This is a genomic window from Methylorubrum rhodinum, assembly GCF_014199935.1.
Lineage (GTDB): Bacteria > Pseudomonadota > Alphaproteobacteria > Rhizobiales > Beijerinckiaceae > Methylobacterium > Methylobacterium rhodinum.
This window is the reverse complement of record NZ_JACHOP010000016.1, coordinates 1-114,238: the sequence shown is the minus strand read 5'-3', so window position 1 is coordinate 114,238 and position 114,238 is coordinate 1. Positions and strand designations below refer to the sequence as shown.

The following is a 114,238-nucleotide window of genomic DNA, read 5'->3' as shown; positions in this document are numbered from 1 at the left end:
TGGCTCAGATCGGCGTACTTGTCGCCGGCGAACAGCGGCTTGCCGTTCTTCCAGATCGACTGGTGGACGTGCATCCCCGAGCCGTTGTCGCCGTAGACGGGCTTGGGCATGAAGGTCGCGGACTTGCCGTAGCTCTGCGCCACGTTGTGGATGCAGTACTTGTAGATCTGCATGTGGTCGGCGAGCAGCGTCAGCGTGTCGAACTTCATGCCGAGCTCGTGCTGGGCAGAGGCCACCTCGTGGTGGTGCTTCTCGACCTTCACGCCCATCGACTGCATGGCAGCCAGCATCTCGCCGCGCATGTCCTGGGCCGAATCCTGCGGCGGCACGGGGAAGTAGCCGCCCTTTGTCTGGATGCGGTGGCCGAGGTTGCCGCCCTCGTAATCGGTGAAGCCGTTGGTCGGCAGCTCGGTCGAATCGAGCTGGAAACCGGTATGGTAGGGGTCGGCGCCGAACTTCACGTCGTCGAACACGAAGAACTCGGCCTCGGGGCCCACGAAGATGTCGTCGCCGATGCCGGTCGAGCGCAGATACGCCTCGGCGAGCTTGGCGGTGCCGCGCGGATCGCGCGAATAGGGCTCGCCAGTCGAGGGCTCGAGCACGTCGCAGACGATCGACATGGTGGACGCCGAGAAGAACGGGTCCATGCAGGCGGTGACGGGATCGGGCATCAGCAGCATGTCGGACTCGTTGATCGCCTTCCAGCCGGCGATCGAGGAGCCGTCGAACATCGTGCCCTCGGAAAAGATCTCCTCGTCGACGAGGGAGACGTCGAAGGTCACGTGCTGCCACTTCCCGCGCGGGTCGGTGAAGCGGAAGTCGACGTATTTCACGTCGTTGTCCTTGATGGCCTTCAGCACATCAGCGGCCGTTTTCATCGTGTGCGTCTCCTCGGGTCGTCTCGTCAGGCGGGCGCGACCGGAGCGGCCGCGTCCGGGCCGGGGCTGATCCCGGCCGGTCGTCGGATCGATGGAGGGGAGGGGGCTCGTCTCGACCGCAGGCGCGCGGTCGCGCGCGCCACGCAGCTTAGAAGCGGGCCTTCCTCCTCGTGCCCCGGCCGGTCCGGCCGACGGGCGCGGACGTTACTGCCCGCGCCCCGCCGCCGCCACCCGTCGTGAGACAAAAATCTCCGCCCCGGCGGGCGTTTCGCGGAAAACGTCACCCCGGCCTGGCGCCAGAGAGCGACGCTTTCACGCGGGAACCGCCGCCTCATTTGCCGGCACATTGGCACGCCACATGCTAGAGGCCGATCCGAGGCGGACGGTTCTCACCGGCCGCGTCGGGGTCGGGCGAAAGCCTCCGAGCCAGCTAGGGTATCGGCGCCCGCGATGCGGCGACGGTCCTGGGCCAAGGCGGAGGCGAACAGGGCGCTGGACCTGGGGGCTGTCAGACGGATTTCGTCGATCAGGAACGAGAGACACGCAATGACGAAGTACAAGCTCGAGTATATCTGGCTCGACGGCTACACTCCGGTTCCGAACCTGCGCGGCAAGACGCAGATCAAGGAGTTCGACGGCTTCCCGAGCCTGGAGCAGCTGCCGCTGTGGGGCTTCGACGGCAGCTCGACGATGCAGGCCGAGGGCTCCTCGTCCGATTGCGTGCTCAAGCCGATCCGCCACTTCGTCGATCCGGCCCGCAGCAACGGCGTGCTTGTGCTGTGCGAAGTGATGATGCCCGACGGCAAGACCCCGCACCCGTCGAACAAGCGCGCGACCGTGCTGGACGATGCCGGCGCGTGGTTCGGCTTCGAGCAGGAGTATTTCCTCTACAAGAACGGCCGCCCGCTCGGCTTCCCCGAGGCCGGCTACCCCGCCCCGCAGGGCCCGTACTATTGCGGCGTCGGCGCCTCGAACGTCGGTCCGATCGCCCGCAAGATCGTCGAGGAGCATCTCGACCTGTGCCTCACGGCGGGCATCAATCACGAGGGCATCAACGCCGAGGTGGCCAAGGGCCAGTGGGAATTCCAGATCTTCGGCAAGGGCTCCAAGAAGGCCGCCGACGAGATGTGGATGGCCCGCTACCTGCTCCAGCGCCTGTGCGAGACCTACGAGATCGACATCGAGTACCATTGCAAGCCGCTCGGCGACACCGACTGGAACGGCTCGGGCATGCACTGCAACTTCTCGACGACGTTCATGCGCGAGACCGGCGGCAAGGACTACTTCGAGGCCATGATGGCCCAATTCGAGAAGAACCTCGACGACCACATCGCCGTCTACGGCCCGGACAACCACATGCGGCTCACCGGCAAGCACGAGACCGCCCCGTGGAACAAGTTCTCCTACGGCGTGGCCGACCGCGGCGCCTCGGTGCGCGTGCCCCACTCCTTCGTGAACAACGGTTACAAGGGCTACCTTGAGGACCGCCGCCCGAACTCCATGGGCGACCCCTACCAGATCGCTAGCCAAGTTCTGAAGACGATCTCCGAGGTTCCGCTCCCCGCCGAGGCCGCCGAGAAGGCCGTCGCGTAAGTCATTTTTGGGAGTCGGCCGACCGGCTCCTCTGTAACATCCGCTCCCGCCGCAAGGCGGGGGCGGTTTTTTGTTGGCCGACGTCTGGAGCGCCGGAACCACCCCCTCTCCCCGCACGCGGGGAGAGGGTCGCGACGACCTCGTCGTCGTCGCGATAAGCGGTAGCGGGGGTGAGGGGGCTTCGACGGAAGAGACTCCTTCGGACAAGCCCCCCCTCACCTTCGCCTGCCGGCTCGCTTCATGCCCCGACAAGGGGGCATGAAGCCCTCTCCCCGCGCGCGGGGAGAGGGGATGCACGGCTTACACCCCGAAGATCGACCACCCGGTCCGCTTCACCAGCATCTCCAGGGCAATGCGCCCGAGATGCGAGTTGCCGGCCGCATCCAGCCCCGGCGACCAGACGCAGATCGAGGCACGCCCCGGCGCCACAGCCAGAATCCCGCCGCCGACGCCGCTCTTGCCCGGCAGGCCGACCCGGTAGGCGAACTCGCCCGAGCCATCGTAGTGGCCGCAGGTCAGCATGATGGCGTTGATGCGCCGCGCCCGCTCGGCCGAGATCACCGAGTGGCCGGCGAGCGGATGCTGCCCGGAATAGGCGAGGTAAAGCCCGGCGGTGGCGAGCTGGCGGCAGGTCATCGCGATGGCGCAGTGGTGGAAGTAGACGCCGAGCGTGTAGTCCACCGGGTTCTCGAGGACGCCGAATGAGCGCATGTAGTTGGCGAGCGCCGCGTTGCGAAACCCCGTGCGCTTCTCCGAGGCCGCCACGGTCTCGTCGATGGCGATGCCGCTGTCCTGCGCCAGGAACTGCATGAAGCGCAGGATCTCGCCGAGCGCCTCCCGCGGCTGGTGGCCCGACAGGATCACGTCGGTGACCGCGATGGCGCCCGCGTTGATGAAGGGGTTGCGCGGAATGCCCTGCTCGCGCTCCAGCTGGACGATGGAGTTGAACGGGCTGCCCGAGGGCTCGCGCCCGACCTTGCGCCACAGCCGGTCACCGACCATGCCGAGCGCCAGCGTCAGGGTAAAAACCTTGGAAATGCTCTGGATCGAGAAGGGGATGTCGGCGTCGCCGCCGGCCGCGACCTGCCCCGCGCGGTCGATCACCACGAGGCCGAATTGTCCCGCATCGACGCGGGCGAGTTCGGGGATGTAGCTCGCCACCGCGCCGCGGTCCGGCCGCGCCCGCATCGCGTCGGCGATCTCTGTCACGATGGCTTCGAGATCGGGCACGGACACGCTCGCTGAGGCACGCGCCTCAGGGGGCGCGCGAACGCCCGTTCACGAAGCGCGCCAAGTCGTCGGAAGTGGGAGGAGCCGGCGGCTCAGATCGCGTCGGCGCCGGTCTCGCCGGTGCGGATGCGGATGGCTTCCTCGATGGTCGAGACGAAAATCTTGCCGTCGCCGATGCGGCCGGTCTGGGCCGACTTGCGGATCGCCTCGACCGCGCCCTCGACTAGCGCGTCGGACAGCACGATCTCCAGCTTCACCTTGGGCAGGAAGTCGACCACGTATTCCGCGCCGCGATACAGCTCGGTGTGGCCCTTCTGCCGGCCAAAGCCCTTCGCCTCGATGACGGTGATACCCTGGAGGCCGACTTCCTGGAGCGCCTCCTTCACCTCGTCGAGCTTGAACGGCTTGATGATCGCCTCGATCTTCTTCATCCCGGCTCGGTCCGATGCGCGCGTCGTCTGATGCTGATCCATGTCTACCATCGCGACCGCGCGACCGCCACGGCGATTTGCGTTGCCGGCAGGTGAAGTTGCGCATCGCGCAGGCATCGACGGCGGAATATGCAGGCAATCACGTCGGTTTCGATGAACTTTTAGGCACAGAGTGAGCGCCACGAATGCATGAGCCGGCCCACCCCCCGAAATCGGCCCTGCGGCTGCTCACCGTCGAGGCGATGCGCCGGGTCGATGCGGCGGCGATCGAGGCCGGCACGCCAGGCTTCGCGCTGATGCAGAGGGCCGGCGCGGCGGTTGCCGAGCGGGCACTGACGATCGGAGGAGAGCGGATTCTGGTCCTATGCGGGCCGGGCAACAACGGCGGCGACGGCTTCGTGGCCGCCCGCCTGCTGGCGGAGGCGGGCCGCGCCGTCGAGCTGCGGCTGCTCGGCGACCGCGACACACTCACCAGCGACGCAGGCCTCGCCGCCGCCGAATGGACCGGCCCGGTCGGCCCGGCGGAGGCGCCGCTGCCGGATTGTGACCTGATCGTCGACGCCTTGTTCGGCGCGGGCCTCTCGCGCGATCTCGACGGCGCGGCCCGCACGATGGTCGAGGCGGTGAACGCGAGCGGGCGCCCGGTCCTGGCGGTCGATGTCCCGAGCGGGCTCGACGGCGATACAGGCCAGATCCGCGGCGTCGCGGTGGAGGCGCGGGAGACCGTGACCTTCGTGGCGCTCAAGCCCGGCCACCTGCTCCAGCCCGGCCGGTCTCTGTGCGGCGCGATCACGCTCGCCGACATCGGCACCGGCCCCGCCGCGCTCGCCGACGGGCTGGAGGGCGCGCCGAGCCTGTTTCGCAACGCGCCGGGATTGTGGACTTTGCCCGCCTTGTCGGCCGCGAGCCACAAATATACCCGCGGCCACGCCCTCGTCCTGTCGGGCCCGGCCTACAAGACCGGCGCGGCCCGGCTCGCCGCCCGCGGGGCGCTGCGGGTCGGCGCCGGCCTCGTCACCGTCGCCTCGCCGGCCTCCGCGCTGCCGGAGAACGCGGCGCAGCTCACCGCCATCATGCTGCGCCCCTGCGAGACCGCCGACGACCTCGACGACATCCTCGTGGACGACCGCCTCAACGCCCTGCTGCTCGGCCCCGGCCTCGGCATCGGCCCGGCCACCTGCGCGTTCGTGGCGGTGGCGGCCTCCGCCGGCCGCGCCCTGGTGCTCGATGCCGACGCGCTGACGAGTTTTCGCAGCGAGGTGCGGACCTTGGCCCGCCACATCCGCGACGGCGAGACCCGGGCCGTACTGACCCCGCACGAGGGCGAGTTCGCGCGCCTGTTCTCCGGCACCGAGGCCGTCGCCGAAGGCCTTGCCAAACCCGAGCGCGCCGCGCGGGCGGCGCATCTCGCCGGGGCGGTGGTCGTGCTGAAGGGCGCCGACACCGTCATCGCCGCCCCCGACGGGCGCATCGCGATCAACGATCACGGCGCGCCCCATCTCGCCACCGCGGGCTCGGGCGACGTGCTGGGCGGGCTGATCTGCGGGCTGCTCGCCCAGGGCATGGCGCCGTTCGAGGCGGCCTGCGCGGGGGTCTGGCTCCACGGCGATGCCGGGCTCCGGCACGGGCCGGGCCTGATCGCCGAGGATCTTTCGGAGTGGATGCCGGCGGTTCTGCGGGGTCTGGCCTGAGCCTCAGCTCACCTCGAAACTCGTCCACAGCCCCGTGTCGAACCGCTCCAGCACCGTCGAGGACAGGAGCCAGCGGCCGGGATTGTCGGCGAGGAAGGCGATCTGGGCGTGGCGGCCTTCCGGGATCTGGACGGTGTCGAGCCAGTAGGGCTCCCAGCCGTCGTCGAGGAGGTGCAGCAGGCGGAAGACGTGGCCGTGCAGATGGAGAATCTGCGGGAAGCCGGTGTCGTTGCGGATCGTCAGCACCACCACCTGCCCGCGCTTGACCGTGAACAGCGGGCCGACGCCCGCCGCGCCGCTCGCGCCGTTGATCTGCCAGATCTTTTGCGGGTCGCCGGCATAGGGCGTCTCGGCGCCGGGCTTGGTGCGGTCGGGCTTCACCCCGCCGGTGACGAGGAGGTCGCGCCGGAACGCGCTCTGGAGCCGGATCTCGCTCGGCAGACGCTTGTTCTCGGGGATCGAGGCGATCGGCCCGCGCGCTGCCGGCCCCACCGCCTCGCCTGCGACATTCAGCGTCGCCAGCGGCAGGCCCTGGCCGACGAGCGCCGTGATCGTGCCGGCGGGGCCGGCCTCCTTCGGCAGGTCGAGGAGAAGGTCGTAGCGGGTGCCCGGCGCGAAGGGGAGGGTGGCCTTCAGGGGCTCGAACGTGTCGGCGGGCTGCCCGTCGACCGCCGCGACGTAGACCTTCAATCCGTCGAAGCGGATGCGGATCGCCCGCGCATTGCAGGCATTGGCGAGCCGAAGCCGGACGCGGCTGCCGGGGCGGCCTGCGAGCGCCAGCGGGATCACCGTGCCGTTCAGCGTCACGGCATTGCCGAGCCTGCCCGCGGCCGCCGCGAACGCGACCTGTCCGAACGGGAGCAGCGCGCCGGTCTCGTCCAGGCGCCAATCCTGCAGCAGCAGGCTCACGTCCTGATCGACCGGCGGCGGAGTGGTTTCCTCGACCACGAGCAGGCCACCGAGACCGCGGCCCGCGGGCTCGCTCGCGCCGCCGACGACGAGCGGGCGGATCAGGAAGGTGCCGGCATCGGGCGGGGTGAACTCGTAAGTGAAATCTTGGCCCGGCGCGATCGGCTCCTGCGTGACGCCGCCGACCCCGTCCATGGCGTTGCGGTTGCGCACGCCGTGCCAGTGCAGAGCGAGCGGCTTGTCGGTGGCGTTCTCGACGCGCAGCCGCACGGCCTCGCCGAGCTTGATCCGCAGGACCGGCGGCGCGGTCTCCGTGCCGAGGCGCCACACGGCGGTCTCGGGCGCGGGTTCGGGTTTGAGCCTTGCCTGCGCGGGGGCGGCCTTCAGCGTCTTCGCCTCCGCCGGCTTGGCCTCGGGCGCGGGCGTGTCCGCGGGCTTGGCCGCCGGGGCCGTCTTGCGGGCAGGCGTCTGCGCCGCGGCGGCGAAGGGTGAGAGCGTCAGCGCCGCGCTCCCCGCGATCAGCGCGCGCCGGGACAGGCCGTCCGCCTCCCCGGTCGCCACGGTCGGGGCCTCGGGGGCGGGCATTCGCATGGGGGCTCGTTCGGCTGGCACGGCAGGGGCCCGCGTTGTAGCCGGGCCGTTCGGAATGCGCCAACCACGCACTGGCTGGCTGGCCCCCAACGCATTCGCTTGCATCGCTCGCAGGAGGTACGGCCGTATCCCCGGGCGCGAAGAGCGCCCCGCGCAGTGGGCCTCGGAAAGGCCGAGGCGTCGAACGGAGCGAAAGCCAAGGCCGCGGATGCGGCCGCCGGCGCTTGAGGCTAAGAAGAAAGGCGCGGCCGCCGGCGCTTGAGGCCCAGCAAGAACAAATTTTTGCTGCGGCCTCCGGCGCGCGTGCTATAGACGCGCGCTTCGAAGGCCCGGACAGGGCCATGTCGCTCAAGCGCTCGCGGGCGTGGCGGAACTGGTAGACGCGCTGGATTTAGGTTCCAGTGTCGCAAGACGTGGGGGTTCGAGCCCCTCCGCCCGCACCAAGTCCGCATCGGCCCGGCCTCGGGACCGGGGCCGGTCCCCGCCGGGCGTTCGCGCCGTCGGAGTCCCCCAAGGATCTCCTTGATGGGTCTCCCGCAGCGCCGCGGCATCGAGGACGAGATTGCGGTTTTGGAAAAAAGCGGACGAACGACGATGCAGGTGACCGAGACGACCTCCGAGGGGCTGAAGCGCGAGTTTCAGGTGCTCCTCCCCGCGACCGAGCTTGAGGATCGCCTCAACACCGAGCTCTCGAACATCAAGGGTAAGGTCCAGATCAAGGGCTTCCGCCCCGGCAAGGTGCCGGTGGCGCATCTGCGCAAGGTCTACGGCAAGTCGGTGATGGCCGACGTGCTGCAGAACGCCGTCAACGAGGCCAACCAGCAGATCGTGGCCGACAAGGGCCTCAAGCTGGCGCTGGAGCCGCAGATCGAGTTTCCGAAGGACGAGGAGCAGAACATCATCGAGCGCGCGCTCGACGCCAAGGGCGACCTCGCCTTCAAGGTGAAGCTCGAGGTGCTGCCGAGCTTCGAGCTGGCCGACCTCTCCGACGTGTCGATCAAGAAGCTCGTGGTGACCCCCTCCGACGAGGAGATCGCGGAAGCGCTGGAGCGCATGGCCAAGGACGGCCGCGCGTTCGAGGACCGCGAGGAGGGTGCCGAGGCGCAAACCGGCGATCAGGTCGTGATCGACTTCGTCGGCCGGATCGACGGCGTGGAGTTCGAGGGCGGCAAGGGCGAGGACGTGCCGCTGGAGCTCGGCTCCAACACCTTCATCCCCGGCTTCGAGGACCAGCTCGTCGGCGCCAAGGTCGGCGACAGCCGCCTCGTCAAGACCGCCTTCCCCGAGGGCTATCAGGCCGAGCAACTCGCCGGCAAGGACGCCGAGTTCGACGTGACCGTGAAGGCCGTCAAGGCGCCGGGCGAGAGCAAGATCGACGACGAGCTCGCCAAGCGCTTCGGCATGGACGACCTAGAGAAGCTGAAGGAAGCCGTCTCCAAGGCGATCGGCTCGGACTACGAGGCCCAATCGCGCCGCAAGCTCAAGAAGGAGCTGCTCGACGCGCTCGACGGCAAGTACGCTTTCGAGCTGCCGCCGAGCCTCGTCCACCAGGAGTTCGCCGCCGTGTGGGCGCAGGTCGAGCAGGACCTGAAGAACCGCGGCAAGACCTTCGAGGAGGAGGGCACCTCCGAGGAGAAGGCGCAAGGAGAGTACCGCAAGATCGCCGAGCGCCGCGTGCGCCTCGGGCTGGTGCTTGCGCAAGTCGGCGAGACCGCCGATATCAGGATCTCGGATGACGAGGTCAACCAGGCCCTCTTCGCCCGGATCCGGCAGTTCCCGGGCCAGGAGAAGCAGGTCTACGACTTCTATCGCAACAACCCCCAGGCGCTCGCCGAGCTTCGCGCGCCGCTGTTCGAGGAGAAGGTCGTCGACCACGTCCTCGGTCAGGTCCAAGTGGTCGAGGAGCCGGTCTCCAAGGAGACGCTCTTCGCCGAGGACGACGAGGCCGACGCCGAGGGTGCGTCGAAGGCCGACGAGCCCAAGGATGCGAAGAAGGACGAGGCGGCGGCCGAGCAGGCCGCCGGCTGATCGACGCCCAGCGGCTCCGCGGCGGGCGGCGATCGGAACGCGATCCTTGAGCGGCGCCCGTCACGGGTGCCGCGCGGGCCCGTGAAGATCAGACGGCGTTAACGCGCGCCGTGTTCGCTGTAACCTCCGGCCATGGAGCGATTCGCTCCGGGCCGGACCCGGAGCCGAGGGCTGACATGAGAGATCCGGTCGACTACTTCCACAACTCGCTCGTGCCCATGGTGGTCGAGCAGTCGAGCCGCGGCGAGCGCGCGTTCGACATCTATTCCCGGCTGCTGCGCGAGCGGATCATCTTCCTCACCGGTCCGGTCGAGGACCAGGGCGCCTCGCTCATCGTCGCCCAGTTGCTGTTCCTCGAGGCCGAGAACCCGAAGAAGGAAATCTCCTTCTACATCAACTCGCCCGGCGGCGTGGTGACCTCGGGTCTGTCGATCTACGACACGATGCAGTTCATCCGCTGCCCCGTCACCACGCTCTGCGTGGGACAAGCCGCCTCGATGGGCTCGCTGCTGTTGGCCGCCGGCGAGGCCGGGCACCGCTTCGCCCTGCCGAACGCCCGGATCATGGTCCACCAGCCCTCCGGCGGCTTCCAGGGCCAGGCGACCGACATCCTGATCCATGCCCGCGAGATCGAGGCGCTGAAGAAGCGCCTCAACGAGATCTACGTGAAGCATACCGGCCGCGAGTACGAGACGATCCATCAGGCGCTCGAGCGCGACAACTTCATGACCGCCGAGGCGGCCAAGGAGTTCGGCCTGATCGACGACATCCTCCACAAGCGCCCGGAACCCGCCGCGGCCTGAGGCGGGCGACCCCGGATGTTTCTCGAGTGAGGCGTCCGGGGCACGCCGGCAAACCATGCGGCCATTCGGCGCTTGCCCGGCCCCCCGGGCCGGTTGATCCCGAGGCGGTCGCGTGGTTGCATCGGGATTCGAGCGCCTCAATCCCGACGCATCCGCGCGGTGTGACTGTTTCTTTAGGCGGATGCGCTTACATCCTATGACCGAAGCGCGCGCCCTCCTGGCTGGGGTCGCGCCCGCGAACCGGAGACCGACATGAGCAAGACCGGCGGCAACGACTCCAAGAGCACGCTGTACTGCTCGTTCTGCGGCAAGAGCCAGCACGAGGTCCGCAAGCTGATCGCGGGCCCGACGGTGTTCATCTGCGACGAGTGCGTCGAGCTGTGCATGGACATCATCCGCGAGGAATCGAAGTCCTCGCTGGTGAAGAGCCGCGACGGCGTGCCGACCCCGAAGGAGATCCGGCGCGTCCTCGACGACTACGTCATCGGCCAGGACTTCGCCAAGAAGGTCCTCTCGGTGGCGGTGCACAACCACTACAAGCGGCTCGCGCACGCGACGAAGCACAACGACGTCGAGCTGGCCAAGTCCAACATCATGCTGATCGGCCCGACCGGCTCGGGCAAGACGCTGCTGGCGCAGACGCTGGCCCGCATCCTCGACGTGCCCTTCACCATGGCGGACGCCACCACGCTGACGGAAGCCGGCTATGTCGGCGAGGACGTCGAGAACATCATCCTCAAGCTGCTCCAGGCCTCCGACTACAACGTCGAGCGGGCGCAGCGCGGCATCGTCTACATCGACGAGATCGACAAGATCTCCCGCAAGTCCGACAACCCCTCGATCACCCGCGACGTGTCGGGCGAGGGCGTGCAGCAGGCGCTGCTGAAGATCATGGAGGGCACCGTCGCCTCCGTGCCGCCGCAGGGCGGGCGCAAGCATCCGCAGCAGGAGTTCCTGCAGGTCGACACGACGAACATCCTGTTCATCTGCGGCGGCGCCTTCGCGGGCCTCGAGCGCATCATTTCCCAGCGCGGCAAGGGCACGTCGATCGGCTTCGGCGCCAGCGTCCAGGCCCCGGACGACCGCCGCACCGGTGAGGTTTTTCGGAGCGTCGAACCCGAGGATCTTCTCAAGTTCGGCCTCATCCCCGAGTTCGTCGGCCGTCTCCCCGTGCTGGCGACGCTCGAAGACCTCGACGAGGAGGCCCTCAAGAAGATCCTGCAGGAGCCGAAGAACGCGCTCGTCAAGCAGTACCAGCGCCTGTTCGAGATGGAGAACGTCGAGCTGACCTTCCAGGACGAGGCGCTCTCGATGGTCGCCCGCAAGGCGATCGAGCGCAAGACCGGCGCCCGCGGCCTCCGGTCGATCCTGGAGACCATCCTGCTCGACACGATGTACGACCTGCCCGGCCTCGACTCGGTCGAGCAGGTGGTCATCGGCCCGGAGGTGGTCGACGGGAAGTCGAGGCCCCTCTTCATCCACGGCGACCGCAACAAGGACGCACCGGCCAGCGTCAGCGCCTGATCGGCAGCCAGAAGGGCCGCCCGGCCATGCCGGCGGCCCTTTTTCGTTCCAGGGCGGAGCGCTTGAAAGCGCGCCGGCGAAGGACCAATTCAGGTCCATCGCAGCCGGCACGCTTCTCCCGTCTCCCCGCTTTCCAAGGTGCGGGCTGCGCTACCAGCCGCAGACGTATCATTCGCCTCCGACCCTTCGCGGCCCGGTCGGCACCTGGCAGGATGCTTGCTCGATCCGAGGAGCGCATGCCCGGCGTCAACAGATAAGGGAAATCCCATGACCCAGTCGAAATCGCGCCAGCCGGTCGTTCCCGGTTCGACGGGCTCCTACGCCGTCCTCCCGCTGCGCGACATCGTCGTGTTCCCGCACATGATCGTGCCGCTCTTCGTCGGCCGCGAGAAGTCGATCCGCGCGCTGGAGGAGGCCGTGCGCTCGGACCGCCACATCCTGCTCGCCACCCAGATCAACGCCAGCGACGACGATCCGGCGACCGACGCGATCTACAAGATCGGCACGCTCGCCTCCGTGCTCCAGCTCCTGAAGCTGCCCGACGGCACCGTGAAGGTTCTCGTCGAGGGTGCGGGACGTGCACAGATCGAGGCCTTCGTCCGCTCCGACGAGTTCTACGAGGCCCGTGCGCTCACGCTCGACGACGATCTCGGCGACCGCGTCGAGGCCGAGGCGCTCGCCCGCTCGGTGATCTCCGAGTTCGAGAACTACGTGAAGCTCAACAAGAAGATCTCCCCCGAGGTCGTCTCCGCCGTCACGCAGATCGACGAGCCCTCCAAGCTCGCCGACACGGTGGGCTCGCATCTCGCGGTCAAGATCGCCGACAAGCAGGCGATCCTCGAGATCCCGACGGTGGCCGCGCGCCTGGAGCGCGTGCTGTCGCTGATGGAGAGCGAGATCTCCGTGCTGCAGGTGGAAAAGCGCATCCGCACCCGCGTCAAGCGGCAGATGGAGAAGACCCAGCGCGAGTACTACCTCAACGAGCAGATGAAGGCGATCCAGAAGGAACTCGGCGACGAGGACGGTCGCGACGAGCTGGCCGAATTGGAAGACAAGATCGAGAAGACCAAGCTGACGAAGGAGGCCCGCGAGAAGGCCACCGCCGAGCTGAAGAAGCTCCGCCAGATGTCGCCGATGTCGGCCGAGGCGACGGTCGTGCGCAACTACCTCGACTGGATGCTCGGCATCCCGTGGGGCAAACGCTCGAAGATCAAGAAGGATCTGCTCGGGGCGCAGCAGCTGCTCGACTCGGATCACTTCGGCCTCGACAAAGTCAAGGACCGGATCGTCGAGTACCTCGCCGTGCAGCAGCGGACGAACCGGCTCACCGGCCCGATCCTCTGCCTCGTCGGCCCCCCCGGCGTCGGCAAGACCTCGCTCGGCAAGTCGATCGCCAAGGCCACGGGCCGTGAGTTCGTGCGGATGTCGCTCGGCGGCGTGCGCGACGAGGCCGAGATCCGCGGTCACCGCCGGACCTATATCGGCTCGATGCCCGGCAAGATCGTCCAGTCGATGCGCAAGGCCAAGACCTCGAACCCGCTCATCCTGCTCGACGAGATCGACAAGATGGGCATGGATTTCCGCGGCGATCCGTCCGCGGCGCTCCTCGAGGTGCTCGACCCGGAGCAGAACAGCACGTTCAACGACCATTACCTCGAGGTCGATTACGACCTGTCGAACGTAATGTTCGTCACCACCGCGAATACGCTCAACATCCCCGGCCCCCTCATGGACCGCATGGAAGTTATTCGCATCGCCGGCTACACCGAGGAGGAGAAGCGGGAGATCGCCCGCCGCCACCTGATCCCCGAGGCGATCAAGAAGCATGGCTTGAGCGCCGACGAGTGGTCGATCACCGACGACGGCCTGATGATGCTCATCCGCCGCTACACGCGGGAGGCGGGCGTCCGCAACCTGGAGCGCGAGATCTCCAACCTGATCCGCAAGGCGGTGAAGGAGATCCTGATCACCAAGGTGAAGCAGGTCGAGGGCAACCCCGACACGCTGCCGGTCTTCCTCGGCCCGCCGAAGTTCCGCTACGGCGAGATCGACGCGGACGATCAGGTCGGCGTGGTGACGGGTCTGGCCTGGACCGAGGTCGGCGGCGAGCTGCTGACGATCGAAGGCGTCATGATGCCCGGCAAGGGCAAGATGACGGTCACGGGCAACCTGCGCGACGTGATGAAGGAGTCGATCTCGGCCGCTGCCAGCTACGTCCGCTCGCGGGCGATCGATTTCGGCATCGAGCCGCCGCTGTTCGAGCGCCGCGACATCCACGTCCACGTACCGGAGGGGGCGACCCCGAAGGACGGGCCGTCGGCGGGTATCGCCATGGCCACCGCGATCATCTCGACGCTCACCGGAATCCCGGTGCGCCGCGAGGTGGCGATGACCGGCGAGGTGACCCTGCGGGGCCGCGTCCTGCCGATCGGCGGCCTCAAGGAGAAGCTGCTCGCCGCTCTGCGCGGCGGCATCAAGACGGTGCTGATCCCCGAGGAGAACGCCAAGGACATCGCCGAGGTGCCCGACAGCGTGAAGCAGGGCCTGGAGATCATCCCGGTCTCGCGGATGGATCAGGTCCTCACCCACGCCCTCGTGCGCCAGCCCGAGGCGATCGAGTGGGACGAACCCCTGCCGCCGGCCAAGACCCCGGCCCGCGACGACGACAGCGCCACGCTGGTCGCCCACTAAGGCGAGCGCGGCACGCGTGACAGAAGGCCTCCCGGAGCGCAGCTCCGGGGGGCCTTTTTCATGCCGGGATGCTTCGGAAAACCACCTGAGCCTTGCGCGCACGCCCGCGCTTTCGTAACGCTGCGGGCGTCACGGCCGGGCGGTTAGCTCAGTTGGTAGAGCGTCTCCTTTACACGGAGAGGGTCGGGGGTTCGAGTCCCTCACCGCCCACCAAAGATTTCAGTGACTTGGTTCGGCACCTGCTTACCCGCGGCCTCGACTCTTAAGCACGCGTGCAGCTGCTACGCCGACTGGTGAACCGGCGACGTGTGGCAGGTCGTGCCGATCCTGGCGGAGTCACGCCGTCATCGCGAGCCGGAGCCGAAGCGATCCAGGGGGCGACCTCTTCGGGGAGGGCGAGAGCGCGCCGATGAAATGGTCCCCGCGCGACTGTTCCGGACATTTCGAAGCACCGGTCTGAAACGAGAAAGGGCCGCCCGAAGGGGCGGCCCTGTCCGTATCCGGAATGATCCGGAAGAAATCAGCGCGAATAGAACTCGACGACGAGGTTCGGCTCCATCTGGACCGGGTAGGGCACCTCGGACAGGCCGGGGATGCGGGTCACGCGGGCGGTCATCTTGTGGTGATCGACCTCGATGTAGTCCGGCACGTCGCGCTCGGCGAGCTGCGAGGCCACGACGACGATCTCGAGCTGGCGGGAGGCTTCCTTCACCTCGATCAGGTCGCCGACCTTGACCTGGTAGCTCGGGATGTTGACCCGGCGGCCGTTGACCTTGACGTGGCCGTGGTTGACGAACTGGCGCGCGGCGAACGGGGTCGCGACGAACTTCGAGCGGTAGACCACCGCGTCGAGGCGGCGCTCCAGCAGGCCGATCAGGTTCTCGCCCGAGTCGCCGCGCAGGCGGATCGCCTCGGCGTAGTAGCGGCGGAACTGCTTCTCGGTGATGTTGCCGTAATAGCCCTTGAGCTTCTGCTTGGCGCGCAACTGCGTGCCGAAGTCGCTCATCTTGCCCTTGCGGCGCTGGCCGTGCTGGCCGGGGCCGTACTCGCGGCGGTTCACGGGGCTCTTCGGGCGGCCCCAGATGTTCTGGCCCATGCGGCGATCGAGCTTGTGCTTCGCCTGGACGCGTTTGGACATTCGCTGTTCCTCTGGAACAAGACTTTCGAGGAACGCGCCCTCCTTTCCCTCAGGCCGGAGCCGTAGCGAGGGCGACAGAGCGGACGTTGCCGCTCGCGGGTGCGCATGAAAACGACGCGGGGCCCCGCTAAGGAGCCCCGTTCGTCCGGGCCTGCTAGCCGAGAAGGGCGGCCCCGTCAATCGTCCGCCGCCCTTGCAGCGCGCTCCTCTCCGGTTTCGTCATCCTCCCGAACCCGCTCCGCCCGGAGACGCCTGCTGCACGACCAGGGTGACCGGAACGGGCTTTCCGGCGGTGAGATTCGGCTCGCTCGTGCTGTCCTTCGAGGCTTCCTGGCCGCTCTTCTCCGCCGGCTTCACGGTCGAGCGCACGACCATGAACTTGTTGAGCACGTCGAACCAGAACGGCGCGCCGAGGCTGACGGCGAGGGCGGTCACGAGCCAGCCGCCGATCGTGCTGGGCCCGTTGAAGGGTCGGTTCACCCCAACGGAGGCCTTTCGGAGGTCGTCCAGGTTCGCCTTCGGGTCCGCGGCGACCATGTCCGCCGTCTTGCAGAGGGCGACGGGCGTGCAGGTCCATCCGATCGCGAAGCCGGACTGCTCCAGCTGCTCTCGCACGGTATCGAGCCGCTGCTTCAGCGTCTCGCTGCTGGCGACCTGTCCGTCGGCGCCGGGCGCCTTGAGGAAGGTGGCGGCGTCCTCGACGATGGCCTCGCGGTAGGTCTTGTCGGTGGCGAGATGGTTCGCCACCCGGATCGCGTCGATGTTGAAGACGACCGCCGCGAACAGCCCGAGGCCGAACGTGATCCACTGCGTCCGTCGCTTGTAGATCCCGGAGACCCGGTCCATCGAGGCGTTGTACCAGGCTTCGAGGTTCTTCCGGGCGCCGGTGATGTCGCCCTGCGCTCCGTCGAGCGCCGTGAGCAGCATGGTGCGCAGTTGGTCGTTGCCTTCGATCTTCGCGGCGGTCTCGCGAAGCGAGGCGACCGAAAGGACGCCCTTCGCGTCGGTTGAAGCCGTGCCGGCCGGGACCATCGCGCTCAGGACGGCTACGGCGAAATTCGCCGACGGGATGTAGGTCGGCAGGTTCTGGCGCCGCTTGAGCTCCGACCAGAGTCCGACGACGCCGAACTCGCGACCGTTCGGCTGCGCGCCGGACGCCACTGCAGCCCCTTGGAAAAAGGCCGGATCGGGCGTGTAGCTGTTTCTATAGAGGCAACTGATCAGAGGATGCTTGTAGAAATCTTCCAGCACACTCGGATCGCCTCTCGCCCCGAGTATCTCGATGATGCCCTTCTCGAGATCCGTCGCGCGTGATTTCGAGGCGGCCTCGATCAGTTCCCGCATGGCCGAGCACAGAAGGCTGACGAGAAGGAACATGAAGGTCAGCCCGATGCCGACCTCCAGAACCGTGGAACCGAACATAGATTCCTCCCGGATTATTGATTTCGCACGCCGGGATTATGCGCGCGATTCGATCGCTCGGGAAGCGAAATCGCCAACTCCAGGTGGTGCAGGGGGAGGCGGCCAAGGCGCCCCGATTATGCCCGCGTTAACCATTACGGGTCGATTGACGGACGACCCCTCTCTCGGACGAGCGCCCAGCATGCCACGCCCGATTCCCCTCGCGATCCTGTCCACCGCGGTCGCGCTCTCGCTCATGGCGGTTCCGGCACGGGCCGACTTCCAGTCCTGCCTCGCCGGCATCCAGGCGCAGGCGGCGGGTGCGGGCGTCTCGGCCCAGACGTTCCGGGCGGCGACCAGCGGCATCGCTCACGACGACAAGGTGATCGAGCTGTCCCAGGCCCAGCCCGAGTTCAAGACGCCGATCTGGGACTACATGTCGGCGCTGGTCGACGAGGAGCGGGTCGAGGACGGGCGCGCGGCCATGCGCCAGCACGCGCAAGCGCTCGCCAACGCCGAGGCCCGCTACGGCGTCGATCGCCACACCATCGCCGCCGTGTGGGGCGTCGAATCGAACTTCGGCAAGAATCTCGGCAAGATGCCGCTGGTGCAGTCGCTGGCCACGCTCGCCTGCTCGGGCAACCGCCGCCGCGACTTCTTTCGCGGCGAGCTGATCGCTACCCTCAAGATCATCGAGCGAGGCGACATCGAGGCCTCGCGGCTGACCGGCTCGTGGGCCGGCGCCTTCGGCCAGACCCAGTTCATGCCGACCACCTATCAGCGGCTCGCCGTCGACGGCGACGGCGACGGGCGGCGCGACGTGGTCGATTCGGTGGCGGATGCGGTGGCCTCCACGGCCAACTTCCTGCGCGTCGCCAAGTGGTCGAACGACCAGCCCTGGGGCTACGAGGTCAAGCTGCCGCGCGGTTTCAACGTCGGCGCGGCCGGGCGCAAGAACAAGCACGCGGTCGGTCACTGGGCCTCGCTCGGCGTCACCCGCATCGACGGACGCCCGCTGAGCGGGGAGGGGCCCGCCGGCATCATCGCGCCCGCCGGCATCGACGGCCCGGCCTTCCTCGTGACCAAGAACTTCGACGCGATCTATTCCTACAACGCCGCCGAATCCTACGGCCTCGCCATCGCGGTCCTGTCCGACCGCCTGCGCGGCCGCCCCGGCGTCCAGGCCGATTGGCCGACCGACGACCCGCCGCTGTCGCGCGCCGAGCGCCGCGACCTGCAATCGCGCCTGATCGCCCGCGGCTACGACGTCGGCGAGCCGGACGGCAAGGTCGGGTCGAAGACCCGCGAGGCGATCAAGGACGTCGAGCGCCAGCTCGGCATGCCGGCCACCGGCCGGCCGGGGGGCAAGGTGCTGGCGGCGCTGCGGCGGGGGTGATATTTTCCGGTTTTGAGGAGGTTTGCCGGGGCGCCCGCGCGCTCCTGATGCCGACCCTGCTCGTGCTGCCGGCCTCGGCGGCCCATATGTCGACGATGGTGGCCCCGCCGCCATGGCGCATGACGCCACGGCGATCCGCGAGATCGGGCGACCGGGCGTCGCCACATTCCGCTCCCGCACCGCGGCAGCGGGTCCGGCCGCGCTGAACCACGGCGACCTGTGGCCGGGACGCACTCGACGCCGCGCCGGGAAACGGCATTCTACGGTTGTCTTTCCCTTCGCGGCGCCCGCGCATCGCTCGGGGCCCCGATTCGAGGCCTGCCATGTCGTCCCTCACGCGCCTGATCGCGGCCTCCGGTTTTACCCTCGCGGGCCTCATCGGAGGCGCCCAGGCTCAGTCGGCGCAGCCGGGCTCCTGCCTGTTCACCCATTTCAAGACGAAATCGCCGGCTTGCGTCGATCAGGTGCTCGGCCTCTCCGCCGGCCTTGCGCCGGGCGCTTTCAACGCCGGGATGCCGCCGATCGGGTTCCTGGCCGAGATATTCTTACGCTCTCCGACCGAGCGGGCGCGCATCCTCGCCGCGCCGGCCGATCGGGGTGCAATCATCTACATCCTGACGGCTTTGCTGCGCGCCGGCCTCACCGAGGAGGCCGAGCGCCTCGCGGCGCAGACGAACGGCGGTTCGATCCTCGGTTCGTTGAAGGCGATGCGGCTGTCGACGCTGCCGGGGATCACGGCCGCCGGTACGGTCTCGGCCAAGGATACCGAATTGCTGGCGGGCGCCTACGGCGCGTCGGGGAATCGCCGCTACCTCGACGTGCTCCTGACGACGTTCGAGGGCGCCGATGAGAAGGCGGCCGGCATCGGCCTGCGCCTGGGGCTGCTCACGTCGAAATGGGGCGCGTCCTTCGCGCCCGCCGGCCATCGATCGCAGATTCTCAAGAACTTCTGCGCCGAATACGACTGCAAGGCGAAGCCGCACGAAACCGTTCGTATCCTCGGCATCATGGCGGTCTACGGCGCCGTCAGCACGATCGCGCGGGAGGATGCCGGCACGAAGAAGGTGCTGGAGGCCGCCTTCGCCAAGCGGAAGCCCCTCAAGGCGATCCTCGCGGCCGAGCAGGCGTCCCTGAACAACTACGGCATGGCGCTGACGGTCTCGCGCCTCCTGACCGGGGGGGCGGGCGAGAACGTCGCCGCCCGCGAGGCTGCCCTCCGCTCGATCGAGACCTACGAAGCGTTCGGCCCGCTGCCGCAGGCCCTGCCGGGGGCCGATACGGCGGCAGCGCAGCCTTAGAGTATCGTCCTGGATATCGGATCCAGGACGATACTCTATGTTTCTGTGCCGCATCGTCTTTTTCCGAAAGCCGGAAACCACCTTTCGGAACGTTGCTCTAAGCCCTCCGCCCTGAAAATCGCACAGACGCCGCAGCGGGCCGGCCGCCCGTCAGAGGGCCGGAAAGCCCCGCTTGATCTCGGCGAGGAACCGTTCCGCTTCGGCGACGGCCCAGCGCACGTCGTCGGGCGTGAGCGGGATCACCGAGATAGTCGGCGATCAGCCGCAGCGTCTCGACCCGATTGAACGAGCGCCCGAGTGCGGTATCGACTCAGCCCACAATGGGTCTTGATGCCGGGGCCGAGATCGGGCCGAACGCTCGTCACGGCGGGCCGGAGGGCGTCGTCACAGCCGTCGCCCTTCGTATCGGATCGCATTGATGAGAGCCGGGTTGCGGAAGGCGATACTGCCGTCGAACTCACCTTCCCGGAGCGGCAGGACATCGATCAGGATTCCGGTTTCGAGCAGGGCGTCGAACGCAATCCCGGGCAATACGCCGATCAATGTGGGCCGCGCTTCTGTCGGTGGAAGCGCGCGGCTTCATATCGAAAAAGAAACCCGCCCCGAGCATCTCGGTGCGGGTCTCTTTCGATCAGGAGCGGCCCCCGGCTGGCGCGGGCGAAAGTCCCAAAAAATCACTCGGCGGCGGGGGCCGCTTTCTGCTTCTCGCCCTTGCCCGGCTTGGCGGCGCGGTCGCTGCGCTCGACGATGCGGGCGGACTTCCCGCGGCGGTCGCGCAGGTAGTAGAGCTTGGCGCGGCGGACCTTGCCGCGGCGGGCCACCTTGATCGAGTCGATCATCGGGGAATGCACGGGGAAGACGCGCTCCACCCCCTCGCCGTAGGAGATCTTGCGGACGGTGAAGTTCTCGTTGAGGCCGCCGCCGGCGCGGGCGATGCAGACGCCCTCGTAGGCCTGGACGCGGGTGCGCTCGCCTTCCTTCACGCGGACGTTGACGATCACGGTGTCGCCCGGCTCGAAATCGGGAATGGTCTTGTTGAGGCGGGCGATCTCTTCCCGCTCGAGCTGCTCGATGACGTTCATGGTAAGCTCCGGCCGTTGCGCCCGCCGGTCACGGCCGGGCGTCAGGATTTCGGCATCCTGTTGTGAGTTGGGCCGCCCTCTAGCCGATGTCGGCCGGCTTGTCGATGGGCTCGTCGGGCGCCGGCGCGGGCGTCTCGCGCAGCCAGCGCCGCATGTGCGGGAAGGGCAGGGCGCCCCGCACCCGCGCCGTCGGCGCGTCGAAGGTCAGGCCCATCCATTGCAGCAGCGGCAGGCCGGGGGCGATGCCGGAGCCGAACAACTCGGTGAACCACGCCGACGAGCCGCGATAGCCGCCCGCGTGGAACACCACCTCGGGGTCGAGCTGCAGATGGGTCAGCGCCGCCCAGGACCACGCGATGGCGGCGATCTCGTCGCCCATGTTCTGGCTGATGTCGAGGCTGCGCCGCGCCCGCACCGCCGGGGTCATAACGGCGATGTGCCCGGCCTCGTGCAGGAGGTCGCCCGGATAGGTCATGCGCGCCTCGTCGACGAGGAGCCGCCCGCACTCGATCCGGATGCCCGGCACGAAGCAGCGGCCGGGCAGGTCGGCGCGCTCCACCGGGATGCCGATCTCGGCGAGGAAGGCGGCGATGCGCGCGGTCTGCGGGTCGGCGAAGGCGGGATCCATGGCGACTCGCGGGGGGAGGGTAGCACCCCATCCTGCAACCTCGATCATCCCCGATCAACGCGGGCGCGCCGCTCCGCCCGCGGTTGAGAATCCGATCCGCCCGGTCCACATGGAAGGCGGCGGCGGAAACTCCCCAAAGAGCCCGACGCCGTTCCCGGCCGGCCTTGAACCGGCGACAGCGGACACGAGGAATTTTCGATGTTCATCCAGACCGAAGCCACGCCGAACCCCGCCACCCTGAAGTTCCTGCCCGGCCGTGTCGTGCTGCCCGAGGGCACCTTCGAGGCCCGCGATGCGGCCGGCGCCGAGCGCTCGCCGCTGGCCTCCGCCCTGTTCGCGGTGCCCGGCGTCTCCGGCGTCTATTTCGGGCACGACTTCATCTCGGTCACGAAGACCGAGGGCGTGAACGAGTGGCCGCAGGTGAAGCCCGCCGTGCTCGGCGCGATCATGGACCACTTCCAGTCCGGCCGCCCGGTGTTGGAGGCGGGCGCTGTGCTGGAGGAGGACGACACGGCCGACGAGTTCTACGACGAGGCCGACCACGACACGGTCGTGACCATCAAGGACCTGCTGGAGACCCGCGTGCGCCCGGCGGTGGCGGGCGACGGCGGCGACATCACCTTCCGGGGATTCCGCGACGGCATCGTCTACCTGGAGATGAAGGGCGCCTGCTCGGGCTGCCCGTCCTCGACCGCGACCCTGCGGCAGGGCGTGCAGAACCTGTTCCGCCACTTCCTCCCCTCGGTCCGCGAGGTCCAGGCGGTCTGAGGCCGGCTGGCGCATCGGCAACACACCCGCGGCTTCCTGGGGAGGCCGCGGGCGGATGCGCTGACGGGAGTGTCCGTTTCGGCTTACACTGCCCCGCGGAACGCTTGCCGGCTCAAGGGACGCGTTCCGCAACGAGTTGTTCCGAGGAACGGGCGAAGGCGCCTGCGGACGGGTGTGACGGTTTGCGGATCCTTGCCATCGATACGGCGCTCGACGCCTGCGCCGCCTGCATCGCCACCGACGCGAGCGACGACCTGCTGGCGGAAGAGTCCATGCCGCTCGCCCGCGGCCATGCCGAGGCGCTGCTGCCGCTGATCGAGCGGGTGGTGGCGCGGGTGGACGGCGGGTTCGCCAGCCTGTCGCGGGTCGCCGTCACGGTCGGGCCGGGCAGCTACACGGGCCTGAGGGTCGGGCTGTCGGCGGCCCGCGCCGTCGGGCTCGCAACCGGCATCCCGGTCGTCGGCGTCACGACGCTGTCGGCGCTGCTCGCGCCGCAACTCGCGCTCGACGGCGCGTCGCTGATCGCGGCGGCGATCGATGCGCGCCACGGCGCCGTCTATCTCCAGGCGATGAGCGTGACGGACGGCGTGGTGATCCCGCCCCAGCACGTGTCCCTGGCCGACGCCGTGGCCCTTCTCGGGCGGCGCCGCACGCTGTTGACCGGCACGGGTGCCGCGGCGCTGGCGGCGGCGGCCACGGAAGCCGGCCTGTCGGTCGAAATCGCCGCCACCGGGGCGCCGCAGATCGCCTGGGTCGCCTCGCTCGGCCTCGTCGCCGATCCGGCGCAGGCCCTGCCGCGTCCGCTCTACCTCCGCGGGCCGGATGCCCGGCCGCAGGACCACGCCAGGATCGCGCGGGCATGAACCGGCCGCTCTCCCCGTTCTGGGCTCTCGACTGGTGGTCGGCGTGGTGGGACGCGTGGGGCGCGACGCCCTACATCGCCCCCCTGCGCGACGCCGGCCAAGCGCCGGCCCTCGAAAGCCTGCACGCCACCGCCTTCGCCCGGCCCTGGGCCGCCCACGAGTTCGAGCGGATGCTGTGCGAGCGCTCGACCGAGGCGCATGCCCTGCGCCGCGGCGGCTCGGTGATCGGCTTCGTGCTCTCCCGCAAGGCGGCGGACGAGGCCGAGATTTTGACCATCGTGCTCGCCCCCTCCGTCCGCGGCGGCGGCCACAGCCATCGCCTCTTGCGCGAGCACATGAACGCGCTGGCCCTCAGCGGCATCCGCACGGTCCATCTCGAGGTGGACGAGGGCAACGCCCCGGCGCTCAAGCTCTACACGCGAGCCGGCTTCGTGAAGATCGGCGAGCGCAAGGGCTATTATCCGTTGCCCAACGGCAGCCGGGCGACCGCGCTGACCATGAGCGCGGCGCTCGCGTGATCGGCTTAGTCCCCGTCCGATGACCCGGCCCGGCATCGGCCTGCGGCTGGCGCTCCAGGCGCTGGCCTTCGCGCTCCTCGTCGCGCCCCAGTGGCTGAGTTTGCGCTTCGGCCGTGGGCGGCTGGCCGCGCGCATCCCGGTCTGGTTCCACCGGCTGTTCCTGCGCCTGTTCTCGGTGCGGGTGACGCAGAGCGGCACGCCGCCGCCTCCGGGCGAGCCGGCGCTCGTGCTCGCCAACCACGTCTCCTGGCTCGACATCGCCGCGCTCGGGTCGCTGCGCCCGCTCTCCTTCGTGGCGAAGTCCGAGATCGAGGGCTGGCCGGTGATCGGCACGCTGGCCAAACTCCAGCGCACGGTGTTCATCGAGCGCGCGAAGCGCACGGCCACCGCAACGGTCAACGCCGCCGTCGGGGAGCGGCTCGCGGGCGGCGACCTGATCGTGCTGTTCGCCGAGGGCACCACCGGCGACGGGCTGCACCTGCTCCCCTTCCGCTCCTCGCTCGTCGGCGCCGCCCGCGCGGCGCTCGCCGCGGAGACCGGGGGGCTCGCCCGCATCCGGCTCCAGCCGCTGGCGCTCAGCTACCCCCGCCGCAACGGCCTGCCGGTGACGCGAACCGAGCGGCCGGAGGTGGCGTGGTACGGCGACATGGAACTCGCGCCCCATCTCGGCCTGTTCGCGACCCGCGGTCCCATCGACGTCCACATCGCCTGGGGCCCGCCGATCCCCTTCGACGCCGCCACCGACCGCAAGCAGGCCACGGCGCAGGCCGAAGCCGCCGTGCGGCGGGCTTTGCGCGAGATGCGGGGCGGGATGGCGCCCGTGCGGCCCGCGACGGCGCCGGCGCACGAGGGGGCCGACGTGTCGGCGCCGGGGATCGCGGCGGTTTGACGCCTGATCGCCTGTCGGTCCCGCGCCCCCCGTCATCGCGAGGCGAGCGGAGCCGTCACACACCGTTCCGCCTCACCACCGTCTTTCCGGGGTGCCGCAGGCGAACCCGAAATCCACGACGGGCCGCGCCGGTCAGGCTTTGGCCGGATGCCGGGCGTCACAGGTGGATTCCGGGTTCCGCTCCGCGGCCCCGGAATGACGGGAAGCCTCAAGTTGGAAGAATACCCTCAAACCGCGACCGGAAACGTCGCCGCCTGCCCGCGCACCCGGCCCGCCTCGTCCATGAGCTGCCATACGATTCCGTCCATGATCGGGAACCGCCGGCCCGACTTGGCGATGCGGAGGCCGCTGTAATCCGCCACGAACCCGTCGCGGGCGACGGCGTCGAGCAGGCGCTGGCGCTCGGCCCGCTCCGGCGCTTCGGCCGAGAACCGCGAGGGCAGGCCGACGATCTCGTCCCAGGCATAGCCGAAGGCGGCCTGCGCGGTCCGGTTGGCGTAGACGAAACGGGGATCGTCCGCCGTGTCGTGGGCGAGCACGGCGAAGGGGGCTCGCCCGTACAGCCAATCCGGCCCGAGGCTGCCGTCCGGCACGAGCGGGCGCCCGACGAGGCGCCGGAAGCTGCCGGTCAGCAGGTCGAAGAACGCGGGATCGGTCTGGAGGCTCACGGGTCGGTCTTCCGCAATGTCCGAGAGGATCGTCCTTCGGGCGCAAGCGTGCTACAGGGCGCGGCAGCCGAAAACATTCCGTTTCGAACGATGACGCCGCGCCGACGGCGGCAGGGTCCGCGATCGTGAAGAAAGCCTACGTCAAGTCCTACGGCTGCCAGATGAACGCCTACGACGCCGGCCGCATGGCCGACGTGCTGGCGGCCGAGGGGTACAGCGCGACCGAGGCGGTGGAGGAGGCCGACATCGTCGTCCTCAACACCTGCCACATCCGCGAGAAGGCCGCCGAGAAGGTTTATTCCGAGCTTGGGCGGCTGCGCGTGCTCAAGGGCGAGCGTGCGGAAGCCGGCCAGGAGACCCAGATCGTCGTGGCGGGCTGCGTGGCGCAGGCGGAAGGCCGCGAAATCCTCTCCCGCGCGCCCGCGGTCGATGTGGTGGTCGGCCCGCAGAGCTATCACCGCCTGCCCGACCTGCTGCGTCGCTCGCGCGAGGGCCGCGTCGTCGACACCGAGTTTCCGCTGGAGGACAAATTCGACCACCTGCCGGCGCGGCGCAACCGCGGCGTCACCGGCTTCCTCACGGTGCAGGAGGGCTGCGACAAGTTCTGCGCCTTCTGCGTGGTGCCCTATACCCGCGGCGCCGAGGTGTCGCGCCCGGTCGCGGCGGTGGTCGAGGAGGCGCGCCGCCTCGTCGCCGATGGCGTCCGCGAGATCACGCTGATCGGCCAGAACGTCAACGCCTATCACGGCGACGGGGCCGACGGCGCGCCCGCCACCCTCGGCGTCCTGATGGACGCGCTGTCCGGGGTGCCGGGCCTGCTGCGCCTGCGCTACACCACGAGCCACCCCAACGACTTCGCGGATGATCTCATCAACGCGCACGAAAAGAACCCGCTGGTGATGCCCTACCTGCATCTGCCGGTACAGTCGGGCTCGGATCGCATCCTGAACGCGATGAACCGGCGCCACACCGGCGATGCCTATCGCCGGTTGATCGAGCGCATCCGGCATGCGCGCCCCGACATCGCCCTGTCCTCGGACTTCATCGTCGGCTTCCCCGGCGAGACCGACGCGGATTTTTCCGAGACCATGCGGCTCGTGTCCGACATCGGCTTCGCCGCGGCGTTCTCGTTCAAGTACAGCCCACGGGCCGGCACGCCCGCGGCCGAGCGCGAGGACGCGGTGCCGGAGAGCGTGAAGACCGAGCGGCTGGCGGCCTTGCAAAAGCTGCTCGATGCGCAGCGCCACGCCTTCAACGAGGCGGCGGTCGGCACGATCACGGAAATTCTGGTCGAGAAGGCCGGGCGCCATCCGGGGCAGGTCGCGGGCAAGACGCCGCAGCTCCAGGCGTTGCAGTTCGATGCGCCCGCTTCCACCATCGGCACGTTGGTGCCGGTGCGGATCGTCAGGTCAGGCTCGAACAGCCTGTTCGGCGAACTTCTGCCCGATGCGGCCGCCGCCGCGTGACCTATATAAGGAAGCACCGAGGCAGGAATCTCCTGAGTGCCGATTGACGTTGCGTCCGCCCGCGGCCCCGCCGGCCGCGGCAAAGCCCCTTCCGCCGGGCGCCCCGGCCTCGCCGAGACCGTCGAGGTCTCGCTGACCTTCGACGACAACCGCCTCGCCAGCCTCGTCTTCGGCCAGTACGACCAGAACGTCGCGCATATCGAGCGGCGGCTCGGCATCACCGGCACGGCGCTCGGCAACCACCTCGTGCTCAAGGGCGCCCCCGACGCGGCGGAAAAGGCCCGGCGGGTATTCGAGCGGCTCTACGCCCGCGTCCAGAAGGGCGGCACGACGCTGACCGTGGGCGACGTCGATGGGGTGATCCAAGAGGTCACCGTCCAGGGCAACCTGTTCCCGTCCGCCGAGATCGCGGCGGACCCCGGCCGCGAGCATTTCGAGCAGATCGCCACCCGCAAGCGCGGCGCCGTGCGCGCCCGCAACGCGGCGCAGAGCGAGTACATCAAGCTTCTACGCGCGAACGAGCTGGTGTTTGCCGAAGGGCCGGCGGGCACCGGCAAGACCTGGCTCGCCGTCGGCCACGCGGTCTCGCTGCTGGAGCAGGGCCATGCCGAGCGCCTGATCCTGTCGCGCCCCGCGGTCGAGGCCGGCGAGCGGCTCGGCTTCCTCCCCGGCGACATGCGCGAAAAGGTCGATCCGTACCTGCGGCCGATCTACGACGCGCTCTACGACTTCATGGAGGCCCGCCACGTCGACCGCGGCCTCCAGACCGGCATCATCGAAATCGCTCCGCTCGCCTTCATGCGGGGGCGCACGCTGACCAACGCCGTGGTGCTGCTGGACGAGGCGCAGAACACCACCTCGATGCAGATGAAGATGTTCCTGACGCGATTGGGCGAGAATTCGCGCATGATCATCACCGGCGACCCGAGCCAGATCGACCTGCCGCCGGGCCAGAAATCGGGGCTGGTGGAGGCGGTCAACGTGCTCGACGGCGTCGAGGGGATCGGCCGGGTGCGCTTCCGCGACGTGGACGTGGTCCGCCACGACCTCGTGCGCCGCATTGTGACGGCCTACGAGAAGGCCGCCCACGGCGAGGGCGAGCACGACCGCAACCCGAACCCGCGGCGTCGGCCGCTGGCGTAAGCCGGGATCTCTCGTCAGGCTCCGCCTCGCGAGGACGGCGCGAGAGCGGAGGCGATCACCCCAAAAAAATCAGCGCAGCGGCGGCGAGAGATAGGCCGGGGCCAGCATGTAGGTCTCGGAGTTCCGGCGCGGACCGTTCGGCGTCAGCACCTTCATGTCGTTGTAGTAGTCGTTGCCGGTCATGCCGAAGCTGCCGCCGTTCATCACGGTCGGCACCGGCACGGCGCCGATGGCGCGGAGATCCCGGCCGTCCTTGCTGATCGGCGGACCGGCGAAACGGCCGGTGTCCGGATTCACCTGGTAGACCTGTGGGCCGGTGCCGCCGCCGTAGAGGAGGTCGCCCACGCCCTGGGCGAGGGCGGTGTCGGCGACGGTCAACCCGAGCAGGGCGGCGAGGGCGAGGCGGGCATGGGCCAAGGTATGGGCCAAAGGCGACTCCTTTTCCGAAGGGCGTCTGTCTCGGCTCCCCCACGGGGACGGGAGGGCGCTGTCTGTCGGCTTCGATCAAGTCCGAGATGTGACAAGAAATCCTTGCCGCTCAGCCCTTCGACTGGAGCACCGTGCGCCGCTCGCGCAGGCGCGGCTCGCAGCCGGTGCGGTAGGCGTTCAGCACGAACGGCTTCGTCGTGCAGTCGTAGGCCTCGTCGGGCGAGGGCGCGGGCACGGGATCGCGGGCCACGATCGGGTGGGGAGCGCAGGCGCCGGTGGCGGCGCCGGCGAGCGCCAGGGCGGCGAAGAGCTTCAGGCGGCGCATGCGAATCCTCAGGGCGCATTCCGCCGCCGGGCTAAAAACCCGGCAGCGGAACGGGAGAAGACCCTGCGGACGGCGAGGCCCACTGACAAGCTTCCCCGTGCGCTCGCGCGGGGAGCGGGGCCCGATTGCGCGGGGCTGTCGCCCCGCCGCAACAATCACACCGCCTTCTGCATCGGCACGACGTTGTGCAGCGTGCGGTCGGAATTGTCGAAGAAGCGGCGGATGTTGCGCGCGGCCTGCCGGATGCGCTGCTCGTTCTCGACCAGCGCGATGCGGACGTAATCGTCGCCGTGCTCGCCGAAGCCGATGCCCGGTGCCACCGCCACGTCGGACTTCTCCAAGAGCAGCTTCGAGAATTCCAGGCTGCCGAGTGGCCGGTACTTTTCCGGGATCGGCACCCAGGCGAACATCGAGGCCTGCGGCACCGGCAGCGTCCAGCCGGCCTTGCCGAACGATTCGATCAGCGCGTCGCGGCGTTTCTTGTAGGTCGCCCGCATCTCCTTGATGCAGTCGTCCGGCCCGTTGAGCGCGGCGGTGGCCGCCACCTGGATCGGCGTGAAGGCGCCGTAATCGAGATAGGACTTCACCCGCGTCAGCGCCGCGAGCAGCCGCTCGTTGCCGACCGCGAAGCCCATGCGCCAGCCGGCCATGGAGAAGGTCTTGGACAGCGAGGTGAACTCCACCGTCACGTCCATGGCGCCCGGCACCTGCAGCACCGAGGGCGGCGGGTTGGCATCGTCGAAATAGACCTCGGCGTAGGCGAGGTCGGAGAGCAGGATCAGTTCGTGCTTCTTCGCGAACGCGACGAGGTCGCGGTAGAAATCGAGGTTCGCGACGTAGGCCGTCGGATTCGAGGGGTAGCAGACCACCAGCGCGACCGGCTTGGGGATCGAGTGGACCACCGCCTTCTCCAGCGCCGGGAACATCGCCGGCGTCGGCTCGGCTGGCACGGAGCGGATCACGCCGCCCGCCATCAGGAAGCCGAAGGCGTGGATCGGATAGCTCGGGTTCGGCACCAGCACCACGTCGCCCGGCGCGGTGATCGCCTGGGCCATGTTGGCGAAGCCCTCCTTGGAGCCCAGCGTCGCCACGACCTGCGTGTCGGGGTTCAGGCTCACGCCGAAGCGGCGCTGGTAGTAGCCGGCCTGGGCCCGGCGCAGGCCGGCGATGCCCTTCGAGGCGGAATAGCGGTCGGTGCGCGGTTTGCCCGCGGTCTCGACCAGCTTCTCGATGACGTGGCGCGGCGCGTCGAGGTCGGGGTTGCCCATGCCGAGATCGATGATGTCGGCGCCCTGGGCCCGGGCGGCGGCCTTGATCCGGTTCACCTGCTCGAAGACGTAAGGCGGAAGGCGCTTGATGCGGTGAAAATCGGTCATGGGTTCTGTCCGGTGTCGCGGAACGCTTCCCTCCGCATCGCGTCGGCGGCAGGGAATCGGAGTGTTTACCATCGGCGCGCTGATGCGCCGATGGTTTTTTGTTTGGGCCTCAACCGCCGGCGGCTTCCTGCTTGGCCTCAGTCGCCGGCGCCCGCGTCCGCGGGCTTAGGCTTTCGCTCCGCTAGACGCCTCGGCGTGGCCGAGGCCGCTGCGCGCGGCGCTCTCCGCGCCGGGTCATCCGGCGCTGCCGCACGACTGGTCCTGATTCCGTCGCCGGTTATTGCGGCGGGGCGAGCCCTTGAGCCGTGGCCTTGGCCGCGCTCTCGGCGGCCCGGCCCTTGGCCTCGTTGCGGCTGCGGGCGCCCTCCAGTTCGGATTGGAGCGCCTTGAGCCCCTCGGCGTTGCGGGTGCGGGCCGGCCGCGGTGCCGATTCGCCGACCGGCATGAAGGTGGCGTCGGCCTTGCGCGAGCCCGCGACGAAATCCGGGGCCTGCGTCTCCTTCGGGCCGTAGCCCGCGCCGACGAAGGCCGCCTTCATCGGGTTGACGTCGCTGGAGCAGCCGGCGGCGAGCGCCGGAACCGACAGGGCGAGGGCCAGAGATCGGGCAGCAACGCGAAAAGTCCGGCTCACGAGCATGACATCGGTCTGGAAATGGGACCTGGGGACGGCGACATGTCCTGCCTGGAGCGTTAACTTGTCGGAAACGAGGCTCGCGGCGCCCTTTCGGGCGAACAGGCGGGCCGATGCGGGAGGACGGACACGCGTGGCCACGGAGCGGACCAGCCCGGCAGCACCGGATTTCGAGACGATCGCGCGCAATGCCAACCAGCTCGCCGAGAGCTTCCGGCAATCGGCCCTGCAGCCGTTCGAGCGGATGGGGCAGGGCGGGGCGGCGCAGGGCGGCAACGAAATCGACGAGATGACCCGCACCCTCACCAAGGTCGCCGAGACCTGGCTGAGCGATCCCGAGAAGGCCGTGCGGGCCCAGACCCGGCTGACCGAATCCTTCGCCGCCCTGTGGGCCTCCACCGCCGCGCGGATGCAAGGGCAGCAGCCCGTGCCCGTCGCCGCGCCGGACGCGAAGGACAAGCGCTTCGCCCACGAGGATTGGATCAAGAACCCGGTCTTCGACCTCATCAAGCAGAGCTACTTCATCTTCAGCCGCTGGGCCGAGGAGATGGTCGAGAAGGCCGAGGGGCTCGACGAGCACACCCGTCACAAGGCCGAGTTCTACCTGCGCCAGCTGCTCTCGGCCTACTCGCCGTCGAACTTCGTGATGACCAATCCCGAACTCCTGCGCCAGACGCTGGAGGAGGGCGGCGCGAACCTCATGCGCGGCATGAAGATGCTGCAGGAGGACATCCAGGCCGGCGGCGGTCAGCTGCGCGTGCGCCAGACCGATCTCGCCGCCTTCACCTTCGGCGAGGACGTGGCGGTGACGCCGGGCGAGGTGGTGTTCCGCAACGACCTCATGGAGTTGATCCAGTACGCGCCCAAGACCGAGACGGTCCTGAAGCGCCCGCTGCTGATCGTGCCGCCCTGGATCAACAAGTTCTACATCCTCGATCTCAACCCGCAGAAGAGCCTCATCGGCTGGATGGTCTCCCAAGGGTTGACCGTGTTCGTGATCTCCTGGGTCAACCCGGACGAGCGCCATCGCGACAAGGACTTCGAGTCCTACATGCGCGAGGGCATCGAGACGGCCATCGACATGATCGGCGTCGCCACCGGCGAGAGCGAGGTCGCGGCGGCGGGCTATTGCGTCGGCGGCACGCTGCTCGCCGTGACGCTGGCCTATCAGGCCGCCACCGGCAACCGCCGCATCAAGAATGCGACCTTCCTGACCACGCAGGTCGACTTCACCCATGCGGGCGACCTCAAGGTCTTCGCCGACGAGGAGCAGATCAAGCAGATCGAGGGGCGGATGGCCGAGCGCGGCTATCTCGAAGGCGCGCGCATGGCCAATGCCTTCAACATGCTGCGGCCCAACGACCTGATCTGGTCCCACGTCGTCAACAATTACGTGAAGGGCAAGCCGCCCCAGGCTTTCGACCTCCTGTACTGGAATGCCGACGCCACGCGGATGCCGGCGGCCAATCACTCGTTCTATCTCCGCAACTGCTACCTCAACAACACGCTCGCCAAGGGCCAGATGGTGCTCGGCAACGTGCGCCTCGACCTGAAGAAGGTGAAGATCCCCATCTTCAACCTCGCCACCCGCGAGGACCACATCGCCCCGGCCCTCTCGGTGTTCGAGGGCTCGGGCAAGTTCGGCGGCAAGGTCGATTACGTGCTCGCGGGCTCGGGGCATATCGCCGGCGTGGTCAACCCGCCGGGCAAGAAGCCCAAATACGGCTTCCGCACCGGCGGTCCCGCCAAGGGCAAGTTCGAGGAGTGGGTCACGAACTCGACCGAGCACGAGGGCTCGTGGTGGCCCTACTGGTTCAAGTGGATCGAGGAACAGGCCCCCGAGCGCGTTCCCGCCCGGATCCCCGGCGCGGGCGCTCTGCCCTCGCTGGCGCCCGCCCCGGGGACCTATGTGCGGATGAAATCGTAGGCGCGGGCTTTTCGCGGGCAGGGCGGCTTTCACCTGATCGCCCGGCTGCCGCCTCTCCCCGTCATCGCGAGGCGGAGGCGTAAGCCCTCGAGGGCTCCGCCCCATCCGACCCGATCGCGCCGTCGATGACGGGACGGCCGAAATCGTCTGGCACGAACTCCGACTGATCTCCCTTCGGGATTGCGGAGTTCGACGGCACTCGGGCGCCGCACGGTCTCGGCGATGCCGCGCTCGGGATCGCCCCGCGACGACGGGGTCGGAGCGGAAGCCGACGCAACCGGCGGATCGAACGGTCGTTCACGCCTGGAACGACAGCACCGCCCGCGTGCCGGGACGGCCCGGCGCGTAGGTGAGGGCGGAGCGCAGGTTCGCGGCCATCGCCCGGATGATGCGCGAGCCCAGCCCCGTGCCCTTGGCCTCGCCCTCGCCGGTCCAGCCGATCCCGTCGTCCTCGACCGCGAGGAAGAGCGTGTCGGGGTCCTGGCGCTCGACCGTGACGCGGATCTCGCCCGCGGCATCGGCCGGATAGGCGTATTTGTAGGCGTTGGTGACGAGTTCGGTGACGACGACGCCGAGCGACACCGCCTTGTCGGTGGCGAGACGGATCGGTTCGGCCTTGAGCCGGATGGCGTGGTCGCGGCCCGAGGCCTTCATGGCGAGCTGCAGTTCCTCCACGAGGCCGGTCAGGTAGGCGTCGAGTTCCACCGCCTCGACGTCCTGGGAGGTGTAGAGGCGGCGATGGATGCCGGCGATGGCCGAGATGCGCGCCTGCATCTCCTCCAGGGCCTCCTTGGCGGCCGGGTCCTTGACGGCGCTGGTCTGCATCCGGGCGAGCGCGGCGACCAAAGTCAGCGAGTTGGCGACGCGGTGGTTGACCTCGCGCAGGAGCATCTCGGCCCGGTCGCGGGCCTCGCGCACGGCGGCCTCCGCCCGCTCCTTGTCCCGGCGCATCGCTTCGGCGCGGAGCGCCGTGCCGATCGCCTCGCCGAGCAGCTCGCGGAATTGGCCCTGCACGTCCTTCCAAACGTAATCGACCGCGCCCGCCTTCAGGGCGGCGACGGCAACGCGGCTGTCCTCCGAACCGGTGACGTAGACGACCGGCGGCGCGTCGGGCAGGGCGCGGATCGCGGGCAGCAGGTCGAGGCCGGTCTGGCCCGGCATGTGATGGTCGAGGGCGACGAGGTCGATCCCGCCCGCGCGCAGCCGCGTCAGCCCGGCCTCGCCGTCCAGCACGACCTCGACCGCGTAGCCGCGGGTCTGCAGCGCCCGCTGCACGAGGCGGCCGAGGCCCGGATCGTCGTCGATGTAGAGGATGCGGCCCTGGGGCGGCGCGGGCGTTCCGGTCATGGGTTTTCGGGGACCTGCATGACCGAGAAGAACAGTCCGAGCTGGCGGATCGCGTTCGAGAAGCCTTCGTAGTTGACCGGCTTGGTGATGTAGACGTTGGCGCCGAGATCGTAGCAGCGCTGGACCTCGCGGGCGTCGTCGGTCGTGGTCAGGACCACGACGGGCGAGCGACGGGTATGCGGGTTGGCCTTGATCCGCTCCAGGATGTCGATGCCGGTCATGTCCGGCAGGTTGAGGTCGAGCAGGACGAGGAGATGGCGCCGCGCGCTCACCTCGCCGGTCCCGTCGGGGCCGAGCAGGTATTCGAGCGCCGAGGTGCCGTCGCGGAACGGCACGATCTCGTTGTTCACGCCCGCGCGGCGGATGTTGCGCTCGATCAGGCGGGCATGGCCCTCGTCGTCCTCGATCATCACGATGCAGACGGGATGCATGTCGGTCTCCATCGTCATTCCGCGGCGAGCCGTACCGGGGCCGTCGCGGTCTCGACGGCTGTAGCCGCCCCGCGGGGCAGCGTCACCGTGAAGGTGGTGCCTTCTCCGAGCTTCGAGGCGAGTTCGATCCGCCCGTCGAGCGCCCGCACCAGCGCCTTCACGTGGGCGAGCCCGATGCCGTCGCCGGGCTGGTCCTGCTGGCCGGAGCGGCGAAACAGCTCGAACACGCGGGCATGGTCCTTCTCGGCGATGCCGCGTCCGTTGTCGGAAACGGCGAAGCGGACGCGCTTGCCGGGGGCGGGCTTGGCCGACACCTCGATCCGGCCGGGCCGGGCGGGATCGAGGTATTTCAAGGCGTTGTCGATCAGGTTGGCGAAGATCTGCTCCACCGCGAGCCGGTCGGCCGTGATGACCGGCAGGTCGGGGGAGACGGTGACGCGGGCGCCGCGGCGCTCGGCCTGATGGCGCTGCGCGTCGGCGATGCCCTGCAGCAGCGCGGTCATGTCGAGGGTCTCGGCGTCGAAGCGGCGCCGGCCCTCGCGCGACAGCTTGAGGATCGCCGCGATCAGCCCTTCCATCTTGGTGATGGCCGCGCCGATGAAGCCGAGCGCCTCGGCCATGTCGGCATCGATCCGCTCCGCCTGCGGATGGTCGCCGAGGGCGTCGCGCACGTCCGCGCGGGTCGCCTCCAGCTCGCTGGTGAAGCCCATCACGTTGACGAGCGGCGCCCGCAGGTCGTGGCTGACGATGTAGGCGTAGCGCTGGATCTCCTCGTTCGATTCGCGCAGCTCTCCTTCCACCTCGCGCTGCTCGGTGATGTCGGTGTGGACGCCGACCCATTCGCGGATCGCACCGTGCGCATCGAGGACCGGGACCGCGCGGATCGCGAAGTGGCGCCACGTGCCGTCGCCGGCCCGCACCCGATGCTCGTGGACGAAGGTGCGGCGCGCGGCCACCGTGCGGTTCCATTCGTCGATGCTCGCCTGCCGGTCGTCCGGATGGACGGCCTCGGCCCAGCCGTAGCCCTCGTATTCGGCCCTCGTCTGGCCGGTCAGCGCCGCCCAGCCCGGCTGCTCGCCGGTCATCCGGCCCTGCGGGTCGTTGGTCCAGAGGACGCCGCGCACGGCCCGGACCGCGGCGCGGAAGCGCTCCTCGCTCGCCTGCAGCTCGCCGCCGATCCGCTGCTGGTCGATCGAGGAGGCGAGGATCGCCAGGAACAGGATGACGAAGGTGGCGCCCGCCACCGCCAGCGCGAGGTTCTGCTGGTCCATGCTGGTGGCGGCAATGTGGGTGGCGTGCGCGCCGCCTTCCTCCGCCGTGATCGTCGCCGCCGCCATGCCGGTGTAGTGCATGCCGGCGACCGCCGCGCCCATCAGGCAGGCGGCACCGAGCTTCTGCCAGGGATTGCTCGGACGGAACGTGAGCCACAGGGCGGCGGTGGCCGCGCTCACCGCGATGGCGACCGAGAGCGCGACGATGGAGGGGCTGAAGGCGAGGCTGCCGTGCACCTGCATCGCCGCCATGCCGGTGTAGTGCATCGCGGCGACGCCGAGCCCCATCACCGGCCCGGCGACGAGGACGTCCCGGTCGCGGGCCTGCGCGCGGGCGACGTAGGCGAGCGCCGTGCCGGTGAAGCCGACGGCGATGGCGAGCGAGAGGACCGTCAGTCCGAGATGATAGGTGGCCGGCAGGCCCATCTCGAAGGCCAGCATGCCGACGAAGTGCATCGACCAGATGCCGCCGCCCATCGCCAGCGCCGCCCCGGTCAGCCACGCGAGCCGCGCCGTCGCGGTCGCGCCGCGCACCCGCCCGCCGAGATCGAGGGCCGTGTAGGCGGCGAACACCGCGATGGCGATGGACAGGGCGACGAGCGCCGGATTGTAGCCTGTGGGGACCATCGTGTTCGTGTCGAGCGCCGCCCGGAGGCGCCGCCTCAGGCTACCCGGTCGCGGCGCGAGGCGCCATCGCCATCCGTGCCCGGCCCAGGGCAATCGCCCGAAGCCGCTTATGCGGCTTCGCGGCGCGAAGAGCGCCGCGCGGAGCGGGCTTTTCGGACATCTGTCCTGAAAAGCGTCGAGCGGAGCGAAAGCCCAAGGTGACCCCACTTCCGCGGAGGCGGGCGCCGGCGACTGAGGCGTGTCGACAAAACCAGGGACATCGCTTCACGCGATTGCCCTGGTGGCCGGCCGGGCTGCGCGGCATCCGAGCGTCAAGGTTAACCGAATGTAGAGCGATGGGCCTCAAGGTCCGTGCCGGGGCGACGCCGCTCCGGGGGCTTGGATCGTCGGGCGAGCAGCCGAACCGATCCGCCGACCGGCCGGCGCCGCCACCTTCGGGCCGTCAGGCCGGACCCTCCGACGCCACTTTCCTTCCGACCACGGTCCCGCCGATGCCCGCCTCCCACAATCCCTTCGCCTTCCGCCACCTCACCGGCCTCGATGTGCGGGTGAAGGTCGTCGATGTCGGCGCCAACCCGATCGACGGGGCCGCGCCCTACGCGGGCCTCGTCGACGAGGGTTCGGCGGAGGTCGTCGGCTTCGAGCCGAATCTCGAAGCCCTCGCCCGGCTCGACGCGATGAAGGGCCCAAACGAGACCTACCTGCCGCACGCGGTCGGCGACGGCGGGCGCCACACCCTCCACATCTGCCGCCAGCAGGGCATGAGCTCGCTCCTGACGCCCGACCCGGCGGTGCTCGCCTGCTTTTTCGGCTTCCCCGTCTGGGGCGAGGTGATCGAGACCCGCGAGGTCGACACCGTGCGCCTCGACGACGTGCCGGCCACTGCGGGGCTCGACTATCTCAAGATCGACATCCAGGGCGGCGAGCTGATGGTGTTCCGCAACGCGCTGGCGCGCCTGAGCGAGGCCAGCGTGATCCACACCGAGGTGGAGTTCGTGCCGCTCTATGCCGGCCAGCCGCTGTTCTCGGACGTCGACCAGTTCCTGCGTGCCCAGGGCTTCGTGTTCCACCGCTTCCACCCGGACGTGGTGAGCCGGATCGTCCGCCCGCTCCTGAACGAGAACGACGTCTACGCGCCGATGAGCCAGGCGGTGTGGGCCGACGCGCTGTTCATCCGCGACTTCACCCGGCCGGAACTGCTGACGGAGCGGCAGCTCCTGTCGACCGCCAAGATCCTGCACGACTGCTACCAGTCGTTCGACATCTGCGCCCGGCTCCTGCAGGAGCACGACCGCCGCCACGGCGGCCGCCTGCTCGACACCTATCTCACCGGCCTGCACCGGGCCGCCGGCCGGCAGGCGGCCTGAGGGGCGGGCATCGACGCCATGTCCGAGGCCGCTGCCCGAACCCCGCACCGCCCCGACAGGAGCTTGCCGTGAACGCGCCGGCCTCCTTCCTGCTCTCGCGCCATCACACGGCGATCCGCTGCCTGTTCGTGATGGCGCTTCACCGGGGCGTCCAGCTCAGGCCCGAGGCCATCGCCGGGATCAGCGAGGAGGACCCGACCGGCTCGATGCTGGGGGTGATGGAATCCTCCGGGCTGGAGGGCAAGCTCCTGCACAGGCGGCGCTGGAAGCACCTCGCCGCCATGGGCGGCGCGTGGCCGGTGATGGCGCTGCAGAAGGGCGGCAACTGGGTTCTCGTCACCGATTCCGCCGACGGCCCCGACGGCCCCAGTGTGATGGTGCTCGATCCCCAGACCGAGGCCCAGGGCGGCCTTCCGGTCGCGCGCGACAGATTCGTGGAGGAATGGTCCGGCACGCTGCTGCTGTGCCGTCCGGCCAAGGCGAAGCCCGCCGAGCCCGAGACCTTCGGCCTGAGCTGGTTCGTCCCCGAGATCCTGCGCGAGCGGCGCTACCTGCGCGACGTGGCGGTCGCGGCCGTGATGGCGACGATCATCGGATTCGCCACCCCGCTGACCTTCCAGGTGCTGATCGACAAGGCGCTCGGCCACCAGAGCTACCGGACGCTCGGCGCGATCATGCTGATCGCCGCGATCCTGATCCTGTTCGACGGCCTGTTCGCCTACGTGCGGCAGTACCTGATGCTGTACGTCACCAACAAGGTCGATGCGCGGCTCGCCACCCGCACCTTCCGGCACATGCTGCACCTGCCGCTGCACTTCTTCGAGGGGCAGAGCGCGGGCGCGCTGACGCGCAACCTTCAGCAGACCGAGACGATCCGCCAGTTCCTCACCGGCCGCCTGTTCCAGGCCGCGCTCGATGCGGTGACGCTGCCGCTGACCCTGGCGCTGCTCGCCTTCTACTCGGGCAAGCTGACGATCGTCGTTCTGGTGTTCTCGCTCGCCATCGCGGCGGTGATCGGGGCCATCGTGCCGATCTTCCGCCATCACCTGCAGCGGCTCTATCAGGCGGAAGGGTCGCGCCAGTCCCACCTCGTCGAGACGATCCACGGCATGCGCACCGTGAAGTCGCTGGCGCTGGAGCCGGCCCGGCTCAAGGAATGGGACACCACGGTCGCGACCGGCGTGGCCCGCCGCGCCGCGGTGGGGCGGCTCGCGGCCTTCGCCAACGTGATGACCACGGGGCTGGAGAAGAGCATGCAGCTCTGCGTGCTGGGCTTAGGCGCGCTGGACGTATTCGACGGCTCGCTCAGCATCGGCGCGCTGATCGCCTTCAACATGGTGGCCGGCCGCGTCACCGGCCCGCTGATCCAGATCGTGGCGCTCGTCAACGAATCGCAGGAGACGCGGCTCGCCGTCGAGATGCTCGGCACGGTGATGACCCACCCGCTGGAGCGCGATCCGTCGCAATCGGGCATGAAGCCCGAGCTGACCGGGCGGATGGAGTTCGAGGAGGTCACCTACCGCTATCCGGGCGCCGCCGCGCCGGCGCTCGACGGCGTCGGCTTCACCGTCGAGCCGGGGCAGGTGATCGGGATCGTCGGGCGCTCCGGCTCGGGCAAGACCACGGTGACGCGGCTGATCCAGGGCATCCAGACCGCGCAGGGCGGGGCGATCCGCCTCGACGGGATCGACCTGCGCCAGATCGACCTGGCCCATCTGCGCCGCCAGATCGGCGTCGTGCTCCAGGAGAACTTCCTGTTCCGCGGCACCATCCGCGAGAACATCGCCGCCGCGCGCCCCGACGCCACCATCGCCGAGATCGTCGAGGCGGCCCGGATGGCGGGCGCCGCCGAGTTCATCGAGCGCCTGCCCGCCTCCTACGACACGCTGGTGCAGGAGAACGGGGCCAACTTCTCCGGCGGCCAGCGCCAGCGCATCGCCATCGCCCGGGCCCTCGTCGTGCAGCCGCGCCTGCTCATCTTCGACGAGGCGACCAGCGCGCTCGATCCCGAGAGCGAGGCGATCGTGCAGGAGCATCTCGCCGAGATCGCGCTCGGGCGCACCATGGTCATCGTCTCGCACCGCCTGACCTCGCTGGTGACGGCCGACAAGATCCTCGTGCTCGACCGCGGCCGGGTCGTCGATTGCGCGCCGCACGCGGAGCTCGTCGAGCGCTGCGAGGTCTATCAGCGCCTCTGGCACCAGCAGACCAGGCATTTCAAGTGATGCTGCGCCGCTCGAAGGCGCCGGACGCGCCAAGCCTCCCCCCGGCCCGCCGCGCGCGGATCAACGGGCCCGCCGCCTGGACCCGGCGCACCGTCGACGGCGCCGCCCGGGCGCGGGCGGCGATGCGCGAGGAGCCGCAGGACCTCGACGCGCTCTTCGCCGAGCGCCCGCCCGGCGCCATGCGGCTCACCCTCTACGGCGTCGTCGCGCTGATCGCGGCGCTCACGCTCGCCGCCTCCCTCGTGAAGGTCGACATCATCGTCTCGTCCTCGGGGCGCCTTCTCGCCGACGCCCCGAACGTGGTGCTCCAGCCGCTCCAGCTCTCGATCATCCGCGAGCTGCGGGTGAAGGCCGGCGACACCGTGCGCAAGGGCGACGTGCTCGCCCGCCTCGATCCGACCTTCGCCCTGGCCGACCGCACCGCGCTCGCCGCGCAGCAGGAGGCCTTGCGCGCTGAACTGGAGCGGCTGGAGGCCGAACTCGCCGGGGAACCGCCGCGCTTCAGCGGGCAGGGGCCGGACGTCGCGCTCCAGACGAGCCTGCACCGGCAGCGCGGCTCGCAGTTCGAGGCGCAGCTGCGCTCGTTCGACGCCGAGATCGCCCGGCTCACGGGCAGCCTCGCGGCGGCCGGCGTCAACGCCAAGTCGGCCGAGCTGCAATTCGACGTCTATTCCGAACTGGAGCAGATGTATTCGCAGCTCTACAAGAAGACCGTCGCCTCGCGGGTCCAGTATCTCGGCGCCTCGGTGAGCCGCCTCAAGGCCGAGCGCGACAAGCAGGAAGAGGACAACCGCCGCAACGAGCTGGAGAATCAGCTCGCGGCCAAGCGCGCCGAGCGGCAGGTGTTCGTCGATCGCTGGCGCAGCGAGCTGATGGAGGCGCTGGTCAAGGCGCGGAAGGAGGAGAAGAGCGTCTCCGAGAGCCTCGTGAAGGCCAACCGGATGAACGACCTCGTCGTGCTGACCGCGCCCGAGGACGGCGTCGTGCTCGATCTCGCCCGCCGCTCGGTCGGCTCGGTGGTGCAGCCGGCCGAACCGGTGCTGACGCTGCTGCCCCTCGACGCGCCGCTCTTCGCCGAGGTGATGATCGGCGCCGGTGACGCCGGCTACGCCAAGCCCGGCGACGAGGTGATGGTGAAGCTCGACGCCTTCCCCTACCAGCGCCACGGCACCCTGTCGGGCCGCCTGCGCTCGGTCAGGATGGAGACGGCGCAGAGCCCGAACGGGGGGCCGAACGCCTCGGTCCTGACCCATCGCGGGCAGGTCGATCTGACCGGCGACCATCTGCGCGCGCTGCCCGAGGGCACGCGGCCGATCCCCGGCATGAGCGTGACCGCCGAGATCAAGGTCGGCACCCGCAGCGTGATCTCCTACTTCATCTATCCGCTGATCCGGGGCTTCGACGAGAGCATCCGCGAGCCGTGACATCCCGCGGCCGCGGCTGAAGCCTTGATCTCGACCGACACCGTTACCCGATGATTCATCAAGACCGCGAATGGTCTTGACGAGCGTTGTAACGGCCGCGTTTCGGCAACCGACTTAAACCGGCTTTAACGCGTCGCCCCGCATATCGGACCAAAGGGCGTCCATCGCGCTGAAAGGCCGGACGCGGGGCAGACGGTATCGGGACGACGGCTGCGGACTCCGAGCGGGTCCGGCGAGGCCCGTCCCGAGACGCGACGCCCCGCCCGACCGGCCCGCCGGCTCCGACCCCTCCAGAGACAATCTCCGCTCCGCCTCGTCCCGACCGAGGCGACGGATTACGGCCGCCCGCCGGCGGCAGCACTTTTCGGGTGTTGGAGCGGACCGTGGCCTCGATCATCACCGACCTCACGACCACGCAAGTCGCGCAGCTCTCGACGACGACGATCGCCGGGCTGACCACCACGGACATCGCCGCCTTCGCCGCGACCCAGATCGAGGTGCTGACCTCGACCCAGCTCGGCGTGCTGACCACGACCAACCTCGCGCGGATCAACACCACGCAGCTCGCGGGCCTCACGAGCGTGCAGCTCGACGCCCTCACCTCGACCCAGCTGCGGGCCGTCACCACGACGCAGATCGGCGCGCTGACGACGACCCAGCTCTCCGCCCTCCAGACGGACGACATCGGCGCCTTCACCACGACCCAGCTCGGCAGCTTCTCGACCACGCAGGTCGGCTCGCTCACCTCGACCCAGCTCGGCGGCCTGACCACCACCGCGGTCACCGCCCTGACGACGACCCAGCTCACCGGCCTGAATGCCGGGCAGCTCGACGCCCTCACCTCGACCCAACTCGGCGCGCTCTCGACCACGCAGCTCGCGAGCCTCAGCACCACGCAGGTCGGCGGCCTGACCTCGACCGACATCGACAGCCTCACCTCGACCCAGGTGGCGGCCCTGACCACGACCCAGGTCGGCGCCCTGACGATCAACCAGATCGGCGGCCTCAGCTCGACCGATGTCGGCGCCCTGACCACGACGCAGGTCGGCACCCTCACGGCGACGCAGCTCAACGCCCTGTCCTCGGCCCAGCTCGGCGGCCTGACCACCACCCAGATCGGCCGGTTCACGACGACCCAGCTCGGCGGCCTGACCTCGGCCGACCTGAAGGCGCTCTCGACGACGCAGCTCGGCGGGCTCACCACCACCCAGATCGGTGCCGTGACCGCGACGCAGCTCAGCGGCCTGACCTCGACCCAGGTCGGCGCGCTCTCGACCACCCAGCTCAACGGCCTGACCACCACGGGGCTGGGCTCCCTCTCGACCGGGCAGCTCGGCGGCCTCACCACCACGACGATCGGCGGGCTCACCACCACCGTGCTCGGCGGCATCAAGACCGCTCAGCTCGGCGGGCTCACCACCACCCAGGTCGGCGGCTTCACCACCACCCAGCTCTCCAACCTGACGACGACCCAGCTCGTCGGCTTCAAGACCGCTCAGGTCGGCGCGCTCTCCACCACCCAGCTCAACGGCCTGACCTCGACCCAGATCGGCGGCATCGGCACCGTCTCGCTCGGCGGCCTGACCACGACCCAGATCGGCGGCCTCACCACGACCCTGCTCGGCGGCCTGAAGGCGACGCAGCTCGACGCGCTCTCCTCGGTCCAGCTCGGCGGGCTCACCACCACCCAGCTCGGCGCGTTCTCGACCACGCAGATCAGGGGCCTCTCTGCCACCGACCTCAAGGGTCTGACCACGACCCAGATCGGCGGACTGACCACGACGCAGGTCGGCGCGCTCACCACCACCCAGGTCGGCGGACTGACCTCGCTGCAGCTCGGCGCGCTCACCACCACGCAGCTCGGCGGGCTCACCACCACCCAGCTCGGCGCGCTGGGCACCGCCCAGCTCGGCGACCTCTCCACCACCGATCTCGCCGCCCTGACGACGACCCAGCTCGGCGGCTTCAAGACCACGCAGCTCGGCGCGCTCTCCACGACGCAGGTCGGCGGCCTGACCACGACCCAGCTGTCGAACCTGACGACGAACCAGCTCGGCGGCCTGAAGACCAATCAGCTCGGCGCCCTCTCGACGACCCAGCTCAACGGCCTGACCACCACCCAGATCGGTGCGATCTCGGTGCCGCAGCTCGGCGGCCTGACCTCGACCCAGCTCGGCGGCCTCACCACCACCGCCCTGACCGGCCTCGGCGCGACCCAGCTCGACGCGCTCTCCTCGGTCCAGCTCGGCGGCCTGACCACCACCCAGCTCGGCTCGCTCTCGACCACCCAGCTGAAGGGTCTCTCCTCCACCGACATGAAGGCCCTCTCGACGACGCAGCTCGGCGGGCTCACCACCACGCAGATCGGCGCCATCACGGCGACCCAGCTCACCGGCCTGACCTCGACCCAGGTCGGCGCGCTCTCGACGACGCAGCTCAACGGCCTGACCACCACGGGGCTAGGCTCCCTCTCGACCGGGCAGCTCGGCGGCCTCACCACCACCAAGATCGGCGCGCTCACCACCACCGTGCTCGGCGGCATCAAGACCGCTCAGCTCGGCGGGCTCACCACCACCCAGGTCGGCGGGTTCACCACGACCCAGCTCTCCAACCTGACGACGACCCAGCTCGGCGGCTTCAAGACCGCTCAGGTCGGCGCGCTCTCCACGACCCAGCTCAACGGCCTGACCTCGACCCAGTTCGGCGGCCTGAGCACCGTCTCGCTCGGCGGCCTGACCACGACCCAGATCGGCGGCCTCACCACCACGCTGCTCGGCGGCCTCAAGGCGACGCAGCTCGACGCGCTGTCCTCGATCCAGCTCGGCGGGCTCACCACCACCCAGATCGGCGCGTTCTCGACCACGCAGATCGGCGGCCTGAACTCGACCGACCTGAAGGTTCTCACCACGACCCAGGTCGGCGGGCTGACCACGACGCAGATCGGCGGGCTGACCACCGCGCAGGTCGGCGGACTGACCTCGCTGCAGCTCGGCGCGCTCACCACCACGCAGCTCGGCGGCCTGACGACCACCCAGCTCGGCGTCCTCGGTACGGCGCAGCTCGGCGACCTCTCCACCACCGATCTCGCCGGCCTCACGACGACCCAGCTCGGCGGCCTGAAATCCGTCCAGCTCGGCGCGCTCTCCACGACGCAGGTCGGCGGCCTCACCACCACCCAGCTGGCGAACCTGACCACCTCCCAGCTCGCCGGCCTCAAGACCGCCCAGCTCGGCGCGCTCTCCACGACCCAGCTCAACGGCCTGACCACCACCGCGCTCGGCGCGTTGTCGCTGCCGCAGCTCGGCGGCCTGACCTCGACCCAGGTCGGAGGCCTCACCACCACTGCCCTGACCGGCCTGAAGGCGACGCAGCTCGACGGGCTGAGCACGACCCAGCTCGGCGGCCTCACCACGACCCAGCTCGGCTCGCTCTCGACCACGCAGGTCAAGGGCCTCGCCTCGGCCGACCTGAAGAGCCTCACCACGACGCAGATCGGCGGCCTGACCTCGACCCAGCTCGGCGCGATCTCCACGACGCAGCTCGGCGGCCTGACCTCGACCCAGCTCGGCGCGCTCTCCACCACCCAGCTCGACGGGCTGACCTCGGCGCAGGTCGGCGCCCTGTCGACCGGTCAGATCGGCGGCCTCTCGACGACCGACGTGGCGAGCCTTTCCACGACGCAGATCGGCGGGCTCCGGACGGCGCAAATCGCGGCGCTGACCACGACGCAGGCCGGCGCGATCACCTCGACCGGACTCGGCGCGCTCACCACGACGCAGCTCGGCGGCCTGACCTCGGCGCAGCTCGGTACGCTCTCCACCACCCAGGTCGACGGGCTCACCTCGACGCAGCTCGGAGCCCTGACGACGGGCCAGCTGAAGGGGCTGAGCACGACGCAGCTCGGCAGCCTGTCCACCACCCAGTTGGGCGGCCTCAAGGCGGCGCATCTCGCCTCCCTGACCACGACGCAGCTCGGCGGCCTCACCACCACCGAAGTCGCCGCGCTGTCGACGACCCAGCTCGTCGGCGTCTCGGGCACCCAGCTCGACGCGCTGACCTCGACCCAGCTGCGGGCGCTCACCACGACCCAGCTCGGCGCGCTGAGCACGACGCAGGTCAAGGGACTGTCCTCCACCGATTTCGGCGATCTGACCACGACCCAGATCGGCGGGCTCACGGCCACCCAGATCAAGAACCTCTCGACCGGCCAGATCGGCGGCCTCACCTCCACCGGCGTGGGCACGCTGACGACGACGCAGGTCGGCGGACTTCTCGGCACGCAGCTCGACGCGCTGACGACGACGCAGCTCGGCGGCCTCACCACCACCCAGCTCGCCGCGCTGACGACGACGCAGGTCGCGGGCTTCAGCTCGTCGGATCTCGGCGCCCTGACGACGACCCAGCTCCAGAGCCTGACCACGACGCAGCTCGGCAGTCTCACGTCGAGCCAGATCAAGGGACTGGCCAGCACCGAAGTCGGCGCGCTCACCACCACGCAGATCGGCGGGTTCAAGTCGACCCAGCTCGACGCCCTGACCTCGACCCAGCTCGGCGGCCTCACCACCACCCAGCTCGGCTCGCTGACCACGACCCAGCTGCGCGGCCTGACCTCGACCGACATCGGCGACCTGACCTCGACCCAGATCGGCGGCCTGACCTCGACCCAGATCGGCGCCCTGACCACGACCCAGGTCAAGGGACTGGCCTCCACGGATATCGGGGCGCTCTCGACCACCCAGGTCGGCGGCTTGACCTCCACCGAGATGTCGGCGCTGACGACGACCCAGATCGGCGGCTTCAGCTCGACCCAGGTGGGTGCGCTGTCGTCCACCCAGGCCAAGGGCCTGAACTCGGTCGCGATCGCCGCCCTGACGACGACGCAGATCGACGGTCTGAGCACGACGGTTCTCCGCTCCCTGAGCAAGAACCAGATCGCGGGCCTCAGCTCGACGGACATCACCTCGCTGACCACGACCCAGGGCAGCGCCTTCACCTCGACGCAGATCGCCGGGATGTCGAACAACCAGGTGAACGCCCTCGTCACCCTGATGGGGGCCTGATCCCCGATCCCGGCGCCCCGGCGCCGGGTCCTTCGCGGCTCCGCGCCGCCGGTCACGACCCGAGACGGTCGCGGCCGGCGGCGTCGGCCGTTGGGCTCGGCGCGAATGGGGTGCCGAACCGGCCGTCCGGCGAAACCTGTTCCGCGCGATCGAAACCGGCCGTTAACCAAAGCCTGACCTGATGCGGCGGGGTTCTCGACAGATCTCGCAGGACGTCCCCGCGGCGGGACGCCCGCCGGGACGGGCGGGACCTTCGGCGAACATCGCGTTGGCGGGCACGATCATGGCGGCAGGACAGGCGGACACCCCGGCGGGCACCCACCCGATGGCCGAGCTTCACGAGCGGGAACTGGCGCGCATCCGATCCGGCCAGCTCGACCTCGCCGGCCTCATCCACGTCACCGAGACGCTGAAGCAGGGCGGCCGGCCCGAGTTGGCGATCGAGCCGTACAAGAGCTGGATCGCCCTCAACCCGGATCATCCGCTGCTCTACGCGGCGATGTTCAACTACGGCATGGCCCTGTCCGACCAGAAGGACGTGACCGGCGCCGTGAACGTGCTGCGCGAGACGGTGCGGCTCAAGCCCGACTTCTACGCGGCACAGATCAACCTCGGCAGCGCGCTGGAGCGCCTGGGTCAGGTCGGCGCCGCCGTGACCGCCTGGAACGGCGTGTCGACCGCCCTCCCGGCGCTGACCGGCGAGAACCTGAACTTCAAGACCATCGCCCTGAAGCAGCTCGGCCGGGTCCTCGAGACCTCCAACAGCGACGCGCTGGCCGAGGATTCCCTTCGCCAGTCGCTGGAGCTGAACCCGCACCAGCCCGACGTGATCCAGCACTGGATCGCGCTCCGCCAGCGCCAGTGCAAGTGGCCGCTGGTCGAGGATGTCGGCCAGGTGAAGAAGGCCGAGATCGTCGCCGGCATCTCGCCGCTCTCGGCCGCCTGCTACACCGACGATCCGGTCTTCCTGCTCGCCAATTCCCACCGCTACTGCCGCACCTCGATCGGGCTCTCCGTCGATCCGGCCGAGGCGCTGCCGCCGCTCGATCCGCGCCAGCGCCGTCCGGGCCCGCTGCGGATCGGCTACGTCTCGTCGGATTTCCGCGAGCACGCGGTCGGCTTCTCGATGACCGAGGTGATGGAGCAGCACGACCGCACGGTCTGCGAGGTGTTCGCCTATTACTGCGGCGTCCCGGCCGCCGACGCGACGCACCAGCGCACCAAGGCCGCGGTCGACCATTGGCACGACCTGACCGGAATCTCCGATCCCGACGCCGCCCGGCTGATCCGGGCGCACGGCATCGACATCCTGGTCGACCTCAACGGCTACACCAAAGACGCGCGCACCCGCGTCTTCGCCCTGCGCCCGGCCCCGGTCTCGGTTAACTGGTTCGGCTTCCCCGGCACGATGGCCTCGCCGTTCCACCACTACCTCGTGGCCGACGAGACGATTCTTCCGCGCGAACTCGAATACACCGTCTCGGAGAGCGTGCTGCGGCTGCCCTGCTACCAGCCCAACGACCGCCGCCGCACTGTCGCCGCCGAGCGCCCGAGCCGGGCCGATCTCGGCCTGCCCGAGGGCGCCTTCGTCTACTGCTCGCTGAACGGCATGCAGAAGATCACCGAGCGCGTCTTTTCGCGATGGATGGCGATCCTGGCGGACGTGCCGGGCAGCGTGCTGTGGCTCCTCGCCGGCACCGAGGAGGCCAACGAGCGCCTGCGGCAGGCGGCGGCCGCCCGCGGCGTCGCGCCGGAGCGTCTGGTCTTCGCCGACAAGCGGGCCAACCCGCACCATCTCGCCCGTTACCCGCAGGCGGACCTGTTCCTCGACACCTTCCCCTACGGCTCGCACACCACCGCCGCGGACGCCCTGTGGATGGGCGTGCCGGTGCTGACGCTGCTGGGCCGCAGCTTCGCCGCGCGGGTCTGCGCCAGCCTCGTGCGGGCGGCGGGCATCGGCGAAACGGTCTGCACGACGGGCGAGGACTACGTCGCCCGCGCGGTCGCCTACGGCCGCGATCCGGCGAGCCTGCGGCCGCTGCGCGAGCGGCTGCTCGCCGGCCGCGACACCTGCCTCCTGTTCGACACGCCGCTCCTCGTGCGCCGCCTCGAAGGCCTCTACGGCCAGATGGCCCAGGCGGCGGCCAACGACGTGCTGCCGGTGCCGCGCCTGCGCGGGCTCGACCTCGCCCACGAGTTCGGCACCGGCCTCGCCCTGGCCGACAGCGAGACGCTGGACGACGCGGCCTACCGCGCGCTCTACGGCCGCCACCTGCGCGAGACCGCCGCGGTCTACGGCGGCGACGCCCTCGCCGACATGCTGTGACGAGCCGTGAGGAGAGGGGGCTCGCCCCCTCTCGCCGGCCTAGTCCTGGAAGCGTGCGCCGATCGTCTCGTCGTTGCGCCAGACGACGCGGCAGACCGCGGCGGACGGAAGGCACGAGGCGCTGAGCAGAAACACCTCCGGGATCGCCGCGGCGTCCGGCAGGGTGATCCTCACGCCGCTCTCCGAGAGGTCGTGCACGAGGCAGCCGATCGAGGTGTGCTCGTCGAGCGCCACCGATCCGCCCTCTCCGATCCGATGACGCGGCTCGATCCGCCGCTCTGGATTCGTCAGCATGGTCCGCCCGATCCGTTGATCGATGCCGACCCTCGCAGCTCCGCTTCAACGTCGGGCTGACGGCATCGCTCGAATTGCGCGCATCTGCCGACTTCTCCGCCGTTCGACCGGACCCATTCGCCGCGGGATGATCGCGCGGTCGTGCGGAAACCCTGCGGGGGAGGACCGAATTGTCTCGAAGCGACGGTCGGGCCGCTTCCAGCGGCTCCGGCTCGTCGGTTCGAGACCCCAAGGATCAGACCATGCGCCGCCCGGTTCTCACCGCCACCGTCCTCGCCGCGCTGTGCGCGGGCGCGGCCAGCGTCCAAGCGCAGCCCTTCGACGGACCGCCCGGCCGCTTTCCGCCCGGAACCATCATCCAGCGCCAGACCAACACCACGGGCAACGGCGTCGACTACGTCATCGCCCCCGGCCCGACCGGGGCCGACACCATCACGACGAACTCGGCGGCCGGCGGCAATGCCGGGCAGCCCGAGCGGGCGATCCCGCAGGGCAGCGGCGGCGGCGGCACCGGCGGCAGCGCCCGCTGATCCCCGAAGACCCGTCGCATACCGATCGGCGATGACCGTGACGCATCGCCTATTGCCCGCGCGACGGCGCGGCGGCGGTCGTCCGCCGGACGCATGGAGCAGGACCATCGGTCCTGTTCCATGCAGCTTGGTAGGGGACGTTCCGAGCCTCCGGCCTTTAGCCGACGCGATGCGCGCGTACCGGACGAGGGCCGGCGTCAGCTCTTCTTCCGCAACGGCCTGACGAAACTGCCGTCCCCTGCCGAGAACCCCGTGGCCGCGCAGAACGCCGCCAGCGCTGGCGCCTCGGGCGGCGCGAGCAGGTGGAGGCTGTCGCAGCCGGCCATCCTGGCGGCCTGCGCGGCCGATTTCAGGAGCTGGCGCCCGATCCCGCGGCGACGGTCGTCCGGCGCGACCAGCAGCGTCGTGATCTGGGCGACGGGCGCGCCGTCCAGAAGCGTCGGATACCAATGCAGCACGACGATCCCGCTCGGCGGCCCCCATTCGAGCGCGAGGAAGGCGGTGCCGGAGCGGTGGCGCAGGGCGTCGAGGCGGTCCGCCGCCATCGGCACCGGACAGCCGGCCGCCGCCAGAAGCTCGGCGACGCCGGGCGCGTCGGACGCCGCGACCGTGCGGATCTCCAGGCCGTGGCGTCGTCCCAAGCGTGGCTCCGATCCGAGGGGTGACCGGCTGCTTTAACCGCCGCCCGCCCAACTTCAACCGTCACCGGACCGATCCCGCGAGGCCGGATGCGCCGCGCGGTTCGGGCGATTGTGTCGGGGGGCGCACGATGCCCCTTGAAGAGGCGGGGGTTGCGCGCTTGATGGGCAGGAGGCCGCGATCCGGCGGCGCTGCGGATCGGCATGAGCAGACGAGCGAGCGGGCGGGATCCCCAACGCGGCGGCGACGCGCCCCTGGCCGATCGGCTCGGTCGGGCTCCGCCGCTGTCGAACCCGGAGGCGGCGGAGACGCGCCTCGCCGAGATCGCCGGGTCTCTCCCGGCCGATTGGCGCGCGGGCCCGGCCCGGGATCTCCTCCTGGCGCTCGCCGACCACTCGCCCTTCCTCTGGTCGCTCGCCGCCCGCGATCCCGAGCGCCTCGCGCGCCTGCTTCGGGACTCCCCCGAGGCCTCCGACGCGCGCATCCTCGGCGACCAGCGCGCCGCCGGCCGCTCGGAGGGCGCCGCCGCGCCCGATCTCGACGCGGTCGGAACGCGGCTGCGCCGGAACCGGGCCGAGCACGCGCTGCTCGTCGCGCTCGCCGATATCGGCGGCGTCTGGCCGCTGGAGCGGGTGACCGCCGCGCTCTCCGACTTCGCCGACGCCTCCGTCTCGGCGGCCTTCGACGCGCTCCTGCTTCAGGCCGCGGCGAGCGGTCGCTTCCGCCCGAGCGATCCGGCCGAGCCGCAGGCCGGGTCCGGCCTCGTGGTGCTGGGGCTCGGAAAGCTCGGCGGGCGGGAGCTGAACTATTCGAGCGACATCGACCTGATCGTCTTCTTCGATCCCGAGGCCGCGCCGCTGAAGCAGGGCCTGGAGCCGACGCCGTTCTTCACCCGCCTCGCGCAAGGGGCGGCCAAGCTCCTGCAGGAGCGCACCCGCGACGGCTACGTCCACCGGGTCGATTACCGCCTGCGGCCCGATCCGGGCTCGACCCCGACCGCCATGAGCCTCGCCTCGGCTTACGTCTATTACGAGACGACCGGGCAGAACTGGGAGCGGGCGGCCTTCATCAAGGCGCGTCCCATGGCGGGCGACATTCCGGCCGGCGAGAAATTCCTGGCCGAGCTGACGCCCTTCGTCTGGCGCAAGTATTTCGATTTCGCGGCCATCGCCGACGTGCACGCGATGAAGCGCCAGATCCACGCCGTGCGCGGCCACGAGGCGCTGGCCGTGGCCGGCCACGACATCAAGCTCGGCCGCGGCGGCATCCGCGAGATCGAATTCTTCGTCCAGACCCAGCAACTCGTCTTCGGCGGGCGGCGGCCGATCCTGCGCGGGCGTTCCACCGTGCCGATGCTGGGCCGCCTCCACGAGGACGGCTGGATTTCGGAGAGTGCGCGCGACGAGTTGGGCGCCGCATACGCCTTCCTGCGCACCGTCGAGCACCGCCTGCAGATGGTGCGCGACGAGCAGACCCAGCGCCTGCCGACCGACGGCACCGAGCTCGACGCCTTCGCCCGCTTCGCCGGATTCGCCGACCGGCCGGCCTTCGAGGCGGCCTTGCTCCACCACGCGAGGCGGGTGCAGGCGCATTACGCGCTGCTGTTCGAAGCCGGGCCCGATCTCTCCTCGGAGGTCGGCGACCTCGTCTTCAGCGGCGCCGCCGACGATCCGGCGACGCTCGCCACGCTCCGCAGCCTCGGCTTTCGCGAGCCGGAGACGGTCGCCGAGACCGTGCGCGGCTGGCATTTCGGCCGCCGCGCCGCGGTGCGCTCCGCCCGCGCCCGCGAGGTGCTGACCGAACTCGTGCCCGCGCTCCTCAAGGCGCTCGCCGGCACGCCGGACCCGGACGCGGCTTTGGCCAACCTCGACCGCGCCTTCGGCCGGATGCCCGCGGCGGTCGAGCTGCTCACCATCCTGCGCGAGCACGAGCGCCTGCGCCTGCTGTTTGCCGACCTTCTGGGCAGCGCGCCGCGGCTCGCCGGCACCGTCGCCTTCAGCCCGCACGTGCTCGACGCGGTGATCGACCCGGATTTCGGCGATCCGGTCATCGACCCCGAGGGAATCGCCGCGCATTACCGCGCGCTGCTGGGCCAGCCCGCCGAGCACGAGATTTTTCTCGATCGCAGCCGCGATGCCGCCCGCCAAATGCGTTTCGTCGCCGGCGCGCGGCTCCTCTCCGGCATTCTCACGCCGAAGGGCGCGGGCGAGGCATTCTCCGCCATCGCCGACGCAGCGGTTTCCACCGCTCTGGAGGCCGTCGCCGGAAGATTTTTCGAGGAGCACGGGGCGGTGCCGGGAGGGCGCCTCGTCGTCATCGGCTACGGCCGCCTCGGCACGCGGCAGCTCACGGCGGAATCCGATCTCGACCTCGTCGTGCTCTACGACTTCGACCCGGAGGACCGCACCAGCGCCGGCCCGAAGCGGCTCGACGCGGCCGTGGCCTATAACCGGCTGACCCAGCGCCTCGTCGCCGCGCTCACGGCGCCGACCCGGCGCGGCCTGCTCTACGAGGTGGACCTGCGTCTGCGCCCCGGCGGCGGCCAGGGCGCGACGGCGACGCAGTTCCGCAGCTTCCGCAGCTATCAGAGCGAGGAGGCGGAGCTGTGGGAGCACATGGCGCTGACCCGCGCCCGTGTGATCGCGGGCGATCCGAGTCTCGCCGAGGAGGTCTCGGCCGTGATCGGCGAGGCCCTGCGCCGGCCCCGCGAGGCGAGGGCGGTCTACCGTTCGGTGCGCGACATGCGCGCCACCGTCGAGCGGGAGAAGGGCGACCACGGCCCCCTCGATCTCAAGCTCGCCCCCGGCGGCCTGCTCGATCTCGACTTCCTGGGTCAGGCCCTGGTGCTCGCCCACGCGCACGAACATCCCGATCTCGTCGGCCTCGATGCCCCGGCGCTCTTCGCCCGCGCCGCGGAGACCGGCCTCCTCGACGGCGGCGAGGCGGAGCGGCTGGCCCAGGCCTACCGCCTCCTCGACGACGTGCATCAGTGGCAGCGCCTGATGGTCGAGGGCGACCCGACCGAGGCCTCAGCCGTCGCGATGGCGCGGCTCGCCCGCGCGGCCAACCTCCCCGACGCCAAGGCGCTCGCCGCCCAGTTGGCGGCCGAACGGCGCGCGGTGCGGACGATCTTCGACCGAACACTCGGCCGAGGGTAGCCGCGGTTGGTCCAAGGCCGATCTCGATCGGATCAGAATGCCTCTGCGTCGCGCACTTGCGCATTTTTTACACAGAACATCTGTCGATATCGATCCGGCCTTACGAAATCCAACGAACCTATCTGTTTAGGCTGTTGCGGCAGCGCCACTGATCCGATCAATTAGACTGGTTAACTTCTTATTAACCAAACAAGTCAATTTACGCGCTATGGTCGCCGCGCTCCGAAAGCTTTGAGCGAGGAACAAGAACATGCGCTTCGGGATGTGCGCGGCGGGGCTGGCCGCATTGATGGGTTTTGATGTTGCTGTCGCCTCCGCGGCGGATCTGCCGCTGCGCGCCGCACCGCCGATGGTGCCAGTCGCCCTCCCAAGCTGGACGGGCTTCACGATCGGCGTCCAGGGCGGCTACCGCTTCGACGAGACGCGCGGGGCCGGGTCTCTGTTCGACCCGGTCCTCGGCTCCACGACGGCCTCGCGCCGCTTCGATCTCGACACCGGCGTCGGCGGACCGCGGGTCGGCTACGACGTCCAGGTCGGCCCGTCCTTCGTGGTCGGCGTCGCCGGCGACTTCTCGTGGGGCGATGCGCGCCGCACCGCCACCGAGACCCTCGTCCTCCCCGGCCTGCCGCCGGTCGCCGGCGCCGGTGGCAGCGCCGCCGTGGCGCTCGCGGTCGCCACCGGCAGTCTCACGGTCCGCCACCAATGGGACGCCACGGTGCGGGTGCGGGCCGGCTACCTATTCACCCCGACGCTGCTCGGCTACGTCACCGGCGGCCTCGCCCTGCTCGACGAGCGGGTCAACGCCTCCTACACGGTGAACGGCGTGTTCGGAAATTCCTTCTCGGCCTCGAACACTCGCACCGGCTGGACCGTCGGCGCCGGCCTCGAGACCGTGTTGTTCGGCCGCTGGCGCGGCCATGTCGAGTACCGCTACGCCGATTACGGATCGCAGACCTACACCTGGGCCGCCGAGGGCGCGACGGGCAAGCTGAAGACCACGACCAACACGGTTCTGGCCGGCGTCAGCTACGCCTTCTGAGCGGTCGCCGCGCCGGTCCCGACGGGCCGGCGCGGCGATCGTGCCTTGCGGGCGCCCTGTCCCACCCCCTAATCTCGCGCGATGAGCGTCGTCGCGATCGATTTCGAGACCGCCAACGAGCGGCGCGACAGCGCCTGCGCGGTCGGGCTCGCCTGGATCGAGGGCGGCCGCGTGGTGCGGCGGGAATCGCGGCTGATCCGGCCGCCGCAGATGCGGTTCTCGCCGGGCAACATCCGCATCCACGGCATCCTGCCCGCGGACGTGCGCGACGCGCCGACCTTCCCCGAGGCGATGGCGCCGTTCCTGCCCGATCTCGCCAAGGGCGTCGTGCTCGCCCACAATGCCGGCTTCGACATGGGGGTGCTCGCCGCCTCGCTCGGTGCCTATGGCGCGCCGGTGCCGACACTGACCGGCCACTGCACGCTCCAGATCGCCCGGCGCATCTTTCCCGATCCGGCCGGCTGCGGCCTGTCGAAGGTGGCCTCCCGCCTCGGCATCCGCTTCGAGCACCACGACGCGGGCGAGGACGCCTATGCCTGCGCCGAGATCGCATTGGCCGCCATGCGCGAGACCGGCGCCCGCGACGTGCCCGACCTCGTCCGCGGCCTCGGACTGACGCCGATCCGCGCGACCAACGCCGCGCGCCGCGACCTCGAGCGCTCGACCTCGGCCCGCGCGCTGCGGGTGGCGGGTGCCACCCCTGCCGTTGCGGAACTGCGCTTCTCGCTGCGCGGCAGCACCGGCAACCGCTACGTCGTGGTTCTGGAGGAGAACACCGGCGGTCCGTATCTCCGCTGCTCCTGCCCCGCCGGCACCCACCGCCGCCGCTGCCGCCACGTCGACGCCCTGATCGACGGCGACATCACCGACCTGATCTCCAACAACGCCGAGGACGTCGAGCGCCTGCGCCTGCGCATCGGCGACGCGGTGGTGGGCCCGGTCCGGGTGAAGGGCGCCGCGGCGGCGTGAACGCGCCGGCTCGATCCCGAGCTCACGGCCGCGCGCCGGGCGGCGTGATGTCGAGCGGCGCGGGTGCGTCCGGCGGCGCGGCCGGCTCCGCCTCCTGGCGGGCGCGGCGGGCGGCGTCCTCCGCCTCGCGTTGGCGGCGCGCCTCCTCGGCCTCGCGCTGGCGCTTGGCATTCTCCCTGGCGGCCTCCTCGGCGGCCTGCTGCGCCTTGATCCGGGCTTGACGCGCCGCCTCCTCCGCGACGGTTCGGGCGCGGTCCATCTCGATGCGGGCGCGGCGGCGCTGGCGCTCGGCCGCGTCGGCGTCGAACAGCTCGATCTTCTCCAGTTCCCGCTGCAGCACCAGGGCGGCGAGCCCCGTCGTCAGCGGCGCGGCGTCGACCCGGCGCTCCGGCGTGGTGAGGGGGCCGGCAAACCCCAGTTGCACGGCGGGCGGCGCGCCGGACCAGCCCTTCGGCGCCGACGCGCTCGTGAGCGTCCCGCGGGCATCGAGGGTGCCGTTGCGCAGATCGAATCCGAAGCTGCCGGTCCAGCGGGCGGCCCCGAGATCGAGGATGAGCGGCGCGGAGCGCAGCACGCCGCCGACCAGCGTCACGGCAGTGCTCACCGGCCCCTTGGCGGCGAGCGGGGCGGCAGCGAACTCTTCCGAGACCAGCGCCTGGGGGCGCCCGTCGCGGAGCGGATCGTCCTCGGCGAGCGCGCGGGCGAGCGCCCGGTCGAGGGCGGCGGGATCGGCCTCGGGCAGGGTGAGGCCGGCGAGGCGCAGGTCGCCGTTGCCCGAGAGGTCGTCGGCGAGCCCGGCGGGCGTCTGGCCGGAGGCGCTGAAGCGCAAGTTCCCCGAGAGCGTCGCGGCAAGCCGCCCGCCGTCGAGGAGGCGGGACAGGCTCACGTCGGTCACCGTGGCCTCGCCCGCGACGGAAGCCGCGCCCGCGGGCCGCGTCAGGGTCAGGCTGGCGCCGATCCGGCCGCCGCCGAGGCCGGCGGCGAGATCGGCGACCTTGAGCGCGTCACCCTCGCGCTGGAGCCGGAAGGACGCCGCCTCGGCGACGAAGCCGCGGCCGAGATCGAGCCGGCCGACCGTGAGGTCGAGGCTCGCCCGCGGCGGGTCCGGCGCCGGTGCGAAGCGGGTGCCGCGCGGGTCGGTCGGCAGGATCAGCGCCGCGGCCAGCGCCGGCAGCGAGAGCCGCCCGAGGGAGGCCGTGCCGGACCACGCGCCGTCGAGGCCGCGGTCGAGGCCGGCGGTGAGGTCGGTGCCGCCGGCCTGCCCCGCGAGGTCGAGATGCAGGGCCTCGCCCCGGCGCGACAGCTCGAGCGTGAGCGCGGCGGGGATCGGGCTCGGGACGGCCGCGCCGGCGAGGCCGAGAGTGGGGGCGAGGTCGGCGCCCTCGATCCGCACCGCGCCCGCGAGCGGCGGCCGGTCGGCGGAATCGAGCAGGATCGGCTTCGTCGATGCGAGCGTCAGGCCGGGAAACGTCCCCTCCACGGTGAGCGCGAGGGGGGCTGCGGCGTCCGCCGGCCGCGTGCCGGTCAGGCGCAGGCGCGCGGGCTGGCGGAGCGCGGCGACGTCGTCGCGGCCGAACCAGAGGCCGGCGCGGGGCGTGTCGAGGGTCGCCGCGAGGTTGTCGATCCGCCCGGCCCGGGTCAGCACCGAAAGATCGGCCTCGCCGCCGCCGGCCTTGCCGCGGGCATGCGCCCGGAGCGCGTCGGCCTCGCCGGATTCGCGCTCCAGCGTCAGGGCGAGGTCGAGGCCGGCCTCGCGGAAGGCGCGGGGCACGAGCCGCGCCTCGGCGAGGTAGCCGCGCTCCAACAGCGCCAGCAGCGGGGCGGCCTTCGGCGCCGAGACGCGGCCCTCGATCCGGCCCGAGCCGTCCGGGGCGATCCGGCCGGCGAGGCGGGCGCTGGCGCCGGCGAGGTTCTCGATGTCGAGGCTGTCGACGACGAGGCTCGCCCCGTCGGATTGCAGCCGCACCGTGATGGTGCCGCCGGCCCCCGTGGAGGCGCCGTAGCGCACGTCGCGGGCGGTGAGCGTCAGGCCGAGATCGTGCCGGTCGAGCCCCTGCATCAGGCGGCTGGCAGGCGGCAGTTCGGCGATGTCGATGCCGTTTGCGGCGATCTGCGCCTCCAGCCGGCCGCGGCGCCCCCCTTGCGGCCGGGTATAGGCGGCGTTGCCCGTGACCCGCACCGGACCCAGCGCGAGGCGCAGGTTGCGCAGCGACAGGTCGGCGGCGGTGGAGGAGAGGTCGGCGCTGAGATCGAGCGCCCGCCCGTCGAGGAGCGAGGCCACCGCGTCCTCGGCGCCGAGCCGCGCGACGTAGCGCCCGAGCCCCTCGGAATTGCGCGCGGCGATGTCGAGATGCCCGGTGAAGCGGGCGGAGGCCGAGAGGTCGATCTCGCCGGTCGCCGCGACCGTGGCCCCGCCCGGCGCGACCCCCGAGAAGCGGCGCAGCACCAGCCCGCCCGATCGGTCGAAGGTGCCGCGGAGCGCCATGTCGGACCAGTCGTCGAGGCCGAGCGCCACGCTCTCGGCCTTCAGGTCGAGGTCGAGCATCATCGGCAGGGACGGGGCGAGGCCGGCGAGCCCCCGCGACAGCAGCGCCCGGCCGCCGGGCGTCAGCAGCAGCCCGTCGAGGTCGAGCCGGCGGGTGCGGAGGTCCAGCCCGGCGCGGGCCGCGCGCAGGTCGATCCGGCCGGTGCCCGAGAGCCGCGCCGCCTTGCCGCCGGGATCGAGTTCGAGCTCGACGCTCTTGGCCGTCACGGTCGTGCCGCGCGCCTCGAACTTGGCGGACAGCGTCAGCGGCAGGTAGTCGCCCGCCGCCTGGACCGGCGGGCCGACGGTGAGCTTGGCCGAGCCCTCCGCCTCCGGCACCAGCCCGCGGCGATCCCCGCCCTCGACGGGTTCCGGCTTGAACGAGACTCGGGCGTCCGTTTCCAGCCGCGGCAGCGTGTCGCCACCGCCGGTGAGCTTGAGGGCGAGCACGCCGTCGGCCGTGACGGCACCGGTTGCGAGATGGAACGGGCTTCCCGCCACCATGCCCTCGGCGAGCCAGGGCCCGGCGAGGCTCGGCGCCCGCAGCCGCACGTCGTCCGCCGCGAAGACCTCGCTCGGTTCGGCGCCGTCCTGGAGGGTCGCGACCGAGAGGTGGCGCACGGCGAGCGCCTCGATCACCACGTCCCGCCGCGGCGCCTCGCCGCCGCGCGGCAGAAGCAGAACGTCCCGCGCCACCGGCAGGGTGATGCGGGCGCGCTCGACCAGGGTGGCGGTGAAGCGCACCTCGCCCTTGAGCAGGGGCGAGAGCGCGATCTCGGCATCGACCTTTTGGGCGTCGAGCGTCGGCCCGTCCGCCTCGCCGAGGGTGAGCCGGTCGAGGCGAAGATGCGGCGAGGGCAGCAGCCGCAGATCGACCGCGCCCTCGCTGCGGGCCGGCGTGCCGAGGGATTGCGTGATCGCCCAGTCGATCAGCGTGCGCTGGCCCGACCAGTCGATGAAGGGCGGCACGGCGAGCGCCGCCACGAGGATCAGCACGACGACGCCCGCGAGCGCGGTCAGGAGGTCACGCACCGAATTCGCTTTCGCCTCGCCTGCCGGGGACAGGCACCCACCGCGAGGCGCGCCGACGACGCGACCTCACCGGCGGCCATAGCACAGGCGAAGCGGAGCCCGCATCTCAAGCTTGACGGTGGGAGACGCCGTCTTCGGGTGCGGACAAGGCGCGCCGGGAGGAACTCCGCAGCGTCATCGCGAGGCCGGCGGAAGCCTCCGTCTCACGGTCGCGGGATGAGTCCCGGCCCGCTCGGCGCCGGCCGGTTCAGCGGCGCCCGCTGGATCTGGTTGCGCACGGCGCTGTTCTCCAGCGTCTGGCGCTGCTGGAAGTTGCGGTTCTGGTTCTGGACCTCGAAGTTCTGGTTCATCCGGCTGCTGCCGCTGTTGCGGCCCTGGCCCAGGACCTGCGCATCGGCCGCCGTGAGGCCGGCCAGCAGGGTGAGGACGGCAATCGGGGCGCAAAATGTCCGGGCGCTCATGGCCTCGCTTGTCCTTTGGGAGAGAGGATCGATCTCGTCAGGTGTGACGCCCGAGGGTGGCGGGCGGTTCCGGGGCGGGTCTCGACGGCGTTCGCCTTTTGGTCCAGGGATGCGGGCATGATGCACGACCGTGACAGCGAACCGGGGGCCGCGCCCGCCTCGATCGCCGCCCGCGCGATGGCGGCCCTGCGGCCCGAGGGCGCGTCCTACCTCACCGGCCTCAACCCGGAGCAGCGCCGCGCCGTGGAGGCCACCGAAGGCCCGGTCCTCGTGCTGGCGGGCGCCGGCACCGGCAAGACCCGCGTGCTGACGACGCGCATCGCCCACCTGATCGCGACGGGGCGTGCGCGGCCCTACGACATCCTGTCGGTGACCTTCACCAACAAGGCCGCCCGCGAGATGAAGCACCGCATCGGCGCCCTGATCGGGCCGGCTGGCGAAGGCATGCCCTGGCTCGGCACCTTCCACGCCATCGGCACCAAAATTCTGCGCCGTCACGCCGAGCTGGTCGGGCTCAAATCCGACTTCACCATCCTCGGCACCGACGACCAGATCCGGCTGATGAAGCAGGTCATCGCCGACCAGAACATCGACGAGAAGCGCTGGCCGGCGCGTTCGCTGGCCCACACCATTGATGGCTGGAAGAACCGCGGCCTCTCCCCCGAGCAGGTGCCGGCGGGCGAAGGGCAGTCCTTCGCCTTCGGCAAGGGCGGCCAGCTCTACACCGCCTATCAGGCCAGGCTGGTGACGCTGAACGCGGTCGATTTCGGCGATCTTCTGCTGCTGTGCCTCAAGCTGTGGCGCGAGAACCCCGACATCCTCGCGAATTACCAGGACCGCTTCCGCTACATCCTCGTCGACGAGTACCAGGACACCAACGTCGCCCAGTATCTCTGGCTGCGGCTGCTCGCGCAGGCGCGAAAGAACGTCGCTTGCGTCGGCGACGACGACCAGTCGATCTACGGCTGGCGCGGCGCCGAGGTCGACAACATCCTGCGCTTCGAGCACGATTTTCCCGGCGCCACCGTGGTGCGGCTCGAGCGCAACTACCGCTCGACCGGCCACATCCTGGCCGCCGCCTCCGGCCTCATCGCCAAGAACGAGGGCCGGCTCGGCAAGACGCTGCGCACCGAGGACGAGGCGGGCGAGCCCGTCACCGTCTCCGGCGCCTGGGATTCGGAGGAGGAGGCGCGCCAGATCGCCGAGGCGATCGAGTCGCTCCAGCACAGGAAGCATCCGCTCTCCGAGATCGCGGTGCTGGTGCGCATCTCGGCGCAGATGCGCGAGATCGAGGACCGCTTCGTGCAGGTGGGCCTGCCCTACCGGGTGGTCGGCGGTCCGCGCTTCTACGAGCGGGCGGAGATCCGCGACGCGCTGGCCTACCTGCGCGTCACCATGAACGGGGCCGACGACCTCGCGTTCGAGCGCATCTTCAACACGCCCAAGCGCGGCCTCGGCGATGCGACGCTCCAGACGCTCCACGCCTTTGCGCGGGCCGACCGCATCCCGCTGCTGGCCGCGGCGCGAAAGCTGATCGAGACCGACGAGCTGAAGCCCCGCGCCCGCTCGATGCTGCGCGGCCTCGTCGAGAGTTTTTCGCGCTGGGCCCGACTCGTCGAGTCGAAGCCGCACCCGGAAGTGGCGCAGACCATCTTGGAGGAATCCGGCTACACCGAGATGTGGCAGAAGGACCGCTCCGCCGACGCCGCCGGGCGCTTGGAAAACCTCAAGGAATTCGTCCGCTCGATGGAGGAATTCCCGGACATGGCGGGCTTCCTCGAACACGTCTCGCTGGTGATGGAGGCGTCCGAGGCCGAGGGCGCCGACCGCGTCTCCCTGATGACGCTGCACGCCGCCAAGGGGCTGGAATTCGACACGGTGTTCCTGCCCGGCTGGGAAGACGGCCTGTTCCCGAACCAGCGCGCCATCGACGAGAGCGGGCGCGCGGGCCTGGAGGAAGAGCGGCGGCTGGCCCATGTCGGCCTGACGCGGGCCCGCAAGCGGGCCAAGCTGTCCTTCGCGGTCAACCGGCGCATTCACGGGCTGTGGTCCTCGACCATCCCGTCCCGCTTCATCGACGAGCTGCCGCCCCAGGCCGTGGACGTGATCGACGCCCCCGCCCACTTCTCCGCCGGCGCCTCGCGGTTCGACCGCAACCCGGCCCCGTTCGGTTCGTCCTACGGCACGCCGGGCTGGCAGCGGGCGCAGGCCAACACCGCGGGCAATTTCGGCAGCGGGAATCGCGGCGGGCGCTCGGGCGGCCCGCGTGAGATCGAGGGCGAACTCGTGGCCAAGTCCACCGCGGCGGCCTCGGCCTTCGAGAACGGCGCGCGAGTCTTCCACACCAAGTTCGGCCCCGGCACGGTCGCGGGCATCGACGGCAACAAGCTGACCGTTGACTTCGACAAGGCCGGTCGGAAAATGGTGCTGGAGAGCTTCCTCCAGCCCGGATGAAGCCTCCGGCCAGTGGCTTCGCCACTCGCTCCCGCTCGCCCGAGGAGGGCGACGCCCGCGATGATGATGCCAGGATCGTCCCGATCCGCCGGCTCCGGTCCGAAAAGGGCCGCGTCATCGCTTCTTCGCTCCCCCGTCACGCCACCGTCGCCCGCGGCTGAAAAGCTTCACGGGGAGCGAAGCGTGGCGCCGGGGACGCATCCACAACGATTCATCGTGAGCGTGGAACCGACCCGGCAGGGTTGGCTTTGCTCTTGCACCCGCATCATTGGCCTTGGCCGCGATGCTGTTCAGTTCTCGGGAGGTTTGGAGACAGTCGAGGCCGGTTGAAAGTTCGAGGGTATCGAAGTCACGCACGAGTCAAGGTGGAGTATCGATCCATGAAGAGACGACGCGCACGGCTTGAACTGGTTGAGGACCGACCGATCCGGATGCATCGGACCCGGTTCGACGAGGAACGCAATCCCGCCCCGATCCAACCCCTGACCGACCGACAGGGCCAGTACCTCGACGCTCTCGCGACGTCCGCCCAGGTCATCGTCCTGGGGCCCGCCGGCACCGGCAAGACCTTCATCGCCGGCACCCGCGCCGCCGACCAGCTCCGCCAGCGCCGGATCGCCAAGGTCGTCATCACCCGCCCCAACGTCCCCTCCGGCCGCTCGCTGGGCTTCTTCCCCGGCACGCTGGAGGAGAAGATCGCGCCCTGGGTCGCCCCGCTCACCGAAACGATGAAGGAGCGCATGGGCGCAGGCGCCTTCGACGTCGCGGTCAAGGCCGGCGACATCGAGGTGGTGCCCTTCGAGGTGATGCGCGGACGCACCTTCAAGAACTGCCTCGTGATCCTCGACGAGGCGCAGAACACCACCACCGCCGAGATCAAGATGTTCCTGACCCGCATCGGCGACGATTGCCAGGTCATCATCAACGGCGACGTCTCGCAGACCGATTTGCGCGAGACCTCCGGCTTGCGCACCGTCATCCATCTGGTGAAGAGCCGGATGATGAGCATTCCGATCGTCGAATTCACCCTCGACGACATCGTCCGCTCCGGCATCTGCGCCGAGTGGGTGCGGGCGTTCGAGGAGGCGAGCCTTTAGGGCAGGGCGCCTCTCCTCCCCCTTGCGGGGAGGAGATGGAGGTGGGGGTGGCTCGGGAGGGACCGGTGCGGTACCTTCTGCACGACCCCCAACCCTAACCGCTTCCCGCAAGGGGGAGGGGAACGCGTACTCCCTCGCCTTGACCCGGCGCCACCGCCGGGCCAGAAACCGCCGCTTCTAGCGGGATGCGAGATCGCCTCGGCCCGGCCTCACCCTGGGACCCGAGCCGATGGCCGCGTTCAACGAACTCGTCTTCTCCGGCGTCCAGCCGACCGGAAACCTCCACCTCGGCAACTATCTCGGCGCCATCAAGCGGTTCGTCGAGATGCAGGAGCGCGACGCGCAGTGCCTCTACTGCGTGGTCGATCTGCACGCGATCACCCTGTGGCAGGACCCGCAGGCGCTGCGCGGCCAGATCCGCGAAGTCACCGCCGCGTTCCTCGCCGCCGGCATTGATCCGAAGCGATCCATCGTCTTCAATCAGTCCCAGGTACCGCAGCACGCGGAACTCGCCTGGATCTTCAACTGCGTCGCGCGGCTGGGCTGGCTCAACCGCATGACGCAGTTTAAGGACAAGGCCGGCAAGGACCGGGAGAACGCGAGCATCGGCCTCTACGACTATCCGGTGCTGATGGCGGCCGACATCCTGGCCTACCGGGCGACGCACGTGCCGGTCGGCGAGGACCAGAAGCAGCACCTCGAACTGACCCGCGACATCGCCCAGAAGTTCAACAACGACTTCGGCCCGTCGATCCAGGCGCATGGCCACGGCGAGCAGTTCTTCCCGTTCACCGAGCCGCTGATCGGCGGCCCCGCCGCCCGCGTCATGTCCTTGCGTGACGGCACCAAGAAAATGTCGAAGTCGGACCCGTCCGAGTATTCGCGCATCGCGCTGACCGACGACGCCGACGCCATCGCCCAGAAGGTGCGCAGGGCCAAGACCGACCCGGATTCACTGCCCTCCGAGATCGAGGGCCTCAAGGGACGGCCCGAGGCCGACAATCTGGTGGGCATCTTCGCGGCGCTCCGCGGCATCACCCGCGAGGAGGTGCTGAAGGACTTTGGGGGTGCGCAGTTCTCGAGCTTCAAGCCGGCCTTGGTGGATTTGGCCGTCGAGACCCTTGCGCCGATCAATGCCGAGATGAAGCGGCTCGTGGCCGACCCCGCCCATATCGACGCGGTACTGGCCGATGGCGCGGGGCGGGCGGAACAGATCGCCGCCCCGACGCTGGACGCCGTCAAGGACATCGTCGGCTTCGTCCGGCGCGGGCCGGCGCTCCGGGCGGTCTGAGCCCGATGGCGATCCGGGCGCTCGTCTTCGACACGTTCGGAACGCTGGTCGATTGGCGCTCCGGCGTCGCCCGCGAGGTCGAGCGCCTCCTCCCCGGCCTCGACGGCGGCGCCTTCGCCGACGCGTGGCGGGGGCGCTATCAGCCGTCGATGGAGGCGGTACGCTCCGGGGCACGCCCCTTCGCCGACCTCGACACGCTCCAGGCCGAGAGCCTGGACGATCTTTTGGAAGCGTTCGGCCACGCCGGCGTCTCGGCGGCGGTCAAGCGCGAGTTGGTGCTCGCCTGGCACCGCCTCGACGCGTGGCCCGAGGTGCCCGCCGCGATGGCGGAACTCCGCCAAAAATTCGTGCTGGCGCCGCTCTCGAACGGGCATGTCAGCCTGATCGTGGCGCTCGCCCGCCGCAACGGCCTCGTCTTCGACGCCGTGCTCGGCGCCGGATTCTCCCGCGACTACAAGCCGAAGCCTGCCCTCTACCGCGACGCGGTGACGGCCCTGGGCTTTGCCGCGGAGGAGACCCTGATGGTCGCCTCGCATTCGAACGACCTCGCCGCGGCGGCCGGGGAGGGGCTCTCGACCGCCCACATCGCCCGCCCCCACGAGAACGGCCCGGCGGGCGGCGAGACGGGGCCCGCCGGGCCGGTCACGTTCGCGGCGCGCGACCTCGCCGACCTCGCGCGGCAGCTCGCGGGCTGATCAGGCCTCGCCCTTCATCACCTTGGCGCCGTAGGCGTCGAGATCGAGCACGCCCTCGCGCTCGACGCGGGCCTTGTCCTCGTCGCTGATGACCTCCTGCACGATGTCGAGGCGCTTCCACTGGGCGAGGGGCGTCTCGGTCTCGGGCTTCGGCACGTAGCGGCTCTGTTCGAGCTTGGTGTGCTTGTGGATGTAGCGCGGGCAGTTGACCCAGGCCTTCGTGACATCGACGCGCACGACGTACTTCGCCTCCGTCCATTGCGAGAGCAGCGGATCGTCGCGCACGATCCGGGCGGTGCCCTGGACGCGCAGGCGGTGCGGCGTCTCGAAATCGATGAACAGCAGGCCGACCTTGCCCTGGCCGGCGACGTTGCCCATCGACAGGAACATGCCGTTGCCGTCGAAGCCGGGGAAGGCGAGTTCGTTCGGGCCCAGCACCTTCACCACGCCGGTCGGGCCGCCCTTGTAGGAGACGGTCGGGTTGCCGTCCGGATCGACCGTGGAGAGGAAGAACATGTCGCGGCTCTCGATGAACGCGCGGTCCTGCTCGCCGATCGCCGGCTGGACGTGGTGCTTGTCGAGGAAGTCGGCGAGTTTTCGGGTCTCGAACGCGTCCTGGAGTGCCCGGTGCTCCCGGCTGTAGAGCGATTCCATACGTCGTCTCCCTGATCTCTTCTCGTCCGGCCCGTCTCGCGCGGGCGCGGCCGTTGTGGCACGTCGGCGGCCCATCGGCGAAGGGCAAAATGCCCGCGATGCCAAAGAGAAAGGCCGGCGCCGCTATCGCGACGCCGGCCTCATCCTCGACGGTCAGGCCGAGCGAAGCACGGCCTGAAACTGACAAATTAATTCTTGGACTTGTCGACCAGGGCCTTCTCGGAGATCCACGGCATCATGCCGCGCAGCTTGGCGCCGACTTCCTCGATCGGGTGGGCGGCGAGCTTGGCGCGGGTGGCCTTGAACGAGGTCTGGCCGACCTTGTTCTCCAGCATCCAGTTGCGGGTGAAGATGCCCGACTGGATGTCGTTGAGGACGCGCTTCATCTCGGCCTTGGTCTCCGGCGTGACGATGCGCGGGCCGGTGACGTACTCGCCGTACTCGGCGGTGTTCGAGATCGAGTAGTTCATGTTGGCGATGCCGCCCTCGTAGATGAGGTCGACGATCAGCTTCACCTCGTGCAGGCACTCGAAATAGGCCATCTCGGGGGCGTAGCCCGCCTCGACGAGCGTCTCGAAGCCGGCCTTGATCAGCTCGACGAGGCCGCCGCAGAGCACGGCCTGCTCGCCGAACAGGTCGGTCTCGCACTCCTCCTTGAAGGTCGTCTCGATGATGCCGGCCCGGCCGCCGCCATTGGCCGAGGCGTAGGACAGGCCGAGGTCGTGGGCGTTGCCGGAGGCGTCCTGGGCGATGGCGATCAGCGTCGGCACGCCGCCGCCCTTGAGGTACTCGCCGCGTACGGTGTGGCCGGGGCCCTTCGGTGCGACCATCAGCACGTCGAGATCCTTGCGGGGCTCGATCAGGTTGAAGTGCACGTTGAGGCCGTGGGCGAACAGGAGGGCGGCGCCCTGTTTCAGGTTCGGCTCGAGCGACTCCTTGTAGATGTCGCCCTGCAACTCGTCGGGGGTAAGCATCATCACCACGTCGCCCCACTTGGCGGCGTCGGCGACCGACATCACCTTGAAGCCCTCGGCCTCGGCCTTCTTGGCGGTGGCGGAGCCCTCGCGCAGCGCGATGACGATGTCCTTCACGCCGGAATCGCGCAGGTTGAGCGCGTGGGCGTGGCCCTGGCTGCCGTAGCCGACGATGACGACGTTCTTCCCCTTGATCAGGTTCAGGTCGGCATCGCGATCGTAATAGACGCGCATGGGGGTGTCCTCTCTTCTTGGTGGGTTGGGGTCAGGGGTTCGCCGGGCCGTGGAGGGCCAGGAACTGCTCGACGGCGCGGGCCGCGTCGCGTCCGATCCCGGCGGCGTCGAGGGGGAGCGCGTCGCCGAGAAGGAGTCGGATCTGGATGTCTCGGCCGACCAGACCGAAGAAGGTCCGGAACGCGCCTTCCGTTTCCTCGAACGTCAGCAGCCCGGCGGCGCGGCCCGCCTCCAGCACCGGCTTGACCCGCTCGCCGATGGCGAAGCGGCCGTTGGCCAGCACGATGGCGCCGAGGTTGCTCTTGTGCGAGCCGGCATGCGCCACCGCGATGCGGTTGAGCGCGACCGAGGTCGGGCTCGCGATCACCGCGAGCCAGGATTCGGCGAAGTCCTGGAGTTCCTTGCGCAAAACTGCGGCGTCGATGGCATCGATCGGCTCGCGCCCGGCATGGACCCGCGAGGCCTGCCAGCGCACGGTGGCGGTCAGCAGCCCGTCGCGGTCGCCGAACCACTTGTAGAGCGTCTCCTTGGAGCAGCTCGCGCGCCGCGCCACCGCATCCATGGTCAGCGGGTCGCCGCCCTCGACGATCAGCGACAGCACCGCATCGAGCACCGCCTGCTGGCGCAGGGACGGCGTCTTCGGGGGCATGTCGAGGATGGCGGCGCTGCTCTGCATGAACCGTTGGGCGGAAGCGTACTGTACCGTACGGTTCGGCTGCCTAGTCCGATTCGACGGACAGGACAAGACAGATCGCCGGACAAATCGGACACGCCCGTTGGCCGGCACATAAGCGCTTTACGAGCGCCCCGACCCGACGTATACGGCGCTCACGTCGCGTTTGCGGCGCCCGTGCCGCCTTTCCCGAGCGGCATGTCGGGGCTCGGGTGCGTAGCTCAGCGGGAGAGCATTCGCTTCACACGCGAAGGGTCACAGGTTCGATCCCTGTCGCGCCCACCACGCCCACTATGCACCTCGCGGCGGTGCTCGTCCTTCGACAAGTTCAGGATGAAGGCCTTCGGTAGGCGGTTCGTCGGCCGGGCCCATGGCCGGCCGCCTGCGCTCGGAGTCGGTGCCCGACGCTCTGGAGAGGGCCGTCGCTCAGCGCGAGCCGCGCAACGTGATCCATCTCGCGGACCAGGGATCGCCGGGTAGACGCATGGGGTCGTCGCAACAGCTTTCGGCGGGCCGTCGCGATGGCGGGTCGACGGCGTTCGGATCGGGCTCTGCGGGGTAAACTGGCGTCGCCCGGACGACCGCCCGTAGCGCGGCAGGAGCATCGGCGCCCGTTCTCGGCGATGATCGCGTCAGGTCTGTCGAGCGAGGACGCTGCGACGGGATGCGGGGTCTCATACCGATCGGCGATGACGGTGACTCATCGACGATGGCCCGCGCGACTGCGCGGCGGCGGTCGTCCGCCGGACGTATGAAGCAGGACCATCGGTCCTGTTCCGTGCAGCTTGCTGAGGTCCTGCCCGGCATCCTCGAAGGAACGCTCCGCAATACCAATCGGCGATGACCATGACTCATCGCCGATGGCCCGCGCGCCTGCACGGCAGCGGTCGTCCGCCGGACGCATGAAGCATGACCATCGGTCATGTTCCGTGCAAATTGGTAGTAAGTCGCGCGATCCCTGGAGCCCTCCTTCGAGGCCGAGCTGACGCTCAGCCCCCCAGAATGAGGGTGAGGCTTGGGACGATCGCAGCATCACGCCGGTTCGATCTCGAAGAAATTGAGTCAAACAGGCTTTCAGCTCCCACCCGAAGCTGACGACAAGTTCTACGTCACCTGATGAGGCACCTGTCGGTCGAACGGCGAACCGATCCGGCTTCAAGCCGTAACCGGATGCCACCGCCTTCAGGCAATGGAGCATCCACTGCGGTTTCGGATACGTCCGGATGGGCGAAAATCATTCCCACTCGATAGTACCGGGCGGCTTCGAGGTGATGTCGTAGGTCACCCGGTTGATGCCTTTGACCTCGTTGATGATCCGCGTCGCCACGCGACCGAGGAAGGCCATGTCGAAGGGGTAGAAGTCGGCGGTCATGCCGTCGACCGAGGTGACGGCGCGCAGCGCGCAGACATGGTCGTAGGTGCGCCCGTCGCCCATCACGCCGACCGTCTTCACGGGCAGGATCACCGCGAAGGCCTGCCAGATCGTGTCGTAGAGGCCGGCTTGGCGAATCTCGTCGAGGTAGATCGCGTCGGCCTTGCGCAGGGCCTCCAGCTTCTCGCGGGTGATCACGCCGGGGCAGCGGATCGCCAGCCCGGGGCCGGGGAAGGGATGGCGGCCCACAAAACTCTCGGGCAGGCCGAGTTCGCGGCCGAGCAGGCGCACCTCGTCCTTGAACAGTTCGCGCAAGGGTTCGACGAGGCGCATGTTCATGCGCTCGGGGAGCCCGCCGACATTGTGGTGGCTCTTGATCGTCACCGACGGGCCGCCGGAGAACGACACGCTCTCGATCACGTCCGGGTAGAGCGTGCCCTGCGCCAGGAACGCCGCGCCGCCGATCTTCTGGGCCTCGGCCTCGAACACGTCGATGAACAGCCGCCCGATCGTCTTGCGCTTCACCTCCGGGTCGTCGACGCCCTCCAGCGCGCCGATGAACAGGTCCTGCGCCTGAACGTGGACGAGGGGGATGTTGTAGTGGTCGCGGAACAGGCGCACGACCTCCTCGCCCTCACCGAGCCGCATCAGGCCGTGATCGACGAAGACGCAGGTGAGCTGGTCGCCGATCGCCTCGTGGATCAGCACCGCGGCGACCGAGGAGTCGACGCCCCCGGACAGGCCACAGATGACCCGCTCCCGGCCGACCTGCTCGCGGATCCGGCGAACCGCCTCCTCGCGGTAGGTGCCCATGGTCCAGTCGCCGGAGCAGCCGGCGATGTCGCGCACGAAGTTGCGGATCAGCAGGGCGCCGTGCGGGGTGTGATGCACCTCCGGATGGAACTGGACCGCATAGTATTTGCGGGCCTCGTCGGCGACGGCGGCGAAGGGGGCGTTGCGCGACATCGCCACCGTGGTGAAGCCGTCGGGCAGCTTGGTGACGCGGTCGCCGTGGCTCATCCAGACGGGATATTTTTCCCCCACATGCCAGACCCCTCTGAAGAGAGGAGAATCCGAGACAATCTCGACCTCGGCGCGTCCGAACTCGGCATGGTGCCCGCCCTCGACCTGACCGCCGAGCTGCGCCGCCATGGTCTGCTGGCCGTAGCAGATGCCGAAGACCGGCACGCCCGCCTCGAAGATTTTTTGCGGGGCTCGCGGGGACAGGTCGGTGGTGACGGATTCAGGCCCCCCGGACAGGATCACGCCCTTGGGCCGGTGCGCCTCGAAGGCGGCCTCGGCCTTGGTGAAGGGCACGATCTCGCAATAGACCCCCTCCTCGCGCACCCGCCGGGCGATCAGCTGTGTGACCTGCGAGCCGAAATCCACGATCAAGATCTTGTCGTGGTGGGACGTGTCGATGGCGGAGGAGGTGCTGGTCATGCGCTCGGGCCCTTTGGGTCCCGGTTAGACGAGGCATCCCGGCGGCGCAACGCGTGCGGCGTCGCGTCACCCGTGCGACCGGCGCGGCACCCCTTCCGTTAACCGGGCGTTCACTCGCCGAGAGCGACACCCGCAGCCCCTCGAAACGGACAGGAGTCACTCCGACCATGAGATCTGCTCTCTTCGGAATCGCCGTCGCGCTCGCAGGCCTCGGCGCCGCCGCGCCGGCTTCCGCCCTTCCCCTCGCGGGCTCCTTGCCGGGTGCCGCCCCGGTCTCCGACGGGCTGTTCCAGCAGGCTCGGGTCGTTCGCCGCGAGGTGATCCGCGGGCCCCGCTGCAAGACCGTCATCACCAAGCGCCGCGGCCCGTTCGGCCGTGTGACCGTGGTGCGCAAGCGCCGCTGCTTCTGATCTTTTCGAAGTCGGGCGGCCCCTCTCATCGGGGGCCGCTCGCCTACGCCTTCAACAGGCCGTGACCGCGCATCCAGGCCATGAACAGCGCGGGCCAAGCCGAGGCCGGGCTTCCCGGCACGCCGAGGCCGAAGCCGTGGCCGCCGCGCTCGAACAGGTGCATCTCTACCGGCACGCCCGCCTGACGGAGCGCCGCGTGCATCAGCAGCGGATGGTCGGTCACCGCGATCCGGTCGTCGGAGGCCTGCACCATGAAGATCGGCGGCGTGCGCGCATTCACCTGCACCTCCACCGAATAGGCCCGGCGCCGCGCGTCCGGCGGGTCGTCGCCGACCAAGACCTTGCGGCTGGAGATGGTGCGGTCGTAGGGCGCCCGCATGGTGACGATCGGGTAGATCAACCCGGCGAAGCTCGGTCGCGCGCTGAGGCCGTCGGCCTCGTCGAGGTCGTCGTAGAGGTCCTGCTCGGCATCCGTCGCGGTGGTGCCCGCCAGGTGGCCGCCGGCGGAAAAACCGAGCACGCCGACGCGGTCGGGATCGAGCCCGAACTCCTCCGCCCTCCAGCGCACCAGCCGCATGGCGCGCTGCGCGTCCTGCCGGGGCGCGTCGGCGCCGTCGCGCCAGCCCTCCACCGGCAGCCGGTAGATCAGCACGAAGGCGGTGATGCCGGCCTTGGCGAGCCATTGGCCGACCGGCAGGCCCTCGTTGCCGATATCGATGCGCCGATATCCGCCGCCCGCCGCCACCACGATGGCCGCGCCGTTCGGCTTCTCCGGGCGGATCACGAGCAGGCAGGGCCGCACCACGCCGGTGACCACGCCGGTCAGCGTCTCGTCGAAGCGGTATTCCGAGCGGAACGGCCCGCCGCCGCCCGGCGGCAGTTCGGGCCAGAGGTCGATGACTTCGAGGTCGGAGCCCGGCGCCGATTTCGGCAGGGGCTGCACCACGTCGTCGGAGACGCGCACGGGCGGTCGCGCCTGAATCGACTGCGCCAGCGCCGTCTCGCCGGTGAGGGCCGCCGCCGTGCCCGCAAGCAGCGCACGCCGGTGCAGCGTCATGGAAGAAGCCTCGTCATGGTCGGTCCCGCCTCGGCGGCCGCCGCGCGGGATCGTCCGCTGAGGCGCGCCGTCACGCTCTCAACGACGAAAAAGCCGTTCCGATCCCTGAAGCGTGGTCACGATTCCCGTGTCATCGTCGCGACATAGAAGCCGTCGGTGCCGGTGAGGCCTGCGCTCATCTGCACCCCGCGCGCCGTGCGCCGGACTTTTTCGGAGAGGCCCGGCACGGCCGAGAGATCGGTCGCGACCGCCACGATCGTGCCGCCGCTGCGGGTGAGCAGGCCGTCCACCGCCGCGTCGTTCTCCTCCGGAAGGACCGAGCAGGTGACGTAGACGATCTTTCCGCCCGGCCGAACGAGTTTGGCTGCGCGGTCGAGCACCTCGGCCTGCTCGGCGATGCGGTTGGCGAGGCTGCCGGGCCGCAGCCGCCACTTGGCGTCGGGGTTGCGCCGCCACGTCCCGGTGCCGGTGCAGGGGGCATCGACCAGCACCCGATCGACCGTGCCGTCGAGATCGGCCAGCACGTCGGCCCGCGCCTTGCCGGTGCGCGGCGTCCGGACTTCGACTTCGGCGCCCGAGCGGCGCAGGCGCTCGTGGATCGGGGCGAGCCGGCGCGGGTCGGCGTCCGTCGCGATCAGGCGGGCGCCGTTGCCGGTGAGGCTCGCCAGCGCCAGCGCCTTGCCACCGCCGCCGGCGCAGAGATCGACCACGGTCTCGCCCGGCTTCACGCCCGCGAGCAGGCTCGCGAGCTGCGAGCCCTCGTCCTGAATCTCGAAGCCGCCCTCCAGGAACAGCGGATCGACGTGGAGCGCCGGGCCCCGCCCGTCCTCGCCGGTCGGGACCCTCAGGCCCAGCGGCGAGAGCGGCGTCGGCGAAGCCCCGAGATCGGCGAGCGCTTCCGCCGCTTGCTCGCGGGTCTGCTTCAGGGCGTTGACGCGGATGTCGAGCGGCGCCCGGCGCCCGAGCGCCCGCAGCTCCTCCATCAAGTCGTCGCCGAAGGCCGCTTCGAGTGAGGGCAGCACGAAGGCCGGGGCATCGCCCGCCACCTCCGGCGGGGCGTCCGCGAGGCTCCCCTCCTTCAGACGCGTGCGCTCGTCCTCCGTCAGCGGCTCGGGGGCGAAGCGGCCACCGTCGAACAGGCCGGAAATCGTCGGCTCGGCCAGCCCCCGCTGCAGCCGCAGCATGCCGATCGTCACGGCGCGCCCGGTCTCGGCCCCCATGACGAAGGCGGCGGAGGCGCGCCGCCGCAGCCCGTCATAGACGAGGCTGGCGATCGCCGCCCGGTCGCCGGAGCCGGCGAAGCGGTGGGCGAGGCCCCAATCCTTGAGCGCGTCGGCGGCCGGGCGGCGGCGCGCGCCGATGTCGTCCAAGATCTCGATGGCGGCGGAGAGGCGGGCGGAGGGGGTCAGGATCGGCTCCGTGAGGTTGTGCGACCGGGTTTGCGGTCGATCGTTTCTCCGCATTGCCGGTGCTTGCCCGGCGGAAGCAAGCCCGATGTCGGGAGCTACCGCACCGATCTGAACATCAGGCGGCGCAGGAAAAGGCCGATCGATGCAGCGATCACGGCGACGAAGGCGAGCCCCAGGAGCACGATACCGAGTTCCCGCGATCGGATTTCGCCGAGCTTCCTTTGCCGTTCGAGGTCGGGCCGGATTTCGGACGCGCGCCGATGCGCGGCGGCGATCTGGTCGGCGGACATCTGCGCAGCGAGACGAGCCTTGAGCGCAACGGCGCGGGGTTGGTCCGAGTCTTCGGTGGCGAGAAGGAAGTGTTCCGCGATCTCCGCCAGGGCGTAAGCTTCGATGGGATCGCGCGGAACGCCGCGTCCCTCCGCGTATCGCTCCGCAAGCGGGTAGTAGGCGGTGCGCTCTCCGGCCTCGGCCTCCTGTCGGTATCGGCCGAACTCGCTCGCATCGTCCGCCATCGCCGACCATGCGATGGTGAGCGCGATAAGTGGGCCGATCAACGCGCAAGCACGGGGCATCGGTTCAGCCTCACGCCGGACCCAACCGTCGAAGCATTGTAAACCATGCCGCGATACGGCCACGCTTCGACCCGACGGCCGTCACGATACGGCCGAGCTTCCGGCGGGTTGGCCCTTCAGAACGGCACGATGGCGCCGTCCGTCAAGCGCAGCCTGCAAGAACGCTCGCGTAGCCTGCGAGAACGCTTGGCCGGAATGACCATGGAGAGATTGCCGATGCCGCCCCTGAAGCTGCTCGCGAGCGCCGCCCTGCTCGCCTTCACCGCCGCCGCCTGCGCGACCGCTCCGGCGGCGCCCGCCTACGACCCGGCGCCGCCCCCGGCGCGGCGCCCCGACGCCAAGACCCAGCTCGAATACGGCAACCCGCCCCCGCCGCCGCCGGGCCGCTACTGAGACGCCCCGGCCGCGAGGCGGTTCAGGCCGCTTCGCGGGCCTTCCGGTTCTCGTAGGCCTTCAGCCCGGTGAGGACGCGGGCGAGGATCGGCGTCTCGACGCCGGCCTTGCGCCCGCGCTCGATCAGGTCGCCGACGATGTGGTCGGCCTCGATCCGGGCGCCGCCCTCGATGTCGCGCAGCATCGAGGCGGTCATCGGCGAGTTTTCCGCGGTCAGGAACTTACGGGCGCCCGCCAGCACCTTTTCCCGCGAACCGTACCCGTTGGCCGCGGCTACCGCCTGGCACTCGTCGAGCAGGCCCTCGATGAAGGCCGCGCCGCCCGGCGCCGCGACGATGTCGCCGATGCTTGAGCGCATCAGCGTCGTGGCACCCGCCAGCGTCGCCAGAAAAACCCACTTCTCCCACATCTCCAGCACGGCCTTGTCGCTGGCCCGCGCCTGGAAGCGCACGCCCTCCATCTGCGCCTCGATTCCCGCGACGCGCTCCGAGCGCGTGCCGTCGCGCTCGCCGTAGGTGAAGCTGTGCAGCTCGCTCATCTGGCGTATCTCGCCGTCCTTCGTCAGCGTCGCCACGATGGCGCAGGTGCCGCCGAGCACCCGCTCGGCCCCGAAGGCGGCGTCGAGCACGTCGAGATGGCGCATCCCGTTGAGGATCGGCAGCACGGCCGTCTCCGGGCCGACGCCCGGGCGAAAGTCGGCCACCGCCGCGTCGAGGTCGTAGGCCTTGGCCGAGAGGATCACGAGATCGAACGGTCCCGCCCCGGCCAGCCGGTCGGCCGTGACCGTGTTCGGCGCGGCGATGTGCACGTCGCCCACCGGGCTCTTCACCCGCAGGCCCTCGGCGGCGAGTTTTTCGGCCCGCGCCGGACGCACCAGGAAGGTCACGTCGCGCCCGATCTCGGCGAGCCGCGCCCCGAAATAGCCGCCGGTCGCCCCGGCCCCCACCACGAGAATCCGCATCGTTCCTCCTCACCGTTCGGCCCGCCTCGCGCAGCTTCGCCCCGCGCGGGTCGATGCGGCATCTGCGCGCCACGACGCGTCCCGCGCAAGGCCGGGATACGCCACGTCGCTGACAGAACGCGGACGACCGCACCGAAGCAGCGAACCCGACGATGCCGCAGCCTGTCGCGGCCCATTCCGAACCAAGCCGCCGAATTCCGCCGCCTCGCGGCCCGCGACGGCAACACGCCCGTTGCCGTCGCCGCCCAAGCCGATTATAGAGCCGCAGGCCCAGCGCCAGCGCCCTTCGTCTAGCGGTCCAGGACGTCGCCCTTTCACGGCGAAAACACGGGTTCGATTCCCGTAGGGCGCGCCATCACTTTTTCACCCATGCCAACCTCCCGTAAGATGCTGAACGGCAACGAGGTTTTCGCGTTCGAAAACCCCTCGCCACGGCGATAGGGCACCCGCTCCGCGAATGCCAGCCGGAGCACCATCCGGCGCAGCGGCAACTGCCCGGAAACCCAGATATTCCAAGGGTTTGACAGGAACCGCATCGCGAGTTCGAACACATCCTCGAAGGCGTGGTGCGGCCGGCTCGACGAAGCGAGCCGCTCGGCCAGCAGAAGCTTGCGGCCCTCGAACTCGACGATCTTCTTCTCGTAGGCCGAGACGACCGCCGGATTGTCGGTCTCGACGATCCGCGCCAGAAGCCGGTCCGTCTGCGCCTCGACCTCCTTCATTTCCCGCTTCAGGCCCGCGGCCGTCCCTTCGGCCTGCGCCTTGCGCTGGTCCCAGGCCGAGCGGAACATCGCCTTCGCCAGCGCCGACAGGCTCGGGGACGGCTGGAGCGAGCGCAGCAGCGCCTCGAACTCGTCCTCGATCCGTGCCCGCGGGATCGACTTGCGCACGCTGACGCAGCCGCGGGTGTGGCAGAGATAATACGGATGTAGCTTGCCCGTGCTGCTCTTCGACCAGCACGCCGTCAGCGCACCGCCGCAATCGGCGCAGGCGACGAAGCCGCGCAGCGCGAAGTCGGCGTTCAGGTCCTTGCGGTACGGTGCCTTGGCGGCTTCGGTCAGACGCCGCTGGATGCGCTCGAAGGTCTCCAGCGAGATCAGTGCCTCGTGGTGGCCCTTGCGGCGCGACACGTTCCAGCGCGGCGCCTCGACGTAGCCGGCATAGATCGGCCGCGTCAGGATGTCGGTGACGCGCTGGGGATGGACCTCGCCGCTCGCCTTGTCCTTCGGGAACTCGGGATGGCTCTCCAGGAAGCGCTTCACCTCGACCTGCGTCGCGAAGCGGCCGGAGGCGAAGCCCTCCAGCGCCTCGGTCAGGATCGAGGCGAGCGGCTCGCTGCGGGTCAGCACGCTGCCTTGACCGGAGACGCGGCGGTAGACGTACCCGACCGGACACTGGAACACGTAGTAGCCGTTGAGGACGCGGGCGCGCATCCGGCTCTTGGTCTGCTCGGCGTTCTTCTGGCGCTGGTGCTGCGCGGCGCTGGCGAGGATGTTCTCGCGGAACACCGAGTCGGCATCGTCCCGGAACTCGATGCGCGGACTCTCCAGAATGCCGCCGGCCGCCTTCAACTGCTCGCGCAGGTACCAGTGGCCCGGCACGTCGCGCGCGAACCGGCTGATGTCGTCGATGATGACGATGCGTCCCTCCGCCTTGTGCTTGCGCAGATAGGCCAGCAGCGAGAGCATTACAGGGCGGTTCTGCTCGCCGCCGGTCAGCACCTCGCGGAATACCTCGACGATGTCGTAGCCATGGAAGCGCGCATATTCGCGGCAGGTCGCCTCCTGCGAGGCGAGCCCGCTGCCGCGTCGCTCCTGCGCCTTGTCGGATATCCTGAGATACAGCACCGCCTGGGTCGGTTTCGATTTGCTTTTGTTCTGCATGTCTCCCTCAATCGCCGGCCGACGCGATCGGCGCCGCCGCTCTCTCAAAATGGTCGGTTGTCGAATTCGTCGAATAGTCTACCAGAGCGGAGCCGGAGCGTGCGAACTCTTCGCTCATCTCGTCCGACTTGTCCGCAAGGGCCGCAGCCGGCTCGACTACGAAGCCGAGATCGACGAAGCCGACGATGATGGCCCAGAGGTCTTCGAGCAGGGCGCGCCGCTCGTCCTCGGCGAGGCCGCTGCCTTCGAGGTAGCTGTCGTACAGGGCGACATCGAGCGTCAGCGTCGGGCGGTGCCCGGCTGCGATGTTCGGGATGATGTCCTCGTCAGAGTGGGTCATTGCGCATCTCCCCCCGATCATGGTCCGGACGGACCGGTACGGGTGCGAGACGCCGTCTGCGCCTCGCCGCGGGCGCGCACCGCCTCGCGCTCGCGCGTCTCGGCCTCGATCTGCGGGCGGTAGAAGCGGGCTTCGAGGTCCTTGCCCCAGTCGGTCAGCTCCATCGACTCGGCCGCCTTGAACTCCTCCCTCATCAGCGTCTTGGCGGTCACCTGCGTGATCCCGAGCGTCGCCGCCAGATCGTCGGCCTGGAAGGCGTAGGCGCGGGCGAACGCCACCTTCGTGCCGTTCTCGATCGCGTTGCGGATGCCGCAGGCGTTGGTGTAGGCCTGTCGCCGATCGGCCTCGGTGATGGTCTGCTCGCGGGCGAGCAGGCTCTCGCGCAACTGGTTCATCGTCTCGCCGAAGCGTTCCTTGAACAGGTCGCGGACGATGGTCTCGGCCTTCATCGCATCGAACCGCTCGGAGCGGGCGAAGGCGTGGGCGTAGTCGGCGAGCTTGTCCTTGAAGGTGCCGGTCTTCCAGATCTCGCGCTGGATCACCGCCGTGATCGCCATGGCGTCCTCGAATTGCTCGCCGGTCAGCAGGCGGCCCGAGAAGCTGTTTCTGGCAGCGCGCCAGTCGTCCTTGGGTTTCGATGGGGCTTCGGTTGTCATGTCGTTGTTTCCTTTCTTTAGTGTAGAACTTATCGTGAACAATAGGACTTGTATCCTATATTTGTCAAAGCAAATCCTCTCGCCCGACTTGACCTGATCTTCTGTCCCGGCCGGGAATCAGCCGCGCGTCGGACCGGATTTCCTGACCGGCCCGGCGAGCGAGGCGGGGCCGGCCTCACGCGCGAACGCATCGCGTGCCTGGCCCTGCAAGTCGTTCTGCCAACCGGCCTGTCGGACGATCTCCGTCAGAGCCCGCGCTTCCGCCTCCATGATGCGGCCGAGCCGCCGCTCGTGCCCGGCCTGGACCTCGCGCCGGGCCTGCCGAAGGAGGCCCGCCTCATCGAAGCGGTCATGGCCGGCCCAGCGCGGCCGCAGCGCGCGTTCCGGGACCGCGGCCTCGTCGAGCAGGCGGCGGCGCGCCGCCTCGACGCGGCTGTCGTAGCGTTCGGCGAAGAGTTGGCCCTCGCGCTCGCGCAGGGTCCGCGAGCGCGCCATAAGCGCGTCGACCTGCGACCAGTGGCGCCCGTTTCGCAGCGTCCCGGCCTGCTGCCGCAGCGTCGCCAGCGCGAAGGTCCGCCGCAGTTCGTCCTTCAGGGTCGAACCCATGATCCGCCTCGCTGCTCGATGACGATATGCGATCGTTCGGCCTGCATCGGCGGCAGAACCGCACGGTGCTGGTCGCCTTGCCGTGGCTGGCTCTGCATCAGCGGCCTCCCGGTCCGGCGAAGCGCACCCAGCCGCAGGTGCCGTCACGGGGGATTTCCGTGATCGGGCCGTAGGGGCCGACATATGTGCAGCGCGTGTAGCGGCGGCTCCGGAACTCGCCGTAGGGACCGGTCCCGGTCCATTCGTAGGACCAGATCGGGTGCGGCAGGCCGACGAGCTGTACCGCGAGCCAAAGAAGTGCGGGCACGGCGAGCCAGAGGAAGAAGCTCGCCCGGATCGGGCGCGGGCGCGTCATGGCGTCTCCTCCGTCCCGGCGTCGAGCCACACCTTCGGGTCGGGCGTCAGCCGCCCGCCTTCGAGCGGGTTGTCACCGAGGAGGTTGCAGGAGGGCGCGATCTGGTTCTGGCGGATTTTGCGGCAGTGAACGAAGCCGAGGCCCGCGACGTGCAGAATCTGCTCGTCGTCGGGCAGGCTCATCAGCTCGTAGGGCGTGAACAGGCGCTGGCGGCCGGTGTTCAGAGTTGTCGACAGGGCGGGCTGCTCCGTCGACAGTCCAAGCGAGGATGTGACCGAGACCGCCTCTCCGATGGCGCGGCTCAACCTCTCCGCCTCCTCGAAGTTCGAGACCTTGAACCACTGCTTGACCGTGCAGTTCTCCTCCAGCGTCGCGATCTCGCGCTCGCCGTAGCGGCGCACCGCGTCCTGGCGCGACTGCGCGATGTAGAGGCACTTGAGCCCGTAGGCGCGGAACAGCGTGATCTTGGTCACCGCCTCCCGCAGCGGTGCATTACAGAACTCATCCAGCACGAAGCAGGCGCGTCCGCTGCCCGCGGTCAGCTGCGCCTCCATCGCCGAGAGGGTGTGGAGCGCGAAGTAGGACCCGAGTCGGTCGGCGAGGCGGGCGGGGGCTATGAGGCAGACGACCCAGCCGTCCCGCAGCAGCTCGGCATGGGTGAGCTCGGCGCGGCGTCCGTCCTCGTCCAGCGGCGAGTAGGCGAACAGCCGCAGGGCCGAGACGGCGGCGTTGAGGTGCTGGGTGTAGTGCTCGGCGTTGTCGGTCTTGAGGGCGAGGAGGCGCTGCGCGTCGCAGCGTTGGGCGGAATCGGGATCGGCGGCCTCGCAAGCGAGCGCGCTGCCCCAGGTGTGCGGGTCGGCGAGCATCGCGTAGAGCCCGCCGGGGGTGAGCAGGCGGGGATTGTGGGCGAGCACGATCCGGCTCGCCGTGTGCAGGAAGTCGCGCGGGCTCTCGCGCCAATAGCGGTTGCGTTCGTCGCCAGACGGCTCCTCGATCAGCGTGTTGGTGACCTTGTCGAGGATCACCGGGACATCGACGTGGCCCTCGCTGTCCGCGACCTGCACGGCCGAGAGCGGGTTGAGTTCGATCCGGTGCGGGTTGTCGGCGCCGAGCACGGCGTAGGGATCGACGATGCCGAACTTCCGGCCGTAGGCCTTGCACAGGGCCGCGATCTGGGCGGCGATCTCACCGTCCTTGACGTCGTTGACGAAGAGCGCTTGGTCGCGGTCGGCGAGCAGGGACTGGATCGCCGGCATCGCGCCGCAGGTGGTTTTGCCGCCGCCCATAGCGGCGATGATCAGGCCCGACGCGTTGGCGCTGGGCTCGTAGATCGGCTTGCCGTCGAAGGTCAGGCCGAGGATGCGGCGCCCGCGGCGGCGGTGCTCACGCGTCGTCATCGATCATCCCCATCCGCACGAGGGCGGCGCGCGAGGCCATCTGCGAGGATTTGGGCGGTGGGCCGAGCGCCTGGAACTCGGCGACGGCGCGCTCGCGGGCATGCAGCCGGACGATCGCCCTGACCGCCTTGACCAGAGACGACACAGCCGCGACGTCGAGGACGATGCTGAGGACGCCGAAGCCCCACCATTCCGGCGTCTGCGGCCAGACGAGCCAAGCCGAGGCGCCGCAAGCGAAGGCGAGGAGGAAGTGGCCGTTGATCGCGGCAACGGTTCCGCGGGAGCCGGTGAAGGCAGGGTTCATGGGCTGAGCTTTCGCGAGGCGGCGAGCGCGCGGACGATCTCGCCGCGGATGGCCTGGAGGAAGGCGCAATCAATGCGAGCCGTAGCGCTCGTCGTCGGTCGGCCGCCGGGCCGAGAGGCCGCGGAAGTAGGCGTTCGGATCGGCGACATCCCGGCCGTTGAGCCGGCCCGGACGGCCGAGGATCAGCCGGGTCGCATCGTCGTCGTCATGCGGCGGCCGGAGCGGGCGCGGCGCCTTCTGCTCGATCTCCCAGGCCAGCGTCAGGGCGACGTAGACCCACAGCACCAGCGGGAAGACCAACTCGACGACGGCGGTGATCGCCGCGACCGGGAGAAAGTGGCCGAGGTGGGCGAAGGTGTCGGCGACGCCCGCCGCCTTTGGGAAGGCGGGGGCCGCCGCCGTCACGGCGGACGCGGTGCCGACGCCGCGCAGGCTCCGGGCGTGGGCCTGCAGGATCGTCGAGAGGGCGCGCGAAGCCTCGGGCTGGCCGGCGATGGTGCCCGCGGCCTGCAGCTCCGCCGCGTAGCCGAGCGCGAGGCCGAGCGGGGCGGCCTCCTTGCGCGCCGCCAAAGCCTGACGGATTCGGGCATCGATGTCCTGCAGCCGGACGCGTTTCTCGGCGGCCGGATCGCTGCCGCCGGCAATGGCACCGAATCGGGCGAGGAGATCACCGATCTCCGTGCCCTTCGCCGCGCCCGTACCGACGCCGGTCTCGAACTGGGCTGCGACGCCCTTGGCGCGCTCGGCCATCGCTTCGAGAGTCCGGGCGACGAGACCGCGCCCGCCCGCCGGGCGCCCCGACACGCAGGAGCCGGCCCGCTCGCACAGCGCCTTGCGCTCCAGGTCGTCGGCGATCGAGGCGAGGACCGGCGCGACCGCCGCGCCCATTGCGGTGTCGCCCGCACGGGCGCCGACATACTCGCCGAGCGCTGTGCCGTGCGCCTCCAGACGCAGCCGGTCGACGTCCTTCAGCACGAGACCGGCATAGGTGGCGCCAAACAGCCCGGCGCCGACGATCAGGATCGACAGGACCGAAGCCACGGCCGCGCTGCGGTAACCGACGACGGCGAGCGGGGCGCCGCGATCGATGGCGCAGCGGTTGACGCCGTAGCTGACGGCCATGCCGCCCAGCACGCAGAAGAACACCTTGACGGTGCCGAGCAGGCTGCCGTCGCTCAAGAGGGCGAACAGGCTCCCCGTGAGCATGCCGCCGGAGGCGATCATGCAGACGAGGAGAAGGTTCTGCTGCATGGAGCCGCGCGGGCCGGGCTCGCGGCGCAGGGGTTTTGTGGGATGATCGGGATCGGGGCTCACGGTTCGGCGCTCTCGCTGAACGAGGAGCGGGCTGCCGGTCCGTCAGGGAGACGAGGCAGGCCCGGCCTGCGCATGATCGCGCATGGCCGCATGGTGATGCCCGGTTGCAATCTGCCCGAGAACTGAACGAAGTTCGGATGCCATCCGAATCCGCAGGAGCCCGTCCGTGGCGCCGATCGAGATCCCGGACATCTACAGGAAGTTCCGGCTGCTGATCGAATACAGTCACGCCTCCGGCTGGGACGCCATAGCGGATCACTTCGGCGCGGCGGTCGGGACCGTGAAGGGCTGGGGCCAGGGCAACGACGCGCAACTGCGCGACCGGCTGCCGCCGCGCCATCTCGACAAATTCGTCGACCTGATCGCGAGGGCGCTTCCCGAGACGTTCGACGCCGACCGCATCCGGGAGATCGTCTTCGGTCCCGCCCTGCTCCTGGAGCAGGTCCTGCGCGCCCGATCCCCCGCGGAGCTGGAGCAGCTTCTGAACGACGAGGCGGATCGGGGCCGCATCCGGCTGGTGCGCAAGCCGGACCGGCCCGGCCTGATCGAGCGCGAGAGCAGCGCGCCGGAGCGCCCGGTGCACCTCGTGCCGCTCGGCGCCGCGTTCCGCCTCGAATGCGACGCGCCGTTTCCGGTCCGGCACGTGGTCGCCCTGCAGCAGGCGCAGCGGCTGTGGGGCTTCGTCCCGGCAGAGATCAATCCGGGCCAGCGCCGAATCCTGCTGCCGGGGTTCGGAGACGACGGCGCGCCGGACTACATGTCCGAGCGGGAGCAGGCCGGCCTGCACCGGTTCATCGTCCTGCAGACGCGGGACGCCGTCCCGGTCGCGATCGAGGCGTCCGACCGGCCGGAGTTCGCGCTGGACTACGCCGCGCTGGCCGGAATCCTCGGCTTCTACCGTGGCCAGCCCGCCGCCGCCCGGCACCTCTACCTGATCGAGCTGATGATCGGCGCGGCGGATGACGACGATTGAGGAGCCTACCGCGTCGTTCTACGCCCCCGGGGACGCGGGCAGGTTCCGCACCTATGCCGAGCGGGAGTTCGGGGTTGGGTCGTATCTCGACCTCGATGCCGAAGCGGGGGAGCGCGACGAGATCCTGATCGCCGGCTTGCTGAGCGCCCGCGATTACATGATGCAGAGCGCCGGATGCCGGAACGCGGCGGGGGCGGCGTTCCGGGTCCATCCGGGCCTCGTCGAGACGATCCGGCCGAACGCCTTCGCCGCGCATCACCGCGGCCTGCATCTCTGCGGCCTGAGTTCGGGCCTGTACGGCGCGATGTTCGAACTGTGCCTGTTCGTGATGGCGCAGCCGGGCGTGTTCCCCGAGATCGGCGAGCCGCGCCGCGAGACGGCGACCCCGCTTCCGCCCGGCATCGTGCCGGGCTTCTGGATGATCGACGCGCTCCGGGCGGGCGGGGCGGTGCTCGACCGCTCGGTCGCGGCGACGCTCGTTCCGAAATGCCCGGCGCGCTACCGCTTCGCCGTGATGCTGACGCTGCACATGATGCGCTTCGTCTGGTTCCACGAACTCTACCACTGCCTGAACGGCCATATCGGTGTGCTCCGCCGCGTCGCCCCGGCGATCCGGCTCAACGAGATGCCGGAGGCGGGCGGGGCCGCCGCGATGATCGCGCGCGAGCGGGCGGTGCTGGCGATGGCGCCCGCGGCCTTCCTCCAGGCGATCGAACTCGACGCCGACCGCTCAGCGCTTTGGGGCGTGATCCAGACGCAGGCCCAGGATCGGGAGAACATCTTCGCACTGCAGGCCCCGGCGCCCGAACAGCGGATCGAGGCCAGCCTGTTCACGGCCTATCTCATAACCGTCATCTTCGATGAGGCCGGCCGGCGCCTGGAAGGCGGCAGCGCCGGCACGCATCCCGACCCGTACACGCGGCTGCACAATCTGATCCGCACCACGGCGGCGCATCTCCTCGATGCACACCCGGCAACGAACGGGGCGTTCCGGGGCGTCATCGGCACGTTCAGGGCGCTCAAGGGAGTGATCCCAGCCCTGTCCGATGCCGATACGGTGCTGGACGATTGCTGCCATCCCGCCTTCCAGGGGTTGCTCGACGAGAAGGAGGAACTGCTCGACACGGCACGCGGCCACTTCGCGCCGTTCGGCTTCAGGTAATGCACTCAACCGCGTCTCTGCATCGAGATGTTGCAAGCTCCAGCAATAGAGAGGTGCTTATATTTTCTGCACACGAACCGAGCAGCTTTGGGTGCCGAACGTAAGTGTGCGCCTGACTGTCCAACAGACGGTCGATTTCTGCATATGCTACGCCACGACGAGCCGAATTATGGCGTTGAGACTGCCGCCCGAGCACTAGTAGCGAATACTGCAAAGCTCAAAATGAAAAAATTTCTACCGCGCGGTCAACTGCGGTTGCAAATTTGCTATGATCGATATTTATTAGAGACGCACCATCGCGTTAGCCCATCTGCGCTTACGAATTGTTTTCGCACCGATGTGAGGGCCAAGCCATGCTCACGAACGCACTAAAAACAAGTGTCATTTTGTATTTTGTAGTAGGCTCAACAGGGCAAGCCCAAACGATTCTCACTCCTGAAAGCCAAGCAGCCTTTCAGCGCATACTAAGTCCTCAATCGGATCGGCAGCCTGTTGCCCGAGCACAGGCTCTTACGGTGAGGGCTGCGAGAGATGCTTACTCTCGCTTACTGGTTTGGAATGAAGTTGCCATGGAAGTAACTGCAGCTGATCACGCGCGAGGTCCAGCCGAAGGTTATGACCAGTTAGGTCCTCATCGATCAAGTCGTGCTATCGCCATAGTTCATTTGGCGATGTACGATGCCATTAATGCAGTAACAAAAAAATATACCTCTTATTCTGATATTCCAGATGCAAATGATGCTCAAAAACCAGCTTGCCTTGACACAGCAATCTCAGCGTCTGCTAGAACGAGTATGCTTGCGCTGTTTCCCCGCGAACAGAATCGAATCAACGATGCATATAATAGGGATTTGAGCTGGGCTAATGCCGCTTGTGAGTCAGCGCAGACGATGAGTGACGTGGGTATTGCTGTGGGGGAAGATGCAACACGCCGCATCCTGTCTCTACGCGCGAATGACGGTTCGGCTTTCAACGAACGCGACGCAGGAACAGAGCAGCAAGCAATAGAGAATCCATCAAAATACGTATACCTCCCGGCGGGTGCTGGACAGTGGCAACCTGATCCTATCAGCATGATGCCAACAGCTTTGGGGTATGACTGGGGTAAAGTCAAACCATTCGTTTTGAAGGATATCATCTCATTTCGACCTCCTACTCGCCCGGCACTCACCGATGTGCGATATACTTTAGATTACAATGATGTTAAAAACATTGGCGCGTCATTTTCTCCCGCACGAAAGCCTAATGAGTCTTTCATTGGCGTGTTTTGGGCATACGACGGCACACCAGAGCTCTGCGCACCACCGCGTCTCTACAATCAGTATGCGCTGCAGGTTGTTGAGCAAAACCAACAACCTATGTCGCCATTAAAAGACGTCAGTGATCTTGCTCGATTTTTAGCTGCAATCAACACGGCCATGGCGGATACTGCAATTGTTGCCTGGGAGGCAAAATGGCGTGAGGCGTTCTGGAGGCCGGTAACAGCAATCCGATACCAGATGGATGATGGCAATCCGGAAACTCAGCCTGACGTTAGTTTTGTTCCCTTGGGTGCGCCAGCCACAAATGGCCGTGGTCCTAACTTTACTCCCCCATTCCCCGCATATCCATCCGGTCATGCAGCTTTCGGCGGAGCGTTGTACCAGACAATGAGAAAGTATTACGTCGAAAATACATCCGTCACATTCACATCTGATGAATTCAATGGGCTTAACAAAGATGCCGCGGGTCAGACTCGTTCATATCGCTCCCGAGATTATCTAAATTTCTCCCAACCAGAATGGGAAAATGCGCGAAGCCGGATATATTTGGGCATTCACTGGCAGGTAGATGCAGACGAGGGCATCGCGCTTGGTCGTAAGGTAGCTGACTATGTCTCCGCAAATGCGTTTCTCCCCCGACCTCGTCAGGCTTCTCTTCGGCGGTAAAGTTCCAATTGTAGGGACAAGTTTGTTCAGTATTTTACCTGTATATTGGCTAAAAATAATCCAATAACGCTACTACATGGCCGCGAAGAATTGCAGCATGACTACACTAATGCGGCGCGTCAGGACTATCATATCAAGCATTTTTAGCTGCGTTGTTGAGCTGCTACTAGCAGATCTTTGTCTGTCAGGAGGATGACATGTCTGAACAGGTCAAGCTAAAGTACGGGGGCCAGACACTCACACTCGCCCGCAGCGAGCGTTTGGTCGCTGTAAAGCCGCGTCCGGGGATGGAGGTATTTATGGAGAGGGCAATCGATGCCTTACCGAGAGCCCAAACATCCAAGGATGCCGAACGTCTCATACTTGGCGGCTTCCAAGTGGTAGAAGCTGGTGCAACAGCTGCCGAATCGAGCAAGGGCTTGGAACAACTGCGCCGCGATCCTGCAGTCGCGATTGGCTCGCATGTCTACCACACCTCAAACGACGGTGTGCCGTTCGTGCCGACCGGGGAAGTCTATGTGGAGTTCAAGCCGGAGACATCATCAGATCAAAAAGAGGAAATTTTCGATCGCTACAAGCTGCAGATCGTAGAAGCGCGTGGTAACAATGCCCTTATCGCAAAAACGACCCCGGACTCTCCCAATCCAGTTAAGGTCGCGGCGGAACTCCAAGAGCAAAGCGTTGTAGAGTTCGCCGAGCCTGATCTCGCGACGCCCGGACGCCTTAAGGCCTTCGCCCTTCCTGCCGATGATTTACTCCAAGATCAATGGCATCTTGAAAACAAAGGCGTTCACCGTGGGCAAACTGTATTCATCAAGGCCGGCGCAGATGCTCGGGTGATAGCGGCGTGGCGAGAAGTTGAGACACTTGGCTCTCCTGATGTCATCCTAGCCGTTATCGACGACGGCTTCGACCTCGCGCACCCCGACCTTTCAGAATCAGGCGTGACGGTTGGCGCATGGGATTTCACCCGCCGGACGAACAAACCTACGCCAGACCCGAGGTCAGAAGATTGGCATGGAACCGCTTGCGCTGGCGTGGCGCTCGGACGGGCTAATGGGAGCGGCATTGTAGGTGCTGCCCCCGGGGTCGCTCTGATGCCAATTCGATGGGGACCAGATTTGTCCGATCGCCAAGTCGAGGCTTGGTTCGCATATGTGCGCGACAAGGGAGCTTGGATACTGAGCTGCAGCTGGGGGGCCGCCGCCGCCAATTTTCCCCTCGGACGTCGGCGTGAGCTTGCCATTGCGGACTGCGCCAGAAACGGCCGAAGTGGCAAAGGGTGCGTAATTCTGTTCGCTGCCGGGAACTCTAATCACGACATCAATGAGCCTGAAGCAGGCACCGTTGATGGTTTTGCTATTCATCCGGACGTTATAGCAGTCTCAGCTTCAAATAGTCGCGATCAACGGTCGAACTACTCTAATTTTGGCAAAGAGATTTGGATTTGCGCCCCTTCCAACGGAGCTGGAGGTTGGGGTATTGTAACAGCCGACGTTACGGGATTCGTTCTGATTGATGGCGTGCAGAGCCCCTTGGGTTACGATCCCGGGGACTACACTTACGAATTCGGCGGCACGTCGAGCGCCTGCCCCCTCGTCGCGGGCGTCTGTGCCCTTATCTTAAGTTCTAATCCCAACCTGACTGCGGCCGAGGTGAGGGAGATCTTGCGCGAGACGGCACGCCAGATTGGCGACGGCTACGACGAGCACGGTCACTCAATCCATTTCGGCTACGGCTGCGTGGACGCACAGGCGGCCGTACGAAAAGCTATTGGCAGCGGTGTTGAGGTTGCGGCAGCTTGAACCCCTACCAAACTCTATGTGGATCACAAAGGCCTGCACCGTGTCGAAATCCGATCTCTGCAGGGTGCGATTAACAGATCAGCCCCGCCTCCTTGTCGGGGGCGGGGCTGAAGCGCCGAAGTGACAAGCGCTCGACGGATCACCCAGCGCTGTCGGTGAAGTTCGATCAGCAGGAGGGGACGCGGCGGGAGCCGATGCGGTTGCTGTCCTCATCAAAGATTGGGCTGTTGTGCAAGACGTAGCCAATATATCCACCCTCGTAGCCGCCGCGCAATTGGCGGAAGCCGACTGGGAGGTAGTCCTGGCGCTCGTCTTAGCGACCGTAGGCGCGGTAGCCTTCATCCTGCCGAGCGCGAGCACTGCTGACTGCGGTGGTGCCGATCGCGGTTTCGAGGATGCCGATGGCGACGGCCTCACCGCGGCGGCGGCCAGGGCCTTCGAGGTGGGGCAAGGGTGGACGCTGAGAGGGTGACGGCCGCAACGGCGGCGGTGAGAGTCCTTCTAAGCACGACACTGTCTTCTGTAAGTCTGAGAGGGGCGGTGCCTGCGTGAGCGCCCCGCCGTCTGGTGGCCGGCCGCTGTCTCACTGGCCAATGACCCAGACGTACCAATGACCTGCTTGTCGTTATTCCCCGATCGCCCGACGAATGCAGTCGCTCAACGGATCGTAGCGCCCCGCATGCGCGGCTTTCGAGGCCGCGAGCCAGCGTTCCTTGCCGATGCGCCGGAGATCGAACGGATGCCCGGCGTTCCGGGCGAGCTGATCGAGATAGAGGGCCTGCGTCCGCCCGTTGCCCTCGCGGAACGGGTGGACGTAGTTGACGTCACCGATGATCTCGCCGGCCTGCTCGGCGAACGCATCCGGGGTCAGGTGCTTGAGGTAGTTGCGGGCGACGAGGCGGCGATGGATGTCCGCCATGCCGGTCTCGATGAAGCGGCGGAACTGGAACTGGCTGCCGCCCTTCGCGATCTCCACAATGCGCAGCTCGCCGGCCCAGTCGTACACGTCCTGGAACAGGTGCCGGTGGATCGCGCTTAGGTGCCGGAGATCGAACTCACCCTCGGGCACGCCTTCGGCGATCCGCTGGGCGACGATCCGGCGTTCGAAACGGTCGAGTTGGACCGCGTCCGTCAGGCCGAGCTTGTTTCGGAGGACGGCGTAGTCGGGCGGGTAGCAATAGGCGGTGTCGCTCATTCCGCCGCGGGAACGAGGGAGGCGGAGCGGGCGCGATCGAGGATGTATGCGCGGCGCTTTTCGTGCGGCCAGCCCTCGCGCTCGAACATCTCGAACATGGCAATCTCTCCGGCATCGAGCGGATTGTCTTCGATGTCCTGAAGATGCATCGCGACGAGACGCCGCTGCCGGGCTTGTTCGACTGTCTGCTTGTCTAGATTTTTGTCATCATCCTTCATTGCTCTATTCTAGCGCATTCGCCCCCGGATTGCCAGATTTTACCGCCTCCGCCGACAGGCGGACCGCGCTCTACGCCGCCGGCCTTGCCGGCTCTGCCGAACCCGCGGTTCGCGGTTTCGGCCCCGTGGGGGTCACGATCGCTGGCGGAGGAGAGGCGGAGGCGCCCGGTGCCCGGCCGCCGCGTTCCGGGTGCGTGCGGCGGGCCGCACGCTGAACCCTCTTTTCCAGCTTACACCGACGCCGGGGCTTGTTCCAATAGCCGAAGTCCGGGCGGCCCGCTCCATTCGGCCGGACGCATGCGACCGGCCTCCCGTGTTGCCCGGCCCGCACGGGACGTGCGCCCCAAGGGGTTCGGCTTTGGAGCCCCCGTCTTTCGGTCGATCGTCCAACCCGCTGCCGCGGGGGTCAAGTTTGGACGCTCGGCGCTGGCCAAGGGTTCATGCGCGGCTTTTTCACAAAAAGAGAAAGCTTCGCATGCTCAAACCCTAACCAGAGAAAGACCACATCATGAAACTCGACCACATCGACATTGCAAATCTCAAGACATCGCCCCTCAACGTGCGCAAGCACGGTGGAAAGGACGTGTCCGACCTCGTCGCCTCGATCCGCAGCCTTGGCATTCTGCAACCGCTTCTCGTGCGCAAGAACTGCGAGGGCTACGATGTCATCGCCGGACAGCGGCGGCTCGCCGCGATCCGTCACCTTGCCGAGGAGGGCCATGACACGATTGGCCTCGTACCCTGCGCGGTGATGGAAGACGGTGACGATGCCGCCGCCATCGAGGCCTCGCTGGCCGAGAACATCGCACGCCTCCCCATGGACGAGGTCGACCAGTACCGCGCCTTCGCTGGCCTGATCGATGCGGGCCGCAGCGTAGAGGACATCGCCGCCCAGTTCGGCGTGACCGAGCGGCTCGTGCGCCAACGGCTGGCCATCGCCAACCTTTGCCCCGCGATCCTGACCCTCACCCGCAAAGGGGAGATCAATGCGGACACGATGCGCGCCCTGACGCTGGCGACCAAGGCCCGGCAGAAAGCGTGGCTGAAACTCTGGCGCGATCCCGAGGCGTATGCTCCGCAAGGGCACGGCCTCCGGCGCTGGCTGCTCGGCGGGGAACAGATCGCGACCTCCGCCGCGCTCTTCCCGCTCGACGCGTACGAAGGGGCGGTCGTCACCGACCTCTTCGGGGAGGAGGCCTACTTCGCGGATGCCGATACCTTTTGGACGCATCAGGAGGCGGCGGTTGCCGAGCGGGTCGAGGCCTACTGGAGGAAGGGCTGGGCCGAGGTCGTCGTGCTGGAGCGCGGCGAGCGCTGGTACGGCTACGAGCACCGCAAAGTGGCGAAGAAGCACGGCGGCAAGGTGTTCGTCACGCTGGCCGCGAACGGTGAAGTCGCCTTCCATGAGGGCTTCCTGTCCGAGCAGGAACTGCGCCGCCGCGAACGTGCGGAACAGGCCGAGGCGAGGGAGCCCACCGTCAGACCCGAGTTGACCAAGGCGGCGGTCAACTACCTCGATCTCCACCGCCATGCCGCCGTCAGGGCGTCCGTGCTGAAACAGCCCGGCATCGCCCTCCGCCTCACGGTCGCACACATCCTCGCCGGATCGGCCTTGTGGCGCGTGACGCCGGAGCCGCAACGGGCCGACAAGCCGGAGACGGCGCAGAGCGTGGCCGAAAGCGTGGGCGAGGCCTTCATGGCTGCCGAGCGTGAAACGGTCCTCGCCATGCTGGCGCTCGATGCCGACACGCCGAGCCTCGCCGGGCATGCAACCGGGGAAGTCGGTAGCCTGTTCGAGCGGCTGCTCGCGCTGGAAGATGCCGATGTCCTGAGGGTGCTGGCCTTCCTCATGGCCGAGACGCTGGATGCGGGAACGCCGCTGATCGGCACGCTCGGCTCGTTGATGGGCGTCACTATGGCTGCGTGGTGGGAGGCGGACGAGGCCTTCCTGTCGCTGGTCCGCGACCGGACGACCTTGCTGTCGATGCTGGCAGAGATAGGCGGCGAAGCCGTGGCATCCGCTCACAAGGGCAGTACGACGAAGGTGCTGCGGAGCATCATTCGCCAGTATGCGACCGGAGAGGGACGCTCGAAGGTGGAAGGCTGGGTTCCGCGCTGGCTGGCGTTCCCGGCAGGGTCCTACACCGAGGATGCGGCCAACCTATCCAAGGCGGCTTGAGCGAAGGGCGGCGGCGCGGAGCCGCCGCCTACATCGGTGCGAAGCCGGTGGGACGTTGATCGTTCAGGGTCGCGCCGACGCGGACGCGGCTCGCGGGCTCCGGCGCGGGGCCGTCCGCGTTCCGCGTTGGCCCCTCGTTGCCGAGCTTGCGCCGCACAGCCTCCGGCATGGCGGCTTGCATCTCGGCATCCAGTTCGTCGAGACGATCGGCGGTCACGTTGCCACGGTCGAGTTCTTCCCGTGCCGCATCTGACTTGGCCTGAAAATTGTGAAGCTGGCTTCGCTCCTGTTCGAGACGGGTCTTTGTGTCCAGCGAGGCTTTGTACCGCTCCCACGGCGGCCGCTCATCGGCAATGGCGTTCGGATCGATGACATCGGCGTTCAACTCGATCCCGCCCTCGTCGAACACCCGCGTTCCGTCCTGCGTCTTGAACACTCTGCGCCCGTCAGGGAGGACGTGCGCCTTGCCGAGCATTTCGTCGAGCCGCGTTTGCACCTCATCGAGAGCGATACGGTTCTCCATCAGCGCCTCGACGGTCTTCTCGTTGTAACGGTCGAGCTTCGTCGTGAACGTCGCTACCTGCTTGTCGGTCGCAAGTACGGCCTGAACGGCAGCGAACGTTTCGCGGTCGCGCTTCTCCGTCCGAACGCGCTCGTCCTCGCGCATCGTCCGCTGACGAGCATCGAAGCGCAGCAGCTTCTCGCGGTGTTTGATATCCTCTTCCCTCATCGCCGCCGCGATCGCGAATTGCTCTTTCCATGACCGTGATACGCCTGCCTCCATCATTCCCCGCATGTCTTCTTGGCAAGGACGCTGACCACGGTACCCGGCGGGTAATCGGGGTAACGTTGGAAGGCCGCGTAGACGGTATCGATCGTTGACTGGTCCTTGTAGAACCAATCATAGAGGCACTTCATGCCTTCGGGCTTCTTCCCGTCGCGCATGTAGCGGGCCATCGCCAGCCCCTCGACGACCCCAGCCACGAATGCATACCGTTCCTTGCCGTCCATCTTCGCCATCACGACACCGGCGGTAAAGTCCGTGGCGAAGGCAGGCGTACCCGCGACCAGTAGAGAAAGACAATATCTGGCCATTCGGGCCGAACTGCCGGATATACCTAAGTAAATGGCTTTACTCTTAAACGACCCTTTTTGTTGAAATTTTCATAATGTGTGTTATTGTGCTACTATACTTGCAAGATCGTGGATTTGATCTGGCAAGACGAGGCTGGGAGGCCATCGGACATGACACCTCAAAAAGGGTCGATTTTGAGGGGCGGGGCGGCGAGGAGCCTGACCCCGGCGGTAGAGAAACATGAGAAAAATCGGGTACCTACGGGTTTCAACGCAAGAGCAGCGGCCTGACCGCCAGATCGACGCGCTCGAATCGCGCTGCGACGCGCTACGCATCGAGACGGTGTCCGCCACGAGTCGCCGCAGGCCGGTCTACGACGCGCTCATGGACGAAATAGAGCCGGGGGACACCTTCGTCGTGCTCGACCTCGACCGCGCTTTCCGCTCCGTCATCGACGCTGTCAGCACAGCGGAGCGACTTCTCGCACGCGGCATCGGCTTCGAGATCGTGAACCTTCAGGTCGATACGGCGACTCCGGAGGGTATGTATGTTTACACCGTCATGAGCGCCAACGCCGCCTTCGAACGGCAGATGCTGATCAAGAGGACAAAGGAGGGGCTGGCCGCAGCACGGCGGAGAGGCAAGCGCCTCGGCCGCCCACCGAAGCTTACCGCCGCCCACCTCGAACTCGCCCGCGCCGCCCTAGCTGATCAATCGCAAACGCTCACAGCGTTAGCCCGGCAATTCGAAGTTCGACCGTGGACACTGACTCGTGCACTCGAGCGAGGCTTATCGAAAAATGTTAGCTAGCTCGAAATTTTTCCAAATATCCGGGTAAAATTCTTTCCAGATATTCATCGCCTCAATTCTAAGAATTCCGGAAAGTATTTCAGGTGGATCAGCAAAAAACTCCGGCAGACAATCAGATATTTTTTTATCCGTCATAATTCCCCATCTAGAATGCCCGCCCATTAAGGGGGATGAAATCGAATAAACAACACGACTCAATCGAGACTCACGTATCGGGAAGCTACACATTGCACACGGTTCTACCGAAGAATATAGAGTGCATCCCTCAAGGGAACTGAGACCGTATTTTAGTATTAGCGCCCGGGATATTGCCACCAGCTCAGCATGTTGCGTTACATCGCCTTTTTCAGTCACATTGTTTTCGGCTTCTACAAGTACTTTTTCGCCACACGCAATCAAGGATGCAAAGGGGTACTCCCCCCTCTTTGCTGACGAACGCGCTATCTGAAGACAGCGGGTCATGTGTCGCAAATCGATTTCCCGGGAAATCATCTGGAGTTTCCCTCTTCTGGTAGGTGCCTGATACTACCAAATGCACAAAAACAAGAAGTCAAGTACGGCGAAACGGCATCTGCGCTTGGTCGGAGTACTTCAATTTTTGACAAAATCATGTGTTTTTCGAGTTCGAGATAAGCACAATCTTCATCGATAAAATGGAAGTTATGCGAAGGTATTTTTTTGCCGATAGGCAATGTGACATAGCAGAGTGTATTAACTCCGATCTCTTCAATACCCTTGCAAAAAGTCCAGAAATTTTCCTTATCATTTAAGTGCTCGACCAACTCAGAGCCACAAATAAATAATACATTTACGGATTCTCTTTGAACAATATTTTTCGCAAATGAAATAATTGACTTTTGATCTTCCTCATATTCTATATCTGCAATAATGACACTGTCTAATTCAGATCGGTTTTGATGAACGGTTTGATTTATAAAATCATAAAAAATTTTGCAGTTTTGTTCCTTGTCAATAAGAATGGAAAATATGTCATTTCTATTAGCAAATCTTTTTTGCATTAGAAGGTAAGGTATCGAAAAGCCAACATCTATAAATAAAACATTGCGAAGCTCGTACAATTCGTCCATGAGAATGCTAATTCTTTCGCCGAACCATGTACGATTCTGCTGATTTATCCAATGCGTAAGTCTAACTTCGATGCAACTATATATTCTATTGTCGTACTTTGAATAATCCCTGTTGTAGAAATCGAGAAATTCTAAAATTTCTCTTTTATCAATCCCAAATTTGCTACCAAATCTTCGGATAAGCGTGTCATTGTTTATCATATCAGCTGCTCGGTTTTTTGATTTGTAGTCGCCCGATATGAACCATAAGTAGAACAAGAGGCAGGGATATGCCAGCCATGACTACTTTGACAAAATATTGCCCAAATATCAAATCGAAAATTGGCGCGGTTCCAGCAAAAGCAATCACAATAAATATGATGGTATCTAAGAATTGTCCCAACAATGTGCTCAGCAATGCGCGCAACCACAGCCCAGATTCTGGGTAATGTTTTTTTATCATAAAGAAAGTCCACAAATCTAAATTTTGGCTAATGATGTATGAGGCCCATCCACCTGCAACAATCCTCCATGAAGATCCAAGCGTAGTCTCAAAAGACTGCTGACCTGTCCAAAAGCTTGCAGGAGGTAATGCAATAGCAAGCTCAAAAACGACTACGGACACAATCAAAGCCGTAAGTCCTAAGCTTATCATCATTCGTGAATAAACTTTACCATACAGCTCTGCTGCCGAGTCCAGTATAATGAAGCTGGCCATGTAACTTATAACTGTTGCGCTGGCTGAAAAGCCGAAAGGCAGAGCAAATATTTTGGAACCTGCAGCATTGCTTGAAATCAATAGGGCCGTATGAAAACTCAAAAGAAAAAGAAAATATCTATCGAAGGGCATGTCTCTATTCATGAGGGCTCTCCTCGGTACCTTGCTCTCGCCAATGTTCCCACCACAAGCTGTATCTTCCGTCTGTTGTTTTTTCATGAGTTAGTTTTGTTACTAATTCTGTAGGAAGTCCAGCTATACCGGCTCTACGTAGAGATGAAATTATAATTCTAACATCGCTCTCGTCCAAAGGCGCAAATAGATCTGCAGCAGTAGAAACTACGCCCCACGGGTTGCTGGTGCGCGGATTAAATATGACGACTTTTGGCGATTCTGATACAGATACAGATGAAACGATGGCAATATATGACAATCTTTGCTGTGAAGAGGGTATTTTGCTTATTATTCTACCAAGATAGCGCGATAAAGGTTCGCAGAGTTCTGGAGGTATGAAATAGACCATTCTAGTAATCGCAATCTGCTGACTTTTTTCTCCTGTTCTAAAGAGATTTTTTTCGAGACGACTCAAATATTCTGGATCATCTAACTCGCGCGGCGATGATGTGAATAGCCACAGTTCATGCGCTGCAGGCCAAGGCCAAGGCAAAGAACTAGTTAAATTAGATGCTCGTTCGCCAATTTCATTAAATGGATCTCTTTCTGCTTCTATAGTACCCTTGAGTACGGATCTAATATACTTGTCTGACGGGCCATAAATCTCTAGAACAGAGTTTTCTAAAATTTCCGCCTTCTCGTTCTTCTCGCGTCTAAAAATACTGATGAGTTCGCTAACGCGATCTGGAGTAAAAAAAACAACTTGCTCGTTCGCCGCTGCTTGAGAAACTCGCTGCGGGGTGACGCCCAACATTTCAGCGACTTGCCGCTGGGTTATATCGAGCTTGGCAAGGAGATCTCGATCCTCTTTGGCCATACATTCTTCCTCGACCTGCAAGATCCCTTGGGGGCAGGTTAATCTAATTTACTCCTACGTCAACCCTTGCTGCGGGCGTCCCATTGGCTCTGGCCGTTCCTGACCCACTGCTTTGCGGATCAAACCTATCAAGGCAAGCACGTCGGCAAAGCCACCACCCTCACTGTCGAGATCATCCATCCGGACAAAAGGCGGAAGGGCATCCCTTGCGAGATGTTTGCCCACGGCGGCGATGGTCGTCCTTTGTGAGCGAAATCAACGCTTTCTGCCCTGCCTGCTGCGGCGTCGGCGGCCTAGTTTCGAACGCGGTTGTTACGGTCTCGATCGGCCGACTTTGTGTCTCCCGCACAAACGCTCCGTTGCGTATGAGGAGCCTATGTACAACAGAGTTTTTTTGGATCGAGTACCACGCATCAGATCTAGCACTTCTACGCGATAGAGATGCTTGAAGCACCTGAAAGGCTTGGAGCAGAAGGGTTCTGCTGTTCAAATACGTCGCCGAGTCATTGGGTGGACCCTTGACTGAATCGCCCGTGGCCGAAGGCCCGCCCTTGGCTACGAAGCTGCACCGTTGTCAGCGCTCACATTCTTTGTCTTGGCGGGTACTATGATCTTCGTCAGGTGATTCACATTGCCCTTATGAAGCGGGGAGTCACGGATAACAGCTAGATATCAAACACTACCACGGCGGACCTGCATCTAAGCGCGCCCCAGACCGCCTCGCTGGATGTCGCTGAGGCAGACTGGCGGGTCTGAGCAGATGCGAGGACTGAAAGGGCAAGGGCCCCCTCCAGAAATCCATTTACTTGCTAACTTCGGAAATTTAGTTTACACGTAGGTTTCCCAAGGGAGGAATCCGATGAGAAGCTTCCTCAAGGCGCTGCTCAATGCCGTTCTCCGCGAGTTTGTTGGCGTTGTCCTTGAACTAATTCTAAGCATATTTCCACCAAACGATCTCAATATTCCTAACAAAATTCCTGACGAAGTTCCAATAATTTCCTTCTCTATGGCAGAAAAACAATCAAAACAGATCTGTATTTAGATCAAAAATTGAAAGGCGAGCGCAAATGCTCGTCTTCTATCGCCATTACTATTATCAATGCAAACTGATTTCACATTGATTTAGTTGTATTAGTCGGTTTTCCGGCTATCTCTCGCAATAAAAACGGGGCTATCTCACAAAATATCTCGGGCAACCCGATTCGAGAGCTTGGTACTGACGTAGATATTTTCGGAAGTTTTCCCGCCAAACTGCCTGCGCTGCAGAAGCTGCCAACTGCGTCCTTCAATGCCCTGCTTAAGTTGGAACGGCGAGTAGCATTTCCGTAAGCGCACCGCCCGACTGCTGGTATGCCTGTGGTGAAGGCCGCGGTCTCCTTTGAGGCGGCGTGTCAGGCGGCGATCGGCTGAGGGTGGGGCTGGGTCCAGTTCCAGGGGAGCAAGTCGTCGAGGCCTCGGGCCGGATGATCGGGCAGCCGCGCGAGGACGTCGGCGAGCCAGGCCTGCGGGTCGACGCGGTTGAGCTTGGCGGTCTCGATCAGCGTGTAGATCCGGGCGCTACGCTCCGAGGAGGTCCCGAAGCGCTCCCGCCGCAGCCGGGCGATCTCCAGCTTCAGCTGCTCGACCGCAATCTCCGAGGCGAGCCGGGCCGCCCGCTCGGCCAAGTTCATGGCATGGGCGGCGGTGAGATCCGTGGGAAGCGGCGGGGGCTCGGGCGCGTTCGGCACACTGAAGAGATGAGCATATTCTTCAAGCGCCGTAACGCATTATCCTCAGCCGAGAGCGCTCGGACGCCAGCTCTCCTGCGGCATGCGCCAGTCGATGCCCGAGAGCAGGTAGCCAAGTTGCGCCGTCGAGATCGTAACCGCCCCGTCCGCAACGGCCGGCTACAGGAAGCGGCCGCGGTCGAGCCGCTTGGTGTAGAGGCAGCCCCCCCTGGCCGTCGTTCATATAGAAGTGGGAGCGGGTCTAACTGTGGACGCGCGGTCTGCTGATCCGTGCAGCCTGAGCGACGGCGAACGGGCCTACTTCACGACGTGGTGCCCGGCCGGCACACCGATCACGACCTTGGTCGCCATCAAGGGGCGGCGCTGGAGCATTTAGGACGCGTTCGAGACCGCAAAGACCGAACTCGAGCTCGATCACAACGAGACCCGTTCCTGGCACGGCTGGCACCGGCACGTCAGCTTGATGATGATGGCCTTCGCCCTGCTGGCGGTGATCCGTCACCATGCCAATGCCGCGCCCCCAAAAAGCAAGATCCGAACGCATCGGCGCGCCCTCTGATTCGCTGGTCCACCCAGGAAATCCGCCGCATCGCCGTGCGAATGGCGCAGCAGCGCATTCAATTTGCTCACGTCGTCGCATGGTCGCTCTGGCGAGGGCCCATCAGGCCGCCGCTCGCCAAGCCCATCTCAAACGACCGGGCGTAGACACCAAACGGGGGCGGCGCCGAAAGCCACCAAGAGAAAACCCTCCGCCTCCTCAATTAAAAACGCAACCTTAATGCCAAATAAAGCATAATTGCTACCGCTGCGCGCAAGATGTGTGTTGTCGGACAAGCCGCCAACACCCACTTGGGAAGGGGGCCTTGCAGGCCCCCGTTCCATCCCCCCGGCAGCTGCGCACCCGGCATCGAGCCTAGGGGCGACGCAGCTCCAGGGTGGCCGTGCATCGCCGCTTGGGCTATCAACTTACTTCAACGGCGACGCCGGATCTAAGGCCGCCGAATTGCTCTGCCCACGCTACACTTTACACTTCGATCGACAAGAAAAATGGACCCATCGCTTATATCCCACTTGGAAAAATTAAAAGAAGGCCTCCTCAAGCTCAAGCCTACGGGCGCTGATGGGTTCGAAGGGCTCGTCGCAGCCGTTTTGCGTGAAGTCACAGGTGTGCCCTTTCGCCTCGCAAGCAGTGGCTTGCAATTTGGTGTCGATGGCAAGCCCGTCTACGACGATGCGGCCATTTATTTTGAAGCCAAACTCTACGGCGGGCGAATAGATCGACCGGCGGTCATCACCAAAATCGCCGACCTTGCTCGAACTGGAGTTTTTGCGGATTTGGCTTGGGTGTTGTGCGCTACAACACAAGTGAGCGCTCAACTTGCCGAACATTTGCGGGCCGACGGACGTAGGAACGGTATCAGCGTTCTTATCCTGGATTGGTTGGAAAACGACATCCCACCGCTGGCCGCCGCTATAGCCATGGGCGGCGCGAGGGCTGAGGCCTTTCTCGATGCGAATTTGGCGGATGCCACGGCGCGTGCCGAAGTGAAAGCCGCTCTCGAAGCAGTTCGGCACCACGGCGATTTTGAGAGCCACACACGGCGGATACGCACCGAACTCGATGCCCCGGCGATGGCGACAGCCTTGGCGCAGGCTGGCAACGAACGATGGCTCACAAGCGCGTTCTCTGATCGCGACCGCGCACGGCGGATGTTCAATCAGCCGCTCGCGCCACGCGATGCCGGCCGAACGACCGTTCTTCAACGTCCAGCGATCGCCACGGCGCTGCGTTCTCTTTTCGAAGCACCCCCTGAGCCCATAGTCGGCGTTGTGCTCGGTCACGAAGGATGCGGAAAGTCGTGGGTAGTAGCCCAGACATGGCTTGGGTGCGATCGGAAGCCGCTGATGGTGGTGCTCGGCGCGGACGAATTCGCAGATGGCTTTTGGCAACGAGACGTGAACGATCGCCTCATCGCCAAGCTGATCGAGCAATCCGGGGATCGGTTCACGGAAGCCGGCCGCGAACGCTGGCGGCGCCGGGTGGATCAATGGCGCAGCGTGGCCGCCGCCGATCATCCTCGCCTTATGGTTATCGTGGACGGCATCAACCAAAAGCCGGAGATCGATTGGGGACGCGTTCTAGACAGTCTCGCTGCGGACCTGCATGCTCTCGGCGGTTCGCTGATCGTCACCTCGCGCACGCCGTATTTTCGTGATCGGGTCGTTGGACGGTTGGTGACGAGGCCGGTCGAGATCATTGTCCCTGAATGGACACCTGCCGAGCGTGATGACATCTTGCGCGGGCGTGGCGTTGATCCGGCAACGATCCAGCAGGACGTGGCGACGTCGCTCCAGAATCCGCGAATGCTGGGGATTGCGCTCGATATCCTCGGCCACGACATCGCAGCTTTGGAAGAACTAAGCATTAGTCGTCTGTTATTCGAACACATGCGCGCCAGCGAACGGGATGCGCCGTCGCTTCTGCCCGCAAACACCTTTGCCCGTCGTCTTCAGGAACATGCCCAGATCGTCTTGGACCGCATCCAACGCCAGCAGACAGACGACCTGCGCGTATTCGAATCTGAAGCCGAAGCGGTCGCGGATGGCCGATTTTTTCACGGCCTCGCAGGCGAGCCGGGGCGGTACGAAATCCATGAAGATGGCCTGACGCTCGCGCTGGGGTTCTCGCTTGCTGATCTTCTCCGCGTAGCCAAACGACGCGGGCGTAATCTTGAGGAGAGTCTTGCGACCGTGCTCGAACCGGTTGCGGCCCTCGACGACACGGCTGACGTTCTCCTCGCAGCTCTGAACGTAACCTCGGTCGATGACGACGCCTACGATGCAGACATCGCGGCAGCGCTCGTGAGCGCCTTCGCGGAGCTGCAAAATCCCGATCAGACCAAACATCCCGCATTTGCAGCGATGGCTCGGCGGCGGCCACAGGGTTTTCTCGCTGCTGCCGCACGCCTGTGTGCCACAGGTGGCCATCAACCAAACTTCGATTGGGTGCATGCGGCTATTCACGCCGCGCGAGACGACGATGCGGCTTGGCCGGTCATCAGCGCCGCTATTCGGTCATGGCTTTCGACGTGCTCGCTCGCGCCCGAACTCGGAATGACAAAGCGTCCTGAGCATGACGCGGCTGAGCAGGTTGAGGAAGATCGATTGAAGCGCAAGAAGGCGATTGACGATAAGCTCGCAGCGTTATCGCCTGGCGAACGGCACTTATACGATCGATTGTCCCATATCGACGAAGATCCTAGCGCGCTGTGGCGTTTAGGGCTTTATCTGCTTGCTGGTAAGCCTCTCGCACCCTTTGCCTCCGCGTTGGTCAACTGGAGTTTTGCTTACGCGCTCAACTCCCATCATAGCGCGCCATACAGCGACTTTCTCAATCTTGTCAGCCTCAATTTGGTGGATTGGAAAGCCGCTCGCATAGCCCTCGTTACTGAATGCACTGCCTTGCGGGACCGCGGCGTATCTCCAACCGGTCAATGGGCGCTGAACACGCTCTATCGTGCGACAGGTGCGCCAGAGGATGCCGAGAAAGCTCGCGTGTTGATCGATGAACTTACCAAGGACAGGCCAAAATTCGAAGGCTGGCGGCTGATTGAAAAATACTGCGCCTCCGATCCCTGTGACCCGGGTTCTGCGAAGCCCGACAACATTGGGGAGACGGCAAGCGGCTACGCGGCGATCGATCCGAGCAAGCTTCACATCCATATGGGGCTTGGGATGGAAGACCATTTCTTCCGTGACGCCCGTCCCGGCGTGGCCCGCTTCGAGCCAGCCGTTGCCGTGGGCAAACACCGCGAATATGCGCAGGACGTGCTCAACCGTACCGGCCACAAGTTGAAGCAGGGACTGTATGGCCTTCGCGCACATCATGCGCTGCTTTCGCGCGACTACGCCGACGCGCTGCTCACAAAATGGCGGGAACGCGACGCGGCGAATAGTCTCGCAGGAATATCCGAAAATGAAGCTTGGTTTACAAGCTTGTATCACATTTTGCTTGCATTCCCATTTTTGAGCTTTGAAGAGAAGCTCGAAGCCTTGATTGAAGCGAGCAAGGCGCATCAGCTGACGGTGGAAATTGTTGACATGATCGGCGCGCCTGATCAGACGATTTTTGATCGAGCTTTTGACACGGCATGGGAAGCAGGGGACGACGACCAGATTTACGTTCTGCTAGTTGTTGCCAAGGCAACTCGGATAGCACTTTCGGCAAATGTTCATCATGCGCTGCTTTCCCTCCTGACTTCGTCAACGAGCGACCGTTTGCGCACGCAGGCGCTCGGGCTTGCGGGACAGAGCGGTGATCATGCGCTTCTAACCGCCGTGGCGGGTAGCGATTGGAATGCGGCGGCCGCGACGGCGGAAAACGGCTACGAGGCTTGGTATGGTTCATGGGCACTGCTCGAAGCGGCGGCCCGCGGCATCGTGGGCGACGAAGACGCGCTGCAGCGCATCTCGCCGCGGCTGTACGGACGCGCTGTGCAAACGTTCAATGACGCCGATGCCCGGTTGTCGGTCGCGCACAGGATCGATGCCTCGATCCGCCGGGCGATCGGCTTCGATGGCATGATCACGGCCCCGGACATCGAGAAGCTCGTCCGATCTGATCGACCTGAGGAACCAAGCCTCTGCAGCCTGCGCGAACGGGAGACGCCGTCGAAAGATCTCCGGGACTTGATGCGCAAGTTGGACGAAAGCACTGAAGAATTTGAGGAAAAACAGCGTCGTAGCTATCACGCCTATGTCGAATTTGACAGGCAGCTATCCGTTGCCGATGCGCGCGTCATCGTTGACGAGCTAAGTATCGATGCCTTTAATGCGCTTGTAGCGGCAGCCCCCGACCTGGCAGACCAATGGTATCGACTTTTTGTCGCTCTACCTGATGCTCGAATTCCGCTCCTGCAGCCGTTGATGCTCGCGCTCGCCCATGTTTTTGCGGCCAATGATCCCGAGAAGGCTAAGGCGCTCTTTTCGAAGGCCGAAGACGGTCGCCCGGTCGTGCGATACGTGTACCGGGCCGGCGTTCCACTTGACGCCAAGGCGGTGTGGGACGGGGACCGCAACGACATCCTCGATCAGCAGCGCCGTGGCCGACTGGACCGCGCGACAACGGACGCGGCCCTTTTCGATGAGGTGTTGGCGGCTTCGGCGTATGGCAAGCAAGATTTTTTATCTGCATACATCGATGAAAAGGTCGGTCGTGAGGAGCCTGCCGAGATCGCTCGCGGGATCATGGTTGCTGGCTTTTCCGACGAGGGACCGCATGCGTCAGAGATACTGTCCCGCTTCGCAGACCAGCCTGGGCTCTTGGGCGCGGCCTGCCGCGCCGCCCACTATGCCTATGAACGCAACGCATGGGCGCGGCATTGGTACGCCCAGATGGCAGCAACCGAAGATACCAAAGTTTATTGGCAGTCCCAGGTGCAGTTCGAGAAAATCGTCGATACCCGTTTCGAGCTATGGCGGAATGATCACAGTGATGCGAGCTGGCCTATGAAGCAATTCCGAGCCAGCAGCATCAGCAATCTGTCGAATACGTACAGAAATCGCCAGAGCAAACGGGATAAAAAGCTCTTTGGGCGCGATGCGCCGGCTCCGATTTTCGTAACCAAGCTACTTGGATAACATTTTCCTCGAAACAACTCCATACAAACTTTTATTATTAATAAATTTTGTACCGAATTCTCTGATGAAGATAGAACCTCTTAACAATAAACTTTTCCGCGGCATCGATCATGCCGAAAACGTTGAGTACTCTAGGGCGATGGCGGGACGGCGGAGGGGGGAGCGGACCGCTCATGGGCGTCGGGCTCCGAGCCCCTCGCTGTGCCGCTCAGGATCGGGCGTCCCGCTGACACGAGGACGCGGACACATCTCCCAGCCGAGACGCCTGCCGAATTCCTGTCGATGGCGACGTACAGCTCTCGTTCTTGTAACGTTCCTGTAGTATGCTTGCGCTCCTGCATCCTTGATCCATCCCTGCCGTGCCCACGACGTCACGCATCCGTAAGAGAGTTGCAACGGACCTGGAATCGCAGGGGGCCGTCTCGCGCGTAGAGAAGATCGGGCCAACCCATGCCAAGGGATTGCACCATCTCGCGGGCGTCGGCGTGAACATCCGCCAGGGCGAGCCCTACGACGCGATGCGGGTCGACTTCGAGCTCAGTTGCGGCACGGCTGCCCTGCGCATCGCAGGACGAGATTACATCATTTCCATGCGCGCTTGCCACGTCGCCTTGGAGCGCGAGAACTGCGAGGTGGCGACTCATTCCCGCTACGAGCACCGACTCGGTAAGGGAAGCTTCGAGATCAGCGGTACGGAGACGCTCAGCAGCGGAAGGGAGCGGGACGCGGGCATCGGTATCGAGGCGTCGGTCGACGCGAACCCGTTCAAGCCTTCGTTTATCGGACGGCTGACGGGTCGCTACAAGCGCTCCGCCAGAAGGAACGAAGAACGGAAGGATGTCGTCAGGCGCGAGCCGGTCGTCGACCTCATCGTCACGTCCGGCCAGGACCGCTGGCAAGTCGGGGATCCGGCGCGTGGCGATGCCCGTAGGGACGACGGCCGGCTCCAGGGCACGTATTTCGGGGAGGAACGCGACAAGGACGGTGAGGTGCGCGAGCTCTGCGTTGTCGCAAGGGGTAGTGCGTCGCTACCGGTTGTCCTCACCGCCACCGTGTCGGCATCGTTCGGTCACGTCTTCGTGCATGGTCCAGCCGGACCCGTCGAGGAGGCGGACCGCACGGGCGCGGAGGCCGCGTTGCGCCAGCGGTCGTCGAAGGCGGCCAGGGAGCATTCGGCAGCGAAGGTCGACCTTAGGGCGAGGGTGGCCGGCCTCGTCATGGCGAAGGCGCTTGGCGAGGCGCAGCGCGACGCCGGCTTCCCAGTCGCCGACGGCGAATTCCTGATCGCCGTCCAGTCGCTCGCCGTACCGCTTGAGCGGGCGCAACCCGACGGGGACGATCCGTGACGCCCCTCGACGCCGTATGCATCCCATCCAGAGCGCTCGACCGCGTCGCCGCGGTGTGGGACGCCACTGAGGTGACGCTCAGGGCGCTGGTGGCAGCCGGCGGGCTCGATCCTGCGGCGGACTTCCGGCACCGCGACCTGCGGGGTTGGCCTCTGGGGGGCGAGGATGTCCGCGGGTTCGATTTCACCGGGTCGGATCTCAGATCGACAGGCTTCGAGACCGCAATGGTCGACGCAACGACCATCCTGGATGGTACGACTCTCGACCCGGCGGCGCGCAACCGCAAGACCGCTCCGGCAGCGCGCGTGCGCGCCCGCCGGGCGGTCCCGCCCGAGGGCGGTTACACAAAGGTGCGCGTCCCGGACCTTTCCGACGCGGAATTGGTCGATCGGACGTTTGTCATCGCAGATCCGCTCGCGTTGGAGAACGTGACGCAGGGGGCACCACCGGCCGACCAATGGCTGACCTACGAGGGCCGGTACGAGGTCGGAGCCATGGTCGCGTGCGCCTTTGCGCATCGGCACAAGCGCGGCTATGTCTTCCGGGACGAGGCGGACCGGCGCTACCTGATCGGTCACGAGTGCGGTGCCAAGCATTTCGGCTTGGGGAACTGGCAATCCTTCACTGCGGGCCGGGAGCGGCTGGAGGAACGCGGTTCCTATCTCCGGGTGATCCGCGATCTCGCCGACACGTTGCGCGCCCATCGTGACTGGATAGCGGGGCTGCCGAAAAACCCGGCGGTCCGGGCTTTCGACGCGTTGAGGGTCGACCTGCGGACGCTCTACCCTGGGCTAGTGTCGGCAGCCAAGTCGGTCATCTCCCGCCACGACGGCATCCTGGCCGTGACCGTCGAGGCACGCGACTATGCTGCCGAGGAAAGGCGGCGGGAGCGCGAGCAGGAAGCGCGCGAATGGTACGCCAGCCTCGGCGAGCGCGAGCGGGCCGAGTTCCACGCTAGAGGCGGCCGCGCCCCTGCGGTAGACAAAAGCCCCCTGAGGAAGCGCGAGACCCGCGCGCTCGGAACGCTGAGGGGCAGCGTGCTCTTCTCGAATTCGCCGGCGCTCGGCCAAGCCATGAGGGAGGTGCTTCCACTCGTGGACGCATTCCTTGCGATGCCGCGGACGCCGACGACGCGACGAGACTTGCTCGGTGTGACGCGCAACGCACGGGAACTCGTGACGCGCGTCCTAAGGGTGCGAGATTCCGTGCTCGATGCGGTTGAATTCTTCGACCGGGATAATCTGGAACGCGTCGCTCAATGGGCCGACGCGCTGCACATCGACGGACAGCGCTATGTGGCCGCCGCGGGCCGTGTGGATGCCGAACGGATCGAGGGGGGACAGCGACGGTCACTCATATGCCCCCCGGACCTGCGGCCGATGGACAACGAGCCCTTCGACCGCGTCGGAACCGCCGTCAACTCGGTGTCCAGACGCGCGGAGGGTTCGCGCCAATCATAGGCACCGATTGTCACCGATCAGTCCTGCAGGTAGCGCCCGGTCGCTGTATCAAAATGGACCTCCTTGTTGGTCAGCGCGGTAATCCACACCTCGACGGCCGTCCAGTGCTAGTCAGGCTGGTTGTCGTCTCCCGCCGTACCCGTCCTTTCACGCTTGCTTCAGGCAGTAGAGCAGACTTTCGAAATGGTGACGCGCGTCGTCGGCCATGGATAGGCGTTCGTACACGGCATTGCCGGCAAGGCGCTGCGTCTTGAAGGCGTGGAGGTCACTCCGGCCGGCGCGCCGTTCAAGTCCGGCCTTCGGCCCCTGACGGCTTCGGGACTTGAGCGCCGCACCGGCCGGAGTAATTTGGCTGCCATCGCATCGACGCCTCAGAAGGCGTCGATGACGCCATTCTCTATGGCCTTAAAAGGAAGGGCCGGATCGTCGGCGACGCTTGTGGGGTTCATCGGTGTGTGGCCCGACCTCAGCCGTCATATCCACCTGCTTCATCGAGTCGATTTCGACGAAATCTCGCTTGAGCCACGTCAGTTCGTCCAGGTGGGCGCTGCGAGTGGCGCGTAGCTCGTTCCGAAGCTCGCGCCGACAGGCAAGCTGCCGGTCTATCAAGGCCTGACGCTCGACGGCATCGCGCCGCGCTGCGGCGTCCGTCTCAATCTCGTTCTGCCGCCGGAGTTTGGCATGACGGCCGACGACCCGGTCCCAAATCCCGAGCAGCCCTTTCCGGAGCCGCTGGCTCCTTGTGCGCGCCTCCTCGACGCTGCGGCGTGCCTGTGCATCCGCAAGATCGCGGCGCTCGCCCCGCTGCGACACGACCATCCTGCGCCGCTTGGCTTCGAGGCGGGCAGCTGCTTCCTCGAACTCCCGTGTGGTCTCGTCCGCAAAGCCGGTCAGCTTCTCATTGAGACGAGCCGCTATCTGCGCCCGAACCTCGGCCACGGGTCTCAGCATCGCGCCATCGCCAAACCGCGCGCGCACCGCCTTGGTCGGGATGCCGGCCCAGCGCGCCACCGCGTAGACCTCGCCCCGGAAATCGACCGCGACGACTCCCCGGCGGTCGCCACGCGCGAGCATGAGACCGCGCGCGTCGAGCGCGTGCTGAAAGCCGGCAGCCGAGTCCGACGCCGCCCAGCATTCTTGGAAGAGGGCCTTCAGGGCACGCGCATCCTGCTCGGTCCGGCGGGCCTGCTGCCACTCCGCCCGGCTGACGTTCAGCGGATCGCGCTCCGCGCTGTCGATCAGCCCGGCCGGCATCCGCCAGCCATGCTCGATGTAGAGCTTACGCGAGACATCACGTAGCTTCACCTTAAAATGCGAAAGGTTGATCGCTCGCATGCGCTCGGGGTCAATGCGCGACCAGACGCAATGTGCATGGCGGCGGCCTTCCTTCTCGTGGAAGACGATGGCCCGCGGCTGACCGGCGAGGCCGACCTTCGCCTCGATGTCCGTGATCGCCTTCTCGAACACCTCGACCCGGACCGATTCGCGCTCCGGCGGACTGAGGCTGAGCGAGAAAAGGAACTGCGTGCATCGCGTGCCGCGGCTGAGGGCGTAGGATTCATTGAAGGCGTCCACGAGATTGTCGGCGACGAATCCGCGAAGCTCGTGGACGCTCACGTGCTCGTTGTCGCGCTCGTTGAGCAGGTGCCAAGCCAGCTGCTTGGCACCCGCGCGCTGGCTGGCCTTAAGGATCACCGCGACCGGCCCTCGATCAGGCCGAGAGCCGCGACCAATTGGTCGCGCATCGAGCGGACATGCGCGCAGGCCTTTTCGATATCGGTCAACGTCGGCGGATCGAGAGGCAGGCACCCTGTGCGAGCCTCGCTCGCGAGCCGGTTCAGGTTGTAGGCGATGCCGGACTGGCCGAGAAGGCCGAGAACCCGCGCCAAGGCTTCCTGATCCGCGACCGGTCGATGCGAGCGCCGCTTGCGGGGAGCTGTGTCACCGGAAAACAGGACCTTGCGGACGTAGGCACTCAGCGACATGTCAGCGGCGGCGGCTTGGAGCCGGTCAAGCTCGGCTTCGGTGAAGCGCAGCGTAAGGCGGGGGGAAGGCTTGGCCGTTCGCCTCGGCGATGTGGCACCTGCCTCGAAGGCTTGCCGGAGCGTGGTCTGGGGTTTTTGGTGATCGGGCCTCATGGCTGGGGCCCTCCGAAATCAACCTTCTGCTTCGACAGGCAGGTGTTCCAATCCGCCAAAGTCTCGAAGAGCGCGTTCGACGTTTCTCCGTCCAGGCGCGCCAGCTGGCGCTTAACGTGTTGTCAGCTTAGAAATTGTTGGTTTTCAGGTGCTTGCCCCTCGGCGCGTGCTACACTCGCGTGCTACGGGACCAAGTACGATGGGCCGCATGAAGTTCGTTCAGCGCCGCGCTGGCCGGTACGAGTTTCGCTTTCCTCTGCCCGACGACCTCTCCGGCAAACCGGTCGCACCGCCGTGGCCGGATACGCTGGCGTTACTCGTCAATGTGCGAACCGGGCGCTTCAAGACCGAGCTCATCCGTTCGCTGAAAACCAACGATGGCCCGACGGCCGATCGACGGGTTCTGGCCCACATCGCCGAGGCGCAACGGCTCATCGATCAAGCGCGGCGCTTCCTGCGCGATGGACCGGTCGCGGGCATCAATGCGGACCAGATCGGTGCCCTGGCACGCGATCACCAGATCCATCTCCTCGGCCAAGACGAAGCCATCCGCACGAAGGGCCTCGGCCTCGACTTGGCGCGTGACGAGGAGCCACCGCATGACGGCCTCGGCATGACGCTCGACGATGTGCGCACCTACCGAATGCTCGTCGATGAGCTGGATCGCTACACCCGGCAGCAGGCGGCGCAAATGCGACCGGGCGCGTCCACGAGCGCCTTCGTTAATCGCGCGGTCGAGGCGCAGGGCATCGTCCTCGCGCCGGACGATCCTGCGTGGCGTCAGCTCGAACTCGCCTTCGTCAAAGCGCAGCGCGATGCCTTGGCGGGCATACAGGCCCGCCTCAACGGCGACGAGGTCGCAACGCCCGAGCGACCAGTGGAACTGAATGGTTTGACCCTGACCGCTGCGCTACGGCTTTGGGCGGAAGCCGGCGGCGCCGGAGCGAGGAAACCGCAACCGTCCTCCATTGCTGAGGCCGAGCGAGCGGTGCGGCGCTTCGTCGAGCTGCACGGCGACATGCCGATCAGCGCCATCACCAAGGCGCACGCGCGCGCTTTCCGCGACGCTCTGGTCCGGCTGCCGAAGGCTCTCCCAGCCCGGCTCGGACGGCTGCCGCTGCCGGAGCTGCTGAAGCAGGATCTTGGCAAGTATCCCCGGCGCAACGCGCAAACCATCAACAAGACCCTGGCGCTGCTCAGCGGCGCGCTCGCGCGCGCCGAGCGTGACGGGCATTTCGAAGCGTTACCAGCCTGGACCAACCCGTTCCACGTCGGCTTCGACGTCGCTCCCGCCGAACGAGAGCCTTACGAACCGTTCAGCATAGCCGAACTGCAACGTCTGTTCGCCTCGCCCGTCTTTGCACGCGGCGAGCGGCCCGTCGGTGGGCGGGGAGAGGCGGCCTACTGGTTCCCCCTGATCGCCCTGTTCAGCGGTGCCCGCCGCACCGAGATCGCGCAGTTGAAGATCGGAGACATCCGGCAGGGCGACGGCGGGATCTGGTACTTCGACATCACCAACGAAGGCGCCGACCAAAATCTAAAGACGGCATCATCGGCTCGCTCCGTGCCGATCCACCACGAGTTGCTTCGGCTCGGGATGGTGGACATGGTCACCGACCGGGCGAAACGGCATTCTCCCAAGGCACCTCTCTGGCCGGCTTTTGCCCCGCCCATCGATGCAAAGACCAAGGCGTGGACGAAGTGGTTCGGACGCTATCTCGGCGAGCACGTCGTCGATCACTCCGCCAAGACGTTTCACTCGTTTCGCCATACCTTCAAGCGCGCGTGCCGCGACGCGGGATTGAGCGAGGAGGTGCACAATGCGTTGACAGGCCACGCTGGCGGGGGCGTGGGCCGCCGATATGGCCGAGAACGACGGGCTGATGGTACTCTCGACTGCGGCATTTCACTCGCCCGCCTTAGCGCCGAAATGGACAAAATCGCATACAAAGAAATTTTTTCTACATGATATCTAATCGAATATGCGAGATTGCAGAAAAAAATTGTACACGGTTATCGGGATCAACCTACCTTCGACCGTAAAGGATTTCAATGAGCGATCCCCCGAAAGGCTCGCATATTTTGGTTTCTTCTTAAAGTCGGTTTTCAACGTCAATGAACTCAGGATCCGAATGCCACAAACACCCAATCAGGCAGCATAAAATTTTTGCGTCGATATTAAGGCTTAAATTATAACTTGTCTTTCCGACACATACTGTAAAATTGTTTGCGGCCAAGGTAGCAAATTACATGATATGTATTGACGCCTCAGAACCTATCCGTCACGCCACTTTCAAGGTTGGTTCGAAGAAACGTAACGTTAGAGAGCGGCCAAGCTTTCCTTGCTACGTGAACCACGGTAGTGTCGTGAGACAGCGTCCGCGCTCGCGAGAAGCAGGGGCAAATGCTTTGGGCGAGTTTTACACGAGTAAGTTGAGAATACGAGCGCCATGACGACCAATATCACATGCGTCTCACAAGACCCTGCGCCTGTAAGATATTTTGAGTACAAGATATTTTCCCAATAATGCTTTGAAGCATCAAGGCCGGAGGGACGATCATGGTCAATACAGTATGGGGTGTTACGAAAAAACCAGTTTCTAGTCAGCGCCTTGCAAGTTATTTTGAGCAAAAATGTGCAAGACCATGGATATCTTTATATTGGCTATCCAGTAATCGCTACGCCGGAAGGCGCTTATCCGATCGACGCGTTGTGGATAAGCCGCACGAATGGTGTCGTCATTTTCAACTTAGTCGAAGGCCGCGACGTTGCAGAATATGGTGAAACACAGGACGAAAGCGCAAACAAGCTCGAAACAAAACTTAGGAGTCATAAGTCATTGATGCGTGGCCGTGATCTTATAGCCACGCCGAATGTTATAACTTATGCTCCGATGCTGGCTGGAAGTCCGGATGTCGACGAAACTTATCCTCTTTGCAACGATAACAATTTGAAATCTGCGTTAGATAGGATTGTTTGGCGTGATGCGGGTGCATTTGAAAGTGCAGTTTCTGTTATACAATCAATTTCGACTATCAGACGCGGCAAGCGTAACAGGGGCGTTCTGACTGAAACGTCGCGGGGAGCTAAACTTAAGGCCATCGAAGATTCGATTGCTAATCTCGATGATATGCAGGGACGTGCGGTAATCGAAACGGTAGAAGGCGTACAGAGGATAAGAGGATTAGCAGGCTCTGGCAAAACAATTGTGCTTGCTTTGAAGGCGGCCTACCTTCATGCGCAGTTTCCAGATTGGAAAATTGCCGTTACATTCAATACGCGATCGCTCAAAGATCAGTTTAAGCGTTTGATTAATACATTCGTTCTTGAGCAATCCGGTGAAGAGCCCATCTGGGAAAATCTGCGCGTAATAAATGCTTGGGGCGGCCCTGGAGACTCCGAAAGATCGGGTGTCTATTATATGTTCTGCCAAGCAAACGGTTGCGAGTACTTGGACCTCCGAAGTGCTAAGAGCTATTTTCCAACTGGAAAAGAGTTCGACAATGTCTGCGAGCGCGCTTTGCAGCAAACGACGAATCGTTCGCCGATATTTGACGTGGTACTGATCGATGAGGCTCAGGATTTCGCGCCTAGTTTTCTAAGAATGTGTTACGAAAGCTTGACGGAAAATAAGAGATTAGTGTACGCTTATGACGAATTGCAGTCTCTCAACGAAAAGTCGCTTCCATCGCCTGAAGAAATATTCGGTCGGGATAATGACGGCACGCCGAGAGTTAGGTTCGTAGCCGAGCAAAAAGGGCAGCCTAAGCAGGACATCATACTTGAGAAGTGTTATCGTAACTCGCGGCCTCTCTTGGCGACGGCTCACGCACTTGGTTTCGGCATTTATAGGAGTCCTGATCCGACCACAAAAACTGGGCTCATACAGATGTTTGATCAAAGCCAGCTGTGGATGGACGTGGGTTATGATGTCATGGATGGAGCCCTCGAAGACGGGCAGAGGGTACAGCTTGGCCGTTCGGATAGAACGAGTCCTAAGTTCCTTGAAAATCACTCTGATATTAATGACTTAATTCAATTTTATTGTTTCGATAATAAGGACGATCAAGCTGAATGGCTAGCTCAATCGATTAAAAATAATCTCACGGAAGATGAGCTTCAGCATGATGACATTATTGTTATCAATCCGGACCCTTTGACTACAAGAAAAGAAGTCGGAAAAACACGGCGTCGATTGTGGGAATTGGAAATCAATAGCCATCTTGCGGGCGTTGATACTTCTGCAGACGTTTTTTTCGATGCGAGCAATAAATCTGTTGCATTTACTGGAGTTTTTCGCGCCAAGGGTAATGAAGCGGGAATGGTATACATTATCAATGCAGATGATTGCGCCTATTCTTTCGGAAGTCTGGCGCGCGTTCGGAATCAGCTCTTTACGTGTATTACACGCAGCAAGGCATGGGTTCGGGTGCTTGGCGTTGGTGCTGGCATGCAAACACTCATCGAGGAATTTTCTCACGTACAGGCAAAAAGTTTTACCCTGGATTTCACGTATCCAACAGCTGAACAACGTAAGTATCTTAATATTGTCAATCGCGACATGACAGAGGAAGAAAAACGAAGTGTTAAAAGTCAATCAAAAAATATTCGTAGGCTCAATGATGATGTAGAAGCTGGGCGGATAAGGCTCGAAGACCTTCCTGAGCGGGAAATCGAGCGTCTTCGTGCAATGCTGCTGAAGGGGCCGACCAATGGGACTGCCTGAAAATATTTATAAGGAAGTCACAAAATTAACCGGAGAACTAATTGAGGCTGGATTGTGTGATGTTCAAAGCTATCCTATTTTGAGGACCGTTGGACATAAAACATGCGAGATAACATTTTCTGAGGATCACGATCTAGCTTATATTTTGAAAAATATTCCGTACAATGAAGTCTACGAAGAAATTAAGCGCAACAAATCATACAACTTATATATGGCAGATGGCGGCATTATACAAATACAATATTTAGTTCGAGATGGAGAAATAATCAAGCACCGTCTTGCATTTTTTCCATCCCCAAGCCTTGAGGAATATCAAAATAATCCTGATATATACGAAAATGATGAGATTTATGCCGATGTATTGATGAAAAATGTTGTAACATCTCCTATTCGATTTGACTTTGATAGGGAGGCATTCGTCGAAGGTAGCCATCCCATGTCTCATCTGACCATTGGCCAGTACAAAAATTGCCGAATCCCCGTAGGGGGACCTATAAGTCCGTATCTTTTCCTACATTTCGTATTAAGTTCGTTCTATAATACGGCCTATAATAAATGCAGCAACTCGCTGACTGTGTTCGAGTGTTCATATTCCTCCACAATTACGACAAGCGAAGCTCGCAATATTCATATAATGGCATCATTCAAATGAGGTTGTTTTGCGACACAGGATGATTGTTGTGTATTTTTGCTGAGCTCATAAATAATGATTACGTAGAGCAGACATGCTGATCATCGCTGTTTAAATATTTGAATTACATACTTGTTAATTCAGCTTATCGAACAGAATTATCACAATTTGCAGCGTCTTCTATTGCCCGAAATGCCTGGTAGAATCAGCCAATAGTCCTGATCGTGCTTGTTGCTGTTCTGCGACAACTGGAAGACGCTTAAGACAGGATTCGGCGCAACCTTCGTCGCTTCACGATGGATCACAGCGGTGGTACACAGGGGATGTACGTGATGCGCTAAGTGGCTGTTTTATAAAGTCATTCCGATGCGGATGACTTGTCCTTTCCTGAGCACCACCAGAGGCCCAATACGCTTATCAGCGTAAGTTGCAAAAGCATTAAATGGCTCAGGACCGTGAGTTGACGGAAGCCGAGCTTGGCTCCGGCGCTCGCTGGGCGAGCTGACATCCGTGGCGTCGGTCCTGCCAAACGACTTACCCAGCGCGACGACGAGTCTTCGCCTTTCGTGGGGTCCGCGCCGCCGGGCTGCGCTTGGCCGATGTCTCGGCTGAAGGCTTGAGCTTCCGCGCAGACCGCTGCGTTTCGGACATCCGCGGCTGCCCTTGGGGTGCATGCGCATCGAGGAAGCGGCGGCATACGTCGAAGCTCGACGCGAGGTTGGCGGGATACGCAATGCCATGCTGCTCGGCGAGGCTGCGCGCGTAGCGCACCATCGCCTCACTCGGGGTGCGCTCGGCCCCCGAATCGGTGATTGACCCCGCTTGCGCCGCACGGGGGCCCGCATGTCCGTCGAGGAACGTG

The 114,238-nt window shown here is 66.6% G+C and carries 92 protein-coding genes, 4 tRNA genes and 5 pseudogenes (1 of these 101 cut by a window edge); 51 read left to right on the top strand and 50 right to left on the bottom strand.

All coding sequences use genetic code 11. The annotated features are described in order from the left end of the window. Positions 1–878, bottom strand: the 5' portion of a protein-coding gene (gene glnA, locus HNR00_RS17060; RefSeq protein WP_183571444.1) for a type I glutamate--ammonia ligase. 532 nt of this gene lie to the left of the window's left edge; the window shows 878 of its 1,410 coding nt (coding positions 1–878); the start codon lies at positions 876–878; the stop codon falls past the left edge of the window. A gap of 546 nt (positions 879–1,424) precedes the next feature. On the opposite strand from glnA, the gene HNR00_RS17055 reads away from it, so the two are divergent. Then, entirely contained in the window at positions 1,425–2,471 is a 1,047-nt protein-coding gene (locus HNR00_RS17055) for a glutamine synthetase beta-grasp domain-containing protein (RefSeq protein WP_183571442.1), read from the top strand. Positions 2,472–2,771: 300 nt separating this feature from the next. Here the strand turns inward: HNR00_RS17055 and HNR00_RS17050 are convergent, their stop codons facing one another. Together HNR00_RS17050 and HNR00_RS17045 are read right to left on the bottom strand one after the other, a co-directional pair. After that, positions 2,772–3,701: a glutaminase gene (locus HNR00_RS17050; RefSeq protein WP_183571440.1), complete on the bottom strand. Its 930-nt coding sequence runs from the start codon at positions 3,699–3,701 to the stop codon at positions 2,772–2,774. A 92-nt stretch (positions 3,702–3,793) separates the two neighbouring features. Then, on the bottom strand, positions 3,794–4,132 hold the full coding sequence (locus HNR00_RS17045; protein ID WP_056243001.1) for a P-II family nitrogen regulator: 339 nt from the start codon (positions 4,130–4,132) through the stop codon (positions 3,794–3,796). Positions 4,133–4,317: 185 nt separating this feature from the next. Here HNR00_RS17045 and HNR00_RS17040 point away from each other — a divergent pair, with 185 nt between their 5' ends. Beyond that, a complete protein-coding gene (locus tag HNR00_RS17040; protein WP_183571438.1) occupies positions 4,318–5,823 on the top strand; it encodes an NAD(P)H-hydrate dehydratase in 1,506 nt (501 codons plus the stop codon). Positions 5,824–5,826: 3 nt separating this feature from the next. Here HNR00_RS17040 and HNR00_RS17035 read toward each other — a convergent pair whose 3' ends face one another. Next, a complete protein-coding gene (locus HNR00_RS17035; RefSeq protein WP_376770394.1) occupies positions 5,827–7,323 on the bottom strand; it encodes a multicopper oxidase family protein in 1,497 nt (498 codons plus the stop codon). Between the two features lie 358 nt (positions 7,324–7,681). Between HNR00_RS17035 and HNR00_RS17030 the strand changes: the two genes are divergently transcribed. The 6 genes from HNR00_RS17030 (at position 7,682) to HNR00_RS17005 (ending at position 14,582) form a co-directional block, all read left to right on the top strand. Next, positions 7,682–7,766, top strand: a tRNA-Leu gene (locus tag HNR00_RS17030). A 151-nt stretch (positions 7,767–7,917) separates the two neighbouring features. Further along, positions 7,918–9,351 (top strand): trigger factor, encoded by a 1,434-nt coding sequence (gene tig / locus HNR00_RS17025; RefSeq protein ID WP_183571460.1) that lies wholly within the window; start codon positions 7,918–7,920, stop codon positions 9,349–9,351. Positions 9,352–9,527: 176 nt separating this feature from the next. Next, on the top strand, positions 9,528–10,154 hold the full coding sequence (locus HNR00_RS17020; protein ID WP_056243009.1) for an ATP-dependent Clp protease proteolytic subunit: 627 nt from the start codon (positions 9,528–9,530) through the stop codon (positions 10,152–10,154). A gap of 252 nt (positions 10,155–10,406) precedes the next feature. After that, a complete protein-coding gene (clpX, locus tag HNR00_RS17015) occupies positions 10,407–11,678 on the top strand; it encodes an ATP-dependent Clp protease ATP-binding subunit ClpX (RefSeq protein ID WP_056243011.1) in 1,272 nt (423 codons plus the stop codon). A gap of 267 nt (positions 11,679–11,945) precedes the next feature. Then, positions 11,946–14,369, top strand: coding sequence for an endopeptidase La (gene lon / locus HNR00_RS17010; RefSeq protein ID WP_183571436.1), 2,424 nt, complete (start codon positions 11,946–11,948; stop codon positions 14,367–14,369). 137 nt (positions 14,370–14,506) lie between these two features. Further along, positions 14,507–14,582: transfer RNA gene (locus HNR00_RS17005), tRNA-Val, on the top strand. 307 nt (positions 14,583–14,889) lie between these two features. Here HNR00_RS17005 and rpsD read toward each other — a convergent pair. Together rpsD and HNR00_RS16995 are read right to left on the bottom strand one after the other, a co-directional pair. Further along, positions 14,890–15,507, bottom strand: a complete 618-nt coding sequence (gene rpsD, locus HNR00_RS17000) for a 30S ribosomal protein S4 (RefSeq protein ID WP_183571434.1) — start codon at positions 15,505–15,507, stop codon at positions 14,890–14,892. A 219-nt stretch (positions 15,508–15,726) separates the two neighbouring features. Further along, positions 15,727–16,929, bottom strand: a complete 1,203-nt coding sequence (locus tag HNR00_RS16995) for a hypothetical protein (RefSeq protein ID WP_183571432.1) — start codon at positions 16,927–16,929, stop codon at positions 15,727–15,729. A 181-nt stretch (positions 16,930–17,110) separates the two neighbouring features. On the opposite strand from HNR00_RS16995, the gene HNR00_RS16990 reads away from it, so the two are divergent. Together HNR00_RS16990 and HNR00_RS16985 are read left to right on the top strand one after the other, a co-directional pair. Beyond that, positions 17,111–18,304: a lytic murein transglycosylase gene (locus tag HNR00_RS16990; RefSeq protein ID WP_183571430.1), complete on the top strand. Its 1,194-nt coding sequence runs from the start codon at positions 17,111–17,113 to the stop codon at positions 18,302–18,304. 323 nt (positions 18,305–18,627) lie between these two features. Continuing rightward, positions 18,628–19,602, top strand: a complete 975-nt coding sequence (locus HNR00_RS16985) for a hypothetical protein (protein ID WP_183571428.1) — start codon at positions 18,628–18,630, stop codon at positions 19,600–19,602. A 384-nt stretch (positions 19,603–19,986) separates the two neighbouring features. Here HNR00_RS16985 and HNR00_RS16980 read toward each other — a convergent pair whose 3' ends face one another. The 3 genes from HNR00_RS16980 to HNR00_RS16970 all read right to left on the bottom strand — a co-directional run bounded on the left by HNR00_RS16980 (position 19,987) and on the right by HNR00_RS16970 (position 21,312). After that, positions 19,987–20,145: a nucleotidyltransferase gene (locus HNR00_RS16980; protein WP_183571426.1), complete on the bottom strand. Its 159-nt coding sequence runs from the start codon at positions 20,143–20,145 to the stop codon at positions 19,987–19,989. A 131-nt stretch (positions 20,146–20,276) separates the two neighbouring features. After that, positions 20,277–20,684 carry a 50S ribosomal protein L19 gene (rplS, locus tag HNR00_RS16975; RefSeq protein ID WP_183571424.1) on the bottom strand — a complete coding sequence of 136 codons (408 nt, stop codon included), beginning with the start codon at positions 20,682–20,684 and terminating at the stop codon, positions 20,277–20,279. A gap of 79 nt (positions 20,685–20,763) precedes the next feature. After that, positions 20,764–21,312, bottom strand: coding sequence for a hypothetical protein (locus HNR00_RS16970; protein WP_183571422.1), 549 nt, complete (start codon positions 21,310–21,312; stop codon positions 20,764–20,766). A gap of 198 nt (positions 21,313–21,510) precedes the next feature. Here HNR00_RS16970 and HNR00_RS16965 point away from each other — a divergent pair, with 198 nt between their 5' ends. The 4 genes from HNR00_RS16965 (at position 21,511) to HNR00_RS16950 (ending at position 24,350) form a co-directional block, all read left to right on the top strand. Further along, a complete protein-coding gene (locus HNR00_RS16965; protein ID WP_091950042.1) occupies positions 21,511–22,080 on the top strand; it encodes a NifU family protein in 570 nt (189 codons plus the stop codon). Between the two features lie 182 nt (positions 22,081–22,262). Further along, positions 22,263–22,943, top strand: coding sequence for a tRNA (adenosine(37)-N6)-threonylcarbamoyltransferase complex dimerization subunit type 1 TsaB (gene tsaB, locus HNR00_RS16960; RefSeq protein WP_183571420.1), 681 nt, complete (start codon positions 22,263–22,265; stop codon positions 22,941–22,943). Continuing rightward, a complete protein-coding gene (locus HNR00_RS16955; protein WP_183571417.1) occupies positions 22,940–23,461 on the top strand; it encodes a GNAT family N-acetyltransferase in 522 nt (173 codons plus the stop codon). The genes tsaB and HNR00_RS16955 overlap by 4 nt, the downstream gene beginning before the upstream one ends. A 19-nt stretch (positions 23,462–23,480) precedes the next feature. Continuing rightward, positions 23,481–24,350 carry a lysophospholipid acyltransferase family protein gene (locus HNR00_RS16950; protein ID WP_183571415.1) on the top strand — a complete coding sequence of 290 codons (870 nt, stop codon included), beginning with the start codon at positions 23,481–23,483 and terminating at the stop codon, positions 24,348–24,350. A gap of 227 nt (positions 24,351–24,577) precedes the next feature. Here the strand turns inward: HNR00_RS16950 and HNR00_RS16945 are convergent, their stop codons facing one another. Beyond that, positions 24,578–25,018, bottom strand: a complete 441-nt coding sequence (locus tag HNR00_RS16945; RefSeq protein ID WP_183571413.1) for an MEKHLA domain-containing protein — start codon at positions 25,016–25,018, stop codon at positions 24,578–24,580. Positions 25,019–25,143: 125 nt separating this feature from the next. Here HNR00_RS16945 and miaB point away from each other — a divergent pair, with 125 nt between their 5' ends. Together miaB and HNR00_RS16935 are read left to right on the top strand one after the other, a co-directional pair. After that, on the top strand, positions 25,144–26,484 hold the full coding sequence (gene miaB, locus HNR00_RS16940) for a tRNA (N6-isopentenyl adenosine(37)-C2)-methylthiotransferase MiaB (RefSeq protein WP_183571411.1): 1,341 nt from the start codon (positions 25,144–25,146) through the stop codon (positions 26,482–26,484). 36 nt (positions 26,485–26,520) lie between these two features. Then, entirely contained in the window at positions 26,521–27,627 is a 1,107-nt protein-coding gene (locus HNR00_RS16935) for a PhoH family protein (RefSeq protein WP_183571409.1), read from the top strand. Positions 27,628–27,696: 69 nt separating this feature from the next. Here the strand turns inward: HNR00_RS16935 and HNR00_RS16930 are convergent, their stop codons facing one another. The 4 genes from HNR00_RS16930 to HNR00_RS16915 form a co-directional block, all read right to left on the bottom strand. Next, entirely contained in the window at positions 27,697–28,056 is a 360-nt protein-coding gene (locus HNR00_RS16930) for a hypothetical protein (RefSeq protein ID WP_246390743.1), read from the bottom strand. Between the two features lie 109 nt (positions 28,057–28,165). Further along, entirely contained in the window at positions 28,166–28,381 is a 216-nt protein-coding gene (locus tag HNR00_RS16925) for a hypothetical protein (RefSeq protein ID WP_183571407.1), read from the bottom strand. Positions 28,382–28,536: 155 nt separating this feature from the next. Further along, positions 28,537–29,757: an LL-diaminopimelate aminotransferase gene (locus tag HNR00_RS16920; RefSeq protein WP_183571405.1), complete on the bottom strand. Its 1,221-nt coding sequence runs from the start codon at positions 29,755–29,757 to the stop codon at positions 28,537–28,539. A 277-nt stretch (positions 29,758–30,034) separates the two neighbouring features. Next, complete coding sequence (locus tag HNR00_RS16915) at positions 30,035–30,388, bottom strand: hypothetical protein (RefSeq protein ID WP_376770393.1); 354 nt, start codon at positions 30,386–30,388, stop codon at positions 30,035–30,037. A gap of 133 nt (positions 30,389–30,521) precedes the next feature. Between HNR00_RS16915 and HNR00_RS16910 the strand changes: the two genes are divergently transcribed. Beyond that, positions 30,522–32,315: a PHA/PHB synthase family protein gene (locus HNR00_RS16910; protein ID WP_183571401.1), complete on the top strand. Its 1,794-nt coding sequence runs from the start codon at positions 30,522–30,524 to the stop codon at positions 32,313–32,315. A gap of 297 nt (positions 32,316–32,612) precedes the next feature. On the opposite strand, the gene HNR00_RS16905 is transcribed toward HNR00_RS16910, so the two are convergent. The 3 genes from HNR00_RS16905 to HNR00_RS16895 are packed head-to-tail and all read right to left on the bottom strand — an operon-like array spanning position 32,613 to position 35,991. Beyond that, entirely contained in the window at positions 32,613–33,662 is a 1,050-nt protein-coding gene (locus HNR00_RS16905; RefSeq protein ID WP_183571399.1) for a sensor histidine kinase, read from the bottom strand. Then, positions 33,659–34,093, bottom strand: coding sequence for a response regulator (locus tag HNR00_RS16900; protein WP_246390758.1), 435 nt, complete (start codon positions 34,091–34,093; stop codon positions 33,659–33,661). Before HNR00_RS16900 ends, HNR00_RS16905 begins: the two co-directional genes overlap by 4 nt. Positions 34,094–34,107: 14 nt before the next feature. Then, positions 34,108–35,991 carry a sensor histidine kinase gene (locus HNR00_RS16895; protein WP_183571395.1) on the bottom strand — a complete coding sequence of 628 codons (1,884 nt, stop codon included), beginning with the start codon at positions 35,989–35,991 and terminating at the stop codon, positions 34,108–34,110. A 491-nt stretch (positions 35,992–36,482) separates the two neighbouring features. Here HNR00_RS16895 and HNR00_RS16890 point away from each other — a divergent pair, with 491 nt between their 5' ends. The 5 genes from HNR00_RS16890 to HNR00_RS16870 all read left to right on the top strand — a co-directional run bounded on the left by HNR00_RS16890 (position 36,483) and on the right by HNR00_RS16870 (position 48,393). After that, a complete protein-coding gene (locus HNR00_RS16890) occupies positions 36,483–37,358 on the top strand; it encodes an FkbM family methyltransferase (protein WP_183571392.1) in 876 nt (291 codons plus the stop codon). A gap of 131 nt (positions 37,359–37,489) precedes the next feature. Next, positions 37,490–39,583 (top strand): peptidase domain-containing ABC transporter, encoded by a 2,094-nt coding sequence (locus tag HNR00_RS16885; RefSeq protein WP_183571456.1) that lies wholly within the window; start codon positions 37,490–37,492, stop codon positions 39,581–39,583. Next, complete coding sequence (locus tag HNR00_RS16880) at positions 39,583–41,007, top strand: HlyD family type I secretion periplasmic adaptor subunit (protein WP_183571390.1); 1,425 nt, start codon at positions 39,583–39,585, stop codon at positions 41,005–41,007. Before HNR00_RS16885 ends, HNR00_RS16880 begins: the two co-directional genes overlap by 1 nt. A 383-nt stretch (positions 41,008–41,390) precedes the next feature. Then, the gene (locus HNR00_RS16875) at positions 41,391–46,067 is read left to right on the top strand and encodes a beta strand repeat-containing protein (RefSeq protein ID WP_183571388.1); all 4,677 of its coding nucleotides are present in this window, start codon (positions 41,391–41,393) and stop codon (positions 46,065–46,067) included. A 268-nt stretch (positions 46,068–46,335) separates the two neighbouring features. Continuing rightward, a complete protein-coding gene (locus tag HNR00_RS16870; RefSeq protein ID WP_246390739.1) occupies positions 46,336–48,393 on the top strand; it encodes an O-linked N-acetylglucosamine transferase, SPINDLY family protein in 2,058 nt (685 codons plus the stop codon). A 39-nt stretch (positions 48,394–48,432) separates the two neighbouring features. Here HNR00_RS16870 and HNR00_RS16865 read toward each other — a convergent pair whose 3' ends face one another. Continuing rightward, on the bottom strand, positions 48,433–48,687 hold the full coding sequence (locus tag HNR00_RS16865; RefSeq protein ID WP_183571386.1) for a PilZ domain-containing protein: 255 nt from the start codon (positions 48,685–48,687) through the stop codon (positions 48,433–48,435). Positions 48,688–48,929: 242 nt separating this feature from the next. Here HNR00_RS16865 and HNR00_RS16860 point away from each other — a divergent pair, with 242 nt between their 5' ends. Further along, on the top strand, positions 48,930–49,217 hold the full coding sequence (locus HNR00_RS16860; protein ID WP_183571384.1) for a hypothetical protein: 288 nt from the start codon (positions 48,930–48,932) through the stop codon (positions 49,215–49,217). Positions 49,218–49,414: 197 nt separating this feature from the next. On the opposite strand, the gene HNR00_RS16855 is transcribed toward HNR00_RS16860, so the two are convergent. Next, on the bottom strand, positions 49,415–49,858 hold the full coding sequence (locus HNR00_RS16855) for a GNAT family N-acetyltransferase (RefSeq protein WP_183571382.1): 444 nt from the start codon (positions 49,856–49,858) through the stop codon (positions 49,415–49,417). A 201-nt stretch (positions 49,859–50,059) separates the two neighbouring features. On the opposite strand from HNR00_RS16855, the gene HNR00_RS16850 reads away from it, so the two are divergent. From HNR00_RS16850 to HNR00_RS16840, 3 genes are all read left to right on the top strand, one after another. Beyond that, positions 50,060–53,014: a bifunctional [glutamine synthetase] adenylyltransferase/[glutamine synthetase]-adenylyl-L-tyrosine phosphorylase gene (locus HNR00_RS16850; RefSeq protein ID WP_183571380.1), complete on the top strand. Its 2,955-nt coding sequence runs from the start codon at positions 50,060–50,062 to the stop codon at positions 53,012–53,014. A 250-nt stretch (positions 53,015–53,264) separates the two neighbouring features. After that, a complete protein-coding gene (locus HNR00_RS16845; protein WP_183571378.1) occupies positions 53,265–54,053 on the top strand; it encodes an outer membrane protein in 789 nt (262 codons plus the stop codon). An 81-nt stretch (positions 54,054–54,134) separates the two neighbouring features. Then, the gene (locus HNR00_RS16840; RefSeq protein WP_183571377.1) at positions 54,135–55,022 is read left to right on the top strand and encodes a 3'-5' exonuclease; all 888 of its coding nucleotides are present in this window, start codon (positions 54,135–54,137) and stop codon (positions 55,020–55,022) included. 22 nt (positions 55,023–55,044) lie between these two features. On the opposite strand, the gene HNR00_RS16835 is transcribed toward HNR00_RS16840, so the two are convergent. Then, complete coding sequence (locus HNR00_RS16835; protein ID WP_183571374.1) at positions 55,045–58,578, bottom strand: AsmA family protein; 3,534 nt, start codon at positions 58,576–58,578, stop codon at positions 55,045–55,047. A gap of 203 nt (positions 58,579–58,781) precedes the next feature. Continuing rightward, entirely contained in the window at positions 58,782–59,039 is a 258-nt protein-coding gene (locus HNR00_RS16830; RefSeq protein WP_183571372.1) for a hypothetical protein, read from the bottom strand. A 117-nt stretch (positions 59,040–59,156) separates the two neighbouring features. Between HNR00_RS16830 and HNR00_RS16825 the strand changes: the two genes are divergently transcribed. The 4 genes from HNR00_RS16825 (at position 59,157) to HNR00_RS16810 (ending at position 64,576) form a co-directional block, all read left to right on the top strand. Continuing rightward, on the top strand, positions 59,157–61,493 hold the full coding sequence (locus HNR00_RS16825) for an ATP-dependent helicase (RefSeq protein ID WP_183571370.1): 2,337 nt from the start codon (positions 59,157–59,159) through the stop codon (positions 61,491–61,493). 380 nt (positions 61,494–61,873) lie between these two features. Next, positions 61,874–62,590, top strand: a complete 717-nt coding sequence (locus tag HNR00_RS16820; RefSeq protein ID WP_183571368.1) for a PhoH family protein — start codon at positions 61,874–61,876, stop codon at positions 62,588–62,590. A 229-nt stretch (positions 62,591–62,819) separates the two neighbouring features. Further along, positions 62,820–63,881 carry a tryptophan--tRNA ligase gene (trpS, locus tag HNR00_RS16815; protein ID WP_183571367.1) on the top strand — a complete coding sequence of 354 codons (1,062 nt, stop codon included), beginning with the start codon at positions 62,820–62,822 and terminating at the stop codon, positions 63,879–63,881. Between the two features lie 5 nt (positions 63,882–63,886). After that, entirely contained in the window at positions 63,887–64,576 is a 690-nt protein-coding gene (locus HNR00_RS16810) for a haloacid dehalogenase type II (protein WP_183571365.1), read from the top strand. On the opposite strand, the gene HNR00_RS16805 is transcribed toward HNR00_RS16810, so the two are convergent. The 3 genes from HNR00_RS16805 to HNR00_RS16795 all read right to left on the bottom strand — a co-directional run bounded on the left by HNR00_RS16805 (position 64,577) and on the right by HNR00_RS16795 (position 67,114). Next, the gene (locus tag HNR00_RS16805; protein ID WP_183571363.1) at positions 64,577–65,230 is read right to left on the bottom strand and encodes a pyridoxamine 5'-phosphate oxidase family protein; all 654 of its coding nucleotides are present in this window, start codon (positions 65,228–65,230) and stop codon (positions 64,577–64,579) included. Positions 65,231–65,418: 188 nt separating this feature from the next. After that, positions 65,419–66,438, bottom strand: coding sequence for a ketol-acid reductoisomerase (ilvC, locus tag HNR00_RS16800; protein ID WP_183571361.1), 1,020 nt, complete (start codon positions 66,436–66,438; stop codon positions 65,419–65,421). A gap of 31 nt (positions 66,439–66,469) precedes the next feature. Beyond that, a complete protein-coding gene (locus HNR00_RS16795) occupies positions 66,470–67,114 on the bottom strand; it encodes a TetR/AcrR family transcriptional regulator C-terminal domain-containing protein (RefSeq protein ID WP_183571359.1) in 645 nt (214 codons plus the stop codon). A gap of 207 nt (positions 67,115–67,321) precedes the next feature. Between HNR00_RS16795 and HNR00_RS16790 the strand changes: the two genes are divergently transcribed. Together HNR00_RS16790 and HNR00_RS25600 are read left to right on the top strand one after the other, a co-directional pair. Further along, a tRNA-Val gene (locus HNR00_RS16790) sits at positions 67,322–67,396 on the top strand. A 236-nt stretch (positions 67,397–67,632) separates the two neighbouring features. Continuing rightward, a pseudogene (locus HNR00_RS25600) lies at positions 67,633–67,788 on the top strand (IS30 family transposase); the annotation flags it as partial. Positions 67,789–68,345: 557 nt separating this feature from the next. Here the strand turns inward: HNR00_RS25600 and guaA are convergent. Further along, entirely contained in the window at positions 68,346–69,926 is a 1,581-nt protein-coding gene (gene guaA / locus HNR00_RS16785; RefSeq protein WP_183571357.1) for a glutamine-hydrolyzing GMP synthase, read from the bottom strand. Positions 69,927–70,093: 167 nt separating this feature from the next. Here guaA and HNR00_RS16780 point away from each other — a divergent pair, with 167 nt between their 5' ends. Then, on the top strand, positions 70,094–70,336 hold the full coding sequence (locus HNR00_RS16780; RefSeq protein ID WP_183571355.1) for a hypothetical protein: 243 nt from the start codon (positions 70,094–70,096) through the stop codon (positions 70,334–70,336). A 43-nt stretch (positions 70,337–70,379) separates the two neighbouring features. Here the strand turns inward: HNR00_RS16780 and HNR00_RS16775 are convergent, their stop codons facing one another. The 3 genes from HNR00_RS16775 to HNR00_RS16765 all read right to left on the bottom strand — a co-directional run bounded on the left by HNR00_RS16775 (position 70,380) and on the right by HNR00_RS16765 (position 73,377). Beyond that, on the bottom strand, positions 70,380–71,393 hold the full coding sequence (locus HNR00_RS16775; RefSeq protein ID WP_183571353.1) for an alpha/beta hydrolase: 1,014 nt from the start codon (positions 71,391–71,393) through the stop codon (positions 70,380–70,382). Positions 71,394–71,509: 116 nt separating this feature from the next. Next, positions 71,510–72,856 carry an RsmB/NOP family class I SAM-dependent RNA methyltransferase gene (locus tag HNR00_RS16770; RefSeq protein ID WP_183571351.1) on the bottom strand — a complete coding sequence of 449 codons (1,347 nt, stop codon included), beginning with the start codon at positions 72,854–72,856 and terminating at the stop codon, positions 71,510–71,512. Positions 72,857–72,897: 41 nt separating this feature from the next. Beyond that, on the bottom strand, positions 72,898–73,377 hold the full coding sequence (locus HNR00_RS16765) for a hypothetical protein (RefSeq protein ID WP_183571349.1): 480 nt from the start codon (positions 73,375–73,377) through the stop codon (positions 72,898–72,900). Between the two features lie 216 nt (positions 73,378–73,593). Between HNR00_RS16765 and HNR00_RS16760 the strand changes: the two genes are divergently transcribed. After that, on the top strand, positions 73,594–73,770 hold the full coding sequence (locus tag HNR00_RS16760; protein WP_183571347.1) for a hypothetical protein: 177 nt from the start codon (positions 73,594–73,596) through the stop codon (positions 73,768–73,770). Between the two features lie 22 nt (positions 73,771–73,792). Here the strand turns inward: HNR00_RS16760 and panE are convergent, their stop codons facing one another. Next, positions 73,793–74,731 carry a 2-dehydropantoate 2-reductase gene (panE, locus tag HNR00_RS16755; protein WP_183571345.1) on the bottom strand — a complete coding sequence of 313 codons (939 nt, stop codon included), beginning with the start codon at positions 74,729–74,731 and terminating at the stop codon, positions 73,793–73,795. 279 nt (positions 74,732–75,010) lie between these two features. Here panE and HNR00_RS16750 point away from each other — a divergent pair. Beyond that, a tRNA-Glu gene (locus HNR00_RS16750) sits at positions 75,011–75,086 on the top strand. Here the strand turns inward: HNR00_RS16750 and HNR00_RS25975 are convergent. Beyond that, positions 75,046–75,993: a recombinase zinc beta ribbon domain-containing protein gene (locus tag HNR00_RS25975; protein WP_312886075.1), complete on the bottom strand. Its 948-nt coding sequence runs from the start codon at positions 75,991–75,993 to the stop codon at positions 75,046–75,048. The two genes, HNR00_RS16750 and HNR00_RS25975, sit on opposite strands and share 41 nt — an antisense overlap. On the opposite strand from HNR00_RS25975, the gene HNR00_RS25970 reads away from it, so the two are divergent. Beyond that, positions 75,917–76,090, top strand: coding sequence for a hypothetical protein (locus tag HNR00_RS25970; RefSeq protein WP_312886074.1), 174 nt, complete (start codon positions 75,917–75,919; stop codon positions 76,088–76,090). The genes HNR00_RS25975 and HNR00_RS25970 overlap by 77 nt on opposite strands. A gap of 62 nt (positions 76,091–76,152) precedes the next feature. Here the strand turns inward: HNR00_RS25970 and HNR00_RS25965 are convergent. The 8 genes and pseudogenes from HNR00_RS25965 to HNR00_RS16710 all read right to left on the bottom strand — a co-directional run. Then, a pseudogene (locus tag HNR00_RS25965) lies at positions 76,153–76,614 on the bottom strand (recombinase family protein); the annotation flags it as partial. A gap of 7 nt (positions 76,615–76,621) precedes the next feature. After that, positions 76,622–76,954 (bottom strand): hypothetical protein, encoded by a 333-nt coding sequence (locus HNR00_RS16740; protein WP_183571343.1) that lies wholly within the window; start codon positions 76,952–76,954, stop codon positions 76,622–76,624. A gap of 17 nt (positions 76,955–76,971) precedes the next feature. Beyond that, a complete protein-coding gene (locus HNR00_RS16735; protein ID WP_183571341.1) occupies positions 76,972–77,610 on the bottom strand; it encodes a hypothetical protein in 639 nt (212 codons plus the stop codon). Positions 77,611–77,727: 117 nt separating this feature from the next. Next, the gene (locus HNR00_RS16730; protein WP_183571339.1) at positions 77,728–78,216 is read right to left on the bottom strand and encodes a hypothetical protein; all 489 of its coding nucleotides are present in this window, start codon (positions 78,214–78,216) and stop codon (positions 77,728–77,730) included. A gap of 97 nt (positions 78,217–78,313) precedes the next feature. After that, entirely contained in the window at positions 78,314–78,571 is a 258-nt protein-coding gene (locus tag HNR00_RS16725) for a hypothetical protein (protein WP_183571337.1), read from the bottom strand. Beyond that, positions 78,568–79,968: a type IV secretory system conjugative DNA transfer family protein gene (locus HNR00_RS16720; RefSeq protein WP_183571335.1), complete on the bottom strand. Its 1,401-nt coding sequence runs from the start codon at positions 79,966–79,968 to the stop codon at positions 78,568–78,570. The genes HNR00_RS16725 and HNR00_RS16720 overlap by 4 nt, the downstream gene beginning before the upstream one ends. Further along, positions 79,955–80,272 (bottom strand): hypothetical protein, encoded by a 318-nt coding sequence (locus HNR00_RS16715; protein WP_183571333.1) that lies wholly within the window; start codon positions 80,270–80,272, stop codon positions 79,955–79,957. The genes HNR00_RS16720 and HNR00_RS16715 overlap by 14 nt, the downstream gene beginning before the upstream one ends. Positions 80,273–80,341: 69 nt before the next feature. After that, positions 80,342–81,586: a hypothetical protein gene (locus HNR00_RS16710; protein WP_183571331.1), complete on the bottom strand. Its 1,245-nt coding sequence runs from the start codon at positions 81,584–81,586 to the stop codon at positions 80,342–80,344. Positions 81,587–81,752: 166 nt separating this feature from the next. Between HNR00_RS16710 and HNR00_RS16705 the strand changes: the two genes are divergently transcribed. The 4 genes from HNR00_RS16705 to HNR00_RS16690 all read left to right on the top strand — a co-directional run bounded on the left by HNR00_RS16705 (position 81,753) and on the right by HNR00_RS16690 (position 87,454). Further along, positions 81,753–82,559, top strand: coding sequence for a hypothetical protein (locus HNR00_RS16705; protein WP_183571328.1), 807 nt, complete (start codon positions 81,753–81,755; stop codon positions 82,557–82,559). Continuing rightward, the gene (locus HNR00_RS16700) at positions 82,546–83,721 is read left to right on the top strand and encodes a hypothetical protein (RefSeq protein ID WP_183571326.1); all 1,176 of its coding nucleotides are present in this window, start codon (positions 82,546–82,548) and stop codon (positions 83,719–83,721) included. Before HNR00_RS16705 ends, HNR00_RS16700 begins: the two co-directional genes overlap by 14 nt. Positions 83,722–84,074: 353 nt before the next feature. Further along, positions 84,075–85,649 (top strand): vanadium-dependent haloperoxidase, encoded by a 1,575-nt coding sequence (locus tag HNR00_RS16695; RefSeq protein ID WP_183571324.1) that lies wholly within the window; start codon positions 84,075–84,077, stop codon positions 85,647–85,649. Between the two features lie 197 nt (positions 85,650–85,846). Next, complete coding sequence (locus tag HNR00_RS16690) at positions 85,847–87,454, top strand: S8 family peptidase (protein ID WP_183571322.1); 1,608 nt, start codon at positions 85,847–85,849, stop codon at positions 87,452–87,454. A gap of 625 nt (positions 87,455–88,079) precedes the next feature. Here HNR00_RS16690 and HNR00_RS16685 read toward each other — a convergent pair. Both HNR00_RS16685 and HNR00_RS16680 read right to left on the bottom strand, forming a co-directional pair. Beyond that, entirely contained in the window at positions 88,080–88,649 is a 570-nt protein-coding gene (locus HNR00_RS16685) for a Fic/DOC family protein (RefSeq protein WP_183571320.1), read from the bottom strand. Then, positions 88,646–88,867: a hypothetical protein gene (locus tag HNR00_RS16680; protein ID WP_183571464.1), complete on the bottom strand. Its 222-nt coding sequence runs from the start codon at positions 88,865–88,867 to the stop codon at positions 88,646–88,648. The genes HNR00_RS16685 and HNR00_RS16680 overlap by 4 nt, the downstream gene beginning before the upstream one ends. Positions 88,868–89,375: 508 nt before the next feature. On the opposite strand from HNR00_RS16680, the gene HNR00_RS16675 reads away from it, so the two are divergent. Beyond that, complete coding sequence (locus HNR00_RS16675; protein WP_183571318.1) at positions 89,376–91,046, top strand: ParB/RepB/Spo0J family partition protein; 1,671 nt, start codon at positions 89,376–89,378, stop codon at positions 91,044–91,046. Positions 91,047–91,074: 28 nt separating this feature from the next. Here the strand turns inward: HNR00_RS16675 and HNR00_RS16670 are convergent, their stop codons facing one another. Further along, positions 91,075–91,833, bottom strand: a complete 759-nt coding sequence (locus HNR00_RS16670; protein ID WP_183571316.1) for a hypothetical protein — start codon at positions 91,831–91,833, stop codon at positions 91,075–91,077. Continuing rightward, positions 91,830–92,066 carry a hypothetical protein gene (locus HNR00_RS16665; protein WP_183571314.1) on the bottom strand — a complete coding sequence of 79 codons (237 nt, stop codon included), beginning with the start codon at positions 92,064–92,066 and terminating at the stop codon, positions 91,830–91,832. Before HNR00_RS16665 ends, HNR00_RS16670 begins: the two co-directional genes overlap by 4 nt. A 295-nt stretch (positions 92,067–92,361) precedes the next feature. Here HNR00_RS16665 and HNR00_RS16660 point away from each other — a divergent pair, with 295 nt between their 5' ends. After that, the gene (locus HNR00_RS16660; protein ID WP_183571312.1) at positions 92,362–92,931 is read left to right on the top strand and encodes a recombinase family protein; all 570 of its coding nucleotides are present in this window, start codon (positions 92,362–92,364) and stop codon (positions 92,929–92,931) included. On the opposite strand, the gene HNR00_RS16655 is transcribed toward HNR00_RS16660, so the two are convergent. The 4 genes from HNR00_RS16655 to HNR00_RS16640 all read right to left on the bottom strand — a co-directional run bounded on the left by HNR00_RS16655 (position 92,911) and on the right by HNR00_RS16640 (position 95,707). Beyond that, entirely contained in the window at positions 92,911–93,423 is a 513-nt protein-coding gene (locus tag HNR00_RS16655; protein WP_376770392.1) for a nucleoside deaminase, read from the bottom strand. The two genes, HNR00_RS16660 and HNR00_RS16655, sit on opposite strands and share 21 nt — an antisense overlap. Further along, positions 93,420–94,019 (bottom strand): hypothetical protein, encoded by a 600-nt coding sequence (locus HNR00_RS16650; protein WP_183571308.1) that lies wholly within the window; start codon positions 94,017–94,019, stop codon positions 93,420–93,422. Before HNR00_RS16650 ends, HNR00_RS16655 begins: the two co-directional genes overlap by 4 nt. A 202-nt stretch (positions 94,020–94,221) precedes the next feature. Further along, positions 94,222–94,860, bottom strand: a complete 639-nt coding sequence (locus HNR00_RS16645; protein ID WP_183571306.1) for a queuosine precursor transporter — start codon at positions 94,858–94,860, stop codon at positions 94,222–94,224. Beyond that, positions 94,853–95,707, bottom strand: a complete 855-nt coding sequence (locus HNR00_RS16640; protein WP_183571304.1) for a helix-turn-helix transcriptional regulator — start codon at positions 95,705–95,707, stop codon at positions 94,853–94,855. Before HNR00_RS16640 ends, HNR00_RS16645 begins: the two co-directional genes overlap by 8 nt. Positions 95,708–95,773: 66 nt before the next feature. Between HNR00_RS16640 and HNR00_RS16635 the strand changes: the two are divergent. Then, positions 95,774–95,908, top strand: a pseudogene (locus HNR00_RS16635) (IS5/IS1182 family transposase); the annotation flags it as partial. Positions 95,909–96,566: 658 nt separating this feature from the next. Next, entirely contained in the window at positions 96,567–96,749 is a 183-nt protein-coding gene (locus tag HNR00_RS16630) for a hypothetical protein (protein ID WP_183571302.1), read from the top strand. Between the two features lie 349 nt (positions 96,750–97,098). Here the strand turns inward: HNR00_RS16630 and HNR00_RS26150 are convergent, their stop codons facing one another. Continuing rightward, the gene (locus HNR00_RS26150; RefSeq protein ID WP_246390752.1) at positions 97,099–97,377 is read right to left on the bottom strand and encodes a transposase domain-containing protein; all 279 of its coding nucleotides are present in this window, start codon (positions 97,375–97,377) and stop codon (positions 97,099–97,101) included. A gap of 302 nt (positions 97,378–97,679) precedes the next feature. On the opposite strand from HNR00_RS26150, the pseudogene HNR00_RS16615 reads away from it, so the two are divergent. The 4 genes and pseudogenes from HNR00_RS16615 to HNR00_RS16600 all read left to right on the top strand — a co-directional run. Beyond that, positions 97,680–97,993: pseudogene (locus tag HNR00_RS16615) on the top strand (IS701 family transposase); the annotation flags it as partial. Between the two features lie 488 nt (positions 97,994–98,481). After that, entirely contained in the window at positions 98,482–103,074 is a 4,593-nt protein-coding gene (locus HNR00_RS16610; protein ID WP_183571300.1) for a hypothetical protein, read from the top strand. Between the two features lie 485 nt (positions 103,075–103,559). Beyond that, positions 103,560–104,420, top strand: coding sequence for a hypothetical protein (locus HNR00_RS16605; RefSeq protein ID WP_312886073.1), 861 nt, complete (start codon positions 103,560–103,562; stop codon positions 104,418–104,420). Continuing rightward, entirely contained in the window at positions 104,417–105,880 is a 1,464-nt protein-coding gene (locus HNR00_RS16600) for a hypothetical protein (RefSeq protein ID WP_183571298.1), read from the top strand. Before HNR00_RS16605 ends, HNR00_RS16600 begins: the two co-directional genes overlap by 4 nt. Before the next feature lie 405 nt (positions 105,881–106,285). Here HNR00_RS16600 and HNR00_RS16595 read toward each other — a convergent pair whose 3' ends face one another. Further along, positions 106,286–107,575, bottom strand: coding sequence for a relaxase/mobilization nuclease domain-containing protein (locus HNR00_RS16595; protein WP_183571295.1), 1,290 nt, complete (start codon positions 107,573–107,575; stop codon positions 106,286–106,288). Then, positions 107,572–108,018: a hypothetical protein gene (locus HNR00_RS16590; RefSeq protein WP_210306527.1), complete on the bottom strand. Its 447-nt coding sequence runs from the start codon at positions 108,016–108,018 to the stop codon at positions 107,572–107,574. The genes HNR00_RS16595 and HNR00_RS16590 overlap by 4 nt, the downstream gene beginning before the upstream one ends. Before the next feature lie 208 nt (positions 108,019–108,226). Between HNR00_RS16590 and HNR00_RS16585 the strand changes: the two genes are divergently transcribed. From HNR00_RS16585 to HNR00_RS16575, 3 genes are all read left to right on the top strand, one after another. Further along, positions 108,227–109,987 (top strand): site-specific integrase, encoded by a 1,761-nt coding sequence (locus HNR00_RS16585; RefSeq protein ID WP_183571293.1) that lies wholly within the window; start codon positions 108,227–108,229, stop codon positions 109,985–109,987. 610 nt (positions 109,988–110,597) lie between these two features. After that, positions 110,598–112,745: a DEAD/DEAH box helicase gene (locus tag HNR00_RS25960; RefSeq protein WP_210306526.1), complete on the top strand. Its 2,148-nt coding sequence runs from the start codon at positions 110,598–110,600 to the stop codon at positions 112,743–112,745. Further along, positions 112,732–113,397 carry a DUF2290 domain-containing protein gene (locus HNR00_RS16575; protein WP_183571291.1) on the top strand — a complete coding sequence of 222 codons (666 nt, stop codon included), beginning with the start codon at positions 112,732–112,734 and terminating at the stop codon, positions 113,395–113,397. The genes HNR00_RS25960 and HNR00_RS16575 overlap by 14 nt, the downstream gene beginning before the upstream one ends. Before the next feature lie 513 nt (positions 113,398–113,910). Here HNR00_RS16575 and HNR00_RS25345 read toward each other — a convergent pair. Continuing rightward, positions 113,911–114,238, bottom strand: a pseudogene (locus HNR00_RS25345) (DNA topoisomerase); the annotation flags it as partial.

What these genes read in the sequence shown, in the direction of transcription:
- HNR00_RS17055 (WP_183571442.1), top strand. Translation starts at nt 1,425, where the DNA reads ATGACGAAGTACAAGCTCGAGTATATCTGGCTCGACGGCTACACTCCG.
- HNR00_RS17045 (WP_056243001.1), bottom strand. Translation starts at nt 4,132, where the DNA reads ATGAAGAAGATCGAGGCGATCATCAAGCCGTTCAAGCTCGACGAGGTG.
- HNR00_RS17040 (WP_183571438.1), top strand. Translation starts at nt 4,318, where the DNA reads ATGCATGAGCCGGCCCACCCCCCGAAATCGGCCCTGCGGCTGCTCACC.
- HNR00_RS17035 (WP_376770394.1), bottom strand. Translation starts at nt 7,323, where the DNA reads ATGCGAATGCCCGCCCCCGAGGCCCCGACCGTGGCGACCGGGGAGGCG.
- tig (WP_183571460.1), top strand. Translation starts at nt 7,918, where the DNA reads ATGCAGGTGACCGAGACGACCTCCGAGGGGCTGAAGCGCGAGTTTCAG.
- HNR00_RS17020 (WP_056243009.1), top strand. Translation starts at nt 9,528, where the DNA reads ATGAGAGATCCGGTCGACTACTTCCACAACTCGCTCGTGCCCATGGTG.
- clpX (WP_056243011.1), top strand. Translation starts at nt 10,407, where the DNA reads ATGAGCAAGACCGGCGGCAACGACTCCAAGAGCACGCTGTACTGCTCG.
- lon (WP_183571436.1), top strand. Translation starts at nt 11,946, where the DNA reads ATGACCCAGTCGAAATCGCGCCAGCCGGTCGTTCCCGGTTCGACGGGC.
- rpsD (WP_183571434.1), bottom strand. Translation starts at nt 15,507, where the DNA reads ATGTCCAAACGCGTCCAGGCGAAGCACAAGCTCGATCGCCGCATGGGC.
- HNR00_RS16995 (WP_183571432.1), bottom strand. Translation starts at nt 16,929, where the DNA reads ATGTTCGGTTCCACGGTTCTGGAGGTCGGCATCGGGCTGACCTTCATG.
- HNR00_RS16990 (WP_183571430.1), top strand. Translation starts at nt 17,111, where the DNA reads ATGCCACGCCCGATTCCCCTCGCGATCCTGTCCACCGCGGTCGCGCTC.
- HNR00_RS16985 (WP_183571428.1), top strand. Translation starts at nt 18,628, where the DNA reads ATGTCGTCCCTCACGCGCCTGATCGCGGCCTCCGGTTTTACCCTCGCG.
- rplS (WP_183571424.1), bottom strand. Translation starts at nt 20,684, where the DNA reads ATGAACGTCATCGAGCAGCTCGAGCGGGAAGAGATCGCCCGCCTCAAC.
- HNR00_RS16970 (WP_183571422.1), bottom strand. Translation starts at nt 21,312, where the DNA reads ATGGATCCCGCCTTCGCCGACCCGCAGACCGCGCGCATCGCCGCCTTC.
- HNR00_RS16965 (WP_091950042.1), top strand. Translation starts at nt 21,511, where the DNA reads ATGTTCATCCAGACCGAAGCCACGCCGAACCCCGCCACCCTGAAGTTC.
- HNR00_RS16955 (WP_183571417.1), top strand. Translation starts at nt 22,940, where the DNA reads ATGAACCGGCCGCTCTCCCCGTTCTGGGCTCTCGACTGGTGGTCGGCG.
- HNR00_RS16950 (WP_183571415.1), top strand. Translation starts at nt 23,481, where the DNA reads ATGACCCGGCCCGGCATCGGCCTGCGGCTGGCGCTCCAGGCGCTGGCC.
- HNR00_RS16925 (WP_183571407.1), bottom strand. Translation starts at nt 28,381, where the DNA reads ATGCGCCGCCTGAAGCTCTTCGCCGCCCTGGCGCTCGCCGGCGCCGCC.
- HNR00_RS16920 (WP_183571405.1), bottom strand. Translation starts at nt 29,757, where the DNA reads ATGACCGATTTTCACCGCATCAAGCGCCTTCCGCCTTACGTCTTCGAG.
- HNR00_RS16905 (WP_183571399.1), bottom strand. Translation starts at nt 33,662, where the DNA reads ATGACCGGAACGCCCGCGCCGCCCCAGGGCCGCATCCTCTACATCGAC.
- HNR00_RS16900 (WP_246390758.1), bottom strand. Translation starts at nt 34,093, where the DNA reads ATGCATCCCGTCTGCATCGTGATGATCGAGGACGACGAGGGCCATGCC.
- HNR00_RS16895 (WP_183571395.1), bottom strand. Translation starts at nt 35,991, where the DNA reads ATGGTCCCCACAGGCTACAATCCGGCGCTCGTCGCCCTGTCCATCGCC.
- HNR00_RS16890 (WP_183571392.1), top strand. Translation starts at nt 36,483, where the DNA reads ATGCCCGCCTCCCACAATCCCTTCGCCTTCCGCCACCTCACCGGCCTC.
- HNR00_RS16885 (WP_183571456.1), top strand. Translation starts at nt 37,490, where the DNA reads ATGGCGCTTCACCGGGGCGTCCAGCTCAGGCCCGAGGCCATCGCCGGG.
- HNR00_RS16880 (WP_183571390.1), top strand. Translation starts at nt 39,583, where the DNA reads ATGCTGCGCCGCTCGAAGGCGCCGGACGCGCCAAGCCTCCCCCCGGCC.
- HNR00_RS16865 (WP_183571386.1), bottom strand. Translation starts at nt 48,687, where the DNA reads ATGCTGACGAATCCAGAGCGGCGGATCGAGCCGCGTCATCGGATCGGA.
- HNR00_RS16860 (WP_183571384.1), top strand. Translation starts at nt 48,930, where the DNA reads ATGCGCCGCCCGGTTCTCACCGCCACCGTCCTCGCCGCGCTGTGCGCG.
- HNR00_RS16850 (WP_183571380.1), top strand. Translation starts at nt 50,060, where the DNA reads ATGAGCAGACGAGCGAGCGGGCGGGATCCCCAACGCGGCGGCGACGCG.
- HNR00_RS16845 (WP_183571378.1), top strand. Translation starts at nt 53,265, where the DNA reads ATGCGCTTCGGGATGTGCGCGGCGGGGCTGGCCGCATTGATGGGTTTT.
- HNR00_RS16840 (WP_183571377.1), top strand. Translation starts at nt 54,135, where the DNA reads ATGAGCGTCGTCGCGATCGATTTCGAGACCGCCAACGAGCGGCGCGAC.
- HNR00_RS16830 (WP_183571372.1), bottom strand. Translation starts at nt 59,039, where the DNA reads ATGAGCGCCCGGACATTTTGCGCCCCGATTGCCGTCCTCACCCTGCTG.
- HNR00_RS16825 (WP_183571370.1), top strand. Translation starts at nt 59,157, where the DNA reads ATGATGCACGACCGTGACAGCGAACCGGGGGCCGCGCCCGCCTCGATC.
- HNR00_RS16820 (WP_183571368.1), top strand. Translation starts at nt 61,874, where the DNA reads ATGAAGAGACGACGCGCACGGCTTGAACTGGTTGAGGACCGACCGATC.
- trpS (WP_183571367.1), top strand. Translation starts at nt 62,820, where the DNA reads ATGGCCGCGTTCAACGAACTCGTCTTCTCCGGCGTCCAGCCGACCGGA.
- HNR00_RS16810 (WP_183571365.1), top strand. Translation starts at nt 63,887, where the DNA reads ATGGCGATCCGGGCGCTCGTCTTCGACACGTTCGGAACGCTGGTCGAT.
- HNR00_RS16805 (WP_183571363.1), bottom strand. Translation starts at nt 65,230, where the DNA reads ATGGAATCGCTCTACAGCCGGGAGCACCGGGCACTCCAGGACGCGTTC.
- ilvC (WP_183571361.1), bottom strand. Translation starts at nt 66,438, where the DNA reads ATGCGCGTCTATTACGATCGCGATGCCGACCTGAACCTGATCAAGGGG.
- HNR00_RS16795 (WP_183571359.1), bottom strand. Translation starts at nt 67,114, where the DNA reads ATGCAGAGCAGCGCCGCCATCCTCGACATGCCCCCGAAGACGCCGTCC.
- guaA (WP_183571357.1), bottom strand. Translation starts at nt 69,926, where the DNA reads ATGACCAGCACCTCCTCCGCCATCGACACGTCCCACCACGACAAGATC.
- HNR00_RS16780 (WP_183571355.1), top strand. Translation starts at nt 70,094, where the DNA reads ATGAGATCTGCTCTCTTCGGAATCGCCGTCGCGCTCGCAGGCCTCGGC.
- HNR00_RS16775 (WP_183571353.1), bottom strand. Translation starts at nt 71,393, where the DNA reads ATGACGCTGCACCGGCGTGCGCTGCTTGCGGGCACGGCGGCGGCCCTC.
- HNR00_RS16770 (WP_183571351.1), bottom strand. Translation starts at nt 72,856, where the DNA reads ATGCGGAGAAACGATCGACCGCAAACCCGGTCGCACAACCTCACGGAG.
- HNR00_RS16765 (WP_183571349.1), bottom strand. Translation starts at nt 73,377, where the DNA reads ATGCCCCGTGCTTGCGCGTTGATCGGCCCACTTATCGCGCTCACCATC.
- HNR00_RS16760 (WP_183571347.1), top strand. Translation starts at nt 73,594, where the DNA reads ATGCCGCCCCTGAAGCTGCTCGCGAGCGCCGCCCTGCTCGCCTTCACC.
- panE (WP_183571345.1), bottom strand. Translation starts at nt 74,731, where the DNA reads ATGCGGATTCTCGTGGTGGGGGCCGGGGCGACCGGCGGCTATTTCGGG.
- HNR00_RS16740 (WP_183571343.1), bottom strand. Translation starts at nt 76,954, where the DNA reads ATGACCCACTCTGACGAGGACATCATCCCGAACATCGCAGCCGGGCAC.
- HNR00_RS16735 (WP_183571341.1), bottom strand. Translation starts at nt 77,610, where the DNA reads ATGACAACCGAAGCCCCATCGAAACCCAAGGACGACTGGCGCGCTGCC.
- HNR00_RS16730 (WP_183571339.1), bottom strand. Translation starts at nt 78,216, where the DNA reads ATGGGTTCGACCCTGAAGGACGAACTGCGGCGGACCTTCGCGCTGGCG.
- HNR00_RS16725 (WP_183571337.1), bottom strand. Translation starts at nt 78,571, where the DNA reads ATGACGCGCCCGCGCCCGATCCGGGCGAGCTTCTTCCTCTGGCTCGCC.
- HNR00_RS16720 (WP_183571335.1), bottom strand. Translation starts at nt 79,968, where the DNA reads ATGACGACGCGTGAGCACCGCCGCCGCGGGCGCCGCATCCTCGGCCTG.
- HNR00_RS16715 (WP_183571333.1), bottom strand. Translation starts at nt 80,272, where the DNA reads ATGAACCCTGCCTTCACCGGCTCCCGCGGAACCGTTGCCGCGATCAAC.
- HNR00_RS16700 (WP_183571326.1), top strand. Translation starts at nt 82,546, where the DNA reads ATGACGACGATTGAGGAGCCTACCGCGTCGTTCTACGCCCCCGGGGAC.
- HNR00_RS16695 (WP_183571324.1), top strand. Translation starts at nt 84,075, where the DNA reads ATGCTCACGAACGCACTAAAAACAAGTGTCATTTTGTATTTTGTAGTA.
- HNR00_RS16690 (WP_183571322.1), top strand. Translation starts at nt 85,847, where the DNA reads ATGTCTGAACAGGTCAAGCTAAAGTACGGGGGCCAGACACTCACACTC.
- HNR00_RS16685 (WP_183571320.1), bottom strand. Translation starts at nt 88,649, where the DNA reads ATGAGCGACACCGCCTATTGCTACCCGCCCGACTACGCCGTCCTCCGA.
- HNR00_RS16680 (WP_183571464.1), bottom strand. Translation starts at nt 88,867, where the DNA reads ATGAAGGATGATGACAAAAATCTAGACAAGCAGACAGTCGAACAAGCC.
- HNR00_RS16675 (WP_183571318.1), top strand. Translation starts at nt 89,376, where the DNA reads ATGAAACTCGACCACATCGACATTGCAAATCTCAAGACATCGCCCCTC.
- HNR00_RS16670 (WP_183571316.1), bottom strand. Translation starts at nt 91,833, where the DNA reads ATGATGGAGGCAGGCGTATCACGGTCATGGAAAGAGCAATTCGCGATC.
- HNR00_RS16665 (WP_183571314.1), bottom strand. Translation starts at nt 92,066, where the DNA reads ATGGCGAAGATGGACGGCAAGGAACGGTATGCATTCGTGGCTGGGGTC.
- HNR00_RS16660 (WP_183571312.1), top strand. Translation starts at nt 92,362, where the DNA reads ATGAGAAAAATCGGGTACCTACGGGTTTCAACGCAAGAGCAGCGGCCT.
- HNR00_RS16655 (WP_376770392.1), bottom strand. Translation starts at nt 93,423, where the DNA reads ATGATTTCCCGGGAAATCGATTTGCGACACATGACCCGCTGTCTTCAG.
- HNR00_RS16650 (WP_183571308.1), bottom strand. Translation starts at nt 94,019, where the DNA reads ATGGACGAATTGTACGAGCTTCGCAATGTTTTATTTATAGATGTTGGC.
- HNR00_RS16645 (WP_183571306.1), bottom strand. Translation starts at nt 94,860, where the DNA reads ATGAATAGAGACATGCCCTTCGATAGATATTTTCTTTTTCTTTTGAGT.
- HNR00_RS16640 (WP_183571304.1), bottom strand. Translation starts at nt 95,707, where the DNA reads ATGGCCAAAGAGGATCGAGATCTCCTTGCCAAGCTCGATATAACCCAG.
- HNR00_RS16630 (WP_183571302.1), top strand. Translation starts at nt 96,567, where the DNA reads ATGAGAAGCTTCCTCAAGGCGCTGCTCAATGCCGTTCTCCGCGAGTTT.
- HNR00_RS26150 (WP_246390752.1), bottom strand. Translation starts at nt 97,377, where the DNA reads ATGAACTTGGCCGAGCGGGCGGCCCGGCTCGCCTCGGAGATTGCGGTC.
- HNR00_RS16610 (WP_183571300.1), top strand. Translation starts at nt 98,482, where the DNA reads ATGGACCCATCGCTTATATCCCACTTGGAAAAATTAAAAGAAGGCCTC.
- HNR00_RS16590 (WP_210306527.1), bottom strand. Translation starts at nt 108,018, where the DNA reads ATGAGGCCCGATCACCAAAAACCCCAGACCACGCTCCGGCAAGCCTTC.
- HNR00_RS16585 (WP_183571293.1), top strand. Translation starts at nt 108,227, where the DNA reads ATGAAGTTCGTTCAGCGCCGCGCTGGCCGGTACGAGTTTCGCTTTCCT.
- HNR00_RS16575 (WP_183571291.1), top strand. Translation starts at nt 112,732, where the DNA reads ATGGGACTGCCTGAAAATATTTATAAGGAAGTCACAAAATTAACCGGA.